The 115,343-nt window shown below is 73.5% G+C and carries 77 protein-coding genes and 1 pseudogene (1 of these 78 running past the window's edge); 29 read left to right on the top strand and 49 right to left on the bottom strand.

Features of this window, described 5'->3' with window-relative positions; genetic code table 11:
• Nucleotides 1-1,564 carry the 3' portion of a glycoside hydrolase family 35 protein gene (locus tag ACIQVZ_RS21660; protein WP_402452141.1) on the top strand. It extends 242 nt beyond the left edge of the window, so only the last 1,564 of its 1,806 coding nucleotides appear in the window; its start codon lies beyond the left edge, outside the window; its stop codon occupies nucleotides 1,562-1,564.
• 61 nt (nucleotides 1,565-1,625) lie between these two features.
• On the opposite strand, the gene ACIQVZ_RS21655 is transcribed toward ACIQVZ_RS21660, so the two are convergent.
• A complete protein-coding gene (locus tag ACIQVZ_RS21655) occupies nucleotides 1,626-2,417 on the bottom strand; it encodes a methyltransferase domain-containing protein (RefSeq protein ID WP_402452138.1) in 792 nt (263 codons plus the stop codon).
• A 263-nt stretch (nucleotides 2,418-2,680) separates the two neighbouring features.
• Between ACIQVZ_RS21655 and ACIQVZ_RS21650 the strand changes: the two genes are divergently transcribed.
• A complete protein-coding gene (locus ACIQVZ_RS21650; protein WP_402452136.1) occupies nucleotides 2,681-3,772 on the top strand; it encodes an N-acetylmuramoyl-L-alanine amidase in 1,092 nt (363 codons plus the stop codon).
• A 78-nt stretch (nucleotides 3,773-3,850) separates the two neighbouring features.
• Here ACIQVZ_RS21650 and ACIQVZ_RS21645 read toward each other — a convergent pair whose 3' ends face one another.
• Entirely contained in the window at nucleotides 3,851-4,324 is a 474-nt protein-coding gene (locus tag ACIQVZ_RS21645) for a helix-turn-helix domain-containing protein (protein ID WP_402452133.1), read from the bottom strand.
• Nucleotides 4,325-4,623: 299 nt separating this feature from the next.
• Between ACIQVZ_RS21645 and ACIQVZ_RS21640 the strand changes: the two genes are divergently transcribed.
• On the top strand, nucleotides 4,624-5,667 hold the full coding sequence (locus ACIQVZ_RS21640; RefSeq protein ID WP_402452130.1) for a DUF2690 domain-containing protein: 1,044 nt from the start codon (nucleotides 4,624-4,626) through the stop codon (nucleotides 5,665-5,667).
• 56 nt (nucleotides 5,668-5,723) lie between these two features.
• Nucleotides 5,724-6,293, top strand: coding sequence for a DinB family protein (locus ACIQVZ_RS21635; RefSeq protein WP_350879475.1), 570 nt, complete (start codon nucleotides 5,724-5,726; stop codon nucleotides 6,291-6,293).
• Between the two features lie 38 nt (nucleotides 6,294-6,331).
• Here the strand turns inward: ACIQVZ_RS21635 and ACIQVZ_RS21630 are convergent, their stop codons facing one another.
• Both ACIQVZ_RS21630 and ACIQVZ_RS21625 read right to left on the bottom strand, forming a co-directional pair.
• On the bottom strand, nucleotides 6,332-8,764 hold the full coding sequence (locus ACIQVZ_RS21630) for a polysaccharide lyase 8 family protein (protein WP_402452128.1): 2,433 nt from the start codon (nucleotides 8,762-8,764) through the stop codon (nucleotides 6,332-6,334).
• A gap of 101 nt (nucleotides 8,765-8,865) precedes the next feature.
• Nucleotides 8,866-9,882, bottom strand: coding sequence for a LacI family DNA-binding transcriptional regulator (locus ACIQVZ_RS21625; RefSeq protein ID WP_402452125.1), 1,017 nt, complete (start codon nucleotides 9,880-9,882; stop codon nucleotides 8,866-8,868).
• Nucleotides 9,883-10,123: 241 nt separating this feature from the next.
• Between ACIQVZ_RS21625 and ACIQVZ_RS21620 the strand changes: the two genes are divergently transcribed.
• Nucleotides 10,124-11,581, top strand: a complete 1,458-nt coding sequence (locus ACIQVZ_RS21620; protein WP_402452122.1) for a DUF2252 domain-containing protein — start codon at nucleotides 10,124-10,126, stop codon at nucleotides 11,579-11,581.
• Between the two features lie 84 nt (nucleotides 11,582-11,665).
• Here ACIQVZ_RS21620 and ACIQVZ_RS21615 read toward each other — a convergent pair whose 3' ends face one another.
• Genes ACIQVZ_RS21615 through ACIQVZ_RS21605 form a run of 3 tightly spaced genes read right to left on the bottom strand, consistent with a single transcriptional unit; the run spans nucleotide 11,666 to nucleotide 14,418 of the window.
• Nucleotides 11,666-12,352, bottom strand: a complete 687-nt coding sequence (locus ACIQVZ_RS21615; protein WP_402452121.1) for an alpha/beta fold hydrolase — start codon at nucleotides 12,350-12,352, stop codon at nucleotides 11,666-11,668.
• Nucleotides 12,353-12,379: 27 nt separating this feature from the next.
• Complete coding sequence (locus ACIQVZ_RS21610) at nucleotides 12,380-13,858, bottom strand: MFS transporter (protein ID WP_402452119.1); 1,479 nt, start codon at nucleotides 13,856-13,858, stop codon at nucleotides 12,380-12,382.
• A complete protein-coding gene (locus ACIQVZ_RS21605; RefSeq protein ID WP_350879486.1) occupies nucleotides 13,855-14,418 on the bottom strand; it encodes an XRE family transcriptional regulator in 564 nt (187 codons plus the stop codon). Before ACIQVZ_RS21605 ends, ACIQVZ_RS21610 begins: the two co-directional genes overlap by 4 nt.
• 290 nt (nucleotides 14,419-14,708) lie before the next feature.
• Between ACIQVZ_RS21605 and ACIQVZ_RS21600 the strand changes: the two genes are divergently transcribed.
• Nucleotides 14,709-16,016 carry a DUF5685 family protein gene (locus tag ACIQVZ_RS21600; protein ID WP_402452116.1) on the top strand — a complete coding sequence of 436 codons (1,308 nt, stop codon included), beginning with the start codon at nucleotides 14,709-14,711 and terminating at the stop codon, nucleotides 16,014-16,016.
• Nucleotides 16,017-16,206: 190 nt separating this feature from the next.
• Here the strand turns inward: ACIQVZ_RS21600 and ACIQVZ_RS21595 are convergent, their stop codons facing one another.
• Nucleotides 16,207-16,374: a hypothetical protein gene (locus ACIQVZ_RS21595; protein ID WP_350879489.1), complete on the bottom strand. Its 168-nt coding sequence runs from the start codon at nucleotides 16,372-16,374 to the stop codon at nucleotides 16,207-16,209.
• 186 nt (nucleotides 16,375-16,560) lie between these two features.
• On the opposite strand from ACIQVZ_RS21595, the gene ACIQVZ_RS21590 reads away from it, so the two are divergent.
• Nucleotides 16,561-17,757, top strand: a complete 1,197-nt coding sequence (locus ACIQVZ_RS21590) for an alginate lyase family protein (RefSeq protein WP_402452113.1) — start codon at nucleotides 16,561-16,563, stop codon at nucleotides 17,755-17,757.
• A gap of 81 nt (nucleotides 17,758-17,838) precedes the next feature.
• Here ACIQVZ_RS21590 and ACIQVZ_RS21585 read toward each other — a convergent pair whose 3' ends face one another.
• A complete protein-coding gene (locus tag ACIQVZ_RS21585) occupies nucleotides 17,839-18,678 on the bottom strand; it encodes an HAD family hydrolase (RefSeq protein WP_402452112.1) in 840 nt (279 codons plus the stop codon).
• A 315-nt stretch (nucleotides 18,679-18,993) separates the two neighbouring features.
• On the opposite strand from ACIQVZ_RS21585, the pseudogene ACIQVZ_RS21580 reads away from it, so the two are divergent.
• Nucleotides 18,994-19,602, top strand: a pseudogene (locus ACIQVZ_RS21580) (chitosanase); the annotation flags it as partial.
• 216 nt (nucleotides 19,603-19,818) lie between these two features.
• Nucleotides 19,819-21,090, top strand: coding sequence for an ROK family protein (locus tag ACIQVZ_RS21575; RefSeq protein ID WP_402452110.1), 1,272 nt, complete (start codon nucleotides 19,819-19,821; stop codon nucleotides 21,088-21,090).
• 33 nt (nucleotides 21,091-21,123) lie between these two features.
• On the opposite strand, the gene ACIQVZ_RS21570 is transcribed toward ACIQVZ_RS21575, so the two are convergent.
• Nucleotides 21,124-21,693, bottom strand: coding sequence for a helix-turn-helix domain-containing protein (locus ACIQVZ_RS21570; protein ID WP_350879494.1), 570 nt, complete (start codon nucleotides 21,691-21,693; stop codon nucleotides 21,124-21,126).
• A 101-nt stretch (nucleotides 21,694-21,794) separates the two neighbouring features.
• Between ACIQVZ_RS21570 and ACIQVZ_RS21565 the strand changes: the two genes are divergently transcribed.
• Both ACIQVZ_RS21565 and ACIQVZ_RS21560 read left to right on the top strand, forming a co-directional pair.
• On the top strand, nucleotides 21,795-22,265 hold the full coding sequence (locus tag ACIQVZ_RS21565) for a DUF1348 family protein (protein WP_402452108.1): 471 nt from the start codon (nucleotides 21,795-21,797) through the stop codon (nucleotides 22,263-22,265).
• 309 nt (nucleotides 22,266-22,574) lie between these two features.
• The gene (locus ACIQVZ_RS21560) at nucleotides 22,575-23,783 is read left to right on the top strand and encodes a hypothetical protein (RefSeq protein ID WP_402452105.1); all 1,209 of its coding nucleotides are present in this window, start codon (nucleotides 22,575-22,577) and stop codon (nucleotides 23,781-23,783) included.
• Nucleotides 23,784-23,872: 89 nt separating this feature from the next.
• On the opposite strand, the gene ACIQVZ_RS21555 is transcribed toward ACIQVZ_RS21560, so the two are convergent.
• The 4 genes from ACIQVZ_RS21555 to ACIQVZ_RS21540 form a co-directional block, all read right to left on the bottom strand.
• Nucleotides 23,873-24,862, bottom strand: coding sequence for a phospholipase (locus tag ACIQVZ_RS21555; protein WP_350879497.1), 990 nt, complete (start codon nucleotides 24,860-24,862; stop codon nucleotides 23,873-23,875).
• A gap of 89 nt (nucleotides 24,863-24,951) precedes the next feature.
• Nucleotides 24,952-25,146, bottom strand: coding sequence for a hypothetical protein (locus ACIQVZ_RS21550; RefSeq protein ID WP_402452103.1), 195 nt, complete (start codon nucleotides 25,144-25,146; stop codon nucleotides 24,952-24,954).
• Between the two features lie 109 nt (nucleotides 25,147-25,255).
• Complete coding sequence (locus tag ACIQVZ_RS21545) at nucleotides 25,256-26,140, bottom strand: alkaline phosphatase family protein (protein ID WP_350879500.1); 885 nt, start codon at nucleotides 26,138-26,140, stop codon at nucleotides 25,256-25,258.
• 78 nt (nucleotides 26,141-26,218) lie between these two features.
• On the bottom strand, nucleotides 26,219-27,217 hold the full coding sequence (locus ACIQVZ_RS21540) for a phospholipase D-like domain-containing protein (RefSeq protein ID WP_402452100.1): 999 nt from the start codon (nucleotides 27,215-27,217) through the stop codon (nucleotides 26,219-26,221).
• Between the two features lie 250 nt (nucleotides 27,218-27,467).
• On the opposite strand from ACIQVZ_RS21540, the gene ACIQVZ_RS21535 reads away from it, so the two are divergent.
• A complete protein-coding gene (locus ACIQVZ_RS21535) occupies nucleotides 27,468-28,733 on the top strand; it encodes a serine hydrolase domain-containing protein (protein ID WP_402452098.1) in 1,266 nt (421 codons plus the stop codon).
• A gap of 94 nt (nucleotides 28,734-28,827) precedes the next feature.
• On the opposite strand, the gene ACIQVZ_RS21530 is transcribed toward ACIQVZ_RS21535, so the two are convergent.
• Both ACIQVZ_RS21530 and ACIQVZ_RS21525 read right to left on the bottom strand, forming a co-directional pair.
• Nucleotides 28,828-31,230 (bottom strand): ATP-binding protein, encoded by a 2,403-nt coding sequence (locus tag ACIQVZ_RS21530; RefSeq protein ID WP_402452097.1) that lies wholly within the window; start codon nucleotides 31,228-31,230, stop codon nucleotides 28,828-28,830.
• A 311-nt stretch (nucleotides 31,231-31,541) separates the two neighbouring features.
• Entirely contained in the window at nucleotides 31,542-34,334 is a 2,793-nt protein-coding gene (locus ACIQVZ_RS21525; protein ID WP_402452094.1) for a BTAD domain-containing putative transcriptional regulator, read from the bottom strand.
• Nucleotides 34,335-34,684: 350 nt separating this feature from the next.
• On the opposite strand from ACIQVZ_RS21525, the gene ACIQVZ_RS21520 reads away from it, so the two are divergent.
• On the top strand, nucleotides 34,685-37,504 hold the full coding sequence (locus ACIQVZ_RS21520; protein WP_402452091.1) for a BTAD domain-containing putative transcriptional regulator: 2,820 nt from the start codon (nucleotides 34,685-34,687) through the stop codon (nucleotides 37,502-37,504).
• A 74-nt stretch (nucleotides 37,505-37,578) separates the two neighbouring features.
• Here the strand turns inward: ACIQVZ_RS21520 and ACIQVZ_RS21515 are convergent, their stop codons facing one another.
• Together ACIQVZ_RS21515 and ACIQVZ_RS21510 are read right to left on the bottom strand one after the other, a co-directional pair.
• Nucleotides 37,579-38,280 carry a sigma-70 family RNA polymerase sigma factor gene (locus ACIQVZ_RS21515; protein WP_402452089.1) on the bottom strand — a complete coding sequence of 234 codons (702 nt, stop codon included), beginning with the start codon at nucleotides 38,278-38,280 and terminating at the stop codon, nucleotides 37,579-37,581.
• Between the two features lie 217 nt (nucleotides 38,281-38,497).
• Entirely contained in the window at nucleotides 38,498-38,848 is a 351-nt protein-coding gene (locus tag ACIQVZ_RS21510; RefSeq protein WP_350879512.1) for a hypothetical protein, read from the bottom strand.
• A 562-nt stretch (nucleotides 38,849-39,410) separates the two neighbouring features.
• Between ACIQVZ_RS21510 and ACIQVZ_RS21505 the strand changes: the two genes are divergently transcribed.
• Nucleotides 39,411-40,418, top strand: a complete 1,008-nt coding sequence (locus ACIQVZ_RS21505) for a MinD/ParA family protein (RefSeq protein ID WP_402452088.1) — start codon at nucleotides 39,411-39,413, stop codon at nucleotides 40,416-40,418.
• Between the two features lie 222 nt (nucleotides 40,419-40,640).
• On the opposite strand, the gene ACIQVZ_RS21500 is transcribed toward ACIQVZ_RS21505, so the two are convergent.
• The 6 genes from ACIQVZ_RS21500 to eccCa all read right to left on the bottom strand — a co-directional run bounded on the left by ACIQVZ_RS21500 (nucleotide 40,641) and on the right by eccCa (nucleotide 54,472).
• On the bottom strand, nucleotides 40,641-41,870 hold the full coding sequence (locus ACIQVZ_RS21500; protein WP_402452087.1) for a S8 family serine peptidase: 1,230 nt from the start codon (nucleotides 41,868-41,870) through the stop codon (nucleotides 40,641-40,643).
• The gene (locus ACIQVZ_RS21495) at nucleotides 41,867-45,226 is read right to left on the bottom strand and encodes a right-handed parallel beta-helix repeat-containing protein (RefSeq protein WP_350879518.1); all 3,360 of its coding nucleotides are present in this window, start codon (nucleotides 45,224-45,226) and stop codon (nucleotides 41,867-41,869) included. Before ACIQVZ_RS21495 ends, ACIQVZ_RS21500 begins: the two co-directional genes overlap by 4 nt.
• Before the next feature lie 97 nt (nucleotides 45,227-45,323).
• The gene (locus ACIQVZ_RS21490) at nucleotides 45,324-46,850 is read right to left on the bottom strand and encodes a hypothetical protein (RefSeq protein WP_402452083.1); all 1,527 of its coding nucleotides are present in this window, start codon (nucleotides 46,848-46,850) and stop codon (nucleotides 45,324-45,326) included.
• A gap of 67 nt (nucleotides 46,851-46,917) precedes the next feature.
• On the bottom strand, nucleotides 46,918-47,355 hold the full coding sequence (locus ACIQVZ_RS21485; RefSeq protein ID WP_350879522.1) for a hypothetical protein: 438 nt from the start codon (nucleotides 47,353-47,355) through the stop codon (nucleotides 46,918-46,920).
• A gap of 389 nt (nucleotides 47,356-47,744) precedes the next feature.
• A complete protein-coding gene (locus tag ACIQVZ_RS21480) occupies nucleotides 47,745-50,549 on the bottom strand; it encodes a hypothetical protein (protein WP_402452080.1) in 2,805 nt (934 codons plus the stop codon).
• A complete protein-coding gene (gene eccCa, locus ACIQVZ_RS21475) occupies nucleotides 50,546-54,472 on the bottom strand; it encodes a type VII secretion protein EccCa (RefSeq protein ID WP_402452252.1) in 3,927 nt (1,308 codons plus the stop codon). Before eccCa ends, ACIQVZ_RS21480 begins: the two co-directional genes overlap by 4 nt.
• 201 nt (nucleotides 54,473-54,673) lie before the next feature.
• Here eccCa and eccD point away from each other — a divergent pair, with 201 nt between their 5' ends.
• Nucleotides 54,674-56,056 (top strand): type VII secretion integral membrane protein EccD, encoded by a 1,383-nt coding sequence (gene eccD / locus ACIQVZ_RS21470; protein ID WP_402452078.1) that lies wholly within the window; start codon nucleotides 54,674-54,676, stop codon nucleotides 56,054-56,056.
• Between the two features lie 34 nt (nucleotides 56,057-56,090).
• Here eccD and ACIQVZ_RS21465 read toward each other — a convergent pair whose 3' ends face one another.
• The 8 genes from ACIQVZ_RS21465 to eccB form a co-directional block, all read right to left on the bottom strand.
• The gene (locus tag ACIQVZ_RS21465; protein WP_402452076.1) at nucleotides 56,091-77,069 is read right to left on the bottom strand and encodes a hypothetical protein; all 20,979 of its coding nucleotides are present in this window, start codon (nucleotides 77,067-77,069) and stop codon (nucleotides 56,091-56,093) included.
• Between the two features lie 67 nt (nucleotides 77,070-77,136).
• The gene (locus tag ACIQVZ_RS21460) at nucleotides 77,137-77,439 is read right to left on the bottom strand and encodes a hypothetical protein (protein WP_350879528.1); all 303 of its coding nucleotides are present in this window, start codon (nucleotides 77,437-77,439) and stop codon (nucleotides 77,137-77,139) included.
• On the bottom strand, nucleotides 77,432-77,881 hold the full coding sequence (locus tag ACIQVZ_RS21455; RefSeq protein ID WP_350879529.1) for a YbaB/EbfC family nucleoid-associated protein: 450 nt from the start codon (nucleotides 77,879-77,881) through the stop codon (nucleotides 77,432-77,434). The genes ACIQVZ_RS21460 and ACIQVZ_RS21455 overlap by 8 nt, the downstream gene beginning before the upstream one ends.
• Before the next feature lie 149 nt (nucleotides 77,882-78,030).
• Nucleotides 78,031-80,439, bottom strand: coding sequence for a hypothetical protein (locus tag ACIQVZ_RS21450; RefSeq protein ID WP_402452074.1), 2,409 nt, complete (start codon nucleotides 80,437-80,439; stop codon nucleotides 78,031-78,033).
• Between the two features lie 90 nt (nucleotides 80,440-80,529).
• Nucleotides 80,530-80,895 carry a hypothetical protein gene (locus ACIQVZ_RS21445; protein WP_350879531.1) on the bottom strand — a complete coding sequence of 122 codons (366 nt, stop codon included), beginning with the start codon at nucleotides 80,893-80,895 and terminating at the stop codon, nucleotides 80,530-80,532.
• A 21-nt stretch (nucleotides 80,896-80,916) separates the two neighbouring features.
• Nucleotides 80,917-81,213 (bottom strand): hypothetical protein, encoded by a 297-nt coding sequence (locus tag ACIQVZ_RS21440; protein WP_350879532.1) that lies wholly within the window; start codon nucleotides 81,211-81,213, stop codon nucleotides 80,917-80,919.
• Nucleotides 81,214-81,254: 41 nt separating this feature from the next.
• Complete coding sequence (locus ACIQVZ_RS21435; protein ID WP_363617443.1) at nucleotides 81,255-81,581, bottom strand: hypothetical protein; 327 nt, start codon at nucleotides 81,579-81,581, stop codon at nucleotides 81,255-81,257.
• A gap of 90 nt (nucleotides 81,582-81,671) precedes the next feature.
• A complete protein-coding gene (eccB, locus tag ACIQVZ_RS21430) occupies nucleotides 81,672-83,138 on the bottom strand; it encodes a type VII secretion protein EccB (protein ID WP_350879534.1) in 1,467 nt (488 codons plus the stop codon).
• Nucleotides 83,139-83,406: 268 nt separating this feature from the next.
• Between eccB and ACIQVZ_RS21425 the strand changes: the two genes are divergently transcribed.
• Nucleotides 83,407-86,532 carry a phosphocholine-specific phospholipase C gene (locus tag ACIQVZ_RS21425; protein ID WP_350879535.1) on the top strand — a complete coding sequence of 1,042 codons (3,126 nt, stop codon included), beginning with the start codon at nucleotides 83,407-83,409 and terminating at the stop codon, nucleotides 86,530-86,532.
• Between the two features lie 137 nt (nucleotides 86,533-86,669).
• On the opposite strand, the gene ACIQVZ_RS21420 is transcribed toward ACIQVZ_RS21425, so the two are convergent.
• Nucleotides 86,670-87,869, bottom strand: coding sequence for an agmatine deiminase family protein (locus ACIQVZ_RS21420; protein WP_402452069.1), 1,200 nt, complete (start codon nucleotides 87,867-87,869; stop codon nucleotides 86,670-86,672).
• Nucleotides 87,870-88,053: 184 nt separating this feature from the next.
• On the opposite strand from ACIQVZ_RS21420, the gene ACIQVZ_RS21415 reads away from it, so the two are divergent.
• A complete protein-coding gene (locus tag ACIQVZ_RS21415) occupies nucleotides 88,054-88,632 on the top strand; it encodes a TetR/AcrR family transcriptional regulator (protein ID WP_402452067.1) in 579 nt (192 codons plus the stop codon).
• 24 nt (nucleotides 88,633-88,656) lie between these two features.
• Here the strand turns inward: ACIQVZ_RS21415 and ACIQVZ_RS21410 are convergent, their stop codons facing one another.
• The 3 genes from ACIQVZ_RS21410 to ACIQVZ_RS21400 all read right to left on the bottom strand — a co-directional run bounded on the left by ACIQVZ_RS21410 (nucleotide 88,657) and on the right by ACIQVZ_RS21400 (nucleotide 91,899).
• Nucleotides 88,657-89,853 carry an agmatine/peptidylarginine deiminase gene (locus ACIQVZ_RS21410; protein WP_402452251.1) on the bottom strand — a complete coding sequence of 399 codons (1,197 nt, stop codon included), beginning with the start codon at nucleotides 89,851-89,853 and terminating at the stop codon, nucleotides 88,657-88,659.
• A 144-nt stretch (nucleotides 89,854-89,997) separates the two neighbouring features.
• The gene (locus ACIQVZ_RS21405; protein WP_402452064.1) at nucleotides 89,998-91,122 is read right to left on the bottom strand and encodes an agmatine/peptidylarginine deiminase; all 1,125 of its coding nucleotides are present in this window, start codon (nucleotides 91,120-91,122) and stop codon (nucleotides 89,998-90,000) included.
• Nucleotides 91,123-91,344: 222 nt separating this feature from the next.
• Nucleotides 91,345-91,899 carry a TetR/AcrR family transcriptional regulator gene (locus ACIQVZ_RS21400; protein ID WP_402452249.1) on the bottom strand — a complete coding sequence of 185 codons (555 nt, stop codon included), beginning with the start codon at nucleotides 91,897-91,899 and terminating at the stop codon, nucleotides 91,345-91,347.
• 251 nt (nucleotides 91,900-92,150) lie between these two features.
• Between ACIQVZ_RS21400 and ACIQVZ_RS21395 the strand changes: the two genes are divergently transcribed.
• The 3 genes from ACIQVZ_RS21395 (at nucleotide 92,151) to ACIQVZ_RS21385 (ending at nucleotide 95,443) form a co-directional block, all read left to right on the top strand.
• A complete protein-coding gene (locus ACIQVZ_RS21395) occupies nucleotides 92,151-93,782 on the top strand; it encodes a serine/threonine-protein kinase (protein ID WP_402452062.1) in 1,632 nt (543 codons plus the stop codon).
• Nucleotides 93,783-93,890: 108 nt separating this feature from the next.
• The gene (locus ACIQVZ_RS21390) at nucleotides 93,891-94,394 is read left to right on the top strand and encodes a DinB family protein (RefSeq protein WP_402452061.1); all 504 of its coding nucleotides are present in this window, start codon (nucleotides 93,891-93,893) and stop codon (nucleotides 94,392-94,394) included.
• Between the two features lie 140 nt (nucleotides 94,395-94,534).
• Entirely contained in the window at nucleotides 94,535-95,443 is a 909-nt protein-coding gene (locus ACIQVZ_RS21385; protein WP_402452058.1) for a phosphotransferase family protein, read from the top strand.
• A 21-nt stretch (nucleotides 95,444-95,464) separates the two neighbouring features.
• On the opposite strand, the gene ACIQVZ_RS21380 is transcribed toward ACIQVZ_RS21385, so the two are convergent.
• From ACIQVZ_RS21380 to ACIQVZ_RS21370, 3 genes are all read right to left on the bottom strand, one after another.
• A complete protein-coding gene (locus ACIQVZ_RS21380) occupies nucleotides 95,465-95,866 on the bottom strand; it encodes a pyridoxamine 5'-phosphate oxidase family protein (protein ID WP_402452057.1) in 402 nt (133 codons plus the stop codon).
• A 55-nt stretch (nucleotides 95,867-95,921) separates the two neighbouring features.
• The gene (locus ACIQVZ_RS21375) at nucleotides 95,922-96,551 is read right to left on the bottom strand and encodes an MBL fold metallo-hydrolase (protein ID WP_402452055.1); all 630 of its coding nucleotides are present in this window, start codon (nucleotides 96,549-96,551) and stop codon (nucleotides 95,922-95,924) included.
• 73 nt (nucleotides 96,552-96,624) lie between these two features.
• Nucleotides 96,625-97,710, bottom strand: a complete 1,086-nt coding sequence (locus tag ACIQVZ_RS21370; RefSeq protein WP_350879545.1) for an S-(hydroxymethyl)mycothiol dehydrogenase — start codon at nucleotides 97,708-97,710, stop codon at nucleotides 96,625-96,627.
• Between the two features lie 657 nt (nucleotides 97,711-98,367).
• On the opposite strand from ACIQVZ_RS21370, the gene ACIQVZ_RS21365 reads away from it, so the two are divergent.
• From ACIQVZ_RS21365 to ACIQVZ_RS21355, 3 genes are all read left to right on the top strand, one after another.
• A complete protein-coding gene (locus tag ACIQVZ_RS21365) occupies nucleotides 98,368-99,585 on the top strand; it encodes a cytochrome P450 (RefSeq protein WP_402452051.1) in 1,218 nt (405 codons plus the stop codon).
• A complete protein-coding gene (locus tag ACIQVZ_RS21360; RefSeq protein ID WP_079136117.1) occupies nucleotides 99,582-99,845 on the top strand; it encodes a ferredoxin in 264 nt (87 codons plus the stop codon). Before ACIQVZ_RS21365 ends, ACIQVZ_RS21360 begins: the two co-directional genes overlap by 4 nt.
• Nucleotides 99,846-99,977: 132 nt before the next feature.
• Nucleotides 99,978-101,162, top strand: a complete 1,185-nt coding sequence (locus ACIQVZ_RS21355; RefSeq protein ID WP_402452049.1) for an MFS transporter — start codon at nucleotides 99,978-99,980, stop codon at nucleotides 101,160-101,162.
• On the opposite strand, the gene ACIQVZ_RS21350 is transcribed toward ACIQVZ_RS21355, so the two are convergent.
• The 4 genes from ACIQVZ_RS21350 to ACIQVZ_RS21335 form a co-directional block, all read right to left on the bottom strand.
• Nucleotides 101,143-102,048: a LysR family transcriptional regulator gene (locus ACIQVZ_RS21350; RefSeq protein ID WP_402452047.1), complete on the bottom strand. Its 906-nt coding sequence runs from the start codon at nucleotides 102,046-102,048 to the stop codon at nucleotides 101,143-101,145. The genes ACIQVZ_RS21355 and ACIQVZ_RS21350 overlap by 20 nt on opposite strands.
• 25 nt (nucleotides 102,049-102,073) lie before the next feature.
• Nucleotides 102,074-103,342, bottom strand: a complete 1,269-nt coding sequence (locus ACIQVZ_RS21345; protein ID WP_402452045.1) for a phosphotransferase family protein — start codon at nucleotides 103,340-103,342, stop codon at nucleotides 102,074-102,076.
• A gap of 94 nt (nucleotides 103,343-103,436) precedes the next feature.
• Nucleotides 103,437-104,294: a PhzF family phenazine biosynthesis protein gene (locus tag ACIQVZ_RS21340; protein WP_402452043.1), complete on the bottom strand. Its 858-nt coding sequence runs from the start codon at nucleotides 104,292-104,294 to the stop codon at nucleotides 103,437-103,439.
• Nucleotides 104,295-104,383: 89 nt separating this feature from the next.
• The gene (locus ACIQVZ_RS21335; protein ID WP_350879552.1) at nucleotides 104,384-105,481 is read right to left on the bottom strand and encodes a DUF5937 family protein; all 1,098 of its coding nucleotides are present in this window, start codon (nucleotides 105,479-105,481) and stop codon (nucleotides 104,384-104,386) included.
• A 9-nt stretch (nucleotides 105,482-105,490) separates the two neighbouring features.
• Here ACIQVZ_RS21335 and ACIQVZ_RS21330 point away from each other — a divergent pair, with 9 nt between their 5' ends.
• The 5 genes from ACIQVZ_RS21330 to ACIQVZ_RS21310 all read left to right on the top strand — a co-directional run bounded on the left by ACIQVZ_RS21330 (nucleotide 105,491) and on the right by ACIQVZ_RS21310 (nucleotide 109,800).
• Nucleotides 105,491-105,667 (top strand): hypothetical protein, encoded by a 177-nt coding sequence (locus ACIQVZ_RS21330; protein ID WP_402452040.1) that lies wholly within the window; start codon nucleotides 105,491-105,493, stop codon nucleotides 105,665-105,667.
• Between the two features lie 55 nt (nucleotides 105,668-105,722).
• Entirely contained in the window at nucleotides 105,723-107,003 is a 1,281-nt protein-coding gene (locus tag ACIQVZ_RS21325; protein ID WP_402452038.1) for an MFS transporter, read from the top strand.
• Nucleotides 107,004-107,117: 114 nt separating this feature from the next.
• Nucleotides 107,118-107,921: an MBL fold metallo-hydrolase gene (locus tag ACIQVZ_RS21320; RefSeq protein ID WP_350879554.1), complete on the top strand. Its 804-nt coding sequence runs from the start codon at nucleotides 107,118-107,120 to the stop codon at nucleotides 107,919-107,921.
• Between the two features lie 6 nt (nucleotides 107,922-107,927).
• Nucleotides 107,928-108,359, top strand: coding sequence for a nuclear transport factor 2 family protein (locus tag ACIQVZ_RS21315; protein ID WP_350879555.1), 432 nt, complete (start codon nucleotides 107,928-107,930; stop codon nucleotides 108,357-108,359).
• A 178-nt stretch (nucleotides 108,360-108,537) separates the two neighbouring features.
• Nucleotides 108,538-109,800: an NAD(P)/FAD-dependent oxidoreductase gene (locus tag ACIQVZ_RS21310; protein WP_402452036.1), complete on the top strand. Its 1,263-nt coding sequence runs from the start codon at nucleotides 108,538-108,540 to the stop codon at nucleotides 109,798-109,800.
• A gap of 136 nt (nucleotides 109,801-109,936) precedes the next feature.
• On the opposite strand, the gene ACIQVZ_RS21305 is transcribed toward ACIQVZ_RS21310, so the two are convergent.
• The 6 genes from ACIQVZ_RS21305 to ACIQVZ_RS21280 all read right to left on the bottom strand — a co-directional run bounded on the left by ACIQVZ_RS21305 (nucleotide 109,937) and on the right by ACIQVZ_RS21280 (nucleotide 113,761).
• Nucleotides 109,937-110,371: a hypothetical protein gene (locus ACIQVZ_RS21305; protein WP_402452034.1), complete on the bottom strand. Its 435-nt coding sequence runs from the start codon at nucleotides 110,369-110,371 to the stop codon at nucleotides 109,937-109,939.
• A 169-nt stretch (nucleotides 110,372-110,540) separates the two neighbouring features.
• Entirely contained in the window at nucleotides 110,541-110,939 is a 399-nt protein-coding gene (locus ACIQVZ_RS21300; protein WP_402452032.1) for a hypothetical protein, read from the bottom strand.
• A gap of 318 nt (nucleotides 110,940-111,257) precedes the next feature.
• Complete coding sequence (locus ACIQVZ_RS21295; protein ID WP_402452030.1) at nucleotides 111,258-112,445, bottom strand: methyltransferase; 1,188 nt, start codon at nucleotides 112,443-112,445, stop codon at nucleotides 111,258-111,260.
• Complete coding sequence (locus tag ACIQVZ_RS21290) at nucleotides 112,446-112,613, bottom strand: hypothetical protein (protein ID WP_402452029.1); 168 nt, start codon at nucleotides 112,611-112,613, stop codon at nucleotides 112,446-112,448.
• A 364-nt stretch (nucleotides 112,614-112,977) separates the two neighbouring features.
• A complete protein-coding gene (locus tag ACIQVZ_RS21285) occupies nucleotides 112,978-113,409 on the bottom strand; it encodes a hypothetical protein (RefSeq protein ID WP_402452026.1) in 432 nt (143 codons plus the stop codon).
• Nucleotides 113,381-113,761, bottom strand: a complete 381-nt coding sequence (locus tag ACIQVZ_RS21280; RefSeq protein ID WP_402452023.1) for a hypothetical protein — start codon at nucleotides 113,759-113,761, stop codon at nucleotides 113,381-113,383. Before ACIQVZ_RS21280 ends, ACIQVZ_RS21285 begins: the two co-directional genes overlap by 29 nt.
• Nucleotides 113,762-114,205: 444 nt before the next feature.
• Between ACIQVZ_RS21280 and ACIQVZ_RS21275 the strand changes: the two genes are divergently transcribed.
• Nucleotides 114,206-115,264, top strand: coding sequence for a helix-turn-helix domain-containing protein (locus ACIQVZ_RS21275; RefSeq protein ID WP_402452020.1), 1,059 nt, complete (start codon nucleotides 114,206-114,208; stop codon nucleotides 115,262-115,264).
• Nucleotides 115,265-115,343: the final 79 nt, after the last annotated feature.

Here is a 115,343-nt window from a genome sequence, read left to right as displayed (position 1 = left end):
CCGGCTGGCCCAGGAACACGGACTGGACGTCATCCTGCGGCCCGGCCCCTACATCTGCGCCGAATGGGAGTTCGGCGGCCTGCCCGCCCGGCTGCTCGCCGTCGACGGCCTGCGCCTGCGCTGCGCCGACCCCGCCTTCCTGGCCGCCGTCGACGGCTGGTTCGACGCTCTCGTGCCCGAGCTGGTGCCGCTGCTGGCCAGCCGCGGCGGCCCCGTCGTGGCCGTCCAGGTCGAGAACGAGTACGGCAGCTACGGCACCGACGCCGGCTACCTCGCCCACCTGCGCGACGGCCTCCTCGCCCGCGGCGTGGACTGCCTGCTGTTCACCGCCGACGGCGCCGAGGACTTCATGCAGCAGGGCGGCGCGATCCCCGGCCTGCTCGCCACCGCGACCTTCGGCTCCCGCGCCCCCGAGCGCTTCGAGGTGCTGCGCCGTCAGCAGCCCAAGGGGCCGCTCGCCGCCATGGAGTTCTGGATCGGCTGGTTCGACCGCGTCGGCGGGCCCCACCACGTCCGCGACCCGGAGGAGTCCGCCCGCTCCCTGGACGCGCTCCTCGCCACCGGCGCCTCCGTCAACCTCTACATGGCCCACGGCGGCACCAACTTCGGCCTCTGGTCCGGCGCCAACCACACCGGCACCAGCCCCGACACCCCGGGCTACGAGCCCACCACCACCAGCTACGACTACGACGCCCCCATCGGCGAGGCCGGCGAACTCACGGCCAAGTTCCACGCCCTGCGGGACGTCATCGGCCGGTACCTCCCCCTGCCCGACGGCGAGCTCCCCGCCGAGCCGCCCCGCCTGGCCCCGCGCCGCATCGACCGCGGGACCGGCCGGGCCCGCCTGTTCGACTCCCTGGACGCCCTGGCCACCCCGCACCACCGGCCCGTCCCGGAACCCATGGAGAACCTCGGCCAGTCCCTCGGCCTCATCCACTACCGCACCCGCGTCCCCGGCCCCCGCCCCACCCTGCCGCTGCGCATCGACGGCCTCGGCGACCGCGCCCAGGTCTTCGCCGACGGCAACCCCCTCGGCACCCTCGACCGCAACGACCCCGGCGCCACCCTCCCGCTGGCCACCGCGCCGGTCGGCACCACCCTGGACATCCTGGTCGAGGCGCTCGGCCGCACCAACTACGGCCCCCAGCTCGACGACCGCAAGGGCATCCGGCGCGGCGTCTCGCACGAACGCCAGCGCCTCCACGACTGGGAGATCCGCCCGCTCCCCCTCACCGACCTGAGCGGCCTGGACTTCGACCCGGCCACCGCCGCCACCGACGGGGACCCGGCCTTCCACCGCTTCGAGACCGACCTCGACACCCCCGCCGACGCCTTCCTCGCCCTCCCCGGCTGGGGCCGCGGCCTGCTCTGGCTCAACGGCTTCCTCCTCGGCCGCTACACCGACGAGGGCCCGCAGCGCACCCTCTACGTCCCCGCCCCGCTCTGGCGCCCGGGCACCAACACCCTCGTCCTCCTCGAACTCACCCGCCACGGCGAAGCCCTCGACCTCCGCGACCGACCCGACCTCGGCCCCGTCACGGACGCCCCCAGCTCCGAGTTCTGAGGCGCGTCGAAGCGCGTCGAGGACCGGTCGGCCGAGGACTGGGCGTTCCCGCGGTGGTCGCCTACCGGCGCCGGCCCCAGCAGGTGATCAGCGGGGCGGTCGTCACGTCCAGCTCGGTGTCGCGGAGGTTCGCCAGGTGCCGGTCCAGGTCGGCGGCGGGGAGGTCGGGGCCCACCAGCTGCTCGCGGAGCTGGCGGACCGTCGCCGCCTCCAGCTCCCGGCAGGCCGGGGAGGTGACGGGGAAATACGCCTCGGCGGCGACGTCCGTCAGGCCCGCCTCGCGGAGCAGCCGGGGCAGGGTCCGGCCGAAGGCGAGGTCGGCGCCGCGCTCGGCGAGCCGGGCCCGGAACGCCCGGCGCACCCGGTTCGCCAGCTCCTCGTCCGGTCCGTGCTCGTCCGGGCAGGCGAGCGGCTGCAGGGCCGGGTCCGCGTCCTCGACCACCAGCCAGCCCCCGGGCCGTACCGCCGACGCCAGCCGCCGCAGCACCTCGGCCCGGTCGGGCAGGTGCACCAGCACCAGGCGGACGTGCACCAGGTCGAACCACTCGTCGGGCAGCGGGTCGCAGGTGACGTCGTGCCGCAGGACCTCGACGCGGTCGGCGGGCAGTCCGGTCAGCCAGCTGGTGTCCAGGTCACTGGCCAGGACCCGGCCGGCCGGCCCGACCCGCTCGGCCAGCGCCAGCGGGATCCCCGGGCCGCCCGCACCCACCTCCCAGCAGTGGTGCCCGTCTGCCGGGCCCAGCCGGTCCAGGTGCTCCAGCGTCCACGCGTCGAACAGCTCGGCGATGCCCTCGAACCGTCGACCCGCCTCCCGCTGCCGATTGTCCAGCAGGTAGCCGCGCTCGTCGCCCATGCTCCGCGCCTCTCGGATCGCCCGTGCCCGTCGCCCCGCCCGTCGCTCGACGCGGCCGAACGCGGTCGACCGCGATGGTAGGCGATCGGCGCAGGGTGCGCGAAGGCGCCCCGGGAGACGTACTTCTGCGTCCACCGCCCCGGGCTGTGGCGTCCCGGGACGCGGGAGGGACGGCGAAGCCATGGTGGACCGGGCCTCCGCACTCCTAGCGTGGCGGCCGACCGGTCCGACGGGTCCGGACCCGCCAGCCAGCCGAGGAACAGGTGGCCCCGTTCATGTACCCCGACTTCACCCCGCCCCGCCCCGGTCGCCGCTCCTTCCTGACCGGCGCCCTCGCGGTCGGCGGCGGTGCCCTGCTCGCGTCCGCCCTGCCCGCCGGGGTGGCGCGAGCCGCCGACGGCCCGACGGTGGCCGACACGGCCGCGTGGGGCGCCCGGCCCTCCAGCATCCCCGTCAACGTCCTGACCGGGGTACCGGACAAGGTGATCGTGCACCACACCGCGACCCCCAACGTGACGGACTACTCGCAGGCGGCCGCGTTCTCGCTGGCCCGGTCCGTGCAGACGTACCAGATGGACTCCGAGGGCTGGATCGACACCGGGCAGCACTTCACCATCAGCCGCGGCGCGTACGTCCTGGAAGGCCGCCACGGCAGCCTGTCCACGCTGCGCGACGGCGCCCGGCACGTCGAGGCCGCCCACTGCACGGCGCAGAACACGGTGGCGATCGGCATCGAGAACGAAGGCACCTACACCACCGTCGACCCGCGCGGCGAGCAGTACGCGGCGCTGGTCGACCTGATCACCTACATCTGCCGCCAGTACGGGCTGCGGGCCTACCAGATCTACGGGCACCGGGACTTCAACAACACCGAGTGCCCCGGTGACCGCCTGTACGCGCTGCTCCCGCAGCTGCGCCGCGACGTCGCGGCCCGCATCGGCGGAGACCCGACCGGGCCCGTGTGGCCGCTGCTCACCGGCGGGGCCTCGGGCGAGACGGTGCGGACCCTCCAGTACCTGCTGGTGCAGCACGGCGCGAGCCTGACCGTCGACGGCGCGTACGGGCCCGCCACGCAGAGCGCCGTCACGGCCTTCCAGAACCTCACGCACGCCACCACGGACGGGATCGCGGGCAACCAGACGTGGAGCCAGGCGGTCGCGCCCCTCGCCGACGGCGCCTCGGGCAACGCGGTGCTGGCCGTGCAGGGCCAGTTGGTGGCGCACGGCATCCAGGTGGGCGTGGACGGCGCGTTCGGCCCCGGCACCCGGTCCGCGGTGACGGCCTTCCAGACCTCGGCCGGACTGCCCGCCGACGGGGTGGTGGACGCCCGCACCTGGAGCCGGCTGGTCGCCTGACCCCCGTACCCGCCGGGCCCGGCCCGGATCACCCGACGCCCCCGCGGATCCGTCGCGTCCGCGGGGGCGTCGTCGTGGTCAGCCCACGGTCCTGTCCGGCCGGGACGGCCACCGGCCGGTGACGGCCAGCACCAGGCCCGCCGCCAGCATCAGCACGAGGGCGACCAGCGGCCGCAGCAAGCCCGTCCGGTGGCCGTGATGCTGCCGGCACCCGGACCGTGCGGCCCCCGCCGGCCCGGGTGCCGGCGACACGGCGGTGTCCGGCAGTGCGCCGGCCGGTGTGCCCGCGGCGCGGCAGCCGTCCGCCCGGCGCCACAGGTCGAGCAGCCGGTCGGCGTCGCCGGCGCAGACGGAGGCGATGCTCTCCACGGCGTCGCGCGGCGGGAACTGCTTGCCGTTCACCCACCGCTCCCAGGAGGACTTCGCGTAGTGGGTGCGTTCGCTGATCCGGGCGTACGTCAGGCCCGACTCGGACTTCAGCGACCGGAGCTCCCTGGCGAGTTCTTCGGCAGGGGCCGGAGACGTGGTGTACGGCGCGTGGTGGCGGTCCATGTGGCTTCTCCCCCGTTGCTCTGTGCTGTGACCGTGCCCGGGCCGGGGGCCTGCCGGCGTGCCGGCCGGGGCGCGGCCCACTCTGCGGGATTCTCCACCGGTCTTCGAGCGTCCTCGGCGGTTCTGAGACGGTTCGAGGTCGTCCCAGGGCCCGGAGCTGCGGCTTGGGACGCCGGGGCGGAGGCATCGTGAGACGGTGTCCGGGACGCGGGCCCCGGGTGGGTGCACCGCAGGGCGCGGCGCTCGGGGAAGCGGGCGGTGACCGAGGGAAGTCGGTCGACTAAACTGATCATCCGAAAGTGGATCAGTTTGCATCCTCCGCCGACCCGCCCGAGGTACCCGCGATGAGCCAGTCCTGGAAGCCGCTCCCTGACGATCTTTCGGAACCCGCTCGGCGCCTGGCCGAGGAACTGCGTGCGGTCAAGGACGCGCACCGGATCTCACTGGCCGAACTCGGGAAGAGGACCTACCTCAGCAAGGCCTCCTGGGAACGCTGGTTGAACGGGAAGCGCCTGATCACCCCGCAGGCCCTGACCGGCCTGATCGCCACGGTCGAGTGCGACGCCGAACTGCTCACCTCCCTGCTGCGGAAGGCCGAGGCCGCGCGCGACGCGGACGAGGCGCCCTCCCGCGAGGCCGCGCCGGCGCCTGCGGCCGAGCCGGTCGAAGCTCCCGAGCCCCAGGCCGCACCCGCACCGCCGGCCGAGGTGCCCGAGCCGGCGGCCGAAGCGCCCGACGCCGCCCCCGCCTCGCCGCGGCCCGCCCCGTGGCGGCGGCCGGCGGCCGGCGTGGGAGCCGCCGTCGCCGCCGTGCTCATCCTGTTCGCGGCCCTGTACCTGCGCGGCCCGCACGGCGGCAACGGCACGGCATCGGCGGCGACGCTCCCGCCGAAGACGGCGACGACGACGACCGCCGGGTCAGCGCCGCTCTGCGAGGGCGTCGGCTGCGCCGGCAAGGACCCCCAGGACATGCACTGCGACGTCGACCAGCGAACCCTGCTGACCGGCAACGTGGGCAAGGTCGTCCTCTACGTCCACTACAGCCCGCGCTGCCGGGCCGCCTGGTCGGGGATCACCGACGGCTCCCCCGGGGACAGCGCCACCATCACCACCAACCACGGCTCGCAGGAGACCGCCCTGATCCACTGGGGCTACGACAACTACTCCGTGATGGTCGACGCGAGCCCCGGCGACACCACCTTGCAGGTGTGCGGTCACCAGAAGGAGGGCGACAGCTGCACCGGCGTCGTCACCGACCTCGCCGCCCGAGCGAGCGCCCTCCCCAGCCCCCCGCCTCCGGCCGCCGCTCCCACACCGACGACTGCGCCCACGCCCACGCCCTGAGGAGCCGCCGCCATCGCGGCGAAACCCACTGGCGGCTCGGGCCCTCACGAACGAGCATGGCCCGTATGAGCGACCAACCCGAGCGATGGACCCAGGCAACCGTCTACCCCGACATGTGGGCCGACCCGGACGACGACCCCCGCAACAGCGAGGGAGTCAGCCCGGACGGCGAACTCCCGACTCTGAACGACTTCCTGACGAACTACCGGCACACCCTGCGGATGAAGTGCGAGGGCCTGGACCCGGAGCAGCTGGCCCGCCGCTCCGTCCCGCCGTCGACGATGTCGCTGCTCGGCCTGGTCCGCCACCTCGCCGAGGTGGAACGGGACTGGCGCGGCTGGATCAGCGACGGCGATCCGCTGCCGAAGCTCTACGGCCGGCGGGACGCGGACTTCGACGGAGCCGTCGCCGAGCAGGCCGAGGTCGACGCGGCGTTCGCCGACCTGGCCCGCGAACAGGCCGCCACCGACGCCGCCCTGGCCGCACACCCCGATCTGGGCGTGCGGCTGGGGAAGAGCGGCATCGCGGTGCGAGAGCTGCTGGTGCACAGGATCGACGAGTACGCCCGCCACTGCGGGCACGCCGACCTGTTGCGCGAGTGCCTCGACGGGCGGGTCGGCCAGTGAGGCCCGTCCCGGTGCGCTGACCTCGGCGGCCGACCCCGTCAGGCGGCGCCCCGCCGGAACACCGCCGACAGGCTCGCTCCCCCGGTGCCCGCCACCGCACAACGCAGCACCAGCGGCCCGGAGTCCGAGAGCACCGTGATACCGGCGCCGCCGCTCGCGAGCCGGTAGCCGTCCCGCGCCAGCGTCAGCTGGACGGTGGCCGCCTTCCGGGTGGGGTCGGCGACGGTGACGGAGAGGTCGCCGCCGCTCTCCCGGAGCAGGACGGAGCAGGGGGCGGAGACGGTCAGCGGGCCGACGGTGCCGGGGGCGAAGAAGTTGGCGAGGGTGAGTCCGAGTCCGGGCACGCTGATCGCCTGGGCGTCGGCCGTGTTGGCGAGCACGGTGGCCGTCGGGGCGGCCGCGCGGGCCGCCGCCTGGTCCGGGCCGGCCCCGGGCATCAGCACGTAGTGGTACGTCCCGTCGACGGGGTCGGTGCCGTGGTCGAGGCCGATCGACAGGTAGGTCCGGGTGATCGGGTCGGGCGCCCCGCCCCGGTTGATGTCGGCCCACGCCCCGGTCCGCCGTTCGCGGGCGAGGTCGAGGGTGGCGCCGTCGGGGAACACCCAGGCGCCCGACCCGGCCAGCGCCGCCCAGCGGACGCCGTCGGCCCGCCGGCTCCAGCCGGGGTCGGCGGGCTGGCTGACGCCGTCCAGCACGAACTCCCGGTCCTCGCGGGCCCCGAGGTTGCGGTGGTCGACGGTCGTGCGGACGGCGACGCCGTCGGTGCAGCCGATGCCCGCGCCGAGGCAGACGATCGAATCGTCCAGGCAGAACCAGGACTTGCGCCCGACCAGGGTGGAGCCGAGGCCCCGGACGTCCTGGCCGACCACCGACCGGTCGCCGTCGCTCGCCCCGCCCGCCCAGGCGGTCGCCGGGCGGGCCTGGCCCCAGTCGCCGCCGGCGCCGTCGGCCAGCGGTCGCGTCGACACGGTGGTGCCGGGCAGCCGGTAGGGGTCGGCGGTGGGCCAGAAGGAGTCGCTGTACTGCTCGTCGCCCTGCTCGCCGCCGTACCAGTAGAGCATTCCGCTGCCGCTGTGCCAGGCCCGCAGGTTCTCGCCGTTCCCGCACTCGTAGAAGGCGGTCCGGGACGAGGACAGGCTGAGCTGCGCGCTCCAGCCGGGCCGGCGGTGGACGGCCCGGTCCATGGTGAACACCCTGCTGCCCGTGCCCTCGTCCGCCGCCCGGGTGCCGGAGTCCGCCAGGAGGGCCTGTGCGCGGGCGAGTTCGGGGATGTCGGCGAGGACGTTGGACAGGTAGGGGAGCACCTGGTCGCGCTGGAGGGAGCCCTTCACGGCGGCGCGCCAGGCCGCCGCCTGGGCGGCCGGCACCGACCCGGAGTCGGCCAGCCGCAGGACGTCCCCGAGCAGGGCGTGGCCGCGCACGTGGTCGTCCAGGCGGGCCCGCCGCGCGTCGCCGGCCTGCACGCCCCGGCTGACGGCGCGGCCCGAAACCCCGTCCATCACCAGGCCGTTGAACAGGAACGGCAGGAACCCCCGGTCGACGGCGGTGAAGACGTTCCGCAGCGCGGGGTCCGTGACGGCCCAGGGCGTACCGGCGAGCAGGCGCAGCAGCCGGCTCAGGCTGCCGAGCAGCACCTCGCCGTAGCTGCCGGTGTACGGCACCCAGGTGTGCTGGACGAAGCTGCCGTCGGCGTAGATCCCGTCGCCGGTGGTCACGTAGCGGAACACCGGCGACAGCCCCCGCTGAGCGGCGGCGACCGGGGCCGCCGAGCGGCCGATGACACCGCGCAGCGCGAGCACCCGGCACAGGTCCACCCGGTTGGCGCCGGTGCTGGTCCCGGTGTACTTGTCGACCACCGAGGACGGGACGAAGTGGTCCACGGCCGCACCGCACGCGGCCGCCCGTTCGGCCGTCAGGAGGTCGCCGAGCAGCACGCACACGTCCAGCAGGGCCTGGGGGGCGCCGATCTGCCAGTCCCACCAGTTCCCGTACGACGTGGTGGTGGCGGTGTAGGCGCGCTGGAACACCCAGTCCAGGCCCGTCGCGACGGCGGCGCCGAGGCCGGGATCGCCGGTCGAGCCGGTGGCCGGCCGGGTGAGGGCCAGGGCCATGAGCCGCAGCCGGCCGACCGTCGACGTGACGGCGGCGGAGGCCGAGCCGACGGGCAGGTCGGGCCAGAGCGACCCGGCCTGCGGGCTCAACGCGGCCTGGTGGCTCCGCGCCTGGTCGCCCAGCGCGGTCAGCGCGCGGGCGAACGGCGGTGCGGCCGGGTCGTACCCGGTGCCGGTCAGCTGCTCGGACCAGGCCGCGCGCATCGCGTCGTAGTTGTCGGCGGCCCGGGCCTCGGTGGGCCCTCCGAGCCACCACGCGGCCGCCGCGGCGGTGGCGGCCGCGCTGGTCCTGAGCAGTGCGCGCCTGCTCAGGAGCGGTATCGCCGCCGGGTCACCGGTCTTCGTCCACGAGCTGTCCATCGGGCCGTCCTTCCTCGCGAACTCCCTTGTCTGACGGGAGAGTAAGCGCTTTCTATCGCGAGGACAACGCTTCCGGCACGGGCCCGTGGCCAAAGGGCCCGCTATCCCACCGGCCCCGTCGACCCGCGCGGCACCAGCTCGGTGGCGAGGACGGCCCGCTGCGGCTCGGGGCCGGGGCGGTGCAGCGCGAGGCGCAGCGCCGTGCGGCCGAGGTCGAGGTGCGGGATGCGCACGGTGGTCAGGCCGGGCCTGAGGTCCTCGGCCCCGGGCAGGTCGTTGAAGCCGACCACCGAGACCTGTTCGGGCACGGCGATCCCGTGCTCCCGCAGGACCGTCAGCACGACGGCGGCCACGTCGTCGTCGTGCGCGAAGACCGCCGAGAAGTCCGGCGGCCCCTGGGCGAGGCGGCGGCGCAGCCAGGCCCGCGCCCCGTCCCGGGTGTGGCACCCCTCCACCGTCAGTTCGGCCGGGCGGCGCAGGCCGTGGGCCGCCAGCGCGGCCTCGTACCCGGCGAGGCGCTCCCGGGTGGTGGTGGTCGCGGCCGGTCCGCCGAGGAAGAGGATCCGCCGGTGGCCCAGCGCCAGCAGGTGGTCGACGGCCGCCCGCGCGCCGCCCGCGTTGTCGTAGTGCACGGCCGTCAGCGGCAGTTGCTCCCCCGGGGCCGGCCGGCCGCAGAGCACCAGCCGGGAGCCGGCCGCGTCCAGGATGCCCGCCAGCCGGGCGATCCGGGAGCGGTACCCCGGGCTGTCCTCCACCCCGCCCACCAGCACGACGGCCTCCACGTCGCGCGCCCGCATCTCCTCGACCAGCGTCAGTTCGCGGTCGGGGTCGTCGTCGGTCGCCGCCACCAGGCAGAGGCAGCCCTCGTCCACCGCCTGCCGCTCCACGCCGTGGGCGACCCGGTTGTGGAAGGGCGCCGCGAGGTTGCCCAGCAGGATCGCCACCGTCCGGGACCGCCGGCCGGCCAGCGCCCGCGCCTGCGCGTTGACGACGTAGTCGAGGTCGCGCACCGCGCGCAGCACCCGCTCCCGGGTGGCCCCGGCCACCGGGTAGTCGCCCGCCAGCACGCGCGACACCGTAGCCATCGACACGCCCGCCAGCGCCGCCACGTCGTTCACCGTGGGCCTGCCCCGCCGGGCTCTCCCCCCGTCGCTCACCGCTGTCCCCCCGGTCCCGGCCCGATCCGCGCCCGGCCTTCCACGGCGGGCCGTGCCCCGAGGATACGGGCGGCCGCCGCCTCGTGTCCGGCGGGCTCAGGAACCGTCGTCAGATGCCGGACGTCACTCCCCCTGCAGAACCGTTCGCGCAGGTCGCGGGCGGGTGGGAGCCGGAAGGGACGGGTGGGGAGCGGTGACGCAGGTGACTCAGGTGACCGAGGTGGCCGAGGTGGCGGACGGGGCCGTGGCCGGCGTGGACGGGGCCGCGCCGCAGGGGCGGCGGGCGTTCGCGGTGGCCGGGTTCGCGTCGGGGCGGGGCGGGCGGGCGCGGGAGCGGGGGAAGGCGCTGCGCGGGCGGATCCCCCGGGAGCGGCACGCGGAGTTCTCGCCCGGGCCCGGGCGGCCCACGGCCGTCGAGGCGATCGAGGCGTCCAACGCGGGGCGGATCGCCGCCCTGGTGCCGATCCGGGTGGGGCGGATGGCCGCCACGCCGTTCGCGTTCCTGCGCGGCTCGGCCGGACTGATGGCCGCCGACCTGGCGGGCACCCCGGACACCGGGGTGGGCGCCCAGCTGTGCGGCGACGCGCACGCCGCCAACTTCGGGCTGTACGGGGACGCCCGCGGGCAACTGGTGATGGACATCAACGACTTCGACGAGACCGTGCCCGGCCCGTGGGAGTGGGACCTCAAGCGGCTCGCCGCGAGCCTGGTGCTGGCCGGCCGCGAGACCGGGGCCGACGAGACCACCGCCCGGGAGGCCGCCCAGCACGCGGCCGGCTCCTACCGCCGGACGATGCGCACGCTCGCCAAGCTGCCCGCGCTGGACGCCTGGAACGCCGTCGCGGACGAGCAGTTGGTCTCCTTCACCGAGGCGCACGACCTGTCCGAGGTGCTGCGCAAGGTCGGCGCGAAGGCACTGGGCAACACCAGCGCCAGATTCGCCGCCCGCAGCACCGCCCCTACGGCGGACGGCGGTCGGCGGTTCACGGCCGCTCCGCCGGTGCTCACCGAGGTGACCGACGCGACCGCGCGGGCCGTCGCGCAGTCGCTCGGCCCGTACGTGGCGACGGTGCCCGCCGAGGTGCGCACCCTGCTGTCCCGCTACCGGGTGCAGGACGTGGCGTTCCGGGTGGTGGGCACCGGCAGCGTCGGCACCCGCTCGTACGTGGTGCTGCTCACCGACCACCGGGACCAGCCGCTGGTGCTCCAGGTGAAGGAGGCCCGCCCGTCCGTGCTGCTGCCGCACCTGGAGCGCGCGGGCCACCCGGTCGCCGGTCAGGACGGCCACGAGGGCCGCCGGGTGGTGCTCGGGCAGAGGCACATGCAGGTGGTCAGCGACACCCTGCTGGGCTGGACGACGGTGGACGGACTCCCCTACCAGGTCCGGCAGTTCCGCAACCGCAAGGGCAGCGTCGACCCGGCCGCGCTGCTGCCGGGCCAGCTGGACGACTACGCCCGGATCACCGGCGCCCTGCTGGCCCGGGCGCACGCGCACACCGCCGACCCCGGGCTGCTGGCCGGCTACTGCGGCAGGAGCGAGGCGCTGGACGAGGCGGTCGCCGCCTTCGCCGTCGCGTACGCGGACCGGACCGAGGCCGACCACGCCGACCTGGTCGCGGCGGTGCGCGCCGGCCGCCTGCCGGCCGAGTTCGGCGTCTGACCGGCGCGTCCGCGTCAGGACGCCTGGGTCAGGACGCCTGGGTCAGGGCGCCTGGGTCAGGGCGCCTGGGTCAGGGCGCCTGGGTCAGGCGGCCAGGAACGGCGCCACCGCGGCGACGAACTCGGCGGGCCGGGCACCGTGCACGAGGTGCCCGGCCTCGATGGTGACCATCCGGCAGTCCGGGATCAGCCGGGCGAGCTCGGCGAGCCGCTCCTGCGGGACGTGGCTCGCCGAGCCGCCCGCGACCAGCAGGGTGCGGGCGGTGATCCCGGCCATCCCCGCCAGCCAGGCCGGGTCGGGGGTGTCGACCTGGGCCTTGACGGCCTTCACCACGGCCCAGTCGAAGTGCACCGGCTCGTCCGGCGCGTCCGGCACCGCGCCGGCCGGGCGCGGGTGCGGTGCCGGGATGTCCTCCAGGACCAGCCGGCCGATCAGCTCCGGCCGGGCCTGGGCGACCAGGTAGCCGACCACGCCGCCCATCGAGTGGCCGACCAGGTCGACCCGTGCCAGGCCGAGCGCGTCGAGGAAGGCGAGCACGTCGTCGCGCATCTCCTCCAGGCCGTACCGGGCGGTGCGGCCGCTGTCGCCGTGGCCGCGCAGGTCGAGCGCGTACACGCGGTGCCCGGGCGCGAGGCCGGGCAGGACGACGTCCCAGTCCGCGGCGCGCTCCCCGAGGGCGTGCAGCAGCACCAGCGCCGGGCCGTCCGGCGGGCCGCTCTCGCGGTAGGCGAGCGCCACCTCGGGCAGGTCCACGATCCGGTTCTCCGTCATGCCCGCCACCGTACGTGCGGGACTGCGCTAGCGGACCGCTGTTCGCCCACGGCTCACCGCGACGGGCTCGCCGGGCGCCTCCCGGGCCGCCCGCCGGCCGGCGAACACCGAGGCCAGGACGGCGAGGGCGGCGACCGCCCCGCACACCACGCTGGTGGCCAGGTAGGCGGAGCGGTGGTCGCCGCCCCCGGCGGTCTGCCGCAGGTAGACGCCGGACAACGCCGAGACCGCGACCGCCGCCGCGATCCGCTGCGCCATCTGCAGGATGGCCCCGCTCACCCCGGCCGCCTCGGCGGGCGCGTGGCGCAGCACGTACGCCTGGTTGGTGGCGCCCATCACGCCGATCGAGGCGCCGCCGAACAGTTGCAGCAGCGCCAGCAGCCAGGGCAGGACGGCCGCGGGCGCCCAGTGCGCGACCAGTCCGCTCGCCAGCATGACCAGGGCGGAGCCGGTCATGCCCGCGGTGACGGTGCGCCGCCCGAACCGCTGCACCACCCGCCAGGCCAGCGCGGAGGCGACGCCCATGGCCACCGCCGAGGGCAGCGCGACGAGTGCGGCGCCCATCGGGGAGAGCCCGAGGCCGTCCTGGAGGAACATGGTGAGCACCAGTCCGGCGGCGAGCGAGGAGCCGAACTGGGCCATCGCGGTCACGGTGCCGAGCGCGTACGGCGCGGAGCGGGTGAGTGCCGGGTGGATCAGCGGGTGGCCGCCGGAGCGGGCGTAGCGGCGCTGCCACCAGGCGAGGGCGCCGAGCAGCGGTACGGCGACGGCCGCGAAGGCCAACCAGCCGGTCCAGCCGGGCGGTTGGACGAACGGCAGCATCAGGGCGAGGGTGAGCGCGGCGACCAGCAGCAGGCCGACCAGGTCGAGGTCGGCGTGCCGGGCGCTCGGGCGCGGCCTGGGCAGGTGACGCACCGCCAGCGCGACGGTGGCCAGGCCGAACGGCACGTTGAGCAGGAAGGTCAGCCGCCAGCCGTGCTCGGGGCCGGCCGCCGCCAGGACCGCGCCGCCGATCGGCGGGCCGAGCGCGAAGGCCAGCCCGCCCGTGACGGCGTACATGCCGAGGGCGCGGGCCCGCAGTTGGCCGTCGAACACGTCCTGGAGGGTGCCGATCATCTGCGAGTTGACGAGCCCGGCGCCCACGCCCTGGAGCAGCCGGGCGGCGATCAGCACCTCGGGCTCGGTGGCGGTCGCCGAGACCAGGCTGACCAGGGTGAACAGGGCGAGGCCGGTGACGAAGAACCACTTGCGGCCCCTGACGTCGCCCAGCCGCCCGCCGGGGATCAGCGCCAGGCCGAAGGCGAGCGAGTAGCCGGCGACGATCCACTGGAGGTGGGCGGGCTGGGCGTGCAGGCTCTCGCGCAGGGCCGGGATGGAGGTGTTGAGGACGGACTGGTCGAGCAGCGTGGTGAAGCCGCCGGCGACGCAGACCAGCAGGACGCGGCGCCCGGCGGCGTCGAAGCGCTCGCGGGGCCCGGCGGCTATCCGGGCCTTCGGGCGCCTCACGGTTCCACCACCACCAGGGCGTACCGGGCGTCGTCCGGGCCGGGGGCGCGGAAGCGGCTGGTCCCGGAGACGTAGCGCAGGCAGTCGCCGGGGCCGAGCAGGTGCCGCTCGCCGTCGACGGTGAGCTCCAACACCCCCTGGAACACCCACAGGTGGTGTTCCAGGTCCGCCACGCAGGGGCGGTCGTAGGCGATGTCGGCACCGGCGGGCAGCCGGCCCTCGACGATCTCGGCGCGCAGCGAGCCGTGCGGCGGGGAGACGGAACGGCGGACGAAGCCGGTGGTCTCGTCCCGCCAGATCCGCTGGTCTGCGGCCCGCACCAGCCGGGCCGGCGCCGACTCGACCTCGGCGAGCAGCCGGGACATGGTCCGCCCGTAGACGGCGCAGAGCCGCCCGAGCAGCGCGGCGGTCGGGCTGACCTCGGCCCGTTCGACGCGCGACAGCGTGGAGCGGCTGACGTCGGCCAGCCGGGCCAGTTCCTCCAGCGTCCAGCCCCGTTCCAGCCTCAATTCGGCGAGCCGGTTGGCGAGCCGCTCGTCGGCGGCCGTCTCGATTCCCATATTCGCGATGCTATCCCGGATATGAGATCACTCCCAGGGGCGCGGGGCGCTGCGGTCGGGGCGTGGAGAAGGACGGGAGGCGTGGACTCGGCCGGGACAGCGTGCCGCGTTCGGGGGCGCGCCCCTGCGCTCCTCGCGCCCTCTCCTTTTCCTCCGGCTCCTCCGGTTCCTCCGGCTCCTCCGGTTCCTCCGCCCCTCGGCTCCTCCGGCCCCTCGGCCCGACGGGGGCGGTGATCATATGATGTCCGGCGAATCGGGGCTGGTCAGCGGCCCACCGGCGAGGGGGAATCATGTTCGGCATCATCAGACCGTGCAAGCACCGGCTGTCCGAACGGCTTCAGGCATCGTGGCTGGCGCACCTGTGCGGGCTCTGCCTCGCGCTGCGCGACGACCACGGCCAACTCGCCCGCACCGCCACCAACTACGACGGCCTGATCATCTCGGTCCTGGTCGAAGCCCAGGCCGCCCGCGAGGACGCCTCCTGGCGGCGCACCGCCGGCCCCTGCCCGCTGCGCGGCATGCGCACCGCCTCCGTCGCCCGGGGCGAGGGCGCCCGGCTCGCCGCCGCCGTCTCGCTCGCCCTCGCCTCGGTCAAGATCCGCGACCACGTCGAGGACCGTGACGGCCTGTTCGGCCGCCGCCCGGTCGCCGTCGGGGCCCGCGCGGTCACCCGGCGGTGGGACCGGCAGAGTGCCGGCAGCGCCTCGGCGGTCGGCTTCGACACCGGCGTGCTGCTCGAAGCCGCCTCCCGGCAGGGCGAGTTGGAGCGGTCACTGCCGCCCGGCGGCTCCGTCCTGCTGGTCACCGAGCCCACCGAGACCGCCACCTCGGCCGCGTTCGCGCACACCGCCGTCCTCGCCGGGCGCCCCGGCAACTCCGCCCCGCTCGCCGAGGCCGGCCGACTCTTCGGCCGGCTCGCCCACCTCCTCGACGCCGCCGAGGACCAGGCCGCCGACGCCGCCGGCGGCGCCTGGAACCCGCTGACCGCCACCGGCACCGACCGTGCCGAAGCCGAACGCCTGTGCCGCGACGCCGTCCGCGGCATCCGGCTCGCGCTGCGCGAGGTCGAGCTGACCGACCGGGCCCTGGTGCACCTGCTGCTCGCGCACGAGACCGAGCGGGCCGTCGAGCGGGTCTTCGGCCCGGCCGCCCACGCAGCCACCTGCCGGACCCGGAACGCCGGTCCCGTCGCCGACGGGTCCGCGCACGCGGCGACCGGCGGGCACCCGCACGCCGCCGGGGAGCACCCGCACGACGCGCCGCCGCGCCAGGCGCCGCCCGGACAGACCCCCGGTCAGGATCCCGACCAGGCCCCGCTCCCGCCGTGGGTGCCCCAGGGCCCCGGCTTCACCCCGATCGGCCCCAAGCCGCCGCGCCCGCGCAACCTGCTGGCCGGCTGCGCGGTGTGGGCGCTGATGGCCTGCACCTGCCAGCTGCTCTGCTGCGAGCACGACGACCCGTTCAGCCGGGAGCGCCGGGAGGGCTGGTGCCAGCGACACGGCTGCGACTGCGGCGACTGCTGCGACCCCTGCAACTGCTGCGAGTGCGACGGTTGCGACTGCTGTGATGGCTGCGACTGCTGCGACTGCAGCTGCTGACACGCCCTGCCGTCAGCCGTCCGGATTCCACCGCGCCGCCGGTGGCAGCGGCGGCATCCGCGACACCGCCACCCGATCGACCGCCACCGGCCCGGAGTGCCCCCGCGGCACCCCGGGCCGGTCCGCCGGCCCGTACGCCTCACCGCGCCGCCAGAGCGGCAGCACCACCACCGGGTGCCGCTCCGGCCCGTCAGGCATCGGACCCGGCCGCCGCCCGGCGCCTCGCCCGGTCAGCCGTCCGATCCGCCGCCAGCGAGTTCTCCAACCGCGCCAGCAACTCCCTGAACCGCTCGGTGTCCTGCTCCGTCATCCGCCCCTCGGGCGCCGCCCCCGGCCACTCGGCCGTCATCTCGTTCATGGGTCCGACGTTACGCCCCGACGATCAACAGGCGATAAATGCGGAACGCACGCCCACGGGTGCGGCGGTGAACGGAGCCGGTCCTCTTGGCGCGCGCGGGGGTTGGTGGTTCACTTCCCGTGTTAGGCAACTTTCCTAACCTGAGATCGGCGCTCGACCACCTCCCCGCGAGATGACCAGCTCCCCATGGGCCGCAGCCGCACCAGGACACTGATCGCCGCGGCGGCACTCGCCGCCCTGCTCCCGCTCACCTCCGCACCGGCCGGGGCCGCCGCACCCGCCGCGCACGGCCCCCGGGCCGCCTTCCAGCACCCCGGCGTGCTGGTCGGCGACCAGCAACTCGCCTTTCTCAAAGGCAAACTGGCGGACGGGGCCGAACCCTGGACGTCCGCCTTCGCCGACCTGCGGTCGAGCAGGTACGCCTCACTGGACCGGCGACCCCGGCCGCGCGCCACCGTCGAGTGCGGGTCCCGCTCCCACCCCGACAACGGCTGTTCGGACGAGCGCGACGACGCGATGGCCGCCTACGCCCATGCCCTCCAGTGGGTGCTCACCCGCGACCAGCGGTACGCCGACAAGGCGATCGAGATCATGGACGCCTGGTCGGCCGTGATCCAGGAGCACACCAACAGCAACGCCCCGCTGCAGACCGGCTGGTCGGGCAACAACTGGTCCCGGGCCGCCGAGTTGATCCGGCACTCCGGGGCGGGCTGGCCGACCGCCTCGATCGACCGCTTCGCCACCATGCTGCGCACCGTCTACGTGCCGCTGCTGTCGCCCGGCAGCCCGCGCAAGAACGGCAACTGGGAGCTGATCGAGACCGACGCCCTGATGGGCATCGCGGTCTTCCTCGACGACCGCGGCCTGTTCGACCAGGCCGCCGGTATGTGGCGCAAGCGCCTGCCCGCGTACGTCTACCTGTCCTCCGACGGCGCCCTGCCCGTCCCGCCACCCAAGGCCGGGATCCAGGGCAAGGCCGCGCTGGTGAAGTACTGGTCCGGCCAGTCGACCTTCGTGGACGGGCTGTCGCAGGAGACCTGCCGCGACTTCGGGCACACCGGCTGGGGCCTGGAGGCCGCCGCCCAGACCGCCGAGACCGCCCGGCTCCAGGGCCTCGACCTGTGGGGCGAGGGGCGCGAACGGCTGGTCAAGGCCCTGGAGTTCCACACCGCGTACGACAACGGCGCGAAGGTGCCCGGCTGGCTCTGCGACGGCTCGGCGAAGACCGGCCTCGGCCCGGCCGTCCAGCTCGCGTACAACGAGTACCACCTGCGCGAGGGCGTGGCGATGCCGCAGACCGAGCAGTACGTGGCCGCGCACAGCCCGTTCGGGGCCGACCACTTCATCGGCTGGGAGACCCTGACCCACACCAGCGCGCCCTGACGGCACGGGCGGGCAGGCGACGGATCCGGGAGCGTCCGTTCCGGGAACGGGCCCGCCGGGAACGCCCGTTCCGCGCGCGGCTCACCCCTCGGGGAACAGGCCCTCCAGGACGGTGGCCACCCCGTCCTCGTCATTGCTGCCGATGACGTGGTCCACCGCGGCCAGCACCTCCGGGTGGGCGTTGGCGACGCCGTACGAGGTGCCCGCCCAGGCCATCATCGGCAGGTCGTTGGGCATGTCGCCGAACGCGACGGCCTGCTCGCGGGCGATCCCGCGCCGCCGCGCCAGGTCGCCGAGCGCGGCGGCCTTGCTGACGCCCTTCGCGACGGCCTCGACCAGCCGCTCGCCGTTCGCGTGGTAGACCGTCACCAGCTCGCCGAGCACCGGGCGGGCCAGCGCCAGCAGCTCGTCCGCGGACAGCTCCGGGTGACGCCCGATCAGTTTGGGTGCCGGGCGGCCGAACAACCGTGCGTCGTCGAGGCGTTGCACGGTGGTGTCGGCGTCCCAGGCACCCGCCTCGTAGTGCGCGTCGCCGGCCAGCTCCTGGGCGTACTCGACGGCCAGCCCGATGCCCGGCACGGCCTCGCGCAGCCGCCGGGCGCTCTCGCCGAGCACGTCGACCGGGATCGGGTTCTCGGCGATCACCGCACGGGTGCGCATGTCGTAGCCGAAGGCGCCGTTGGAGCAGATCGCCACGCCCCGGTGGCCGAAGGCGGCCGCGATCTCGCCCATCAGGCGCGGCGGGCGGCCGGTGACCAGGACGACGAGCCCGCCGGCCCGTTCGACCCGGGCGAGGGCGGCGACGGTGCGGGCCGAGACGGTGCGGTCGCCGCGCACGATCGTCCCGTCGAGGTCGGTGGCCACCAGGCGCGGCGGCCGTATCGGGGTGACGGTGGGTGGGGTGGTGCTCGGGAGGCTCATGGGTCGGTGCTCCGTGCTGGTCGGGGTTTCGGTGGGAGCAGCCGGGCGCGGGGGCGTGTGCGGTACGCGCGCGTACGGCGCGGGCGGTGCGCACGCGGCGGGCACGCGGTGTGCGCGTGCGCGCGGGGCGCCCGGTTCGGTGGTGCGGGGAGCTCGCGGGCCGGGCCCGGCGGTGGCCGGGCAGTCGGTCGCCAGACGCTCGGACGGTATCACCGGGGTGGCCCGTTCGGCGACGACCGAGCGCCGCCTCCGAGACCCGAGCAATTTTATTAGGAAACTTTCCTTACCTTATAGACCGCCGTCGGCCGCGGCGTCACCGCCGGCCGCGCCGGCTTCACCACCAACGACGGCGACGCGCTCAAGGTCGTCCGCGCCTACACCGCCGTCTCCCCCGACAACCCGCTCGCCCGCTTCATCCCCGAGCTGGAGCGCCTGGCCGCCGCCGGCAGCGGCGACACCAGCGGCCTGCCCGAGAGCGACTACGTCGCCGCCTGGAAGCAGGCCGCCCAGGACGCCGCCTTCCGGCAGGTCCAGGACGACCAGGTCGACCAGCGCTACTTCACCCCCGCCATGAACCAGGCCGACCAGCTCGGCCTCACCACCGCCCTCGCCCGCGCCGAGCTGTACGACGCCTCCATCCAGCACGGCAACGGCAGCGAGTACGACGCCCTGCCCGCCCTCATCAGCCGCACCAACGCCAAGGTCGGCCCGCCGTCCGGCGCCGGCGAGAGCACCTGGCTGAACACCTTCTTCGACGTCCGCGTCGACGACCTCACCAACCCGGCCAACTCCTCCACCACCGCGGAATGGAGGAAGTCCGTCGACCGGGTCGAATGCCTGCGCCGGATCGCCGCCACCGGCAACTACAACCTGGACGGCCCGCTCGGCGTCACCGCCTTCGGCTCCGGCTACACCATCGACTGACCCACCCGCACCCGTCGAGCCCGGGGTCCGGCGTGTGGGACCGGCCCCCGGCCCGGCGCGGCCGCGCCGGGCGATCCGACCGCCGGTGGCAGCAGGGAGCCGGGACTCCCCGCCGCCACCGGCGGTCCGCGCTTCCACCGCGCCCATCCGCCCACCGTCCGCCCTCTCACCGTCCGTCCTCGTTCGTCGGCTGACGGGTGCCCTACGATCGACCGAATGAGCACAGCAGGACGGACTACGGCCACGGACGGGGCGCCGCAGCCCGTCGCCCTCGCTCCACTGTCAGGGCCTGGACAACAGCCGTGGAACCGGCAGCGGCTCCGGAGCAACAACGAGTGGCTCCTGCTGGAGCGGCTGCGCTGCCACGGCCCGCTCTCCCGGGCCCAACTCGCCCGCGACACCGGGCTGTCCAAGCCGACCGTCTCCACCGCGCTGGCCACCCTCGAACTCGCCGGACTCGCCCGTGAGGCCGGCAGGTTCGCCCCCGAGCGCGGCCGCACCGCCGTCCTGTACGAGACCGACCCGGGGGCCGGGCACGTCCTCGGGCTCGACATCGGCCGGGCCCGGCTGCGGGTCGCCGTCGCCGACCTGTCCGGATGCGTCGTCGCCCGCCGCGACCTGCCCAACCGCGGCCGCTCGGCCAACGCCGTCGCCGACGCCGTCGTCGCGGCCGCCCGCGAGGCCCTCGCCGAGGCGGGCCTGCCCGGCACCGCCGTCGCCCACACCGTGGCCGGCACGCCCGGGGTCTGGGACGAGCGCAGACGCAGCGTCAGACTCGCCGCCAGCCTGCCCGGCTGGGGCCGCCCCGGCCTGTTCGACCGAATAGCCGACGGCCTGGGCACCACCGTCACCGTCGCCAACGACGCCAACCTCGCCGCCGTCGGCGAGTACACCTACGGCGCGGGCGCGGGCAGCCGGCTCTTCGTCTACCTGCTGGTCGGCACCGGGCTCGGCCTGGGTGTGGTCAAGGACGGCGAACTGCTGACGGGGGCGCACGGCGCGGTCGGCGAACTCGGACTGCTGCGCCTGCCGGACTGCGCCTCCGCCACCGGCCCCGGCACCACCAGCACCAGCACCGGCACCACCGTGGAGGAGACCGTCTCCGCCGACGCCGTGGTGCGCACCGCCCTCGGCCTCGGGATGCGACGGCCGCTCAGCGCCGAGAAGGTGTTCACCCGGGCCCGGCTCGGCGAGCCCGCCGCGGTCGAGGCCGTCCGGCAGGAGGTGGACCGCCTGGGCCACGTCCTCGCCGTCGTCGCCGCGCTGCTCGACCCGGACGTGGTCGTCCTCGGCGGTGGCATCGGGCGCGGCGCCGACCTGCTGTTGCGCCCGCTGGAGCAGGCCCTGTACGAGCGCTCCCCGCTGCGGCCCCGGCTGGAGCCGAGCCGGCTGGGCCAGGACGCCGTCCTGCTGGGCGCCGTCGCCACCGCCCTGGAGGCGGCCCGCCCCGAGGTCTTCGAGCGGCGCACGGCCCCCATCCCGGGCTGACGGCCCCACCGCACCTGACGGCCCCACGGTCCGTCAGGTGCGGCGGGACAGGGCGGCGTCCAGCAGCACGCGGGCGGCCGCCTTGGCGTCGGCGGCGGCGCTCGGGTCGCCGTGCACGGCAGCGGTGGTCATCGCGCCCTCGGCGAGCAGCGCCAGCTGGGCGGCGGTGGCGGGCGGGGCGCCGGCGGCCTCGGCCAGGCAGGCGAGGTAGGCGTTGAACTCCTCCTTGTGCTGCCGGGCGGTCGCCGCGACCGCCGGCGAGACGGCGCCCAGCTCGCCGAAGGAGTTGACGAACGCACAGCCCCGGAAGTCGGGTTCGGCGAACCAGCGGCCGAGCCAGTCGAAGACGGCGAGCAGTTGGTCGCGCGGCGGCGTGGCGGCGCCGGCCACGTAGGCGGCGAGGTTCGCCCGCCAGCGCCCGTCCCGGCGCCGCAGGTACGCCTCGACCAGGTCGTCCTTGGACGGGAACTGCTGGTAGAGCCGGCGCATCGTCAGGCCGGAGGCCGCCCGGACGGCGTCCATGCCGACCGCCTGGATGCCCTGCCCGTAGAACAGTTCCTCGGCCGCGTCGAGGATCAGGCCCCGCGGGTCGTGCTGGTCCATCTGACGTGCCCTTTGCGTGAGAACGATGGTTCTCCTAGGGTAGCCGTTACGATGAGAACGACCGTTCTCGCCGTCGGCTCCGCCGTACCCGAGGAGACCCCGTGACCGAACAGCGCCCTCCCCTGCCCCCGTTCACCCCGGAGACCGCCCGACGGAAGGTCCGCGCCGCCGAGGACGCCTGGAACACCCGCGACCCCCAGCGCGTCGCCCTCGCCTACACGCCCGACAGCCGGTGGCGCAACCGCACCGAGTTCCTCACCGGCCGCGAGCAGATCGCCGACTTCCTCACCCGCAAGTGGCACCGCGAACTCGACTACCGCCTCGTCAAGGAGCTGTGGGCGCACGACGGCGACCGCATCGCCGTCCGCTTCGCCTACGAATGGCACGACGACTCCGGCCAGTGGTACCGCTCCTACGGCAACGAGAACTGGGAGTTCGACCGCGACGGCCTGATGGCCCACCGCCACGCCGCCATCAACGACCTGCCGATCACCGCCGCCGAACGCCTCTTCCACTGGCCGCTCGGCCGCCGCCCCGACGACCACCCCGGCCTCACCGCCCTCGGACTCTGACCCGGCGTCAGGATCCCGGCCCCGCCGCCCCGGCCCCGGCCTCCACCGTCAAGGGCCTCCCCGCCTACGGGCCGTGAGCCCCCAGGGCCGGGCAGCGTGACCGACGGACGTGGACCATTGAACCCGGGCGGCCCGATCACCCGTCCTTCACAAGGGGCTTGAGGAATCGCCCGCACGGGTTCGGGCCGGCGCACCGCGGACGTCAGGCCTACGCAAGGGACGCGTATGGATCGAGACAAAGTGGCACTGACCGGCTGACCGGAATGCCATATTTTGTCCCGCCCATCACAGAACTCGCAAGGAGAGCACGTGCGTTCGACGAAGAAGCTGTCGGCCCTGGCCGCAGGGATGAGTGCCGTGGCCGTCCTGGCTCTGGCGGGGCCCGCGATGGCCGACGGCTCGTACGACCCGGCCCAGGAGAACTGCAACGCCGCCAACACGGTGACTCCCGGCTCGACCAGCCTGGTGTGGTGCATCGAGGCGGCGAAGCGCACCTCGGAGATCAAGAACCAGGCCCGCGGCGAGTACGTCCAGGGCACGCTCGACATGCTGATCAGGATGACCGGCGGCAGCTACAACGTCATGGTCTTCAACATCAAGGGCGACAACGCCTTCGGAGACCCCTGGTACGTCCACAACTACGAGCAGAACCTCCAGAACGTCGCCTTCACGTACGACGTCGACTACCACGACAAGACCTCGCGCGAGGACCAGACCTACCGGATCTGGGTCTTCGCCGGCGGCGGCAGCTTCGCCAACGGCTTCGACGGCGGCTGGGGCAACTGGGGGTTCTACGGCCTCTTCACCCGGACCACCCGCGAGCACACCTGGACGTACCCGAGGGGCACGGGCAGCGCCGGACAGCGCTACAACCACACCGACGGCGTCGTGAACTTCTCCCCGATGGCGTTCCCCGGCGTACCGAGGGACCCGGGCACTCCCGCGCCGGGCGGGCAGCCCGCCACCCTGATCATCCCCGGGATGCCGCGGGACCCCGGCACGCCGTACGACCCCGGGGTGCCCGCCACGCCGGCCAAGCCTCCCCACACCGGCAAGCCCGGCGATCCGGCCGAGCCCGGCACCAAGCCCGGCACCGGCACCGGCACCGGCACCGGATCCGGATCCGGCCGGCCCGCGCTCAACACACCCGTGCACCTGCGGACCGTCGACAACCTCGGCGCCGTCGCCACCGGCTCCGGCGAGGGCGCCTCGGTGATCGCCGGGAAGCCGGGCGACGCGGGCGGCACCTGGACGTTCCGCGACGCGGGCGGCGGCCGCTACCGGATCACCAACGCGCTCGGGCGGGACCTCACCGAGAACACCGGCACCTACTTCGCCGACACCAAGGGGTGGAAGGGCTCTTCGGAGCAGAAGTGGGAGGTGAAGAACGTCTCGGGCGACCGGTACGTGATCCGGATCAGCGACCAGGACTGCCTGACCTACCACGAGGACGACAAGGAGCTCGGGGTGTGGACCTGCGACGGCTCCGCCGAGCAGCAGTGGACCGTCACCCGCTAGCCGTCGCGCCGTCCCGCCCGCCGGCCGCACAGGCGGCCGGCGGGCGGGACGGCGGATGTCCTTCAGGCGGACAAGGCCAGCGGAGAGCCCTAGCGGAACAGGCGGTCGCCGCTGTTGGCCATGCGGTGGGTGCCGCTGTGGCGGTTCACCCAGTCGCGGACGAGGTTGACGGCGTTGGCGCACTGCCAGCTGTTGTCGTACTCGCGCACGCCGGTGAAGGCGCCGTAGCCCGCGATGATGCCGTCCACACCCGCATCGCCGAGCAGCTTGTCGACGTACCACGGGTCGTTGTAGGTGGTCGTCCAGGACAGCGTGGCCGCGAGCCGCCCGGCGGCGCGGTCCCCCGCCCCCTTCTTCAGCTCCGCGCACGTGTTGTAGGTGGCCTCCGTGCAGTTGCCGAAGCCCTTGGTGATGTCGGAGTCGCCGTAGTCCATCGCCCGGTGACCGGCCGGGAATCCGGAGCCGGACCGGTTGAAGGCGCCCTGGACCTGGTCACGGGTGCCGGTGGACGTGATGCCCTCCAGCGGGCCGAGCCTGCCTTCCAGGCTCTGCCAGCCCCTGCCGCCGACGTCCGGGGTGTTGCCGCCGTGGTACTCGAAGAAGCCGTAGAGCACCTGGATCCCGGCGGCCGTCAGCCGCTGCGCCTTGTCGCGCAGTCCGGCGACGCTGCACGTGCGGTTGGGCTGCTCCCCGCAGTAGTTCGGGTCCTTGATGTCCAGCCAGACCAGCGACAGCCGGCGTCCGGCGTTGGCGTTGGAGAGGATGCGGTCGATCATGCTGTCGAAGCTGGGGCCCAGGCGGTTCTCACCGGCCGAGGAGCAGTCGTGGTAGGCACGCCATTCGTTCGGGTTCCACCAGGCGCAGACGTCGATCTCGATGGCGTTGGCGCCGTGGCCGAGGGCGGCGTCCACCCCGTCCAGGGTGTCGACCCGGTGCGCGATGGCGTAGATCGCGTGACGCGAATCGGCCGCCGCCGCAGGGGTCGCACCGAGCGCGGTGAGGCCGACGATCCCGCACAGTGCCGCCAGCAGCGCCAGTACCTTCCGCGCGCCGGTGCCGTGCCTGAGGTGAGTGGTCAAGAAACGTACTCCTCGATGTCGGTGCCCTGCAGCCGCCGCTGACGGACGGCCACCCCCGATCCAGGACTGGTCATGTCCGCCTCAGTCTGTCACTGGTTCGTGTCCGGTACGGGGCGAACCGCGCAAATCCTCCGCCAAGGTCCACCGTGCGCGGCCAACTCGGCCCGGAGCACGGGCAGCTGCTCGTCGGCGGACTCGTGCGGCAGGAACTCGACCAGGTCCAGGAAGCGGAACAGCACCCGGCTCCCGGCGACGGCGAACTCGTGGTCGCCGAACCCGACCACCGCCCCCGTGCCGCCGTCGACCTTCGACGCGACGGCCGCCCCGCGCGGCGGGCGCGGGGCGGCCGGTGGTCCGGGGAAGGCTCCCGGTGGATCGTCCGAGCGACTGGCCTCAGTTCCAGATGCCGGTGATGTCAGCGGCGTTGGCCGCGTTGCCCGCGTGGGTGGTGGCGCCGGCGAGGTCCTCCAGGGTGCGCAGCACGTTGTAGTGGTTGTAGGTCGCGGCGGAGGTGCTGCCGGGGGTGACGTGGGCGCCGTAGAAGACGGTCGGGATGCGGTTGCCCGCGAGCCGGTTGTCCTCGTCGAAGGTGACCACGAGCAGGCTGTTGTGGCTCTTGGCCCAGGTGGCGTAGGCGCCGAGGTTGTTCTTGATCCAGGTGTCGCCGGTGCCGACCGAGCAGTCGTGCATGTCGCTGCAGAGGTTCGGCACGACGAAGGAGACGTTCGGCAGGGTGGTGTAGTCGGTCGGGAACTGGGCGAAGGTCCTGGCCGAGTTCAGCGGGACGTTGCCGAAGCCGAACCAGGGGTTGTGCTTCTGCGCGTACTTGCCGCTGCTGCACGTGGTGCTGCCCTGGGCGGGCAGGGTCTCGTTGTAACTGGCCCAGGTCTTTCCGGCGGCGGTGACCTCGGAGGCCAGGTTGGGGCCCTGGAGGGCGCCGACGGAGACGCAGCTGTCGTCGGTGACGCCCTGGGTGGAGCCGGAGAACAGGGCGTAGTAGTTCGGCTGGCTGGGGTGGGTGATGCCGAACGACTGGGTGAGGTTGGCGCCGCCGGTGGCCAGGGAGTTGAGGTAGGGGGCGCTGCTGCTGCCGACGACCTGGTTGTAGGCGTGGTTCTCCATCACCACCACGACGATGTGGTCGGGCGCGGGCAGCGCGGCGGCCTGCGCGGTGGAGGCGGTGGCGGCCCAGAGGCCGGCGGAGGCCGCGACCAGCGCGGCCACCGAGCCGAGGGCGGTGGCGGTGCGGCGGGGGCCGCGCTTGGTGGACGAAGTCATGACAATTCCTCAGATAGGGAGCGGCCCGGGCGCGGACGCTCGATCAGGGCTGCGCGACGAACCGGTCCGGTACGGCGTCTAGTACGGCGTGCCGTTGGCGAAGTCGCGGGCGGCGGTGGTCTCGACGGTGGTCAGCACGCCGGGGTCGGTGGTGATCAGGCCCAGCTCGCGGTTGTTGTTCAGCGAGTTGTCGGAGAAGTTCTCCGAACCGGCGAACACCTTGGCCGAGGGCGTGCCGTAGTCGGCGACGATCGCCTTGGCGTGGATGTACAGGCCCGTGGTCGAGGAGTAGGTGACCACCTGGGCGCCGGCCGCGACCACCTGGTCGAAGTAGCTGCTGTAGGACGAGGGGTTCATGCCCACCACCCGCACGGTGACGCCCCGGGCGGCGGCCGCGGCGACCGCGTCGACCAGGGCCTGGTCGCCGAACTCCAGCTGCTCCAGGTCCAGCGTGTGCTGCGCGCCGTTGATCAGGCCCAGCAGGCGGGCCTGCGAGTCGGTGGGCGACCAGACCAGGTTGTCGCCGTCGGAGGGGGTGATCGAGGTCTGCGCGTAGTCGGCGGCGAAGACCTGCTCGATCGCGGCGACGTCGTTGGCGTCGGTGTCGACGACGCCGTAGTCGCGGCTGCTGGAGTAGTAGGTGGAGTCCAGGTTCCCGGTCAGGATCAGGGACTTGGCGCCGTCCACGGTGACGGTCTTCTGGTGGGTGTAGACGAACGCGGAGGAGGAGTACGTCACCCCGACGCCGGCGGCCCGCAGGGCCGAGTAGGCGGCGCCGTTGACCGAGGTGTGCCGGCCGTCGAGGATCACCCGGACGGTGAGGCCGGCCCGCTGGCGGCCGATCAGGGCGTTGACTGCGGTGGTGTCGCGCAGCTCGTACATGGTCACGTCGACCGAGCGGGTGGCCGAGTTGATGAGGTCGTAGACGACGCCGTGGTCCTGGTCCGGGAACACGATCGGCGTGTACGTGGCGGCGGTGGCGGCGGTGGCGGCCTGGGCGGTGCCGGACAGCGGTATCAGACCGGCGGCGGCGAGCAGCAGCGCGCCGGCCCGGCGCGCGGAGGTGGCCAGGGGCATGCGGGACTCCACGATCGATGAGGGGGAAGGCCTGGGCGAAGGTGCGGGAGCACGCGCGAGGCGCCCGAACAGCATCGGGTGGATCGGTCGACGCGGGTAGACGACAGCAGGTAAAACCTTGACCCCGGGTCGGGAAACGGATGGTGCACCCGATCGGGTTCACTTTGCCAGCCGCGGGCCCCTCCGGTGATAGTGGATCTTCGAGGACGTGGCCGGACGCCGCGTCAGCCGAGTGAGAGAACAGAGGATCATGGCGAAGATCAGCCTTCTGCGTCCGCTCGCGGTGGCGGCCGCGGGTGTCGTCCTGCTGGCGACCGGAGCCGCGCAGGCCGTGGCCGCCGACCAGGGCACCACCAGCGCACCCACCCCGGACACGGCCGCGGTGCGCGCCGCCCTCCAGGCCACCACCGACGCGGGCGCCCCGGGCGCCTTCGCGGTGATCCGCGACCACGGCGACGCCGAGTCCACCCGGTCGCTGGCCGTCGGCAAGGCCGATCTGGACGGCACCCCGATGAACTCCTCGTGGAGGTTCCGGGTCGGCAGCAACAGCAAGATGTTCAACGCCGTTCTCGTGATGCAGCTGGCGGAGCAGGGCCTGATCGACCTCGACAAGCCGCTGCGCGACTACCTGCCGGCCGGCACCCTGCCGGACACCTGGACCATGACGGGCCGCCAGGTCATGGAGCACCGCGCCGGGATCTACGACCACACCAACGACCTGCTGGAGCAGGCCGGCGAGGAGACCACCAGCGCCTTCGAGGCGCGCATCCGCACCAACGTGTACGCGCCGCGCGACCTGGTCGCGATGTCCGTCAAGCACGGCCAGCAGTACACGCCCGGGAGCCGGTACTCCTACTCCAACACCGACTTCGTCCTGATGGGCCTCGCGGTCGAGCACCTCACCGGCCGCCCCTACGAGGACGTCCTGCGCGAGCGGATCATCGAGCCGCTGGGCCTGAGCAAGACCTCCTTCGTGGTGCCCGACCAGACGATCCAGGGCCCCCACATCACCGGCTACCTCACCAACGACGACCGCACCAAGCCGCTGCTGGACTCCACCGAGCAGACCGGCTCCTGGGTGTGGACGGCCGGCGCGGTCATCTCCGACGCCGCCGACCTCGACCACTTCCTCACCGCGCTGATGGCGGGCAGCTCCGGCGGGCTGGTCTCGGACGACTCGCTGAAGCAGATGACGGCCGCCCTGGCCACCCCCACCGCCAAGATCAGCTACGGCCTCGGGCTGCGCCGCATCTCGCTGACCTGCGGTGACGTGTACGGCCACGGCGGCATCGTCCAGGGCTTCCAGACCCAGTCGTTCGCCACCCCGGACGGCAAGCGCTCCGTCGTCGTGTTCGCCAACGCCTCCAACAACGGCTCCGTGACGCAGGGCCTGATGAACGCGCTGGAGCCGGCCTTCTGCGGCAAGAAGCCGGCCGTCGCGCCGCGGAACTCGTTCGCCCCGAGCGCCTTCGCCGAGAACCACACGCTGCCGGTGGTCGAGGACACCCGGATCTGACCGACCCGCACAGTCCGCCGCTCACGCGCCCGCACGGCCCATCCGCCGTGCGGGTGTGCGCGTTTCGGGCCCCGGGCTTTCCCGGCTTCCCGCCTCACCCCGTCCGGCGCCGCCCCTGCCGGGGGCCGTCCGCGCTGAGGTCGGTGAGCGCCTCGGTGAGGAGTTCGCGGGCCTCCTCGGCGCGGCCCTGCTCGATCAGGGCGGTGCCGAGCTCGGTGAGGGTCTTGGTCATGCTGTCCGGCCGGCCGATCTCCCCGTAGTGGGTCAGGGCCTGCCGGTAGGCCTTCTCGGCGGCCGGCCAGCGCCCCAGCGCGGCGCGGTCCAGGCCGAGTTCGTGTGCCGTCATCGCCGCCGCCAGGTGCATCAGCGGCGAGGACCAGCGCTCCACCAGCTCCAACGCGCCGGCCAGCGCGCGCCGGCGGGACTCCACCGCCTCCTCGGCCCGGCCCGAGTCGCGCAGGCAGTTGGCCGCGCCGCGCAGCGTGACCAGCCGGCCGATCCAGCCGGAGCGGCTGTTGACCTCGGCGAAGGTGTCCGCGGCCCGGTGGTAGGCGTCGATGGCCTCCCGGTGCCGGTGCAGGTGCCGAAGGCCCGCCGCGAGGTAGGTCAGCGCCCAGCCCTCCTGCTCGCGGGCGCCGATCCGGCGGGCCAGTTCCAGCCCCTCGTTGGCCAGGTCGATGCCGCGCTGGTAGCGGTGCAGGCAGGTGACGTACGTCCACGCCAGGTAGTTGACGTGGACGGCCTCGGCCAGCTGGTCACCGCAGGCGCGGGCCGCGTCGACCGACAGCTGGAAGACCTCGGCCCAGATGTCCCAGCTCAGCAGCCGGTCGGAGAACCAGTGCATGGCCTCCGCGGTGTCGATCACCTCCCGGTGCCGGCCGGCGGCGAAGGCCTGGTGGAGGGCGGCCAGCCACTCCGGGTGCTCCTCCTCCAGCCAGCGCGCCGCCTCGGTGAGCGGCACCGGGGGGCCGGTGCGGTCCGCGTCGGCGTCGGGATCGGTGTCGGGGTCCGCCGTCGCGTGGTCCGGGTCGAACCGCAGGCCGTACTCGGCGGCCCGGTTCAGCAGCCAGTCACCGGCCCTGGCCCGGGCCTGCGCCACCGCCTCGGGGCCCTCGTCGGCGCCGAGCCGCTCGCCCGCGTAGAGCCGGACCAGGTCGTGCAGCCGGTAGCGCTCCGGGGTGGCGAGTTGCACCAGCCCGGTGTCGATCAGCTGCTCCAGGACGAGTTCGGTCCGGCCGACCGGCAGGCCCGCGTAGGCGGCGGCGACGGCGGCGGTGAAGTCGTGCCCGGCGGTCAGTGCGGAACGGCGCAGCACCAGCTGGGATTCGGCCGGCAGCCGCCGGTAGGACAGCGCGAAGGCCGGGCGGACGGCCAGGTCCCCGGTCTCCAGCAGATCCAACCGGTTTTCCTCGGCGGCCAGTTGGCGCACCAGATGACTGACCGGCTGCTGCGGGCGGGCCACCAGCCGCTGCCCGGCGATGCGCAGCGCGAGCGGCAGGTAGCCGCAGAGCCGGGCCAGTTCGGCGGTGGCGTCGGGCGCCGCGTCGATCCGCTCGCGGCCGGCGATCCGGGCCAGCAGGTCGGCGGCCTCGCCCGGGGCCAGGGCGTCCAGCCGCAGGCGGAGCACCGACTCCAGGCCCGGCAGGGCGTTGCGGCTGGTCACCAGGGTCACGGCGGGCCCGGAGCCGGGCAGCAGCGGGCGCACCTGGCTCTCGTCGGCGGCGTTGTCCAGGACCAGGACGAGCCGGCGCTCGCGCACCAGGGCCCGGTAGAGGCCGGCCCGCTCCTCCGTCCCGGCGGGCACCGCGTTGTCGGCGACGCCCAGGGCGCGCAGCACCTGGCCGAGCGCGTCGCGGGCGGAGAGCGGGGTGGCGGCCATGCCGCCGAGGTCGAGCGAGAGCTGCCCGTCGGGGAAGAAGGGGGCCAGGGTGTGGGCGGCGTGCAGGGCGAAGGCGGTCTTGCCCAGGCCGGGCTGGCCGCTGATCAGCACCACCCGGGGGTGGGCGGGTCGGTCGTCCTCGGCCAGCTCGGCCAGCAGGGCGAGGGCGTCCTCGCGGGCGGTGAAGTCGGCGATGTCGCGGGGCAGCGCGAGCGCGCCCGGCACGAGCGGGGCGGCGGGCGCGGCGTCCCCGGTCTCGACCGGTCCGGCGGGGACGGGGGCGGGGACGGGGACGGGGGCGGCCGGCCCGCGGGTGGGGGCGGCGGCCGGAACCGGCCTGGTCCCCCGGGGGCGGCCGCCCTGGGCGGCCCGGTCCAGCGCGGCGGTTTGCGGGGCGTCCAGGCCCAGCGTCTCGGCCAGGGCGCGGACGGTGCGCCGCTGCGGCCCGCGGGTGCGGCCGCGCTCCATGTCACCGACGGCGCGCAGGCTGACGCCGGCCGTCGCGGCGAGCTCCTCCTGGGTCAGGCCCGCCGCCACCCGGTGCCCGGCCAGCAGGCGGCCGAAGTCGCCGGCCCCCTCGGACCCCGTGCCCGCTCCCGTGTCGCTCACAGCCGTCATGTCCCGCCCCTGCTAGCGCCGTTACTTCTGCCAGGCGTTGTGCCTGGTCGACCGTCCCAGGCAGAAGTATGCCCGGGCAGAAGTATGCCTCGTACCCAGTTCTTTCCCAGCATCGAGCGCCCAGCTCAGGTGCCGGGCACCCCGGTGCGGGCCGCGGCGTCCCACGCGCTGGCGGGACGGCCGTGCGTGCTGGTTCTGCCCATAGTTCCGCCTGCGGTTGTGCCGATCGGACGGGCCGGGCGGAGCCGGCGGGACGGGTGGGACAAGCGGGATGAGCAGGGCTGCTGCCGCGACGGCGGGGCGGCGCACCGTCAGCGCTCCCCCGCCGCCAGGGCCCGGGCCGCCTGCCGTCTGGCGACGGCGCCCTCGGTGGTGCGGCCCAGTTCGCACAGCAGGTCGGCCAGCAGGCCGTGGGTGCGGGACTCCAGCCCGGAGTCGCCGACCGTGCGGCCCAGGGCGACGGCGAGTCGGGCCGTGGACAGGGCGGCGTCGCGGCGGCCGAGCGCGTGCAGGGCGCGGGCCCGGCTCTGGGTGGCGAGGACGGCCTCGGCGCCGGAGCGGGTGGTGGCGACCCGGACGGCCTCGTCGGCGTGGGCCAGGGCCGGGCCGGGGGAGCCCGCCAGGACCAGCGCGTCGGCGAGGTCGGTGAGCGCGCGGACGAGCAGGCCGCCGACGGCCGGGGTCCGGGCGGCGCTCACCAGGTCGGTCATCAGCGGCAGGGCCTGGTCGTAGCGCCCGGCCCGCAGCAGCGCACCGGCCACCCGGGCACGGCACTGGTGGCGCAGCAGTGGGTCACCGGCCCGGTCGGCGGCGGCCACGGCCCGTTCCAGCTGCTGGACGGCGGTGCGATGGGCGCCGCGGTCGACGTGCAGGACGGCGAGGTCGGTGGCCAGCCGGGCGACGGCCGCCTGGTCCGCGCAGCCGTGGGCGGCGCGCAGGCCGGCCTCGGTGACGGCGCGCCAGTGCGTCCGGTCGTGGCCGGTGGTCTCGTACAGCAGGCCTATCCGGTGGGCGAGTTGCCAGGATTCGGCGGTCCGGCCGAACTGCTCGGCGCAGACCACCACCGCGCGCAGGGCGCTCTCCTCGCGGCGGAACCAGGCGGCCGCCTCCGCCGGGGCCGCACCGCCGCCCTCGGGCGTCCAGGCGGCGGTGGTGCGGCCGCCGGTGGTCCAGGCCGCGGTGACCGCGAGGTAGTGGGCGATCAGCCGGTCGAGGGCGACGAACCGGTCGTCGCAGGTGAGTTCGGCGGCCTGCCCGGCCGCGTAGCGCCGGACCAGCTCGCGCCGGGCGTAGCGGCCGGGCGTGGCCTCCTCCAGCAGGTGGACGGCGTCCAGCCGGGCCAGCAGGGTGCGGGTGGTGGCGGGCGGCAGGTCGGCGAGCGCGGCGGCGGTGGCGGTGTCGATCACCGCGCCGGGGTGCAGGCCGAGCAAGGTGAACAGCCGGGCGGGGGCGGGCGGCAGGGTCCGGTAGGTGTGGTCCAGGGCGGTGGTGACGCCGATCGGGCCGCGATCGGTGCCGGCCAGGGTGGCGAGGCCGGTCTGCTCGTCGGCGAGTTCCGCGGCCAGGTCGCCCAGGGTCCAGCCGGGGCGGGCGGCCAGCCGGGCGGCGGCCAGCCGCAGGGCGAGCGGCAGGTGGTCGCAGGCCGCGGCGAGGTCTCGGGCCGCCTGCGGTTCGGCGGCGACCCGGGCGGGGCCGAGGGTGCGGGCGAGCAGTTCGGCCGCGTCCTCGGCGCCGAGGGCGCCCAGCGGAAGCGGGATGCCGCCGTCGCGGACCAGCAGGTCGCGCAGTCGGCAGCGGCTGGTGACGATGACGACGGGAGTACCGCGGGCGCCGGCGTCCCCGCCCCCGTCCGCGCCCCCGCCCCCGTCCCCGTCCCCGTCCCGGGTCGGGCCGTTCCCCGGCGGGGGCGGGTCGGGCAGCAGCGGGGCGAGCTGCTCGTACGAGCGCGCGTCGTCCAGCACGATCAGCAGCCGGCGGCCGGCCAGCAGTTCCCGGTAGCGCTGCTCCCGCTCCTCGGGCGAGGCGGGCAGGGCGCCCGCCGGCTCGCCGAGGGCGAGCAGGAACCCGGCCAGCACGTCGGCGGGTTCGCGGGGACCGGCCGGGTCGAAGCCGCCCAGCTCGGCGTGCAGGACTCCGTCGGGGAAGTGCGCGGTGGACCGCTGCACCCAGTGCTGGACCAGACTGGTCTTGCCGACCCCGGCCGGTCCGGTGACCAGGATCGGGTGGCCGGACCGGACGGCGGCGGCCAGGGCCTCGTCGAGCCGGGCGAATTCGGCCGACCGGCCGGTGAACCTGCGGTCCGGCGCACCGCGCCGCGGAAGCCGGGCGGGTCTGGGCGGCGCGTCCCGCTCGGGGCCGTCCGCCGACCGTTCACCGGCGTGGCGCAGCTCCGGGCCGGGCGGGCCGGAGAGCCGGGCCACCGCCCGGTCGTACCAGGCCGCCGCCTCGTCCCGGCGGCCGGCCTGGTCGAGGCAGCGGACCAGCCGGGCGACCAGCGTCTGCCGGGTCGGGTGGGCGGCCGCCGCCTCGGCCAGCTCGGCGGCCAGCTCGCCGCCTCGGCCGGCCCCGAGCAGGCCCTCGGCGAGCCGGTCCAGAGCGCGCAGCCGCAGGTCGGTGACGTGCGGCAGGGTGCGCTCGCGCAGCAGGACGGACCCGCAGTCGACGAGGGCCGGGCCGCGGAATAGGTCCAGGGCGGCGCGCAGCAGGGGCACGGCCGGATCGTGCGGCTCGGGCTCGGTGCTCGCGGCGGGCGCGGCCGGGGCGGGGCGCAGCACGCCCGCCCGGTCGCAGAGCCCGCGGAAGTGCAGCAGGTCCACCCGGTCGGGGTCGCCGGCCAGCAGGTAGCCGGCGCCGCGGGTGCCCAGGGTCAGGCCGGGGCAGTCGAGCAGTTGGCGCAGGGCCGCGACGTGTCCCTGGAGCGCGGCGCGGGCGGTGGGGGGCGCGTCGCCGTCCCAGACCAGCTCGATCAGCTCGTCGGTGCCGACGGTCTGGTTGAGCCGGATGGCGAGGGTGCTCAGCAGCGCGCGGCGTTTGGGGGCCGAGGGTGTGACCGTCGTCCCGTCGTCCCGTCGTACCGCGACCGGCCCGAGCAGATCGATGTGCATGCGGCCCTCTCCTCCCCTGTCGCCGATCGGATCCGCCGCCGACGACAACCTCCGGCGTCTTCCCGGCGTTGTCAGAGGATAGGCCTGGTCCGGTCGCGTGCACGCGGCCGGATGGGGTCTGCTCGGATCTGGTGGATCTTGTCGGGTCGGACCCGGACACGGCAGGATCCGCAGGGCCCGGGCTCGACGTCCGTTCCGCCGGTCGCCGCCACCCGGCAGCGCCCGGCGAGTGGGCGATCTGGCGCGAACAGGACACTTCAGGGCACTACACTGCTCCACCCCGGGGCACGCCCCGGACGTCAATGGGGCGGGGGGACGCCCTGCTCATCGTGGGTGAAGTGGGGGTACTGGTGCGGATTCGGCTCCTCGGCCCGGTGGAGCTGCGGGCCGGGGCGGACGGCTTCGCCTCGCTGCCGGGGGCGCAGCGCAGGGCGATCCTGGCGCTGCTCGCGTTGCGGCTGGGCCGGGTGGTCGGGGTGGACGGCTTCTGCGAGCTGCTGTGGGGCGAGCGGCCGCCCGCCAGCGCCCGGGCCGCCTTGCAGGGGCACGTGGCGGCGCTGCGCAAGGCGATCGCCGACACCCCGTTCGTGCTGCACACCCGTTCGTCCGGCTACCTGCTGGCCGGTCCGGCCGAGGAGGTGGACGCGCTGCGCTTCGAGGCGCTCACCGACCGGGCCGCCGAGCAGGCCGGACTCGGCTGCGCCACGGCGGACGCACAGGCGATCGCGCTGCTGGAGCAGGCGTTGCGGCTGTGGCGCGGCGAGGCCCTGGCCGACCTGCCCGACACCACCGTGCGCGCGGCCGTGGTCGACCAGCTGGAGCAGGCCCGCACCGCCGCCGTGCTCAGCTGGGCCGGGCTGCGGCTGCGCCAGGGCAGCGGGGTGGCGGCGGTGCCGGCTCTGGAGCAGCACGTGCGGACCGACGGGCTGCGCGAGGAGCTGGTGGCGCTGCTGATGCGCTGCCTGCACCAGGCCGGCCGGCCGGCGGACGCGCTGTCCGCCTACCACCAGGCCCGGGTGCGGCTGGACCGCGAGCTGGGGATCCGGCCCGGCCCGGCGCTCCAGGCGGCGCTGGCCGAGGTGCTGTCCGGGGGCCGTGCCGAGCAGCCGGCCCCGGCCCGCTCGGCGGCCCCTCCGGCCGCGCCCCGGGTGCCCCGTCAACTCCCGCGCCGCCCGGTCGACTTCGTCGGCCGGGACAGCGAGGGCCACTGGCTGGACGGCGAGTGCGGCCCGGACCGCGCCGGTGACGGCCTGGCCCTGGTGGTCGGACCGGCCGGGGCCGGCAAGAGCGCGCTGGTCACCGCCTGGGCGCACCGCCGCGCCCCGCACTTCCCGGACGGGCAGCTGTTCGCCGACCTGCGGGGCCTCGACCCGGCCGGGCCGGCCGACCCGGAGGCCGCCCTCGGCGGCTTCCTGCGGGCCCTCGGGGTCTCCGAGGGCGCCGTCCCCGAGGACCGGGACGACCGGGCCGCGCTCTACCGCGACCGGACCAGGGGGCGGCGCCTGCTGGTGGTCCTGGACGACGCCGCCGATGCCGACCAGGTCGCCGACCTGCTGCCGCAGGGGCCCGGCTGTGCCGCCGTGGTGACCAGCCGCGGCTCGCTGGAGGGGCTGGTGGCCGCCGACGGCGCGGCCCTGCTGCGCCTGCCCCCGCTGCCCCAGGACGACTCCCTGCGGCTGCTGGAACGCGCGATCAGCCCCGACCGGCTGCGGGCCGAACCGGCCGCCGCCGCCGAACTGGCCGGGCTCTGCGACCACCTGCCGCTGGCCCTGCGGATCGCCGCGGCCCGGCTGGCCACCCGCCCGGACTGGACGATCGCCGAACTCGTCGCCGAACTCGCCGACGAGCAGACCAGGCTGCCCGTCCTGGACGCCGACGGCGCGACCGGCGTCACCACCGAACTCCTCCTGACGTACCGCCGCCTCTCCCCCGGCGCCGCCGAGCTGCTCACCCTGCTGGCCGCCCACCCGGGCCGGGAGGTGGACACCCTGACCAGTGCCGCCGTGCTCGGCACCGACCCGGCCACCGCCCGCCGGTCGCTCGGCGAACTCGCCGCCCACCACCTGCTCACCGGTGCGGCGCCCGGGCGCTACGGCCGCGCCGAGCTGGTCCGGCTGTTCAGCGCCGGACTGCTCGCCGAGCAGCCCGAGCCGCGCCGGCGCCTCGCCCGGGAACGGCTGCTGGACTACTACCAGGCGGCGCTGCGGCAGGGCGGCGAGTTCATCGAGCCGGGCCAGGACGGTTTCGACACGCTCGTCCACCCGCCGCGGGCCCTGCCGCCGGCCGACGGCATCCGCGCCGCGCTGGACTGGTTCCAGGCCGAGGAGCCCGCGATCCGCGCGCTGATCACCGGCACCGCCGACGACCCGGGCCGGGTCTGGCGGCTGGCCCAGGCCGCCGGCCCGCTGTACTACGGCTCCAGCCGGTTCACCGACTGGCTGGGCTGCCTGCGCGCGGGCGTCCGGGCGGCCGAGCGGTGCGACGACGAGCTGGCCGCCGCCCAGTTGCACGGCGCCCGGGCGAACGCGCTGCTCGGGCTGGAACGCCGTCAGGAGGCGGCCGAGGCCGCGCGCCGGGCGGTGGCCGCCGGCGAGGCCGCGACCGGGCCTGCGGGCCGCGCCGCGTACGCCCGCGCGCTCGCCACCCAGGCGCTGATCACCGCGATCCTGGGCGGCGCGACCGAGGCCGCCCGGCTGGCGTCCGGCTCGGCCGCACTGGCCGTGGAGTCCGGCGACCCCCGGCCGCTGGCCGTCGCCCTGGTCCACCACAGCTGGGTGAGCCTGCTGGCCGGGGACCGGCAGGGCGCGCTGCGGCAGGCCCGGGAGGCCAGGGAGCTGCTGCCCGCCCGCCCGGTCACCTCGATCCACCTGTGGTCGATGCTGACCGAGGCGCACACCCTGCCCCCGCACGGGCGCGGCGAGACCGTCGACCTGGCCTGGCACCGGCTGCTGGCCGGCTGCGAGGAGGCGGGCCTGCTCTACCTCCAGGCCATCGCCGAACAGTCGCACGCCTCCTACCTGCTGAGCCGGGGCCGTGAACTGGAGGCCCTGGACCGGCTGCGCTCGGCGCTCGACCGCTTCCGCTGCCACGATCGACTGGCCGGGGTGCGGAGCGAGTTCACCACCAGCCTGGAGGAGTCGCTGAACTCGCGCGCGCCGTACCGGCACTGACCGGCTCCCCGTGGCGGCCACCCGGGCGCCGGGTGGCCGCCACGGGGAGCCGGTCGACGGTCAGCAGTCAATGGTCAGCGGGAGACGGCGGCACCCGGGCGGTCGAGCGCGGCCGCCTGGCCGCGGCCGTCGGCCGGGCCGTAGCCGTGCTCCGCCGCGAGGACCGGGCGCAGCGCCCGGATCGCGTAGAAGTTGCGGGACTTGACCGTCCCCGGCGGCACCCCGAGCCGGGCCGCCGCCTCCACCACCGAGCGGTCCCGCAGGTGCAGTTCGACCAGCACCTCGCGGTGGTGCTTCTGCACCCGGCGCAGGGCCAGCGCGATGTCCCGGGCGACGACCACCTGCTCGTACGGGTCCTCGGCGAGCGGGCGGTCCTCCAGCGGCTCGCCGATCACCTCCTTGGCGCGGGCGGCGGCCATCCGGTAGTGGTCGATCGCGATCCGACGGGCCACCGTGAACAGCCAGGGGCGGCTCTGCTCGGCACCGGCCGCCAGCGCCTCGGGGTGCTGCCAGGCCCGCAGCAGGGTCTCCTGGAGGATGTCCTCGGCCTTGCCCCGGTCGCCGCCGGTGGCACGCAGCAGCGCCCGCAGCAGGTAACCGCCGTGCAGCCGGTGGATCTCGGCGAGCGTGTCCGGGTCGAGGGTCGGGCGGGCCGCCTTCGGCGTGCCGGGCGCGGGGGCGGATCCCGTGGTGGCCGACGGGTCCGTGCCGGCCGGCGGGCCGACGGGCGGCTGCTGGGCGACGGACGTGGGCTGGGCGACGGGCTGCTTCGACACGCGCGGCCTCTCAGATCGGGCAAGGGCAGGGCGACACACCGACCGGACTTCCCCGGCGGCTACAAGCAGCAGACTGCCCGCAGCCGCCAAGGCCGCACCAACGATCCGCCAACGCCCCGGCCCCGCACGGCCGGGCCGCAGGCCAGGACTCCGCACGGCCACCTCCCGGCCACCTGGCGGCCATCTCCCGGCCGCCTCATGGCCACCAGGCCACCCCTCAGGCCTCGTTGAGCACGCGCACCAGCTCCTGGACCCCGTCCTCCCCCCGGTGCTCGATCAGCACCGCGACCCAGGTCGCCAGCTGCTCCCGCTCCGCCGCCGACCAGGCCGGTGCCGAGGGGTGCTCGTCGACCACCAGCGCCGCCGCCAGCTCCCGCAGCCCCGGTGCGGGCTCCGGCCTCCACCGCTCGGTCGGCAGCGCCCGCAGGGCGAGCCGCCGGGCTGCGGCGGTCACCTCCTCCGCCGTGCCCTCGGGCACCACCAGCGCGGGCGGCCCGGGCCTGCTCGGTTCCTCCTGCCGTACCAGCGCCGCGACGACCTCGCGCACGTCCGGCCCGTCCGGATCCATCGTTGTCCCTCCCCCATCCCGTCCCACGGGAGTCACGCCGGCTGCTCCTGCATGGCACTCGTTCCGCATCGAGTGCCATCCGAAGACGGTATCTACTGACAGCCGGTCCAGCAGAGGGTTTTCCGGTACGGCCGGGCAGCTGCCGCTCAGCTGCCGCCCGCACACCGGTTCGGCCGGCGACGAGGCGCCCGGCCGGGCCGCCGCGCTTCGGCAACACCGCGGCCACCGGGCGGGTGCCCACCCCGCGCCACGACACCGGCCCCGCACCGGAGGGCCGTCGAGGCCGGGCTGCCGGTGGCGCCGGCCGCACCGGCCGGAGGACCGGCCGACGACGGCGGACCGGCCGTCGTGACGGCACGGTTCCTGGTGGCGCGCATGAGCTCCTCCGAGCATGACGAGGAACGCGAGGTGCGCCCTGTCCCGCTCAACGGACCTTCCATCGGGGGCGGTTCACCGATCCGCAGGGTGACGCGCGTTGAACCGGAACGGGCCCTTCGCCCGTAGTCCCGACTGAACGCACCGACGGTCCGGCCCGGCGCACCGTGAACCAGGAGGTCACCCGATGGCTTTCTCCGACGGCACCCCCGACGACGGAGACGCCGCCACCCCGGAACGGCCCGACTACACACCCGCCGCCTGGCCCGAGCCCGTCCCGCTGCTCCCCCGGCAGCCCCTCGACCCGCTCGGCACCGTCCTGATCCCGCCCGCCGAACGGCGGCTGTTCACCCGCACACCGGCGCCGCGGGCGCAACCGCCCGCACCGCCCGGTGACCCCACCCCCACCGCCCTGCTCGCGGTACCCACGCCGTCCCCGGCCACGGCCCCCGCCGCGGGCCCGGACCGGGCGGCCCACCCGCGCGCCCTGCGACTGCCCTTCGGCGGCGGCACGGAGACCCGGCGCCGCCGCCTCGTGGAGCGGATCCGGACCCCGCTGCGCAGCTGCCACCGCATCGCCCTCCTCGGCAGGCCCGCCGAGGGCGTCCCGGTCACGCTCGGCGCCCTCCTGGCGCAGCACCGGCCCGACCCGGTGATCGTCCTCGACCTCGCCGACGCCTCCCGTGTCTCGCACGCCGACCGGCGGATCCTCGACCGGAGCGCGGCCGGCCGGCTCGACATCCTCGCCGTCCGCCCGGACACCCCGGGCCCCGCGTTCCGGGACACCCTGACCGACCTCAGCGGCCGCTACCCGATGATCCTCAGCGACACCACGGCCGCCGCGGGCGACGTCCAGCTCACGGCCGTCGAACTCGCCGACCAACTGGTCATCTGCGAACACGCCTCCGCCGACGGCGCCCGCAACGCCTCAGCACTGATCGACCACCTGGCCTCCCGCGGCCACGGCGACCTCGTCCGCGGCGGCACCGTCGTCTTCGTCCCCAGCCCGCCGACCGAGCGCCCCGTCGCCGACCGCCAGCTCCTCTCCCACTTCCGCACCCTCTGCCGCGACGTCGTCCTCCTCCCCGCGCACACCCCGGGCACCCCCGGCCGGCTCCGCTCCCACACCCACCTCGCCTACCTCGAACTCGCCGCCCTCGTCGGCGACGCCCTGGCCATCCGCCACACCGTCTGAGACCGCGCCCCCGCCCGGAGGACGGGCGGGCGGCCTCGGAGCAGGTGCGTCACCGGACGGACGAGGGGGCACCCCCGCCCGTCGGGGCCACCAGGACGCCGACGGTCGAGGGCACGATGCCGGTGCTCGGGGCCGTGGCCGGGAGCCCGGCGGTCGGGGACGCGGCACCCACGCCCGAGGAGCGGCGCGACGGTGCGACAGGAGGACGGCCGGGCCCGCCTCTCAGGCCTGGCCGTCCTCCGCCCTCCCCGGGCGCCAACCGCGGGCACGGGCGCGCGGCGTGACGGCGCCGGCGGCGGCGACGAGGGCGATGACGGCCAGTGCGGCCAGGGAGATCACCACGGCCTGGGTGGGTGCGGTGGAGGCGGGTGGAGCGGGGGGCATGGCGAGGGCGGCCGGTGTCGCGGCGGGGGGCGCCTGGTCGGGGACCGCGAGCTGGGTGACGGCGGCGACGGGGTCGATGGTGCCGTAGCCGACCTGCGGGTCGGGGGTGGTGACGGCGTGGTAGGCGGTGGTCTCCAGGCGCCGGATCAACTGGTCGGCGGTGAGGTCCGGGTGGCTGCCGAGGGTGAGGGCGGCGGTGGCGGCGACGAAGGCGGCGGCGAAGCTCGGCCCGGCGCCGGTGTAGTTGCCGCCGGAGGCCGGGCCGGTGCCGGTGACGGCGTCGCCCGGGGCGGCGAGGTCGACCCGGCCACCGATCGGGACGGCTCCGGCGCCCGAGGGAAGGGCGCCGCCGGGGGCGAGGTCGCGGACGGCGAGGACCTCGCCGTAGGCGGCCGGATAGGCCGGTCCGGGTTTCCCCGAACCGGGCTGGACGTCGGGGGCCGCGGGCGCGACGATGACCGCCCCCTTGCTCCGGGCCGCCCGCACCGCCCCGGCGAGCGCGTCGTTGCCGGCCGGCAACGCCACCCCGACCGCGATGATCCGCGCTCCCCGTTCGCTCGCCGCCGTGATCCCCTGGGCGAGCAGGTCCGCCGTCGCGGCACCGCCGTCGTCGGTGACGGAGACGGCGAGGATCCGGGCCCGTGGGGCGAGTCCGGCGAAGCCCGTCCCGTCGCGGCGGTCGGCGGCGATCAGGCCGGCCAGGAAGGTGCCGTGGCCGACGCAGTCGCGGGCGGGGTCACCGCCTCCGGTGAGTTTGGGGGCGTAGTCGAGGCGGCCGGCGAGCAGGCCGGTGCCGTCGGTCACGCCGGAGCCGAGGACGGCGACGGTGACGCCGTCACCCTGGCTGAGCGGCCAGACCCGGTCGGGGCGCAGGAAGGTCTGGGGCCAGGGCGTGAGCGGCGTGCGTTTGGTGGACGGCGGCAGGCAGCCGGCCGGCTTCCCGGACGCGTCGCGCCGCAGCTGGGTGACGCCCGGGAGGCTGTCGTCGCCGGCGGGGGTGTCGGCCAGGGCCGTGCCCGCCGTCGGGAGCAGCAGTCCGACGGCGAGAAGGGCGGCCGCCGTCCTCATGCGAGGCTGCCGATCCGCCCGGCCGGGATGTCCTGGGGCAGCAGCAGGCTGAGTTCGTCCAGGTCCGCCACCTCCAGCCGGGAGAGCCGGCCGGCCTGCCGGGTGATCATCGACTCCAGCACCTGCCGGGCGAAGCGCCCGTTCCCGAAGGACCGGTCGCGCGGGACGGCGGCGAAGAGTTCGCCGAGCGCCGCCAGCGTCTCCGGGGTGCAGTTGTACCCGGCGGTCTCCGCCTGGAGGCGGACGATGGTGACGAGTTCGTCGTCCGCGTAGTGGTCGAAGGTGATCTCGCGGGAGAAGCGGGAGGCCAGGCCGGGGTTGGAGGAGAGGAAGCCGCGCATCTCCTCCTGGTAGCCGGCCACGATCACCACGACCTCGTCGCGGTGGTCCTCCATCAGCTTCATCAGGGTGTCGACGGCCTCCTGGCCGAAGTCGCCGCCGGTGCCGTTGCGGGGCGTCAGGGTGTAGGCCTCGTCGATGAAGAGCACGCCGCCGCGGGCACGTTCGAAGGCGTCGCGGGTGAGCTGCGCGGTGTGGCCGATGTAGCGGCCGACGAGGTCGGCGCGGGCCGTCTCGATGAGCTGACCAGCAGGCAGGACGTCGAGTTCGGCGAGGAGTTCGCCGTAGAGCCGGGCGATGGTGGTCTTGCCGGTGCCTGGCGGGCCGGAGAAGACCAGGTGGTGGCTGATGGTGGCGGCGGGCAGTCCGGCCTCGACGCGGCGGCGGGTCTGCCGGGTCAGGTTGACCAGGTCCTCGACCTGCTCCTTGGCGGCGGCGAGGCCGACCATGCCGCGCAGCCGGTCGAGCAGGCCGGGCTCCTCGGGCTCGTCGGATCCGGCGGCGGCACGGGCGACGGCGGCGGCCGCCTGCTCGCCGACGTCGGCGGGGAGCAGCCGACTGAGGTCGGCGTTGTCGAAGTCCTCCAGTTCGGCGAGTCGGGAGGCCTGACGGTCGACCATCTCCTCGAAGACCTTGCGGGCGGCGCGGCCGTTGCCGAAGTCGGCGCCCTTGGGCATCCGGTCGAAGTGGACGGCGAGGGCCTCGCGGGTGCCGTCGGCGAGCTCGTAGCCGTGGCCCCCGGCGGCGTGTTCGACGATGGTGGTGAGTTCGTCGACGCTGTAGTTCTGGAACTCGACGGTGCGGCTGAACCGCGACGCGAGGCCCGGGTTGGAGGCCAGGAAGTCACGGATCTCGTTCTCGTACCCGGCGACGATCACCACCAGGTCCTCGCGGTGGTCCTCCATCAGCTTGACGATGGTGTCGATGGCCTCGCGGCCGAAGTCCGGTCCGGTCCCGCCGGAGCCGGCCGACAGGGTGTACGCCTCGTCGATGAAGAGCACGCCGCCGAGCGCCTCCATGACGACCTCGGTGGTCTTGAGTGCGGTGCCGCCGATGATCGAGGCGACGAGGTCGGCGCGGGCGACCTCGACCAGGTGGCCGCTGCGCAGCACGCCGAGTTCGGCGAGGATGGCGCCGTAGAGCCGGGCGACGGTGGTCTTGCCGGTTCCGGGCGGGCCGGCGAACACCAGGTGGCGGCTCATCGGGAGGGAGGGCAGCCCGGCCTGTTCGCGGCGCCGGGCCAGCTTGTTGAGGTTGACCAGGGTGGCGACCTGCTCCTTGACGCCCTCCAGGCCGACGAGCGTCTGCAGGACGGCCTGCGGGCCCTGCGGTCCGGGAGCGGCGGGGGCCTCCTGCGGAGTGCCGTCGGCGGACTCGCCCCCGTCCCCGGCGGCGGTCGCCGCGGCGGTGACCGTGCCGTGCGCGTCGGGCGAGCGGTTGTCCCGGCTGTCGAGGTTCTCGACGGCGAGCCGGTCGGTGGGCTCGCTCTGCCGCAGCCCGGCACCCTGGTTCTCGGCGGTGACGCAGTCGGTGAGCCGGACGGGTTCGGCGGACTCCGAGCGCAGGCCGTCCACGGTGTTGTCGGTCAGCTGGCAGCCGGTGAGGGTGGCGCGGGCGCCGGGCAGCAGGTGGAGCCCATGGCGGCGGTTGGCCCGCAGCCTGGTCCTGGTCGCGGTGAGTTCACCGCCGTGTTCGACGCTCGCGCCGTCGAACGCGTTGTCGGCGGACTCGACGTCGCGCAGGGTCGCGATGCCCTCGGCGCCGATCGAGATGCCGCACGCCTTGCTGCCGCGCACGAGGCTGCCGCCGAGGTAGGTGTTGGCTCCGTCGGCGATCCGGATGCCGTTCTTGCCCGCGTCGAGCACGGTGGCGTCCTCGATCCGGCCGCGCCCGTCCCGCACCACCTCGACGCCGTGACCACCGGCGTCCGTGACGGTGGTGCGGCGCAGCAGCGGGTTGGCGCCGTCACGGATGACGACGCCGGCACCGGCCGCGTCGCGCACCTCCAGGCGGTCGAACTCGGCGGCGCTCTCGCCGGTGAGGTCGACGCCGTCGGTCTCGCTGTCGCGCACCACGGCCCGCACCAGACTGGGGCTGGCCGATTCGTCGACGTGGATGCCGGCCTGCGCGGCGGCGGTGACCTCGCAGTCCTCGAAGGTGCCGCGGGCACGGCCGGCGATGTGCAGGCCGTGGCCCTGGCTGCGGACGGCGCGGCAGCGGCGCAGCAGGGGATCCGTGCCGTTGGTGAGGACGTAGCCGTGGCCGCGCACGGCGGTGACGGTGCAGTCCTCCAGCACCACCCGGGCGGTGGAGCCGAGAAAGACGCCGACCGCGCTGTCGCGGACCTCGGTCCGCAGCAGGCGGGTGGTGCTCTGCTCCTCCAGGGCCACGGCGGGTTTGTCGGTGGCGGAGATCTCGCAGTCCTCGATGACTCCGCGCGCCTCCCCGTTGGCGCAGATGCCGTTGCCGCGCGCGTCGCGCAGGACGCAGCGCCGCACGGTGGGGTTGGCCCGTTCGCCGATCACCAGGGCGGAGGTGCCGAGGTGTTCGATGACGCTGTCCTCGATGACGCTGGCGCCGGTGGAGGTCTCGACCAGTCCGGCGCCGGCGGTGTTGACCACCCGGCAGCCGCGCATGGCGAGTTCGCCCTGCTGGCGGGTGAGGACGGCCGTCCAGGCGTTGCCGATCACTTCGCAGTCCTGCAGGGCGAGCTGGCCGCGCGGGACGTCGACGGCGGGCAGGTCGTCGTCCTGCCCCTGGATCACCAGGCCGGTCAACTGGACGGCCTCGGCCAGGACCTGGACCACCGAGCCGCGGCGCGAACTGATCCGCACACTGCCCCGGACGTCCTCGGCGGTGATGGTCACCACCTTGGTGAGCACCAGGTTCTCCTCGTACCGGCCGGGGCGTACGGAGATCACCGCGCCGCTGCGGGCCGCCTGGAGGGCTTCGCCGATCGTGCGGTAGGAGCCGCGTTCCCGCTGCTCCGCGCAGACCGTCAGCACCGGGCGCGACATGCCTGGGGGTTCCCTTCGTCGTGGGGCGTTCGTTCGTGACCTGCTCGGAGGACCAGGTCGGGGTCGGAGGTTCGGGTCGGGGTCGAGGAGGACCGGGTCAGGGCGTGCAGGTGACGCGCATGGCGCTGGCGGCGTGGTGGGCGAGGTTCGCGGCGCCCCAGTCCTGGCCTCGGGTGTGCAGGGTGACGGACAGCGAGCCGCGGTACTGGAAGGTGCCCTCGCCGACCCAACGGCCCTGGCTGGCCGTCTGGTTGATCTTGAAGTCGCTCGACCCGCTGCCGCTCTGCACGGTGTAGTAGGTCGGGTTCCCGCCGACCTTCTTCACGTCCCCGCTGGCCGGGATGTAGACGTCCAGGGTGCAGCTGGTGACCTTGTCCAGGGTGAAGGTCCACACCACCGAGTTCTTGTCGTCCTTGCCGTCCCCGGACATCGGCACCGACGTGTACGTCCCGTTGCAGCCGTCGCCGCTGTAGCCGCCGGAGTTGCTCCGCCAGCCGGAGTCGCCTTGGTCGAACCAGCCCTTCTGGCTGTACGCGCCGCTCTTGTTGCCGCAGTACGGGCCGGTGACCACGACGGTGGGCGCGGCCTTCTGCGGGGGCGGCGGCGGCGCGGGCTGCTGGGAAGCCGGCGGCGGCGCGGGGTTCTGCGGGGCCGGCTGCTGCGGCGCGGGGTTCTGCGGGGCGGGGTTGGCGGCGCCACCGGCCGCGCTCCCCGCCGCGCCACCTGCGGCGGCAGCGGCGGCGGCGCCACCGGAAGCGGAACCCGAACCGGAGCCGGAACCCGAACCGGAGCCACCCTGGGCCCGACCTGGAGCGGTGGTCGAACTCGCGTTGCCACCACCGGAGTTAACGGATCCGCCGGATCGAGCGGCAGTGCCCCCCGCGCCTCCGCCGCTTCCGGTGCCGTTCGGGGCCGAGGCCGGCTGGTCACTCGGGGCGGGCGTGCCCGTGCCGGCGTCCGCGGCCGGGACCGCCGCGTCGGGCTGACCGGGGGCAGGGGTGCCGCCGGAGCCGCTGGTACCGCCGTGCTCGTCGAAGTTCGGGACGAAGCCGTTGCCGCCGTCCCCACCACTCTGCCCGTAGCCGGGCGGGGCGTCCGCCTGGGCCGGGCCGCCCTTCTGCTGGTTGCCGCCGAGCTGGGTCACCACCACGGAAGTGCCCACCAGCACCAGGCCGACGGCGACGGCCGCCGCGATCATCGGGCGGGAGACCCGGCCCGGCCGGGGGCCCTGGTCGGTGCCGGTGTCGGTGGAGGGCTCGGCGACGCTCGCGGCGGCCACCGCCTCGGGCGTCCCGGCGGCGGTGGGTGTCGCGGTGGCGGGTGCTGCGGTGGCGGGTGCTGCGGTCGTCGTGGCAGATGCGGGCACGGGCGGGACCGAGGGAGGTGCGGCCGGCTGCTCGCGCTCCGGCTGCGCGGGCAGCACCGCGGTCGCGGCGCTGGAACCCGCCTCCGCCGCTTCACCCTTCGCCGAGGCGGTTTCCTCCGAGGCCGCTTCCTTCGAGGCGGCCGCCACCGGCGTACCCTCCGCCGGCTCGGCCTCGGCCGCCAGGGCCCAGTTCACCTCCGGAAGCTGGAACCCGGCGCTCGTCCGCCCCGCCTCGCCGCGCTTCTCCTCGGCCACCATGCATCCCCTGCACTCGACGACACTCCTGTGGGGAGGTACGGACGGAGTGGCCGAACCGGTTCAGCCGCTACGAGCCGACCGTCCAGACCGGCTCCTCCTCGGCGTCCGGCGGGGTCAGGACGAAGGACACCGCCCGCTCCAGCACCGCCGCGTCGGGCGCCGCCCACGGGCCGTCGCCCTGCGCGCGGACGTGAGCGAGCAGTTCCGGGTCGGGCGCCAGCCCGTACTCCTCCAGGTAGTACGTCACGGTGTCGGTCCAGATCCAGGACCCGTCGGTACGGAAGCCCATCGGGACGACGGAGCGCCGCCGCCGGTCCACCACGTCGTCCATCAGCATCGGCGTCAGCAGCACGGGCGCGCCCGCGCGCAGGTAGCCGACGAGTGCCTCGCGCTCCGCGCGCTCCTCGATCCTCGGCCGGTCCGGCCCGAAGCCCGGCCCCGTCACCGGGTCCACGGCGTCGAACACCGACGCCAACCGGAAGTCGTCCCGCATCGTCCCGCTCATCCCGCACTCCTCCCGCCGGTTCGCCCCTACGCTTCGTCCGACGGACGGAAGGCCGCCCCGGGTTCATCGCGGGTGCCGGTCCGTCGGCCGACGGCCCGACCGGCCGGGTCGGGGCCAGGGCGTGTTTCATCATTCGCGTCGGATCAGCGCGCGGCTCCCCCAGCCTTCGGCCGGGAGGTACCCCCATTACGCGCCCGGCTGGGCGTGCCGGCGGAGCGCCCTCGTACTGGGCCGTACTTGGGTGCTTCGCCGGTGCGTCCAGCCGGGATGCCCGGCGTCGCGCGCCCGGCGGGAATGACGAAACACGCCCCAGGGCCCACCACCGGCCGGGCCGTGCCTCGGACCAGGTGATCCGCGCCACGACGGGGCCGCCCGGTCCCCACAGGACGTCACCGGCCGGCCGCGCCACCGAGGTCCAGGAGGTAGCGGGCCGGGTCGGCGGGGCGGATCCGGTCGGCGGGCGCGACGGCGTCGCGCCGGGCCAGCCAGCTGCGCAGGCGGTCGGGGCGCGGGCGGACGCCGCCGATCTCGTGGAGCAGCACGCGGGCCGGACGCCCGGTCGTCTCGTCCGGCAGGTCGACGTCCACCACCTCGAACTCCGTCCCCGGGGCGAAGATCACGGTCGGCTGGTCGCCCGGCTCTCCGAAGACCGAGCTGCGGCGGCCGCCGACGGACCAGATGGCGAACTCCACCCCGACGTCCTCGCCGAAGTCCGCGCCCGGCGCCGCCAGACCGCTGACCGGGGCCCGCTCGGTGAGCACGGTTCCCGGGGTGTAGGCGGCCAGGTCGGCCGACTCGACCGGGCCCGCCATCAGCACGCCTCCGTAGTGGCTGGGCAGCCGCCGGAGCCCGGCCGCGAGGCAGCGCAGGTACGGGCCGAACGGGCCCGGGGCGCCCGACCGCGCCGCGGCGCGGAGCTCTGCCCGCCCGGCGAGGACGGTCGAGTCGGTGTGGTGGAGCAGCACGGCGACCAGTTCGGGCCGCGGATCGCCCTCGTCGGCCCGGGCGCGCAGGCCGGGCAGTCGGGTCGCGACGTCCTCGGCCCGCCGGACGAAGCGCTGGTAGGCGGGCCCGAGGAGGGTGATCAGGGCCGCGCGGTCCTCGGCGGGGGTGGAGAGCTCGACCAGGTCCGACGACGGGGCGGTCGGCTGCGCCGGAGCTTGCTCGGGGACCTGCTCGGGGGCCGGTACCGGGGCCTGCCCCGGCGTGGAGCCGGCCGTGGGTTCAGGCGTCGGGTGTGCCCCGGCCCGGCCCGCCGTGGTTCCCGGCGGCTCGGCGGTCTCGGCGGTCTCGGCGGTCTCGGCGGTCTCGGCGGCCTCCGTGTCCTCCATGGACACCGCCACGGAGGACGCGGCCACGGGCACGGCCTCAGGGTCGAGTGCCGGGGCAGGGGCCGGCACCTCCTCCGCTGCGGGGGTGGTCTCCTCCGAAGCGGCTGCCGACGCGGGCCCGGAGCCGGCCTCCCCGTCGGGCGGCGCCTGGTCTCCCCCGGGTGCGACGCTCGCCCCAGGCTCCACGGCCGGACCGGGGCCGGCGTCCGGGGCCGACGTCGTGCCGGTGTCGCCCACCACGGCCGCAGTCGGCCCGGGGGCGGGCTCGGGGGCGGGAGGGGAAGCGGGGCGTTCCCCGGGCTCTCCTCCGAGAACCCCCATCGTCGCCATGGGGACCGGTACGGCCACCGGATCCGTCGCGATCCCGGCCTCAGCCTCGGCCGCTGTCCCGGCCTCGGTCTCCGTCCCGGTCCCAGCCTCCGTCCTGGTCCCAGCCTCCGTCCCGATCTCGAACACCGGACCGGTCGCGGCCACCGGCTCCGGCGTCGCGGACTCGGTCGGCACCTGCAGCGGCGCCGGGTCCGCCTCCCCCGACGCTCCGAGCTCCACCGACGCGGGCTCAGGTACGGCTACGGGCGCCGCCGCAAGCGCGGGCGCCTTCTCCGGGCCGGGCGCCGCCTCCGGGCCCGGTGCCGCCACGGCGACCGACGCGGCGGGTCCGACCCAGTCGAGCCCGTACAGCCGCGCGCAAAAGCGCCCGACCGCCCCGGATTCGACGTCCAGCGTCCCGGCGACGGTGAGGGTGAGGCGCGCGGGCGCCGGCGGGAGCGAGCCGAGAACGGCCCCGAGGTGATCCCAGACGGTCTCGGGGACAGGGCGTCCCGGAGACCCGACGACCAGGGCGGGGCCGGCCGGGTCGGGCCGGCGGAGGCGGGGGCCGCGGTCCGCGGTGGCGGCCGGGCGGAGCCAGAGTCCGGCCGCGACGGCTTCCAGTTCCCAGCCGGGGAAGGCCGGGTAGCGCGCGGGCCCGGGGGCGGCGGGCAGGTCGGGCCGACTGCGCCAGCCTACGGCCGTGACGGTGCGGTCGGTCGGGCAGGCGACCAGTTCGGTGAGGTAGGGCTCCCACCCTTCGGTGCCGTCCGCGGCGAGGTGGACGTGGCGCAGCCCGGCCGCGCCCCGCACCGGCAGGCCGACGGCCGCCCGGACCTCCCGCCGCAGCGAGGCCGCCGCGACCGCCGCGAGTTCGATCAGCTCGACCGGCGCGGCCCAGGGCGCGCTCAGGGTGAGGCGCGCGTCCTCCGCCACCGTCCCGAGCAGCAGCGCGGCGGCGTTGGCGAGTTGGGCCCCGGCGGGCAGCCGCCCGGCCGGTTCGCCGAGGACGAGCAGCAGTCCGCCGTCGGTCGCGGCCGCGTGGTCCAGCGCGGCGGGCCGCGCCCGGCCCGCGATTTCGGTGACCCAGTACGCATCGCGCGTCAGCGGGGTGATGGCGGCCGCGGCGGGCCACCGCGCGCCGAGCGGTTCGGCCCGGAGCTGGGCGCCGCCCGGCGGGCAGCGCCACCAGGAGCCGTCCGGGGCGGACAGCGTTCCGTCCGGCTCGATGCTGACCATCGCGTCGGGCGCGACGATCGTCAGCCCGGAGCGGGCGGCGAGCAGTTCGGCGGGCCGCCGTCCGTCCGGCCCGATCGCGGCGAGTCCCGAGGCGGCGAGCACCAGCACGTCGGCGCCGCGCTCACCCGCCGCCCGTACGAGGTCGTCGAGCGAGGAGAGCAGGACGGGCGCGGCGTCCGCGGCGGCGGCCAGCAGCAGCAGCGCGCGGGGTTCGGCCCGGACGGGCCCGAGGGCTTCGGCCAGTCCGGCGGCCTCCGCGCCGGGCGGCGCGATGACGTAGTGCGGGCCGAGCGCCCGCAGCGTGGAGGCGGTCACCGGCCGGCCTCCGGTTCGTCCGCCACGTGCCCGGTCTGCACCTGGACGGTGCGTCGCCGGGTGATGTAGAGGCCGCGCCCGGCGGGGAACTGCCGGGGCTTGACGTTGCCGAACAGGTACCCCTCCGAGGGCGGGCAGGAGAGCAGCAGGGAGGGCGAGTTGACCTCCTGGAGCTTGCGCATCAGCGGGTCGCCGAGGGCTCGCCCGACGCCGTTGGCGCCGCGCGCGACGACCAGGTGCAGGCCGATCTCGGCGCCCTGGGCGAGGTCTTCGAGCAGGGCCGCGAAGGGGTGGGCGCCGCTGGTGGAGCCGACCAGGTCGTAGTCGTCGACGAGGATGAACAGTTCGGGCCCGGTCCACCAGTCGCGCAGCCTGAGCCGGGCGGGGGTGATGTCCGCGGGCGGGATGCGGTTCTTCATGGCGCGCGAGGCGCCGTCGACGATCTGGCGGAGCTTGTCGACCGCCACCGCGTAGCCGAGCTGGTACTCCTGGGGCACCGCGTCGAACAGGCCGCGCCGGTAGTCGACCAGCATGATCCGCGCCTCGGCCGGGGTGTAGGCGGAGGTGATGGCGCTGATCATGAGCCGCAGCAGGTTGGTCTTGCCGGATTCGCTGTCGCCGACGACCAGCAGGTGCGGGTTCTCCTCGAAGTCGTGCCACAGCGGCGAGACCTCGGTGTCCTCCAGGCCGATCGGGACGCGCAGCCGGCCCTCGGGGGCGGGGAGCGCGGCGGCGTCGAGGGTGAGCGGGAGCATCCGGACCTCGGGGGCCCGTGGACCGGTCCAGTGGGCGGCGACCGCGTCGACCAGGTCGGCGACACCGTCGCCGAGGTCGTCGGTGTTGCCGGAGCCGTCGATCCGGGGCAGGGCGGTGAGGAAGTGCAGTTGCTCGTCGGTGAGGCCGCGGCCGGGCAGCTTGGGGACCTTCGCGGCCGCGCGCATGTTGATGACGGAGTCGACGGAGTCGCCGAGCCGCAGTTCGAAGCGGGTCTGGAGCTGGTCGCGCAGGCCGCCGCTGATCTCGCCCCAGCGGGTGGTGGCGATGACCAGGTGGACGCCGTAGTTGAGGCCGCGCTGGGAGATCAGGGTGAGCGGCTGGAGGAGGTCGCTGAACTCCTGGCGCAGGGTGTTCCAGCCGTCGATGACGAGGAAGACGTCGCCGTGCGGGTCGTCGGGCAGTTCCCCGGCGGCCTTGCGGCGGCGGAAGGCCGCGATGGAGTCGATGCCGAGTTCGGCGAAGTACTGCTCGCGGCGGGTGATGATGCCGTTGACCTCGGCGACGGTGCGCAGCACCCGTTCGCCGTCGTGCCGGCCGGTGACGCCGCCGAGGTGCGGCAGCCCGCGCAGGGCGGAGAGCGTGCCGCCACCGAAGTCCAGGCAGTAGAACTGGACTTCGCGCGGGGTGTGGGTGAGGGCGAGGCCGGTGATCAGGGTGCGCAGCATGGTGCTCTTGCCGCTCTGCGGGGCGCCGGCGATGCCGACGTGCCCGCCGGCGCCGGCCAGGTCGGCGGTGAGCAGGTCGCGCAGTTGCTGGAAGGGGCGGTCGACGATGCCGACCGGTAGGCCGAGCGCGCCGTGGGAGCGCTCGTCCTCGGTGGTGAGGCCGCGGTCGGGGTGCGGGACGAGCGGCGGCAGCAACTCGTCGAGGGTGGGCGGGACGTCCAGGGGCGGCAGCCAGACCCGGTGTGCGGGCGGTCCGGCGTCACGCAGCCGGCCGGCGGCGACCTCCAGCAGCGAGCCGTCGGACGCCTGCTCCTCCTCGGGCTCGACCGCGGCCGCCGGGAGGTGACGCGGCAGCACGTAGTCGGTGCCGTAGGAGACGACCTGCCCGGCGAGGGCGGCCTGCTGGGAGGACCGGCGCTTGGGCCGGTACGGCCCGGAGACGTAGGCGGCCTTGAACCGGGTGAGGGTGGAGATGTCGCTGCGCAGGAAGCCGTTGCCCGGCTGGGAGGGCAGCTGGTAGGCGTCGGGGACACCGAGGACGCCGCGGCTCTCCATCGCGGAGAAGGTGCGCAGGCCGATCCGGTAGGACAGGTGGGACTCCAGCGCGCTCATCCGGCCCTCGTCGAGGCGCTGGGAGGCGAGCAGCAGGTGGACGCCGAGCGAGCGGCCGAGCCGGCCGATCATCACGAAGAGTTCCATGAAGTCCCGGTGCGCGGACAGCAGTTCGCTGAACTCGTCGACGACGACGAAGAGCGTGGGCATCGGGCGTAGCGCGGCACCGCCGGCGCGCGCCGTCTCGTAGTCCAGCAGTGAGGCGTAGCCGGCCTCGCGCAGCAGCTCCTGGCGGCGGATGAGTTCGCCGTGCAGGGCGTCGCGCATGCGGTCGACCAGCGCGGCCTCGTCCGCCAGGTTGGTGATCACGGCGGAGGTGTGCGGCAGGCCGTCCAGACCGAGGAAGGTCGCGCCGCCCTTGAAGTCGACCAGGACGAAGTTGAGCACCTCGGAGGAGTGGGTGACGGCGAGCGCCATCACCAGGGTGCGCAGCAGTTCGGACTTGCCGGAGCCGGTGGCGCCGATCAGCATGCCGTGCGGGCCCATGCCGCCCTGCGCGGACTCCTTCAGGTCGAGGTCGACCGGGCGGCCGTCCGGGCCGAGCCCGAGCGGGACGCGCAGCCGCTGCGCGATGCCGCGCTGGCCCCAGAGCGTCTCGACGTCCAGGGTGTTCAGGTCGGGGATGCCGAGCAGGGCGGTCAGGTCGAAGTCCGTGGCGAGCGGCTCGGCGACGTCCACGCCGTCGGCGATGCGGTAGCGGGCGAGCAGCGCGGCGAGGCGGGTCGCGGCGGGCACGGCGAGCGCGTCGGGGCGGCCGAGGTCGGTGGCGACGTCCTTGCGGTTGCGGTCGGCGCCGATCATGGCGAGCCGTCCGTCGTCGATGCGCAGCCGCAGGGTGGTGCGGGCGGCGCGCCACTCCAGGCTGTCGGACAGGTCGATCAGGACGGCGTTGCGGTAGCCGGTGAGCGCGGCACGGCTGCCGGTGTGGGCGCCGGGGCCGTCGAGCACCAGGACGGTGAAAGGCTCGTCCCGGTTGGGCACGGCGTCCGGTTCGAAGCCCGGGCGGCTGGTGAACTCCTCGCCCAGCAGTTGCTCGACCTCGCCGAGGCTGCCGGCGACCAGCCGGACCGGGCCGGCGCCGTCGGTGTCGGTCGGGTGCAGGGCGTGCGGCAGCCACTTGGCCCAGTCCCAGGAGGTGCGCCGCTCGGCGTCGGTGACGACGGCGATGCGCAGTTCGTCCGGGCCGTGCACGACGGCGAGTTGGGCGAGCACGGCCCGCACCAGGGCGCGGGCGGCCTCCGGGTCCTCGGCCCGCAGCAGCAGTTGGGCGAAGCCGCGCAGGTGGATCGCCATCGGCTGGTCGGCGACGGTGCCGTAGGCGTGGATGAAGCGGCGCAGCGCGTGCGCGCACAGCGGCTCCAGGTCCTCGACCGGCTTGGTGGCGAGCGGGGCGAGCGGGGTGGCCAGGCGCTGGGCGCCGACCGCGATCCGGACGTCGCTGAAGTCCGGGTGGGCGGCCCGGCGCTCCCACAGCCGGGTGGTGCCCACCAGTGACCACAGCTCGTCCGGGGCCGGGTGCCGCCAGGCGAGCGCCTGCCGCTGGGCGTCCACCGAACGCCGCACCTGGCGGCGCACCTGGGAGAGGTAGCGCAGGTAGTCGCGGCGCTCGCCGCGCAGCTGCTGCTTGCGGTCGCTGGAGCCGCGGATCAGCTGGGTGACCAGCATGCCGACGGCGGACAGCGCCATCATTCCCATCGCGAGGTAGCTGAGCGCGCCACCGCCGCCCTCGCCGCCGCCCGGGTGCAGGAACATGAAGACCATCGACAGCGAGCCGAGCGCCATCGGGGCCATGCTGATCACACTCGCCATGCCGCTCTGCTTCTCCGGCAGACCCGGCGGCTCCTGCAACTGGATCTCGCCGTCCGGCATCTCGGGCCCCGGGCGCCGGGGCGTCCGGGTGACCAGCACAACGCTCACTCAGGGCTCCTCACTGTGACGGGCTCCTCACTGCGACAGCCGTCCCTCTGGCTCACGGACGGCGTGGCACCCGGGGTTCAACCGCGGTTGAACGCGGCGCGCCGAGCCGCCCGTTCAACCGAGCGGAGAACACCACCGAGCCGGAGGACTGGCGTGAGCAGCAGTGTCGTCGCAGGACTGTGCCGATTGAGGTTCCACGCGCCGGAGGTGGTCTTCGAGCTGGCCGTCCCGGCCGACGTACCGCTCGGCGACCTGCTTCCCGCCATCCTCGGCCACGCCGGCCCGGACCTCGCCGAGACCGGGCTGGAGCACGGCGGCTGGGTGCTGCAACGGCTCGGCGAGGACCCGCTCGACGAGGAGCAGAGCACCGAGGCGCTGAAGCTGCACGACGGCGACGCGGTCCACCTGCGCCCGCGCCACCAGGCCCTGCCGCCGGTCCACTTCGACGACCTGGTCGACGGCGTGGCCTCCGGCATGAACGAGCGCGGCGACACCTGGCGCCCCGCCCTCACCCGCCGCCTCGCCCTCGCCGTGACCCTCACGGCCCTCGCCGCCGCCTGGGTGCTGCTCGCCCTGCCCGGCCCGGCCGGCCCGCGCCAGGCCGCCGCGGCGGCCGTCGCGGTCCTGCTGCTGCTCGGCGCCGCCAGCGCCTCCCGCGCCATGGCCGACGCCGGCGCGGGCGCCGCGCTCGGCGCCGCCGCCGTCCCGTACCTGGGCCTCGCCGCCCTGCTGCTGCCCAGCGGCCCGGGCGGGGACGACCTGCTCGGCGCCCGGGTGCTGGCGGCCGCCTCCGCCGGGGCCGGCGCGGCGGTGCTCGCCCTGGCGGCGGTGGGCGGGGCCGCCCCGCTCTTCCTCGGGCTGGTGCTGGTCGCCGTGCTCGGGGTGCTGGCCGGGGTGCTGGTGCTGGCGGGGCTGACGCTCGGCAAGCTGGTCGCCGTGGTCGCGGTGGTGGCCGTCCTGATCGGCGCCTTCGTGCCGTCGTTCGCCTTCCGGCTCTCCGGACTGCGGCTGCCGATGCTCCCGCGCAACGCCGAGGAACTGCAGGAGAACATCGAGCCCGTCCCGGCCGCCGCCGTGCTGCCGCGCGCCCTGATCGCCGACGACTACCTGATGGCCCTCTACACGGCGATCGGCGCCGTCTGCGCGGCCTGCCTGACCGTCCTCGCCTTCACCGACGGCTGGGCGGGCCCGGCCGAGGCCGCGGCGCTCAGCCTGCTGCTCCTGCTGCACGGCCGGGCCGTCGGCAGCATCCGCCAGCGGCTGAGCATCCTGCTGCCCGGGGTCTACGGCGGCCTGGTGCTGGTCTCCCGGGCCGCGGAATCGGCCTCGCCCACCGAGCGACTCGGCCTGCTGGGCGGCCTGCTGGCGGTGGCCGTCGCCCTGCTGGTCGTCGCCTGGACGGTCCCCGGCCGGCGCCTGCTCCCTTACTGGGGCCGGATCGCCGACATCCTGCACACCCTCAGCGCCCTCTCCCTGCTCCCGCTCGCCCTCCAGGCCTGCGGCGTCTACCACACCCTGCGGGGCCTCGGCGGCTGAGCCGCCAAGACCCCGGGGGCGGGCCCCGACCGGATCATTCGGTCGGGGCCTCGTCGTCTTCGGCCGGCGTGGGAACGTACCGCTCACGGCAGATCTGGTAGATCCGTCGCAGCTCGAGATCGTTCAACCCATCGACCACGGCCCTGGCTTCGGCGATGAGCCTCCCTCGCATCTGCTTGATGGTCTTCCGGCTCGTGATGTCGGGATTCCGGTCTTTCACCATCTGCTCGGCAAGGGCCTCCGCGAGCCCGGTCCTGACCGCCGTGAGGGAGTTCCTGAGGGCGCTCTCCTGGTTGGGGGTCATGACGGCGAGAGGCTCGCCCTCAAGAATCGCCCGCTCGTTGTCGGCCGCCCAGGTGATCCCGAGCGCCCTCAGCTCGAGTTCAAGGAATCGGGGCACCTCCTCCGCGCAGGCGTCGGCAGCCTCCGACTCGACCTGGTCCACGCGCTCTTCCGCCGCGGTCAGCCTCTCCTCCACCAACTCCCACACGGCAGGATCGAGCTTCTCCTGGAACTCGCCGAGTTCGCGCAGGTACGGCATGGTCCGCCGGGCCATCTCGAAGCCGGTCATCTGCTCGAGGGATTTCATCCCCGCCAACGCCGCTTGCACGGACTCCAGCTGGTGCGGATGGGACGCGTGCCTGATTCCCCGGGGCCCATCGTGTTCGCCGAAATAGAATTCGATCGCACTGCGGATCACCGCCTCGTCCCGCGCGTGGAATTCTCCCTGGAAGTCTCCGCTCATCTCCGTGTCCCGGCCTCTCGGCCAGGTGACGAACGCCCGCCCGTAGTTCCGCCCGGAAGCGTTCTCCAGCAGCAGTCCGCGCGTCCACCCCTTCGACTGCTTGATGTTCGGCAGTTGCCCGGGACCGTTGCGGTGCAGGCTGATGTCAATCGAGAGGATCTTGATTCCGGCGAAGGAGAGCTCGTCCATCACGCCACTGCGCATGCCGACCGCACCGGCGACGTTGTACGTGTCCGCGAGGTGCTTGAGGAGCGCGAGCTCCTTGCGGCGGTTCCCGACCGACGGCCAGTTCCAGTACTCCCGCAGAGCCGGACCGTCCACGTGCGCCGGCTCCTCGCCCATCGGAACGATGACGACATCGGGCCCGAGCGCGGCCCGGGCCTGCTCGATGATCTGCACCACACCACGGGTACCGGTGTCCAGCGCCGGCGCGTTGGCGCCGGCCCGACCGCTGTGTCCGCTGGCGCGGTACACCACGAACAAGTGCTTCGGCCCTTCCCCCCGGTCCGCCGGGGCCGGCCCGAAGCCCCCGTACTCCGGGCTCTCCAGGTCCCGCCTGAAGGCCTCGCCCTCTTCCTGGGTGTAGTGCCCGTAGCCGGCGGCGAAGTCCGACACCCGGGCGGCCGCCAAAGTGTGCTCGTCCGCCGGATCCTGGTAGTCCCTGACCGTGCTCTGGACGACCTCGAGTTTCTCCGTCAGTTCATTGATCTGCCGGTTTGCCTCCCTGCTCCTCTCGGCCCTCGGCGCGACGCGCTCCGCGAGTGCCACGTGCCCGGGAACGAAGTCCCGCATGAGGTACTTGGCGAGATCCATCGTCGCGCTGGTCTCGTTCCGACCGGCCCAGCCCGACAAGCGCGAAGCGGTCGTGTACATGACCCTGCGCCCCGACGCGATCAGGTCGTCGTGCAGATTGATGATCTGTTCGACCTGCGTCTTGGTCGCCTCGGTGACGTTCCAGATCAGCAGGTCGCGATCCGGATAGGCCACCATGGCGGCGCGCATGTGGTACATGTCGCCGGAATTTTCGGCCCTGATGTAGTAGGTGGTGTCCGGAAGTCGCTTCACCTCGTCCAGCGTCAGATGGTCACCGGACGCCGTCACCCACAGGTGGGTGTCGGGCGTGATCGTGGGAACGGGCGTGCTGGCCGACTGTTCCGCGTTCTGCTGTGCTTCCCGGGGCTCCCAGCGCAGGCCGCCTCCCTCCTCCGCGGTGTTCCTGCGGACGGTCCACGCCTCCGCGGAGCCGCCCGGCCGGGTGACCGCCACCGTGGCCACGGTGGCGGTGTCACGCAGCCGCCGTTCCAGCGCGGTGCGGGCCGCTTCTCCGGTGCCGTAGTCGTACGCCAGTCGTTCCAGCCTCCTCGACCCGGGTGCGCCGCCGCCGTCCGTCGGGCCGTACACCTCCCCCTCGATCCGGTCCCGCTTCGGCGGTTGGATCAGCTCCAAGGCGCGGGTGCGCTGAACCGACCACTCGGCCGGGGGCCTCGGCGCGGCCGGGGTCTCCGCCACCGGCAGGGGCACCGTCACGTCGAAGGTCATCAGGACGGAGTAGACGGAATCGCTGTCGTCGCTCGAATATCCGGCGGCAGCCTGTTCCGAATCGCCCAGGACGACCGGCACGGGCTGGTCCGGGTCGATGGGCTCCTGCTCGGTGGCCTGGGGGACGGGCTCCTCGTCCGGGCGCAGGAGTTCCTGGCCTCGTGCGGTGGACTGGACGGTACCGTGCTCGGTCACCGCCAGGTGGTACCAGTTGCCGGAGCCCTCGACCCTCGGCAGGCCGCCCGCGGTGTAGCCGACGCGCTGGGCGACGACCATGCGGGGCTGGTCCCCGCCCGTGAGGTGGAGCAGTCCCCCCGCGGCGAAGGCCTCGGGGCGGCCGAGGAGTTCCAGCGCCGGGCTGAGCGGCAGGTTGTTGGCCGCGGCGAAGGCCCGGCGGGCCGCGAGCGCCTCGTGGAGGGCGAGCAGGGTCCGGTCGGCGAAGGAGAGCTGGTGCTCGGCGCCGGTGCCGGGGACGTGCGGGCGGTAACCGGAGTTGCAGGAGAGGAAGCGCAGCGGCTCGCCCTGCCACTGGCCGCCCTCGGCGAGCCGCAGCAGCGCGCCCGCCATCTCCTCCGGGCTCAGCTCCCGACCGAGCCAGGTCGGCGCCCCGTCGGGCCGCCTGGAGTGGTAGGCCACGGTGAAGTAGTTCGGGTCGCGCGGAAGGCGGGCGAGTGCCCTCATGACCTCCCGCGAGCCGGCCTGGTCGCGCTCGTTGAGGTCGGCGAGCAGGTGCACCTGGTTGTCGGTGCCGGGCAGCGGCGTGGCGAGCGCCTCGGCGACGGCGTCGGAGGTGGAGCCGCGGCTGATCGTCTGCCCCTCGGGGTGCAGGACCGAGTACAGCACCCGGTGGTTGCTCACCGACTGGGCGACGGTGGTCTCGCTGATCGGGATCTCCATCTCGATCGGGACGAGGCCCTTCACGGTCTCGGTCCGGTCGCCGTCCCGGAAGGTCAGCTGGACCTCGGCCTGGCCGACGTAGCGGGCGGCCGGGGTGGGGATCTTGGCGTTGGCCACGGTCTTGCCGGAGGAGCCCGCGGAGGGCCCCTCACGCCACCGGTGGCCGCCCCCGCCGACGACGCCGACGGTGAACTCGGCGGCGCCCTTGGTGCCGAACTTGGCGCCGAGCTGACCCTGGGCGTTCCACCGCCGCCAGTCGAGGCGGGTGTGCCGCCCGCCGCTGGTGACGTCGTTGGCCGGGCTGAAGGCGGCCGCCTGGTTGTCGCTGTGGTACTCCAGCTGGACGATCGAGATGGTGGCGCTGATGCCGGCGTCGTCGACGAACAGGCGCTTGCCGGCCGACGGGGTGTCGATGGTCCGGCCGTCCTGTACCACCGCATCGCGGCGCGGGGCGTTCGGGTGTTCCTCCGACGGCGCCAGGATCTCCCGGCCCCGGGCGACCGACCCGAACAGGGCGGACAACTGCGCGTGGCTATGGGTGTTCCGGGCGACGGACTCCAGCCAGGACCACGTCCCCTCGCGGAAGAAGCGCTCACCGAACACGGTCAGCAGGTCCCGCACGCCGGAGGTGTCGTCGAGCCAGCGCACGATGCCGGTGTCGTGCAACCCGTTGGTGAACACCGATTCCGGCGGCCGCCGGACGACCTGCGTCGCGGACGGCACGGCCGGGGGGATCGGGGGCAACTGCCGGTTCGGATCGTCCGGGCGCGGCGGCCGGACGGGCTCGCCCCGGCCGGACTCCAGCAGCACGTCGGCATAGATCCGCGTCTCCACGACCGTCCGCCGGTACAGGCCGACGCGGGCGAGCCGGTCCCCCGTCCTGACCAGCTCCCGGTTGAGGGTCTGGAACTTGGACGGGGCGGCGCTGCCGCCGGCTTCCTGGCGCTCCCTGTCCTGCCGCCGGAACATCTGCTCCCGTGCCTCGCGGCTGGGGCGGATCTTGTGCGGGGAGGCCAGGCTCACCGCCGGCTTGCGCTCGAACTCGACCTTCAGCACCACCTCCGCGCGGTAGGACCGGCCGTCCGTCACCTTGCTCTTGACGGCCGTCCCGCTGGCGGCGCCGGCGCTGCCGTGCTCCAGCCGGTCGGCGCCCCACGCACCGGTGAGGCTGCCGCCGCCGACGAGCGCCGCCCCCGTGGCCAGCACGTCGGTGGTGGCGAGCAGGCTGCCGGTGATCGCGTTGCCCTGACCGCCGCCGGTGTTGGTCCCGCCGTCGGAACTGGTCAGCGAGGTCTGGGCGCCGTGGCCGATGTTGAACTCGACCGTCACCGGCGCCGAGTTGGTCGGGGTCAGCTCGCGCACCTCGGCGGTGATCCACGCCCGGCTGCGGCCGTGCTTCACCTCGATGGGGTGGCCGGCCATCACCGACTTGAGGTCGGTGTGCAGCCGGCCGAAGTCCAGCTTGGCGACCAGCTTGCGCTCCATGCCCGGCCAGTCCTTGCCCAGGAAGCCCGCGGCCGTGCGGCCCAACGCCTGGACGACCTCGTGGGCCGTCCCCTCCCGGACCGTCCCGTCCGGGCCCAGCTCCCGGTAGACGGCGGTGACGACGTCGGAGGAGCCGAGCCGGTGGCTCGGCAGCTGACGCGCGGGCGCGGCCGGATCGAGGGTGCGGTGCGGCGCGGCCACCACGGCCGGCACCGGAACGGTCAGGTCGTCAAGCCTCGCCGACCGCTTCGACGGCTCGAAGGAGACGGTGAACTCGGCCGTGGAGTCGGACAGTCGAGCCGGCTCCGTGGCCTTGGCCCGGCTGTTGGTGCCGCCGGTGCGGTCGATCGAGAGCCCCTTGACGAAGTCACGGGTGTGCGAGGCCTCCCCGGCGAGGTCGACGTGCGGGACGGAGCCCCCGAGCTTGAGCCGGAACCGGAACCGGGTGCGCAGGTCGGAGGTGGTGCCGGTGGTGGTGCGCTGCTGGCTGCCGACCTCGAACTCGAAGCCGGTGACCAGCGCCTCCCTCGGCCGGGGGTTGATCAGCTCGGCCGCGACCACGACCGTGCCCTTCCACCCGTCGAGGTCGACCGGGATCCTGATCCGCTCGCCCCGGCTCAGCCGGGACAGCGCGGCCTTGAGGCCGTACGGGTCGACCTCCCTGGCGAGCCGCGCCAGGACGCGCTCGGGCACCGGGTGGCCGGACTGCCGTTCGAGCGTCTCCCTGATCTGCCTCAGCACGGCGGTGTCGCCCCTGCCGAGGCTCAGCACCACGTCGGACTGGCCGAGCCGGGTGACCGTCCGCTGCGTGGTCGCCTGCTCCGCGACCTCCTGGTGCGGGGCCGAGGGGCCGGTGAAGCCGTTCCGCTCCTGCTCTCCGACCTGGCGCAGTGCGGTGTGCAACTGCTCCAGGCTCAGTTCGGCGGAGAGCGGGACCGACCCGCGGTGCTCCCCGTTGACCGTCAGGTCCAGGGTGATCTCCGTCCGGAACAGCTCCTGCGCACTGCCGTACTTGCCGTTCGCGTAGCTCTTGCTGGACTCCCCGCCGCGCCACCCGTCCCGGACCCGCGACTCCACGGAGGCCGTGACGTTGCCCTGCATGCTGTCCTTGAAGGGTTTGCCCGCGGAGTCCAGCACGTCCCGGGTGTGCACCGGACCCTTGCCGCCGCCCTGGCCCTGCACGGTCATGGTGTCGGAGCGCAGGTGACGCGACGAGTCGAAGGTGGTGCTCTCGCGGATCGGGTTGAGCTCGGCGTTCCGCTGGGCCCGCACGTGGTCGATCCGGGTGACCCGGGCCGTGACGGCGACGTGCATCTTCGTCAGCGGGCCGAGGGTGACCTCGGGGCCGCGCAGTTCGGATCCGCGCGACATCCCGACCAGGTGGGCGCTGACGGCGGCGTGCGAGTAGGCCTGCAGGACGTCCTCGCGCACCGCCGACCAGCCCTGGTCGCCGCCGAACACCTCCCGGCCGATCCGGTCGAGTGCGGCGTGCAACGGGGCGACGCTGCGCAGGTCCCGGACGGTGGTGGTGTCGGGCAGCCCCCGCCAGAACTCGTCCCGGGGGGCCAGGACCATATCTCCCACCGCGCGGGCGTGCTCGGGGGGCGCGAGCTGCTGGGCGGCGGTGAACACGGGCGGCTGCGTGCCGAGCACGACCTCCTCGACCGGGGTGACGAGGACCGCCTCGGCCTGGTCGATCACCGTCCGGAAACCCAGGGCGACGTGGGCGTCCTGGTCGGCGGGCTGGGACAGCCTGCTGCGCCAACCGAAGGTGACGACCAGGTCGGCCGTCCCCTCGAAGAGCACCGCCGGGTTCTTGACCTTGGTACCGAGCCCCAGGTCGTCGCCGGAGCCGTGGAGTTCGACGTCGTCCCGGCCGGCCCGGCCGCCCACCCCGACCCCGGCACCGCCGTTCTTGGCGGCCCAGTTGCCGACCGAGGACGGCAGCGTCTGCCAGTCCTTGCTGCCGGTCTTCTGCTCGACGTGCGAACGGGTCGTCGCGGTCGCGATGTTGAGCTCGGTGGTCGGCAGGGTGTGGACCTGCTGCATCCGGGAGACGGTCCCGCCGCCGATGGTGAGCACCGCGGCGGGCCCGGTCAGGCTGTCGTCCACGATGGTCAGCTTCTGACCGGACATCACTCCCTTCAGCTCCTGGTGCAGGGTGCCGAGGTCCAGTTCTTCCAGCAGCCTGCGCTTGAGCGCGGGCCAGCGGCCCTCGAAGTACCGCTCGGCCTGGCCCTCGAAGCCCGACACGAACCTGGCCAGGGCCGCCGCTCCGTCGGCCACGGGCGTGACGGGCTGGTTCACCGCGGCGAGTTCGATGTTGCCCTCGGCGTCCGGCACGGGCGCCGGCGGGCGGTCGACCGGCCAGACGTCGGTCACGATGTGCGAGCCGGCCAGCCGCAGGTTCTCGGCGGTCTCCCGCGGCACCGTGTAGTGGGCCTGGGGCACCTGCGGCGCGTTCGCGGTCTCCCGCGCCGGCACTGCGACCCGCCCGGTGAAGCCGAGGTCGATCGGCTGCGGCACCTTCCACGGCCCCGATACGCCCTGGAGGCGGGCGTCCAGGAACTCCACCCGCACGTTGAACGGGGTGTCGAACAGCGCCGCCGGCTCGACGGTCTTGCCCCGGGCCAGCGTCCTGCTGGCCTCGGCGGTGGCACTGCCGTGCAGCCAGCCGTGCTGGTAGCCGAGCGTCTCGGTGAGATCCCCCGAACTACCGAACTTGGCCTTGAACTGCACACCGAGGTTGGCCTGCGTCAGCCCGTCGGAGGTGACGCCGATCGTGCTCTGCTGCTCCGAGCCGTACTCGAACTCGAAGCCGGACACCGTCCTGACGTACGTACCCTCCCTCGCACTGCCGGTGATCCGGACCTGACCGGACCACGGGCCGGCCTGGAAGGACACCTCCCGGACGTCGCCCCGGGACAGCTCGGACACCATCGGCCGCAGCACCTCGCCGCCGAAGAGGCTGTTCGCCAACGTCCGCGCGGCATCCCGGTCCCCGTGCAGCGCCTCGGCGAACCGGTCGGTGAGCTGGTTCAGGATCCGCACGTCGTCGTGGTTCAGCGCGACCAGGACGTCGTACGCGGCCAGCCCGCGCTCGCCGACGCGCGACGGCGGTCGCGGGTCGGCCGGCGGCTCGACCGTCCCGTCCATGAACTCCTGGAAGCCCTGGTACATCTCCTCGACACGCTGCTCCTCGGACCTCCCCGCCATGAACTCCTGGAAGCCCTCGTACATCTCCTCGACGCGCTGCTCCTCGGACCTCCCGTCCATGAACTCCCGGAAGCCCTGGAACAACTCCTCGACGTGCTGCTCTTCGGTCCTCGCCTCCATGAACTCCTGGAAGCCCTGGTACATCTCCTCGACGCGCTGCTCCTCGGACCTCCCGTCCATGAATTCGCGGAGGCCCTGGTACATCTCCTCTTCACGATGTTCCTCGGCCCTCGCCTCCATGAACTCCTGAAAGCCCTGGTACATCGTCTCCTCGGCCCGGGCCCGGCCGACCTGGTTCGAAGGCCGCGCTTGGACGGCCTGCGGGTCGGGCCCGTAGAGCTGTTCCAGCAACGGCAGCAGCTCGGGCTCGTTCCTCCGCACCCAGTCGGAACCGTTGTTGCGGGGCTTCCCGGTCTGCGGGTCACTCCCGTGATTCGTCCCGAGATACGTGTTGCTCAGCTGAGCGAAGAACTCGTGCACATCCGCCGACGAATAGTTGCCGACCAACTCACCCGCAGCATTGCGCCGTGATCCATCGGGCCAAGCCGTGACCGACTCCTCGCCGAACACATCAGCCAGACCGTCCGCGAGACGCTTGCCCTGGTAGGCCTCCTCGACGAGCGCCCTCTGCTCACGACTCAACCCGAACTCCAGGACCGCGTGAGCGAGTTCATGCGTGGCCGAGGAATACCCCTCGGGCTGCGTGGGGTGCGGCCCGACCGTCGTCCGCTCACCGAGCAGGTTCTCCTCGGGAATCGCCACCACAAGCTCGTCGTTCGCCCCCCGCAACCACTCGACACTACGACCGCCACCCGCCTCACCGTCGGCCACCAGCCCACGCAGCCGCTCGAAGCCCGCAACACCGGTCAACGGCACGTCACGCGGCACCACCACCACGCGCACACCAGCCGCCACCAGCCTGGCCGCGACCTCCTTGTCCTGCAACATCCGCGCGAGCTGCAACTCGGCCTCACGCCGCGAAGCAACCGGCTGATGCACACGCGGATCGACATCGATCACCAACCGCGCCGCCGCCTGCGCGAAGTCCTCCGCCGACAACTCCGACCGCAGACCCTCCACGAACACCATGTCCGCCGCGAGCTCCCGCCGCACCTCCGGACCAAGATGCTCCAACGCCTGCACCCGCTCATGCAACGGACCCGGCACCGGCATCCCGCCACCATGCTCCACCGCCAGCGGATTCACCACCACCGACTCCTCCGACACCCCCGAAGGCGCCGGCCGAAGCTTCTTCCCCGCCGAATCCTCCGGCTCCGAGTCACTGTTGTGCTCAAGCTGCCGCTTCTGCCCCCCATCGCCTTCCTGGGTACTACCGGCAGCCTGCGCCCCTTCCGGAACGTTGACCGGAGCCAGCGGGGAGTAGTGACTCTCGGAGAGGAACACGGAGACGTCCCTGGTGCCCTCGGGGACTCCGGGTACCGGCGCCAAGGAGTGCCAGTTGACCCCGTCGAAGATGTGCAGCCGCACGCCCAGGGCCGAGGCGACGATCGACGGGATCAGGTCCCCGTTGGACCCGGCCCACCATCCCCTGGTCTTGGCCATCCAGGCGAGGTCTCCGAAGGTCGACCCGCGCTCGGTCGCGAATGCGGTGACCAGCTCCCGGTTCTGGCTGATCCACCTCGTGACGCGGTTGCGCAGCGTCGTCACTGCCTGCGGGCTGACGGCCGTCCCCAGCTGGTGGTTGACGGAGTGGTAGAGACAGTCGCCGTCGCGGGGCACCTCGTGGATCTGGTAGCCCAGCTGGTACAGGTCCGAGCGGTCGCGGAGGCTGCGGTGGTACGTCCAGAGTTCGGGCAGCAAGGGCAGCCCTTCCTCGGCCATCCTCCGGTACACCTGCCAAGGGGCGCTTCCGGCGTACCGCGGCCTGTCGGCGTGGAAGACCTCGTCGAACGTGTCCAGGTACTTCTCCACCTCCGGTCCGCCGCCCGAGTACGTCACGATGTCGCCGCGCAACTTGTCGTAGCGGTTCTGCAGGTGCTGGGCGCGGTCGGCGGCGAACTGCCCGGCGTCGAGCGGCCGGTCACCTGACAATCCCAACTGCTCCCGGATCTTGGCCAGTGCCTCGAAGCCGAAGCCGCGTTCCTTGCCGTAGACCGCCGCGGGCTTGCGCCACAGAACGGTCCCACCCGGCGACTGGAACCCGTGGTCGACCATGCCCGGCGGCTGGTGGCCATTGCCCTTGCCCACCGGCGCGAGACCGTTGTCTCGTTCACCCGCCGCCAGGCGGCCGCCGTGCTTCTGATCGAACGGGACGGTGAACCGGCCGGACGCGGTGGGCGGGGTGGGGATCACCACACGCTCGTAGCCCGGCGCCATGCCTCCGGCCTTGGTCTTGCCTGCGTCCTGCTCGTGCCACTTCTCCATCCGCTCGCGCCCGCTGGAGCCCTTCTCCTCCAGGTACGTGACCTTGTGGCCGAGCAGCGCGGCGGCTTCCAGGTTCCCGGAGCGGGTCCCCAGGTGGTTCATGTCGTAGTGGCGGTCGAGGAAGTCGTACAGCCTCAACTGCCCGGTCCTGAGGTTCTCCGTCCAGACCGAGGGATCCGGTCCGCCGTCCTTCCAGAAGCCGGTGATGTGGTGGATCGTGTCGATCTTGAGCTCCGCGCGCATCTCCGCGACCAGCTCGTTCCACTTGTTCTGCCGAGAAGGGTGCGGGTCACCGGTGATGAGCACCATGCCCTGCTCACGGGCGACCTCCCGCAGGATCTGCCGCACGCCCTGGAAACTCGTGTCGTGCTCCATCCGGCCACCCAGGTCGGCCCACTGGGTCACCTTGCCGGTGAAACGGGACCACAGCACCAGGACCTTCGCACCCTCGGCAGGAAGCGTGATCCCACGATCCCCCAGCCAGCCCGCGACCTGCTGGTCGCGCGCGGGGTCCATCTTCCAGGCGTCACGGACGGTCTCACGCAGGGTGTCCGAGAACACCTTGGCGACCTTGTCCGTACCGAACGTGACGCTCTTGACCACCGCCTCCTGGTCCTGCTCGGAGAGGACCTCCCAGTCCTCGGCCACGATGCGACGGGCCTCCGCGTCCATCACCGCGTAGAGATGACTCGTTTCCATGCTCGGCACGTCCACCGTGTGAATGCGGTCGTCGGGGATCCCGATGGAACGGTAGAAGGCCTCGATCTCCTGGGACTTGTCCTTGGGATTGACGGCATGACCCTCCGCCGTCCGCGGCCCCCGCGCGATCAGAACATGCAGATTCGGGTCGTTCAGCAACGCGACCGAGATACCGAACTGGTCACCGGACGAATAACCCGGCTGCTTGATGAGCCGCTTGTGCTCCACCGGCAGGTTGTCCTCATGAATGTTCGCCCTCGGCGCGACATCGAGCGAGCCACCCTCGTGCGAACCGATCCCGAGCGGAGCCGACACCGGGTCCACCCAGACATGCTCACGGTCATGCACCGTCGCCAACGACCAGGCCTCATCCCAGGTCCGGCCATGCGACCCGCCACCCGTCAACGCATCAAGGTGCCCCACGACGGATGAGATCAGCTGCAAGTGCCGCTCACGCAGACCACCCTGCCGCAGCCCCTCCGGCGCCGGAGCCCGGTGGTCACCCAGCAAACTCCCCTCGACCGCAGGACGATGCGCCAGACCCGAAGCCCGGTACTCGTCCCGCAGACCGATCTGGTGGCCCAACTCGTGCGCGTAATCGATCGGATCAGCGTCCAACCACCAGGACCTCTGATCCATCTCCCGGCCCCGCGAAACCAGGTCCACCGTCAGATGCGCCCGCTCACCCGGCCTGGCCGGCAACACCGTGACATGCATCCGGTCCCCATTGGCCAACCGGTAACCAGGCGCATTGAGGTACTCCTCCACACCCTGAACGACCTTGTCCCACACCAGAGCCGTGTTGTGACCCCGGCCGCCCTCGACGAAATCGATCCGCACCGTCAGATCCGTCACCGGACCCTCATGATCGAACCGACGCGCCTCGAACGACGACTGCACCACGAAACGCGGCGTCCGATCCACCACCATCCGCGGCGCCGACACCGGCGACTCCACGGACTCATGCACGACCACCGATTCCTGCGGCATGGACTCCACGTGGGAAACGGTGTGCTGCCCCTCAGCCCTCCCGTCCATGAACTCCCGGAAGCCCTGGTACATCGTTTCCTCGGCCCGGGCCCGGCCGACCTGGTTCGAGGGCCGCGCCTGGACGGCCTGCGGGTCGGGCCCGTAGAGCTGTTCCAGCAGCGGCAGCAGCTCCGGCTCGTTCCTCCGCACCCAGTCGGAACCGTTGTTGCGGGGCTTCCCGGTCTGCGGGTCGTTCCCGTGGTTCGTCCCGAGATACGTGTTGCTCAGCTGAGCGAAGAACTCGTGCACATCCGCCGACGAATAGTTGCCGACCAGCTCGCCGGAACCGTTGCGCCGTGATCCATCGGGCCAGGCCGTGACCGACTCCTCGCCGAACACATCAGCCAGACCGTCCGCGAGACGCTTGCCCCGGTAGGCCTCCTCGACGAGCGCCCTCTGCTCACGGCTCATCCCGAACTCCAGGACCGCGTGAGCGAGTTCATGCGTGGCCGAGGAATACCCCTCGGGCTGCGTGGGGTGCGGCCCGACCGTCGTCCGCTCACCGAGCAGGTTCTCCTCGGGAATCGCCACCACAAGCCCGTCGTTCGCCCCCCGCAACTGGTCAACGCTGCGCCCGCCACCCGCCTCGCCACCGGCCACCAGCCCACGCAGCCGCTCGAAGCCCGCAACACCGGTCAACGGCACGTCACGCGGCACCACCACCACACGCACACCAGCCGCCACCAGCCTGGCCGCAACCTCCTTGTCCTGCAACATCCGCGCAAGCTGCAACTCAGCCTCACGCCGCGAAGCAACCGGCTGATGCACACGCGGATCGACATCGATCACCAACCGTGCCGCCGCCTGCGCAAAGTCCTCCGCCGACAACTCCGACCGCAGACCCTCCACGAACACCGTGTCCGCCGCAAGCTCCCGCCGCACCTCCGGACCAAGATGCTCCAACGCCTGCACCCGCTCATGCAACGGACCCGGCACCGGCATCCCGCCGCCATGCTCCACCGCCAGCGGATTCACCACCACCGACTCCTCCGACACCCCCGAAGGCGCCGGCCGAAGCCTCTTCTCCGCCGAATCCTCCGGCTCCGAGTCACTGTTGTGCTCAAGCGGCCGCTTCGGGACCCCATCGCCCTCCTGGGTACTGCTGGCAACCGGTGCCTCTTCCGGAGCGGGGACAGGGCTCAGCGGGGAGTAGTGACTCTCGGAGAGGAACACGGAGACGTCCCTGGTGCCCTCGGGGGCACCGGGTACCGGCGCCAAGGAGTGCCAGCTGACCCCGTCGAAGATGTGCAGCCGCACGCCCAGGGCCGAGGCGACGATCGACGGGATCAGGTCCCCGTTGGACCCGGCCCACCACCCCCTGGTCTTGACCATCCAGCCGAGATCATCGGGCCTCGCCCCGTACATCGCCGCGAATGCTTCGACCAGCTCCCGGTTCTGGCCGATCCACCTCGTGACGCGGTTACGCAGCGTCGTCACTGCCTGCGGGCTGACGGCCGTCCCCAGCTGGTGGTTGACGGAGTGGTAGAGACAGTCGCCGTCGCGGGGCACCTCGTGGATCTGGTAGCCCAGCTGGCTCAGGTCCGCACCGTCGCGGAGCTCGCGGTAGCGCGACCAGAGTTCGGGCAGCAGGGGCAACCCGGCCTTGACCATCCTCCGGTACACCTGCCAAGGGGCGTTGTCGGCGTCCTTTCCGCCGTCGACGAACTCTTCGTCGAACCTGTGCAGGTACTTCTCTGGGGTCCCTTCGCCACTCCAGTGCTTCACGACTTCGCGGCGCAGCTTCTCGTAGCGGCGCTGCAGGTGCTGGACGCGGTCGGCGGCGAACTGCCCGGCGTCGAGCGCCCGGTCGCTCGAAAGCCCCAGCTGGTTCCGGATGTTGCCCAGCACGTCGTACCCGAAGCCGCGTTCCTTGCCGTAGACCGCCGCGGGCTTGCGCCACAGAACGGTCCCGCCCGGCGACTGGAAACCGAGGTCAACCATGCCCGGCGGCTGGAAGCCCTTGCCCTTACCCTTGCCCACCGGCGCGAGACCGTTGTCTCGTTCACCCGCCGCCAGGCGGCCGCCGTGCTTCTGATCGAACGGGACGGTGAACCGGCCGGACGCCGTGGGCGGGGTCGGGATCACCACACGCTCGTAGCCCGGGGCCTTGCCTCCGAGTCTGGTCTCACCCGCGTCGTTTGCGTGCCACTTCTCCATCCGCTCCCGTCCGCTGGAGCCCTTCTCCTCCAGGTACGTGACGTTGTGGCCGAGCAGCGCGGCGGCTTCCAGGTTTCCGGAGCGGGTCCCCAGGTGGTTCATGTCGTAGTGGCGGTCGAGAAAGTCGTACAGCCTCAACTGCCCGGTCCTGAGGTTCTCCGTCCAGACCGAGGGGTCCGGTCCGCCGTCCTTCCAGAAGCCGGTGACGTGGTGGATGGTCTTGATCCCGAGCTCCGCGCGCATCTCCGCGACCAGCTCGTTCCACTTGTTCTGCCGAGAAGGATGGGGATCGCCGGTGATGAGCACCATGCCCTGCTCACGGGCGACCTCCCGCAGGATCTGCCGCACGCCCTGGAAGCTCGTGTCGTGCTCCATCCGGCCACCCAGCTCGGCCCACTGCGTGGCCTTGCCGGTGAAACGGGACCAGAGCACCAGGACCTTCGAACCCGGGGCAGGCAGCGTGATCCCACGGCCCGTCAGCCAGTCGGCGATCCCCTGATCGTGCGCAGGAGTCATCTTCCAGGCGTCGCGGACGGTCTGACGCAGGTCGTCCGAGAACACCTTGGCGACCTTGTCGGTGCCGAACGTGACGCTCTTGACCGCCGCTTCCTGGTCCTGCTCGGAGAGCACCTCCCAGTCCTCGGCCACAATGCGACGGGCCTCCGCGTCCATCACCTCGTAGAGGCGGCCCGTCTCCATGGTCGGCACCTCCACGGTGTGGATGCGATCCCCGTCGATCCCGATGGAACGATAGAACGCCTCGATCTCCAGGGACTTGTCCTTGGGATTGACGGCATGACCCTCCGCCGTCCGCGGCCCCCGCGCGATCAGAACATGCAGATTCGGGTCGTTCAGCAGCGCGGCCGAGATACCGAACTGGTCACCGGAGGAATAACCCGGCTGCTTGACCAACCTCCGGTGCTCCGGCGGCAGGTTGTCCTCGTGGGTGTTCGCCCTCGGAGAGACGTCCAGCGGTCCGCCCTCGTGCGAGCCGGTCCCATGCGGGGCCGAGACCGGGTCCACCCAGACGTGCTCGCGGTCATGCGGCGACGCCAACTCCCGGGCCTCATCCCAGGTCCGACCATGCGTGGGAGCCGGGTCGAGGTGCCCCACCACGGACGAGATCAGCTGCAAGTGCCGCTCACGCAGACCACCCTGCCGCATACCATCCGGCGCCGGGGCCCGGTGGTCGCCGAACAGGCTGCCCTCAACGGCCGGACGGTGCGGCAGACCCGCAGTCCGGTACTCGTCCCGCAGTCCCAGCTGGTGGCCCAACTCGTGCGCGTAGTCGATCGGATCGGCGTCCAGCCACCAGGACTTCTGGTCCATCTCCCGGCTCCGCGGAACCAGGTCCACCGTCAGATGCGCCTGCTCACCCGACCTGGCGGGCAGCACCGTCACGTGCATCCGGTCGCCATTGGCCAACCGGTAACCGGGCGCATTGAGGTACTCCTCCACACCCTGCACGACCTTGTCCCACACCAGAGCCGTGTTATGACCCCGACCACCCTCGACGAAATCGATCCGCACCGTCAGATCCGTCACCGGACCCTCGTGATCGAACCGACGCGCCTCGAACGAGGAATGCACGACGAAACGCGGCGTCCGATCGACCACCATCCGCGGCGCCGGCACGAGCGACTCCACGGACTCGTGGACGACCACCGTCTGGTCGGGCTCGTGGACGACCGCCTCGTCGTCGGGCCGGGGCCGCAGCGTGAGGTCGGACGGGGTCTCGGTGCGCGGCGGCGGTGCGGGCTGCTCCTCGGTCCGGTCGGTCCGGTCGGTCCGGGTGGTGGCGCCGGTCAGCGCCGTCTCGATGGACTCGGGGAGGTCGTCCTGCCGGGGGCGCTCGTGCGAATCCGTGCGGTCACCCGCGCCCTCCGGGGTGTCGGGACGAGCGGTCGTCCGGACCAGCGCGAGCTGCTCCTCGGCCGCCGCGGCCTCCTCCTCCCGGCGTCGGGCGAAGGCGTCCTCGTGGCCGCGCTGGTGGGCGCGCCAGCCGGCCGCGTCCAGATGGGCGAGCTTCCACAGTTCGCGGTACCGCGCGAAGAACTCGTCGCCGTACTCGCGCTTGAGGAAGGCGATCACGTCGTCGGTGAGGACGTGCGGCGCCGCCCGGTCCTCGAAGCCCGCCGCGGCGTCGCGCAGGGCGGGCGCGGCCTCGGCCTCGAAGGCGGCGTGCTCGACCAGCTCCTCGGTGAGCTCCCGGTGCCTTGCGTCCCAGTCCTCCTGGCGGACCTTCAGGTCCTCGGGCTTGCCGAACACCTGGTCGAAGGCGGAGGTGATCCGGTCCCGGTGGCCCTCCTTCAGGCGGCCGATGCCGTGCCCGGTGAGGCCACCGTGCTCCTGGGCGGCCTTCTCGGCGGCCTCCTCGGCGGCGCGGCGGGCCGCGAGGCGGGCGGCCTGGTGGGTGAGCCGGTCGTGCACGGCACCGGTGCCGGTGAGCTCGTCGAGTTCCCGGCCGAGCGCCTCGGTGTCCTTGGTGCCTCGGTTGAGGTGGTCGGCGACCAGCCGGTCGGCGGCCTTGGCCAGTTCGCGGGTGACGGTGCCACGGGCCTGCTGGACGTCGTGCTCGGTGACACCGAAGGCGGCGGCCCGGTCCTTGCGTTCGGCGCCGGCGTCCGTGTTCCAGGATTCGGTCGCCTTCTCCGCCTCCGTGGCGGCGCGCCGGATCACCGCCTCGCGGGCCGCCTGGACGGCGAACTCGTGCGGCAGGCCCTGGGCGCGGCCGGCCAGCGCCAGACCGAAGAGGTCCACGGCCTGGGTGCGCTCGCGGCGCGGTCCGGCGGCCGTGTCGACGGGGCCGGCGACCTCCTCGAAGTCGGTGCCGAGGCGGTCCCGCAGCTGTTCCCTGATCAGGGTCACGCTGTCGGGTGACAGCTCGGGGCGCTCCGTCACCCCGGCGGCGGCGAGCAGCTCCCGGTCCGCCGGGGAGAGGCGGCCGTACCAGTCTGCGGTGGCCCGCTTGACCAGGTGCTCCGCCTGGGCGAGCGCGGTCTCGTGGTCGGCGCGGAAGTCGAGCTCGCCGCGCAGGTGCTCGGTGAGCCGGTTCAGGGCGTGCTGGGCCTGCGCGTTGCCCGCGCCGGTGAGGTCCTCCGGGCGGGCGTAGATCCGGACCACCTCGGCCTCGGCCCGTGCGCTGAAGCCGCCCCGCGCCTCGCTGCGGATCAGGTCCCGGGTCACCCCCGGGAGGTCGGCGTGCGAAACGGTGGCGGTGCCGTCGCCGAGGGCGCTCGGCGGGGCGCTCCACTCGGTCACCGTCCGGTCGAAGCGCTCCATCGCCACCCGGACGGCCGCCTCGCGGACCGCGGCGAGGTGGGTGATGCCGTCGAGGCCCGCGAGGATCTGCTCGCGATCCTGCGGCCGGGCCGTCAGCTCCTGGTACATCAGGTCCTTGGCGCGCTTCCACACCGCCGTGGGCAGGCCCGGCGGCGCGTCGTCGGGGAAGCGGACGGGCCCCTCGGTGAAGGCCTCGCGGAGCAGTTCCTCGGCCTGCGCGTCATGGACGTGGCCGCTGCCGTCCGGGTCCTGGCGGAGCTTGTCGGCCGCCTCGGCGAGCTTGGCGTCGTAGGCGTCCTGGAGGTCCCGCTGGGCCTGGCGCCACTGTTCCCCGCGCCGACCGCCCTCCTCGGCGCGGACGTGTTCGGGCGCGTCGGTGTAGTGGTAGGCCGGTGGCGGTTCCTGGCCTGGAGCCGATCGTTCGTGCTCCTGCGCGGATTTCGCCGCGTCGCCGAAGACCGAGGCCTCCGCCATGTCCGTACGCTTGGGGCCCGACGTGTAGTGCTCCGGCAGCGGCGAGGGGTACGAGCGCACCAACGGCTCGCCGGCCTCGATGCGCGCCTTCCCCTCCTCGGAGGCGGGGTTGACGTATTCGTACCAGTTACCGCCGCTCTCGACGACCGGCCGGCCGTCCGCGCCGAAGCCGACCTTCGCGGCGACCACGACGTGGCCCGTACCGGGGCCCTCCTTCATCGCGGTCGGGGAGTCGAACCCCGGCACCACCCAGACCGGGCCGTCGGCCGCCACCGCCTTGACGTCGGCGAGCTTCGGGTCCGCCCAGATGTGCTCCATCACCTCCTGGACGTAACGGGCGTTGAGCGGCCCGTTCAGGTCGCAGGCGACGAACTCGATGGTTCGCCGGTCCCCGCCGAGGTGCCCGGTCTGGGCGAGCCCGCGCACGACGGCGGCCAGCTTCTCGGCGGACAGCTCGTGGCCCTCGTGCATCGGCAGCCCGTGCTCGTTGGTGTGGATCACCACGGCGAAGCGGGACGGGTCGAGGGGCAGGCGTTCCAGGGCCTTCAACGTCTCCTGGGACGGCCTGTCACCGAGCACCCAGCCGGGCTGCCGCTCCGGGCCCGCGGACGGCAGGTGGTGGCCGTGCTCCTTCGGGATGTTGGAGTCGTCGATGTCCAGGTACTGAAGTTCCTCGTTGCGGGCGTGGGTGTGCTCGTGCTCCCGGCTGTTCTGCTGCTCCCGGGAGTTCTGGTTCTCGCGCGTCTCCTGCTGCTCGTGGGAGTTCCGCTGCTCCCGGGTGTTCCCGTTCTCCCGGGTGTTCTGGTTCTCGCGAGTGCTCTGCTGCTCGGAGGTCTTCTGCTGTTCCCGGGTGTTCTCGTTCTCCCGGGTGCTCTGCTGCTCGGAGGTCTTCTGCTGTTCCCGGGTGTTCTCGTTCTCCCGGGTGCTCTGCTGCTCGTGGGGGTTCTGCTGCTCCCGGCTGCCCTGCTGCTCGTGCCCGCCGGTCACCGGGACGTGGGCAGGCGGGGTGGGTTCGGACGTCGTGGCGTGCGCAGGCACCGGCTGGTGCGCCGGGGGTTCCCCCGTCGGCTTCGGCCCCTGCTCGTGGGAACCGCCGCCGGACGTGGGCACCTTGGCCGGCGGCTCGGGCTTGTTCGACGTCTCCCCGGGGGCCTTGGCCTCCGTCTTGACCGGAGCGTCCTTGGTCGGCCGCTCCCCCGTCGTGGACGACTGCGACCTGGAGCCCTCGGAGCTGGTGTGGAAGTCCTTCGGCCGGGTGGCGTGCTCGAAGTTCCCCTCCGCCGCCAGCCGGGCCTCGCGGGCCTTCGGCCCCTCCGGCCGGGGGATCAGCAGCGAGGTCGGGTGCCCCATCAGGGTGGACGCGATGGCCAGCAGGGTGCGCGGGTGACCCAGGCCGTAGTACTTGCCGTCGCTGGTCATCGAGGACTCCGCGTCCCACGCGCGGATCTTGTCCTGGAACCGCAGTCGCGCCGGGCCGGTGAGGGTGTGCCCGGCGTGGCCGATCGCACCCATGGCGACGCCCGCGAAGAAGGTCTCGGCGGTGACCGAGAACGAGCCGTCGCCGAAGATCGAGTTGTAGGTGCCCTCGGTCAGGATGTTCTGGACGCCGCCCTTGAGGTAGCCGCCGATGCCCTCGCCGAACTTGTAGAGCATCTGCAGTGCGGTCTGCGGCCGCAGACCGTCCATCAGGTGGAGCGTCCGGTCCGCGAGGTCCTTGACGGCCTGGTGCTCGCCGCCCTTGCCTGCGTCCTTGACCGCCGCGTCCAGGAGCTTGCGGACGGTCCCGAGGTCCACGGCGTAGCGGGCGCCGCTGCCGGCGATCGTCTCGGCGACCTTCCGCCCGGCCTCGTTCGCCAGGTCCTTGGAGATGCCCAGGCTCCCGAGCTGCTCCTCGAAGGACTTGCCCATCTCCTGGGTGAACTTCTCGACGTTGGACAGCTTCTTCTCGGCGGCCTTGACCGCGTCCTCCGCCGCGTCCTTGGCTCCGGCCTTGGCCGCACCCTCCGCCGCATCCTTGGCCCCAGCCTTCGCTCCGGCCTTGGCCGCACCCTCCGCCGCATCCTTGGCCCCAGCCTTCGCTCCGGCCTTCGCCGCACCCTCCGCCGCATCCTTGGCCCCAGCCTTCGCCCCGGCCTTCGCCGCACCCTCCGCCGCGCCCTTGGCCGTGGTCTTCGTCGCCCCCTCGACCGCGTCCTTGGCCGTGGTCTTGGCCGCGCCCTTGAGGCCGTCCTTCACCCCGGTCTTGCCGAGGCCCGCCAGCCCGCCTTCCCCGGTCTTCTTGAGGGTGTTGAGTCCCGCGCTCTCCAGCGAGTGGCCCGCGCCCTTCGCGAGTTCGGCTGCGGTCTTCAGCTCGGCGCCGGCCAGGTTCTTGAGGTTGTTCTGCAACTCCTTGCCGATGCCGCCGCCGAACACCTTCCCGAAGAGCTTGCCGAAGCCGAAGGTGAGCAGTTCCAGCGGGCCGGTGAGCAGGCCGTTGATCGCGCCGAACTCGATCGCCTGGAGGAAGGAGTCCTTCTCCCAGTGGTCCTTGTGGCCCTGGCCGATCTGGATGCCCTGGATGATCCCGTCCATGATCATCGAGGTGGTGATGTTCAGGAACTCGTGCAGGGCGATCTGCTTGAACAGCCAGATGAAGACCTGCTTGACCAGTTCCCTGGTGGCCACCTCGGCGGCGAAGATGGTGGCGAGCGAAGCCCCGAAGGTGAGCGGGATGTTGGCGATGGCCCAGGCGATCTGCGCGGCCAGCTGGACCAGCTGGGCGATGATCATCCACTTGGCGTACTCGACCTGGTTGGCGGTCTTGTGGGCGTAGTCGCCGAGTTCCTTCGCCGAGTCCCCGGAGGCCGTCACGTAGTCGGTGCCGCCGTCGGCGCCGATCAGCTGCCCCATCTCCTGGACGAACCGGTCGGCCGCCTCGCCCTCGAACTCGTCCTTGACGTAGTTCACCAACTCCAGCAGGTAGGACCGGAGTTCGGGGACCTTCTTGTAGATCTCCAGGTAGTCGTCACCGGCCGTGCGCAGCCGGTCCTCGTTGGCCTCGGGCCATTTCATGCCGGTCACGAACCCGAACAGCTTGGCCAGGGCCGGGGGAAGCATGATCGACACGGGGGCGTACTCCTGGCGTTCGTCGAGGGTCGGGCGAAGCGGGCCGGGACAAGAACCTGACGAACCGTCAGTTCTGGTTCCGGGCCTCCTCGTCGGCGTTCTTCAGCATCTCGGAGGTCCTCTGACCCTTGGTTCCGGCGCCCTCGACCTTGTCCCGCACCTTCTTGAACAGGTCGTCGAGATCGGCAGTCGGCCCGTCCACGTTCTTGTGGTACTCCTGGCCGATGTCGTCGTTGCCCGCCGAGGTCTTGTTGAACTCGTTGATCTCGTCGGTCCACCGGCGGACTTCCTCGATGGTGTCCGAGAGCGGGCCGAACTTGGCGAACTTGTCCTTCAGGTCCGCCATGGCGGTCAGCTGGGGCTTAGCCACGGAACTCCTCCTGCCGGTCGCGCTTGCGACGGTCCGCGGCGGCGGCCTCGTCGGCGTAGCCGGGCCGCATCTCCCGCAACGGCGCGAAGAGGTCGTCGAGTTCGGTCCCGCCGGTCATCGAGGCCCGCAGCGCCTCCCCCAGGCCGCTGAACGCGCCCATGGTCTCCGCCACCCGCTCGCCGATGTCGGCCCGCGCGGTGTTCAGCACGTCGGCCAGGACCTGCCCCAGCTGGGCCGGTGCCATCGACCGGTACGCGGTGGTGTGGAAGACCAGGGACACCACCTGCCCCTGCGCCCCGACCGTCGCGGTGACCATCCGGTCCTTGGACGTCACCGAGGCGGTGGCCGCCTGCAACTCCTTGGCGGCCACCGCCATCTTGGCCTGCTGCTCCTCCAGAGCGGCCATGGCCTGTTCGATCTGTTCGGCGTACGACAACGCCATCACCCGCACTTCCGTCTCGTCCCGAATCCCGATGACGCGTCCCGGGCCTACGGGGGTGAGGCCCGGGACGCGTCGGCTCGTGGGGTCGTACGGTTCTCTCTACGGACGGGCGGGGTCCTGCGGTTCGACCGCCGACGCGAATCGCCCGGTCAGCGGCCGATGACGCCCGTCACGGCGCCCGAGTCGGTGCCCCAGACCTCCTCGTCCTCGGCCAGCCAGGTGGTGCGCTGCCGTTCCTTCTCCCCCTGACCGCCCGCGCCCGCGCCGGCACCGGCGCCCATCGGCGGCATCATGGGGCCGCCGCCACCGGTGGTGGAGACCCCCCGGCCCATCAGCTGGGCCTCCTCGCCGGCCAGCCCGGCCGCTGACGCCCGCTCGGCGGCCATGGTGCGGGAGGCCATGGCCTCCTCGGCGGCCGTCGCCCCCTTGTCGATGCCCAGGGCGGAGGCCAGGCGGTCGCTGACGCCGATGCGCGGCGGCCCCTGAGCGGCGATGCCGCCCATGGTCTTGGGGCCGGAACCCTGGCCGCTGAAGGGCTCGCCGAACAGGTCGGTGCCGCTCTTGAGGGAGCTCGAACCGCCGGAACCGCCGAAGGAGATTCCGCCGCCGCCGAGCGAGCTCGGCAGGCCGGTCCAGCTGCTGCCGCTACCGCCGCTGCCGCCTCCCCCGCCGACGACGAGCCCGCCGCCCCGCCCGGAGAGCGCGTGCTCCTCGTCGGACAGCAGCTGCTCGAACTGCGAGACGGGCCGACCGCTCGCGGTGCGGACGGTGCCGTCCGCGTCGATCTTGTCGTCCTTGCGGAGCACCACCGGGTTGCCGTTGGAGTCCTTCAGCAGGTTGCCCTCGGGGGTGGTGACGGTGCCGTCGTCGTTGATCTTCGACCCCGGCGGCACCTTGAACGCCGTGTTGGAGGTCGATCCGCCCCCCGAACTGCCCGATCCGCCCGATCCGCCCGATCCCGTGGTCGGCTGGCCCACCACGGTGCCCACCGGCACGTGGCGGGGCTTGCCGTCCTTGTCGAGGAGCGGCTTGCCGTCGGGGCCGATGAGTTCGCCCTTGTCGTTGACCTTCGTCCCCGGCGGGACGTACATCGGCTTGCCGTCCTTGTCGAGGAGCGGCTTGCCGTCCTTGTCGAGCAGCGGTGCCTGGCCGTTGCCGCCACCGATCCCCCCGATGCCACCGATTCCGCCGATGCCTCCGGTCCCGGTGCCGCCGCCCTTGCCGCCGGTGCCGCCGCCTCCGTCGCCGATCCCGCCGGGCTTCGGCGGCGGGGGGCCGGTGTCGATCTTCGGCGGCGGCGGACCGCCGATGCCGCCGTCCTTCGGACCGTTCTTGTCGTCCTTCGGGCCGTCAGTGCCGCCGGGCCCCTTGTCGGGGCTGTCCTTCGGGGGGTCCACCTTGTCCGGGGCCAGGTCCATGTTCGGGGCCGCGAACGACATCAGGACCTTGGACGCGGCCTCGTAGGCGGTGGCGAGGGCGGTCCCGGCGTCGGAGGCCGCCTTGTCGAGCGTCTTGACCACCTCGTCCGTCCACTGCTTGGTCGCCGCGTTGTTCAGGACCGTGGCGAAGGCGGCGACCGACGCGGTCCCGGCGGAACCGCTCGTCATGCTCGTGGTGCCGCCGCTGACCGTGGCCTCGTACGAGGACTCGTTGTTGTACGTCGTCGGGTAGCGGACCGCCGTCAGCTTCTGGACTTCCTGCGTGAACGCGTAGTGGATGCACAGGTCCGGCCAGGCGTACGTGGCGTGCTTGTCCGGGTCGTCGTTGCTCTTGTACGCCCACGAGCCCGTGGGGTCCGTCAAGGCGCTGTACCCGCGCCAGGGGTTGTACCCGTTGTTGTACATGTCCTGCTGGACCTTGACCAACGCCTCGCCGGCCGCCTTCAGCTTGTCGGCGATGCTGCTGCCCGCGGCCGGCGCGGGGGCGTCGTCCTTGAACGCGTCGAGGTCGCCGCTGAGTCGGTAGTGCAGCGTCTTGAACTCGTTCTGCAGCCCGACCAGGACCTCCTTGAACCGGCCTGCCGCACTGCCCTGGAAGTCGCTGCCCGCGCCGTCCACGGACTCGGCCCACTGGTGGATCTTCGCCCGGTTGTCCGCGAAGAACGTGTCCACCAGGGCGAGGATCCGCGCCGCCTCGATCAGCGTCTTGTAGTTCGTGTTGTCGTTCCCCGGGCCCCCCTGGAAGATGGCCCCGCCCAGGATCTCTCCGGGGTCGGTGTGGAACCGGTGCAGCACGCTCCCCGACGTGCCGGAGGGCGTGTCGTCGAAGAAGTGCCAGTTGTAGGTCACACCCAGGATCGTGGTGAACGGGGTGGTGGCGTTGCCGTCGCCGTAGTCCCACTCCGCCCACATGTCGTAGCCGGCGTTGTGGCTGGCCAGGCCGTCCTTCTTCTTGCGCAGGTTGTTGTTGTACCGGGAGTCCGTCACCAGCTCCTGCCCGGTGATCCACGGCTGCCCCGTGACGTCCGTCCGTTTCACGATGGCGCTGTGGTCCGACCCCGCGAACGCCTCCAGCATCTGTTCCCAGGTGTACGTGACCTTGGGCGGCTCGTCCGCCATGGTTTCCTCCGAACGCGGTGACACGGGTCAGGACAGCGGTGTGCCGTCGGATCGGGCGGCCCCACAACCGCCCGATCCGACGACGGGCCCTCACTTGGGCGGGGTGGGAGGTCCGGTGACTCCGCCGAGCACGTCCTTGAGGACGTCCATCATCTGGGCCTCCGACAGGGCTTCGCCGTCACCGAGGTGCAGCTTCTCCCGCGCCTTGATCAGGTCGAGCACGATCTTGTCGACGTCGCCCCGGATGGCCTCGATCGATTCGCCCACACTCTTGGAGAAGGCCTCGAAGTTGGTCTTCAGGGCCTTCGTCGCGGGGAACGATTCCCGGCCGGGCTTCAGCGCCGGCACCTCGGTCCAGGACGTCTTCTGGCCGTTGACGTCCTGTTCGAAGGTGTTCAGATCCTTCACGAAGGTCTCCAGACCTTCGACCGTCACCTTGATCGTCGTTTCACCCATGGTCGCGCGCCCCCGCCCGGACTAGAACTGCTTGCCGGCGTTGTAGTCCGATTCCGTCATGATGTCGTGCATCTTGGTGAGCGTGTTCGCCGCGGCCTCGATGTCCTTGTCCATCTGCGACTCGTTGGCCGCGACGACCCGGGAGAGCTCCTCGAAGGCGGTGGCTGCGACACCCTGGAAGTGCCCGCCGTCGATCACGCCCCTCAGCTTGCCCATGAGTTCTTCCAGGTTGCTGTGCATCAGGTTGCCGGCCTGCCGGAGCTCGGCCGCCGACTGCTCGACCGTCTCGTGGTGGAGCTGGATGTTTCCGAAGTCCATCGGTTCGCTTTCCCTAGTCTTCCTGCTCTTCCGACGCGTCCTCAGGCGCCCTGGAGCCCGTTGTAGATGCCGTCCGCGGCGTGCGCCCGGGCATCGTTCTCGGCCTGGGTGAGGATCTGGTTGGCGCCCTGGGTGGACTGGACGAAGTTCTCGAAGGCACCGATGACCTTCTGGTAGCGCTGCATCCAGTCATCGACCTTCGACTGGAACATGCTGCTCGCGCCGGAGATGTAGCCGGCGGCGAGCTCCTCCTTGATCCGCTCGACCGTGCGGCCGGCGGTCACCATGTTCTCGATCTGCTGCTCCAGGCTCGAAAGAACCTGGCGGATCGCCTCGTCTTCCTTCGTCAACATGGACGGTGTGCCCACGGCATGCTCCCTTCCCTGCACGAGCGGGGGCGCGACTGCGACCCCGCACACGTTCCTGACCGACTCAACGGGCTCGCGAGACCGGGTGGTTCAGCTGCACGGGGCCGAACCGGGCGCGGCGGCCGCGGCGGCGGCCGTCGGCGTGGCGGCGGCCCCGTCGGCCACCGCCGCCGGGTCCAGGAGCGGCCCGGTGGGGAGCAGCCCGACCACCGGGGCGGGCACCGAAACCGGCGTGGCACCCCCGTAGCCGAGCTGTTTGGCGACGGCCGCCGAGGGCAGCGGATACCGCACCCCCGCCTCGGTGACCAGGTACTCGGTGCTGCCCGTGCCCGCGCCGGAGACCACCTTGACCAGGGCGCCGCGCCCGGGCCGGACGGAGATCCGGTCGGCCACCGCGCAGCCGCTGCCCACCGCACCCGCCGGAGCGGTCGGCGGGCGCCCGGTGTCCGCCCCGGCCGCGTCCAGGAGGGTGATCGCGGTGACCGGGGAGCCGGCACCGGTGTGCAGGTCGGCGCAGACCCCCTCGCCGTGCAACGGGGTGACCAGGGTCGGCGGCGTCTCGGGCAGTCCCGTGGCCGGGGCCCCGCCCGGCGCGGTGTGGGCGGCCAGGTCGACCGGGCCGATCAGCGCGGGCGCCGGGGCGTTGTTCGCGTACGCCTCCTTCTGGGTGCGCGGATCGCCGCGCAGCAGCTCGTACAGGGTCGTGGTGAGCGGGACCAGGCCGTCCTTGGTGAGCAGGTAGTGCGCACCGCCGGCGACGTCGAAGAGCTGGCCGATCCGGGTCGGCTTCCCGGAGAGCACCGGACCGTCGCCGCCGCGCCCGGGGACGGCGGGGGAGGCGAGGTCCGGGCCGGCGGGCAGCGCGTTCAGCACCCCGGCCGGGACGGGGAAGGGCGTCGCCCCGCCGTATCCGAGCGCCTGCAGGGCCTGGTTGGCGGTGTCGACGCGCAGTCGCTGGCCCTGCCAGAGCAGGTGCACCGTCCCGTCCGGGAGGGAGACCAGCACGGCCTGACCCGGGGTCAGCGCCTTGCCCTCCTTGACCGGGTCCATCAGCAGGCCCAGCCGGGGTGCGGGGGCGCCGGTCGGGCCTGGCTGGACGGTCCCGCACACCAGCCAGGTGCCGCCCGCGAGTTCGGCGGCCGGCGGCAGTCCGTCCGGGGCGCCGACGATCCCGACCGGGGCGCCGCGCGGCACGTCCGCGAGCGACGCCCGGCCGACCTGGGCGACCGCCATCTGGTCGCCGGCCACCAACCGGGCGCTGGTGTCGTTCAGCACCGGGTGCAGCTGCCCGCCCACGAACAGGTAGCGGGCGCCCGTCTCCTCCACCACCACGAGCGTGCCGGGCTTGGTCCAGCCGGCGTCGCCGCCGGGCTTGATGACCCCGTACACCACGACCCCGAGCCCGATCAGGACGGCCACGGCCAGTCCGGTCGTGGTGCCCCGGGTGGTCCGCCCGGTGGGGGTGTCCGGCGCGTCGGGCTCGGCCCGCAGCATGCCGGAGGCCAGCCTGCTCATCACGAACAGGTGCGCCTGCACCTGGTCGCGTCGGGACTGCATCCAGTTCCTCCCCGGTGTCCGGGCGCGCCGCTTCCGCGCCCCCACCCCGGTGCTACGGCTCGGAGGGGCGCGGGAGTTCACCGGGCCTCGTCGGCCGCGGTTCTCCGTGGCCCGGCGTCAAGTCAAGTTGTCTGTACAGCTCCGGGCCCCTTGACGGCCATCGGATCGTCATCGAACTCCCCGGCCCCGGTCACCTCGGTCGCTTAGAAACATGGCTGGTCCGGGTCGAACCGATGGTCCGGCGCCCGTCAGCAAGGAGCCCCACCCGATGAGTCCGATGCCGATGCCCGAACTGTCGCGCCGCAGCCTGCTCGGCGGCGCGGCGGCGGCCGCCGTGCTGTCCGCCCTCCCGATCAGCGTCCAGGAGGCGCTCGCCGCGCCGGCCAAGCCCGGGCGGCTGGCGGACATCCAGCACGTCGTGGTGCTGATGCAGGAGAACCGCGCGTTCGACCACTACTTCGGCACCCTGGCGGGTGTCCGCGGCTTCGGCGACCGGACGGCGGTGCGCGGGATCAACGGGCGCTCGGTGTTCCACCAGCCCGACCCGGGCCGCAAGGAGGGCCACCTGCTGCCCTTCCCGATGAACGCCGCACACACCAGCGCCTACCAGCAGGGCGCGCCCGCCTTCGGCTTCGTGGACTCCATGAAGGCCTGGAACGACGGCCTCGCCGACGGCTCGGTCACCCGCCGCTCCGGCGGCTGGCTCGGCCAGGGCTACTACGAGAGCGCCGACATGCCCTTCTACCACGCGCTCGCCTCGGTGTTCACCACCTGCGACGCCTACTACGCGTCCGTCCAGTGCAACACCAACACCAACCGCGACCACCTGATGACCGGGACCAGCGGCGGCACCGTACGGGACACCCCGGTGACCGACAACACCGAGATCCCCGGCGGCTACGAGTGGACCACCTACGCCGAGCGCCTGGAGCGGGCCGGCGTCAGCTGGAAGACGTACCAGGCGCTGGACAACTTCGACGACAACGCGCTCGCCTGGTTCGCCCCCTTCGTCAAGGCCAAGCCCGGCGAGCCGCTGTACGAGCGCGGCATGCGGGCCGTCGGCGACCCGGCGAAGAAGAACGACCCGTTCGCGATGGGCGACGCCCTGGTCGACGCCTTCGCCGCCGACGTCCAGGCCGACCAGCTGCCGCAGGTGTCCTGGATCGTCGCCCCGGCCGCGCTCTCCGAGCACGCCAACTACGCGCCGCCGAACGGCGAGCACCTCACCGCCCGGCTGCTCGCCGCCCTGGCGGCGAAGCCCGAGGTGTGGCAGAAGACCGTCTTCATCCTGAACTACGACGAGCACGGCGGCTTCTTCGACCACCAGCTGCCGCCCGTCCCGCCGCTGGCCACCGGGCGCGGCAAGTCGACCGTGCCGGTGGACGGCGAGGTCGTCGTCCGCGTCAGCAAGGGCTCCGCCACCTACCACCGGGTCGTCGGCCAGGACGGCCGGTACCGGGTCAAGGCCGCGGACGGCTCGCTCACCTGGTCCGACACCCTGCCGGCCGGCGAGACCCTGGTCTCCGGCCCGTACCCGATGGGCCTGGGCGTGCGGGTGCCGATGGTCGTGGTCTCGCCGTGGACCCGCGGCGGGGTCGTCGACTCCACCGTCTACGACCACACCTCGGTGCTGCGCTTCCTGGAGCAGCGCTTCGGCGTCCAGGAGCCCAACATCAGCCCGTGGCGGCGCACCGTCTGCGGCGACCTCACCAACGTCTTCGACTTCTCCGGCCGCAACCCGGCCTGGCCGCAGCTGCCCGACACCAGCGGCAACCGGCAGAAGGTGGTCGACACCGGCAAGCTCCCCGCCCCCACCGTGCCCAGCCCGCAGGCCTTCCCGCAGCAGCAGCGCGGCACCCGCTCGGCCCGCCCGGCGCCCTACGACCTGCTGGTCAAGCCCCGGCTGAAGGGCGGTGAGCTCACCCTCGACCTGGTCAACCAGGGCCGCCAGGGCGCGGTGTTCGCCGTCTACCCGGCACCGGGCGGCGCGCCCCGGCACTACACCGTCGGCGCGAAGAGCCGGCTCTCCGACGTCTGGACGGTCGGCCCGGAGGGCTACGACCTGCGCGTCCACGGCCCCAACGGCGCGCTGTGGCACCTGCGCGGCGACGCCGCCGCCACGTACGAGGTGTCGCTGTCGGAGGAGCGCAACGGCAAGGTCCTCGAAGTCGACGTGATCAACCGCTCGCGCACCGCCCAGACCTTCCTGGTCGGCGACCTCGCCTACGGCGACGGGCTGCGCGAGGTGCGGGTCGCGGCCGGCGACGACCGGACCGTCAACGTCGCGGTCCGGCCCGAGGGCTGGTACGACGTCGCGGTGGCCGTCCGCGGGGACCTCACCTTCCGCCGCCGGATCGCCGGCCGCTTCCCCTGGGACGACCGGACGGTCACCGACCCGGCCCTGGGCCTCGCCGACCCGCTCGCCGTGGACGTCGCCCTCGGGGCCGCCTCCAGCACCATCGACGAGCCCGTCCTGCTGCCCGGCCGCCCGGCCCGGGTCTCGGCCGTGCTCACCGCCACCGCCGCGCTCACCGCCGTCGAGGCGCAGCCGGTCGTCCCGCCGGGCTGGACGGTCACCGCCGTCACCGCGCCGCCCGCCGCGCTCGCCGCCGGCGCCACCGCCACCGCCGTCTGGGAGGTCACCCCGCCCGCCCAGCTGCCGGACGGCGCCACCCACCGGATCCTGGTCACCGCCCGGGCGCTGGCCGGCGACCGCTTCGCGATCGCCGACGGCGAGCTCGCCGCCCGCCCCGCCCCCGTGATGGCCGGCCACCTGCTGGGCGAGGACTTCGAGTCGCTGGCCGGCGCGCTCCAGCCGCAGGACGGCGTGCTCGGCTGGACGGCCCAAGCGCCGCAGGGCTGGTCGGTGGTCAACGCCCCCGGCATGCCGCAGGGCACCGTCCGTCTCCAGGGCTGGACCTTCCACACCAAGCGGGAGTGGTCCACCCCGGCCGGGCAGGACCGCGGCAACTTCACCCGCGGCCTGGGCGTCCTCGCCGTCGCCGACCCGGACGACTGGGACGACACCGGCTCGCCCTCCCGCAAGGGCGTCTTCGACTCCACGCTCGTCTCCCCCGCCGTCCGCCTCCCGGCCGGCGTCGACACCCTGTACCTGGCCTTCGACTCGCACTACCGGCAGGAGGCCCCGCAGAAGGCGTCCGTCACCGCCGTGTTCGACAACGGCACGGAGACCCGCCTGGTGTTCTACAGCGCCGACGCCACCGGCAACGACAACGCCGGCAAGGACGTCCAGAACACCCTGGTCACCCGCCGCCTCGCCGTCCCGGCGGGGGCGCAGGCGGTGACGCTGAAGTTCCGGATGTACGACGCGGGCAACAACTGGTACTGGGCGGTCGACCACATCCGCCTGGACAGCCGGCCGATCACGGGCTGACCGTCCGGGAACGGCCCGATCGGCCGGGCCGTGCCGCCCCTGCTCTCGGGGCTCGGCGCGGCCCGGCCCGGCCGATCGGTCCGGCAGATCTGTCAGGCCTGGCCAGCCGGTCAGACCCGGCCGCTCGGACCGATCGGTCAGGCCGGGCCCGAGGAGCCGCCGGAGGCCCCGGCGGCCTCGGGCTGCTGCTGGGTCGAGCAGTGGATGCCGCCACCGCCGGCCGCGATGGCGTTGATGCTCACCGGGACGATCTCGCGGCCGGGATGGAGGTCGGCCAGCACGCCGGCCGCCCGGTCGTCGGAGGCCTTGTCCCCGAACTGGGGCATGATCACGGCCCCGTTGACGACGTAGTAGTTGAGGTACGTGGCCAGGAAGTCCTTGCCCCGGTCCGGCTGCCCGGTGAGGTCGGGTTCGGCGAGTTCCACGATCCGCGGCTTGCGGCCCTTGGCGTCGGTGGTGGAGCCGAGCACCTGCAAGGCCTGGTCGGAGGCGCGGGACCAGATGTCCGGCGGCGTGTCCGGGCCGGGGCGGTGGATGACGACCACGCCCGGCTCCGCGAACCGGGCCAGGGCGTCGATGTGGCAGTCGGTGATGTCCTGCCCGGCCACGCCGGCGAACCAGATGACCTTCTGGACGCCGAACAGGTCCTTCAGGGCCCCCTCGATCTGGTCGCGGCTCGTGCCCGGGTTGCGGTTCGAGTTGACCCACGAGCTCTCGGTGGCCATCAGGGTGCCCTCGCCGTCGACCTCGATCGCGCCGCCCTCGCCGGTGATCGGCGCCTGGACGCGCCGGATCCCGTAGTGGTCGAGGAGGTTCCGGGCGACCTTGGCGTCGTTGTCGTAGGTCTGCTTGCCGCCCCAGCCGTTGAAGTTGAGGTCGACGCCGGCCAGCCCGGCCGGGCCGGTGACGAAGGTCGGGCCGGTGTCGCGGGCCCACAGGTCGTCCACCGCCAGGTCGAGGACCTCGACGCTGGAGCCGCACAGCTGCCGGGCCGCGGCGCTCTGGTCCGGGCGGGCCATCAGCACCACCGGTTCGAACCGGGCGACGGCCTGCGCGATGTGCGCGATGTCCTGGCGGACGGCGGGCAGTTGGTCGCCCCACACCGAATCGAGGGCCGGCCAGGCCATGAACGTCCTGGTGTGGGGGCGCCACTCGGCCGGCATGGCGTACGACGCGGCGGCGCTCGCGGCTCCGCCCGTGCCCGTGCCGGCGGCCGTGGTCGGCTCGTCCTTCGGGGACGAGGCCCCCGACGAACCGCAGCCTTCCACCATCGCGACCACGGCCGCGGCCGCCCCGGAGCGCAGCACGGCCCGGCGGGACAGGGCGGGTTCTCTCATGGCAGGTCCCCTCGTCGACACGGATTCCACCCCGAAGCGGGCGATATCCGACAGTAGGGGTGGCCGGCGGGTCCGTCGGCGAGCCCGCGCGGCGCCGATCGGGCGAATCAGGCGATCCGCCGGGGTGGACGACTCCCCGGCTAGACTGAAAGTTCAGTCAATATTTCGGGTACAGTGGACCACCATGCCAGACCGTCGGACAGAGATACTGAGAGCGGCCACGAGGCTCATCGCGCGACGCGGCGTACGCGGGCTGCGGGTGGGGGAACTGGCCGCCGAGGCCGGGGTGTCGACCTCGCTGATCTACTACCACTTCACCGACCGCGCCGGGATCCTGCGCGAGACCCTGGAGTTCATCGGCGAACGGGCCGACCGCTACACCGACGAACCGGAGCCCGGGGCGCCCGCGGACGACCCCTGCAGCGAACTGGCCCAGGCCCTGCTGCTGGAACTCCAGGACTCCGCCGAGGTCCGCGAGAACAGCACCGCCTGGGGCGAGTTGCGGGCGAGCGCGGTCTTCGAGTCCCGCCTCCGCGAGGACCTGGCCAGGGCCACCCACACCTGGGTGCACGAGATCGCCGGCCTGCTCGGCCGCGCCCATCCGTTCGGCACCGCGCCCGCACACGCCGCCTCCGCCGAACGCCTCACCGCGCTCCTGGAGGGCCTCAGCATCCGCTGGCTGAGCGGCTCCCTGCCGCTCGACCGCGCGCGCAGCCTGCTCGGCGAGGCGATCGGCACGGAGATCGCGGGCTGGCGCGCCTAGGGTGTGTCGCCCAAGGAGCAGCGGTCAGGACTCCGGCGTGCCGGGCTGGTCGTGGGTCGAGCAGTGGATCCCGCCGCCGCCGGAGGCGATGTCGTCGATCTTCACCGGGACGATGTCGCGGCCGGGGAAGTGGTCGCGCAGGATCTGCTGGGCCCGGTCGTCGGCCTTGGCGTCCCCGAAGCGCGGCAGGAACAGCGACTTGTTGGCGACGTAGAAGTTGATGTACGAGGACACGAACGCGTCGCCGCGGCCGGTGATCCGGTCCGGATCGGGCTGCGGAAGGTCGATCACCTGCAACGGCCTGCCGTGGGCGTCGGTGGCGGTCTTGAGAACCTCGCGCGCCTGGGCCGCGGAGCGGGACCAGACGTCGGCGGGCGCGCCGGGGAACGGCTGGTCCAGCAGGACGACCCCGGGGGCGGCGAAGCGCACCAGGCAGTCCACGTGCGCGTCCGTGATGTCCTGGTCGCGCACACCGGCGAACCAGATCACCTTGGCCACGCCGAGGGCCGTCTTGAGCTCGGCCTCGATCTCGTCCCGGCTCCTGCCCGGGTTGCGGCGCTGGTTGACCACCGAGCTCTCGGTGACCATCAGCGTCCCCTCCCCGTCCGTCTCGAACGAGCCGCCCTCCGCGACGACCGACGTACGGACCCGCTCGATCCCGTACCGGCCGAGGACGGCGGCGGCCAGCGCCGTGTCGTTGCCGTGCTCCTTCTGCTTGTTGCCCCAGCCGCTGAAGTTGAAGTCGACGCCCTTCGGCTTTCCGGCCTCCTCGACGAACACCGGTACGGTGTCCCGGGCCCACAGGTCGTCGACGGGCAGCGCGACGACCTCGACGTCCTTGCCGCACGCGCTCTGCGCCGCGTCCACCTGGGACTGGCGGGCGAACATCACCACCGGTTCGTAGCCCCCGACGGCGCGGGCCAGCCGCGCGATGTCCTGGCGGACGTCCGGGAGCTGGTCACCCCAGATGCCGGTGGACGCCGGCCAGGCCATGAAGGTGCGGGCGTGGCTCTCCCACTCCGCGCCGAACCTGCGCCCCGGCGTCGCACCCGCCCCGCCGGAGGCGGGCGGCTGGGACGCCACGGGCGCCGACGGCTGGGACGTGCCCGGCGCGGGCGGCTCCGAGGAGCCCGAGGGAGCCGCCGCCCCGGGCCCGTCCGACGGGGCACAGGCCGCGGCGCCGAGCGTCAGCAGGCCGGCTCCGGCCACGGCGCGCAGCATCGTGCGGCGGGACGGGACGGACGGGGTGGACGGGGTCGACCGGGAGGAGGAAGCGGGCGGGGTCGGGTGGAACACGGAACGCTCCGGCGGTACGAGGGCGCGGGACAGCGCGGGCGGGCGGCGGGCAACGGGGGGCGGCTACGGCTACGGCAGGGGTTCCTGCATCGTGGAGCAGTGGATGCCGCCGCCCCCGGCCATCAGGCGGTCGACGTCGAGCTGGACGACCTCGCGCCCGGGGAACGCCTCGGCGAGGGTGCGCCGGGCGGCCTCGTCCTTGTACGCGTCGCCGAACTGGGCGGCGATCACGCCCCCGTTGACGACGTGGAAGTTCAGGTACGAGTCGACGAACTTCGAGTCGCGCGAGCGGACGGTGTCGGGGCCGTCCACCCGGATCACCTGGAGCCGGCGGCCCCTGGCGTCGGTGGCCCGGGAGAGGATGTCGAACTGCTCCCGGGCGTCCCGGGCCCAGACGTCGTGGCGGTCCGCCGGGGGCAGTTGCACCAGGACGACGCCCGGCCGGACGAACCGGGAGGTGACGTCGATGTGGTCGTCGGTGATGTCCTGGCCCTTGATCCCGGGGACCCAGATCATCTTGTCCGCGCCGTACACCTCCAGGACGGCCTCCTCGATCTCGTCCCGGCTCATGCCCCGGTTGCGGTTCTTGTTGACCAGGCTGCTCTCGGTGGCCATCAGGGTGCCGTCGCCGTCGGTCTCGACCGAGCCGCCCTCACCGACGAACTCCGCGTAGGAGAAGGGGAGTCGGAGCATCTCGGCGATGCCGCGCGCGACCTCGGCGTCGTCCCGGTGGGTCTGCTTGCCGCCCCAGCCGTTGAAGTTGAGGCCGACGGCGTCGAGCCGCCCGTAGCCGTCGCGCCGGAACACCGGGGCGGTGTCCCGCATCCAGAGGTCATCGGTGGGGACGGCGTCCGTCACGGTGACGGCGGATCCGCACAGGGACCGGGCCTCCCGGACGCTGTAGTCGTCCGGGGCGCACATGACCACCGGCTCGAAGCGGGCGATGGTCCGGGCGATGAGCGCGATGTCCTGCTGGACACCCGCCAGCTGCCTGCCCCAGACGGACTTGCGGGACGGCCAGGACATCCAGGTGCGGGCGTGCGGGACGTCGTCGCGGTCCACCCACCACTGCGGGAGCCCTGCCTCACCGGCGTACGGCAGCCCGCGCTCCGCCTGGTGCGGGGGCGAGGGCGAGGGCGGGGCCCCGAAGAGGCGGTCGAACAGGGAGCGGTTGTCACCGTGGATGTTGCTCATGACGGATCTCCAAATCAAGTATTGCCCACCGAGTGACCGGTGGCCCCGCAGTCGCAACTCTGACATTGACTGAATTTTCAGTCAAGCTCCAGATCATGAAACTGCCCGACCGGCCCCGACGCGGGAAAAGGACCGGCACGGAAAAGGCCCGGCACGGAAAGTCCCCGAAACGCGACAAGGCCCCGGGCCACCTCTTCGCCCGGGGCCGGAACGCGACGCGCGCTACCCGCGCAGTCGCTCCACCTCGGCGTCGATCGCGCCGGCCATCAGCTCACGCGCGTGCGCCACCGGCAGGCTGCCGCTGAGCCAACGGACACTCAGCCCCTCCAGCAGCGCGGTCAGCCGCTCGGCCGAGGCCGCCAGGGCGGCGGCCCCGTTCATCGGCCGCACCTGCCCGAGCAGCTCCGCGACCTCCTGGACCCAGACGAGGGTGGCCCGGGCCAGGTCCTCCCGCAGCTCGGGGTCGAACACCGCACTCGCCCGCAGCTCGCCCCAGGCCGTGCTGTTCTCCCGCACCTCGGGGGTGTCCTGGAGCTCCAGCAGCAGCGTCTGCTCCAGCTCGCCCCGGGCGTCCAGCGGCGGCGCGTCCGCCGCGCGCTCCGTCGTGTAGCGCTCGGCGCGGTCGTTGATGAACTCCAGCGTCGCGCGGAGGATCCCCGCGCGGTCCTTGAAGTGGTAGTAGATCAGCGCGGTGGACACCCCCGCCTCCGCCGCCAGTTCCTCCACGCGCAGCCCGCGGACGCCGCGCCGGGCGATGACCCGCGCAGCCGCTTCCATGATCAAGGTTCGACGGTCAGCCACAAGGAGTCACCTTACCCGGAGGGGGCACCGGCCGACCGGAGGGCCCCATTCCTGACTGAAATCCCAGTCGGGGTATGATCCGGTGCGCTTCGCGACGCCGGCGTCCGCCCGGGCCCCGGCCCGACCACTCGCCGCGCCCTCGCCTTGCGCCGTCCCACCCCGCCTCACCTTGCCCCGCCCGCTCCGCCACTCCCCCGTCCCACCCGCACGACCCGCTGGGAGCCAGCATGACCGCAGAGCCCTTCGGCGCCCCGTCGCCCACGGCGTTCCAGGCGCTGTCCCCGGACGACCCCCGCGAGGTCGGCGGCTACCGCCTCTGCGCGCGGCTCGGCGCGGGCGGCATGGGCCTCGTCTACCTGGCCTACACCCCCGGCGGGCGGCCGGTCGCGCTCAAGGTCGTCCGGCCCGAACTCGCCGAGGACCCCGAGTTCCGGCACCGCTTCGCCCAGGAGGTCGCCAGCGCCCGGCGCATCCACGGCCTCTACACCGCCCAGGTGGTCGACGCGGGCACCGACGCCGCCACCCCCTGGCTGGCCACCACCTTCGTGCCCGGCCCCTCCCTCCAGCAGGTCGTCCAGCACTACGGACCGCTGCCCGAACGGACCGTCCTGCTGCTCCTCGCCGGCATCGCCGAGGCCCTCCAGGCGATCCACGCGGCGGGCGTCGTCCACCGCGACCTCAAGCCCGGCAACGTCCTCGTCGCCGCCGACGGCCCCCGCGTCATCGACTTCGGCATCGCCCGGGCCGCCGACGCCAGCCCGCTCACCGGCACCGGTCTGCGGATCGGCTCGCCCGGCTTCATGGCCCCCGAACAGGCCCTCGGCCTGTCCGCCGCCCCGGCCACCGACGTCTTCGCGCTGGGCGCCCTGATCGCCTACGTCGGCTCCGGCGCTCCCCCCTTCGACGACGGGCCCGAGCCCGCCTCGCTGTACCGGGCGGTGCACGAGGAGCCCGACCTCTCCCAGCTGCCGCCCGGGCTGCACGAACTGGTCCGGCTCTGCCTGGCCAAGCGCCCCGAGGACCGGCCGGGCACCGCCCAGCTGATCGAGGCCGCCCGCCGGCACCCCGCCACCGGCGGCGAACTCCGCTTCTCCGACGACTGGCTGCCCCAGCAGGTCGTCGGCGCGATCCGCCGCCACAGCGACCTGCCGACCACGCCCGGCACACCCGCCCCGCCCGCCACCGTCCTCTCCCCGGCCCGGGCCGCGGCCGACGCCCCGACCACGCTCGGCCTCCCCGCCCCGTCGCCCACCCGGCTGCAACCGGCCCCCGACAGACCCGAGCCCGCCGCCCCCGCCCGCCGGCACACCCGCACCCGCACCGTGCTCCTGACCACCGCCGCCCTCCTCGTCGGCGCCGCGGCCGCGTTCATGCTGCTCGATCCCGAGTACCTCGACGACCCCGACGACCAGAACGTCGCCGCCGGCCTCCCCCCGTCCGGCGCCGCCACGAGTGCCCCGGCCACCGCCCCGGCCACGACGGCCGCCGGGTACACCGCCGTCCACACCAACCTCGAACTCACCTCCCCCGACCCCAGCTACGAGTTCGACCTCAAGGCCGGGAAGGTCACCGCCCAGGACGCCTCCACCTGGTACCTGGGCCGCCACGCCGGCGAGTTCTCCATTCCCGAGGACAGCGACGCCTACGTCGCGCCGACCGGCCGGCTCACCCTCCCCGACTGCGTCAAGGGCGTCGAGACCCAGCCGGTCTCCACCCTGCCCTTCAACGCCCTGCGCACCGACCGCAGCTTCTGCGTCCGCGCCCAGGGCGGCCAGGACATCGCCATCGTCCGCATCCTCGCCTCGGCCGACGACGGCCCGGTCCGGATCTCGCTCACCTCCTACCACCGCTCCGCCTGACGCGGCGCCACCCCGGGCGGACGGCGCCGTCCGGTGCCGCCCGCGAGCGGAACGGGGCCGTCCGCCGGCCCGGCGGCACTTGTCGGTGACGGCTGGTACGGTCCGCCCATGATGAAGCGCGTACCGTTCACCGGTGCTGAGAAGGAGAGTCTGCACGTCGCCCTCGACCGGCACCGTGACGCGGTGCTGTGGAAGCTCGACGGCCTGGACGACGAGCAGCTGCGGCGGCCGATGACCCCGTCGGGGACGAACCTGCTGGGCCTGGTCAAGCACCTGGGAGGTGCCGAGCTGGGCTGGTTCTGCGAGGCGTTCGGCCGCGAGACCGGGCCCCTGCCCTTCGACCTGGAGGCCGACGAGACCTCCGACATGAGGGTGGAGCCGCACGAGTCCACCGAGGACGTCCTGGCGTTCTACGCCCGCGCCCGCGCCGCCGCCGACGAGGTGATCGGCGAGCTCGACCTCGACGACCTGGGCAAGGCCTGGTTCGGCGACGCCGTGTCGCTGCGCTGGGTGCTCATCCACATGGTGACGGAGACGACGCGGCACGCGGGCCACATGGACATCCTGCGCGAACTCCTCGACGGCGCGGCCGGCGACCACAACCGGGGCTGAGCCGGGCCGGAGCCGCACCCGCGCCATCCCGCGTCATCGCGTGCCACCTCCGTCGAACGCCTGACGTGCCCGCCCGGCGCCTTCACACTGGTGGTGAACGACGCAGGCCGACCTGCGACCGCGAAACCCCGAAGGTGTACATGAGTGAGCGATTCGCCGCGTTGGACGACCTGGCCGAGCGGTGGGGCCTGAGCGGTCTGGAACTCGTCGGCGAGGGCCTGGAGTTCTCCGTGTTCCGGGCGCAGGGGCGGGACGGCCGGCCCGTCGCGATGCGGCTCGCGCGCCGGCGGTACGAGTCGAACGCCAACGACCCCCACGTGGACACCCGGACCCTGCTCCGGCAGGAGTACGCCATCGCGAAGCACCTGGCCGCCCACGGCCTGCCGGTCGCGCAGCCGAGGGAGCTCGTCCTGGCGGACGACCCGGCCGCCCCCGACGTGCTGCTGTCCGCCTACGTCCCCGACGACGGCTCGGACCTCGACTCCTTCGAGCTGGGTCACCTCCTCGCGAGGCTCCACCGGGTGCCGCCGCCGCAGCTGAGGCCCGTCGCGGCGGAGGGAGCCGGCACGGCGGCGGCGATCGCCGCGCGCATCGGGCGCCGCTGGGCCGAGATCCGCCGCCGCGTCGACGACTGGCCCGAGCCGCCGTCCGCCTCCCTGCTCGCCGGCCACCTCGCCGGCTGCGCCGAGGACAGCCTGCTGCACCTCGACGTGCGCAGCGCCAACATCCGCCGCCACCAGGGCCGGGCGGTCGCCCTGCTGGACTGGTCGAACGCCCTGCTCGGGCCCCCGGCCGTGGAGTTCGGCCGACTCGTCGAGTACGCCCGGTACCCGGAGAACGACCTCGACCCGGCGGCGGTCCGCCGCGGGTACGCGAGGACGGCGACCGCCCCGGCCGACGACGATCCGCGCCTGCTCGTGGGCCGACTGGACGCCGCGCTGATGCTGGCGCTCGTCTTCCTCTCCGAGGCGCCCGACGCCGGCCGGGGCCCCGCGGCGGTCGACCACGCCCGCGAGCTCGCGCTCAGGATGGGCGCGAGCCACGTGTGAGGCAGCCCGGGAGCAGAGCTCTCAGGGCCGGCCGAGGACGCGGTAGACGGCGATCTCGATGACCACCCGGTCCGGGTTCACCCGGGGTTCGCGGTAGCGCTCGGTGTAGCGCCGCTCGGCGTCGGCGACCTGCTCGGGCTCGTCCCGGACGACGGCCACGCCCTCCAGGGTCGACCAGCGGGCCCGGTCCACCTGGCAGACCGCGACCCGCAGGCCCTGCGGGCCGGCCGCCGCCACGTTGCGCGCCTTGCGGCTGGTGCGGCTGGTGATCACCCGGGCCGTCCCGGTCTCCGGCTGGTACGTCACGCCGACCGGCACCACGTGCGGGGAGCCGTCCGGGCGGGCGGTGGTCAGGGTGGCGATGTGACGCTCGCGCCAGAAGGCGAGGAAGGCGTCGTCGAGGTCGCGTGGATCATGGGCCATGATCGCGATGCTACGGCCCCCGGAGCACGCGGCGTGCTCCGGGGGCCGTTCGTCGTCAGTGCCCGCGGGCGATCCAGTCCGGCAGGGCCGGGGCCTCGGCGCCGATGGTGGTCGGGTCGCCGTGGCCGGTGCGGACCACCGTCTCGGCCGGGAGCGACAGCAGCCGCTCGCGGATCGAGTCGATGATCGTCGGGAAGTGCGAGAACGACCGGCCGGTCGCGCCCGGGCCCCCGTGGAACAGGGTGTCGCCGGTGAAGACGGTGCCGAGCTCCGGCGCGTACAGGCAGACCGCGCCCGGGGCGTGGCCCGGGGTGTGCAGGACGGTCAGCTCGGTGCCGGCCACCTCGATCCGCTGCCCGTCGGCGAGTTCGCCGTCCGGCAGGCGCTCGGGGTGGGTGAGCTTCCACAGCGGCAGGTCGTCCGGGTGCAGCAGGATCGGCGCGCCGGTGCGGGCCGCGAGGGCCGGGGCGGCGTCGATGTGGTCGTTGTGCGCGTGGGTGGAGACGATCGCCACCAGCCGGCGCCCGCCGAGCGCGGCCTCGATCGCGTCGGCGTCGTGCGCGGCGTCGATCACCACCGCCTGCTCGTCGTCGCCGACGATCCAGACGTTGTTCTCCACCTCCCAGCTGCCGCCGTCGAGTTCGAAGGTCCCGGCGGTGACCAGTCGGTCGATCCTCGGACTCATGCGTCCACCTCGCTTCGCTCGGCAGGTGCTTCGCCCGATGCGCACCTCTCGATGGTTCGCTCGCTGCGCTCGCTCACAGGACCACGACCGAACGGAGCACGTCGCCCTGGTGCATGCGCTCGAACGCCTGCTCCACCGCGTCGAGTTCGATGGTCTCGGTGACGAACGCACCGAGGTCCAGGCGGCCCTGGAGGTGGAGGTCGATCAGCATCGGGAAGTCCCGCGAGGGCAGGCAGTCGCCGTACCAGGAGGACTTCAGCGCGCCGCCGCGGCCGAACACGTCGAGCAGCGGCAGCTCCAGCGTCATCTCCGGCGTGGGCACGCCGACCAGGACGACGGTGCCGGCGAGGTCGCGGGCGTAGAAGGCCTGCTTGTACGTCTCCGGGCGGCCGACCGCCTCGACCACCACGTCCGCGCCGTTTCCGCCGGTCAGCTCCCGGATCGCCTCGACCGGGTCGGTGCTACGGGAGTTGACGGTGTGGGTGGCGCCGAGCTTGCGGGCCGTCTCCAGCTTGCGGTCGTCGATGTCGACGGCGATGATCTTCGACGCGCCCGCCAGCCGCGAGCCCATCACGGCCGCGCCGCCGACGCCGCCGCAGCCGATCACCGCGACCGAGTCGCCGCGGCCGACGCCCCCGGTGTTGATGGCGGCGCCGATGCCCGCCATCACACCGCAGCCCAGCAGGCCGGCGACGGCCGGCGAGGCCGCCGGGTCGACCTTGGTGCACTGGCCGGCCGCGACCAGGGTCTTCTCGGCGAACGCGCCGATCCCCAGCGCCGGGGACAGTTCGGTGCCGTCCAGCAGCGTCATCTTCTGCTTGGCGTTGTGGGTGTTGAAGCAGTACTGCGCGCGGCCGCGCCGGCAGGCGCGGCACTGGCCGCACACCGCGCGCCAGTTGAGGACGACGAAGTCGCCCGGCTCGACCTCGGTGACGCCCTCGCCGACCGACTCGACGATGCCCGCCGCCTCGTGCCCGAGGAGGAACGGGAACTCGTCGTTGATGCCGCCCTCGCGGTAGTGGAGGTCGGTGTGGCAGACCCCGCAGGCCTGGATTTTGACCACCGCCTCGCCCGGCCCCGGGTCCGGCACCACGATCGTGGTCACCTCCACGGGCGCGCCCTTGGCGCGCGCGATGACTGCCTTGACCTGCTGGGCCATCCGATTCCACCTCCGTCGGCCGATGCGGCTCTGCACCGGCGTGACCTGCGACAAACGACTGCCCACGAAGCGTAGCGCCCGTAGCGACGGGCGCCGACGGGGCGGGTCCGGTGATCCGGCTCACCGCACCGCCCGCGAGGGCGTCATATGCCGTCGAGATATCCGCCGGACCCCCCGGCGCGGCCCGCAGGGCAGGGCGCGCGGGCGGCGCCGAGCGCCCGTCAGCGTGCCTCGAAGTGCCCGGAAAGGAGCGCCGTTGGCTGGAAGTGCCGCTGACGCGCGCGCCGCCGCCCACGTACGGTCGTAGCAGAAGCGGTCCACGCGACCACGCTCAGCACATCCGCCCCACCCGACGGTGCGCCACCGCGCGCCGTCCGCGCCGAGGCGTACCGACCGTACGCCGTCGCACGATTCGCGCCATCCCCCGTCCAGGTCCGCGTTCGCCTTCGCTTCCGCCTTCGATCCGCTGTTCGTCCCACCCGATCCACCGTTCGTCCCGATCCGCCGCCCCACCCGATCCACCGTTCGTCCCGGTCCGCCGAACCCGGCCCGGGCCGAGCCGCCCGCCGGCCCGCCCCACCCGTCCCCGCACCATCCCGGTTCCACCCCCCGTCGGGCCGTCACGCGCGGCCCCCCGCCCTGGAGTCTGGAGTACGGATGTCCGCCGAGAACAGTGCGACCGGTGCCGGAACCGGCACCGTCCCGCTCATCCCGATGCACTGCCTGCGCCACCTGGAGCCCGGTCCGCCGCGGCTCGCCGCGCTGCCCACCGGAACGCCCGTCTGGCTGGTCAGCCGCCACGCGGACGTGCGGCAGGTGCTGACCGACCCGCGCCTGGGCCGCGCCCCGCTGTACGCGCCGGACGCGCCGCCGATCACCCTCGTCCCGAACATCCTCGACAGCCCGCAGGGGCTGCTGAACATCGACGGCACCGAGCACCAGCGGCTGCGCCGCACCGTGCAGCGGGCCTTCACGCCGCGCGCCATCGCCCGCTGGCGGCCCTGGGTCGCCTCGGTGGTCGAGGCCCTGATCGACGAGATGATCGACCACGGCTCCCCCACCGACATCGTGGCCGGCTACAGCCGCAAGCTGCCCGTCCAGGTGATCACCCGGCTGATGGGGCTCGACAACCTGGACGGCAAGAAGCTCTCGCACTGGAGCGACCACGCGCTCTCCGCCACCGCCTACACGGCCGAGGAGATCGCCACCGCCATGGCCGAGTTCGCCGGCTTCGGCGCCGCGGTGATCGCCGAACGCCGCGCCGACCCCGGCGAGGACCTGGTCAGCAGCCTGCTCGCGGCCGCGGCCGAGGACGGTTCGATCACCGAGGAGCAGTTGGTCACGCTGGTCATCGGCCTCGTCGTGGCCGGCCACGAGACCACCATGACGAGCCTCGGCAACGCGCTGGTCTACCTGCTCACCGAGGACCGCGAGGCCTGGCAGCGGCTCTCCTCCGACGAGGCCAGCGCGACCGCCGCGACCGAGCAGATCCTGCGCGCCGTCCCGCTCGGCGACTCCCAGCACCTGCCCGGCCTGCTGCGCCGCACCATCGAGGACGTCGAGATCGGCGGGGTGGTCATCCCGGCGGGCAGCGTCGTCGCCGCCGACACCGTCGCCGCCAACCAGGACCCGACGGTCTTCACCGGGGACCTGCTCACCGAGCTGTTCTCCCCGCTGGCCGCGCCGATGCTGACCTTCGGCGCCGGGCCGCACCACTGCCTGGGCGCCTGGCTCGCCCGGATGGAGCTCGAACTCGCCCTGCACCGCCTGGCCCGCCGGCTGCCCTCGCTGCGCCTGACCGGGCCGGTCGAGGACATCGACTGGCGGCGGGGCCTGCTCACCCGCAGCCCCGAGTCCCTCCAGGTCGCCTGGTGACGGCCACCCCGGGGACGGGCGCCGACGCGGTGGTCGTCCGGGTCGACCGGGACCGCTGCATCGGCTCCGGGATGTGCGCCCTGAGCGCCCCCGGCTCGCTGGCGCTCGGCGCCGACGGGCTGGCCGAGCCGGTGGCCGACTACGCGGCCGACGGCGCCGAGCTGACGGAGGCACTGGCCGACGCGGTCGACTTCTGCCCGGTCGAGGCGCTGACCCTCTACTCGGCCGCGGGCGGCTACCGGATCGCCCCGGCGGAGTGACCACGCCCCGGCGCCGTCCGCCCCGACGCGGCGGACGGCGCCGGGGGCCTTCCCGGATCGATGAGCCCGGCTAATCGACGGATGAGCTCATCGATCTTGTTCCGCCCTCGGCACGGCTGATGGGCTGGCCCCATGACCGACGCCGACACCCTCGCGCCCCCGGCCGCCCCCGGCAGCCCGCCCCGCTGGGCACCGATCACCGCCGTGGCCCTCGCCACCTTCACCGTGGTCTCCGCCGAGATGATGCCCGTGGGGCTGCTGACCCCCGTCTCGAAGACCCTCGGCGTCTCCGACGGCGTCACCGGGCTCTCCCTGACGATCACCGGGCTCCTCGCCGCCGCCCTGTCCCCGTTCGTTCCCGCGCTCATCGGGCTCCGGGACCGCAAGCACGTGCTGGTCGCCTTCATGCTGCTGCTGTCGCTGGCCAACGCGCTCACCGCGCTCGCCCCCGGCTACCCCGTGCTGGCCGCCGCCCGCGTCCTGCTCGGCCTCGCGATGGGCATGGTGTGGGGCATCACCGCGGGGCTCGGACCGCGCCTCGCCGACGGACCGCGGATCGCGCTCGCCACCACGCTGATCTTCTCCGGCGTCTCCATCGCCTCGGTGCTCGGCGTCCCCCTCGGCACCTACCTCGCGGCGCTGCTCGGCTGGCGCTCCGCGTTCTGGGCCCTCGCCCTGCTCGGCGCGGTGTCCGCCGCCGTCCTCGCCCGCACGCTCCCCGCTCTCCCCGTCCACGAGCGCGGCCGGCTCGACGGGATCGGGGACACGCTGCGCAGCCGGGGCGTCGCCGCCGGACTCGCCGTCACGGCGCTGGTCGTGCTCGGCCACTTCACCGGCTACACGTACGTACGGCCGGTGCTCGAAGTCGACGCCGGCCTGAGCAGCGGCGTCATCGCCGCCTGCCTGCTGGTCTACGGACTGGCCGGCGTCGCCGGGAACTTCACCCTCGGCCCGGCGGCCGGCCGGCGCCCCAAGGCGGCCGTGACCACCGCCCTCGCGGGCGTCGCACTGGCCACCGCCCTCCTGCCGCTCCTCACCGGGAGCGTGGTGGCGGTGCTGCTCGCGCTCGTCGTCTGGGGCGCCTCGTACGGCGGGGTCTCGATCTCCACCCAGACCTGGGTCCGGATCGCCGACCCCGCCCGGATCGAGGCCTCGGCGGCGCTGTGGGCGGGCGTGTTCAACGCGAGCATCGCGCTGGGCTCGCTCGCCGGCGGGCTGGTCATCGACCGGGCCGGGACCCACGCCGTGCTCCTCACGGCGGCGCTGATCACGGCGGCCGGACTGCTGCTCGCCGCCGTCACGCGCCCACGGCGGTGAGCGCCCGCACGAAGGCCCCGGCCAGCGGGTGCGGCGGCCGCCCGCCCTGCACCACCAGCAGCGTGGACGGCTCCAGACCCGGCACCGGCAGGTAGCGGATGTCCGGCCGCTGAACGTACGCCGTGCTCGCCTCGCACAGCAGCAGCCCCAGGCGGGTGCTGGCCACCGTCGACAGCCCCTCCTGGAGCGTGGCCGCGCCCGCCGGGTAGGCCAGCTCCCGCCCGTCCGGCGTCCGCCGCGGGGCGTTCGCCCGGCGCCAGTAGTCCGGGGCGGGCCCCCGCGGTTCGATCAGCGCCAGCCCGGCCAGTTCGTCCGCGGAGACGCTCGCCGCCCCGGCCAGGCGGTGCCCGGCGGAGACGGCGACGTACATCGGCTGCCGCGAGAACTCCAGCAGCACCCGCAGGCCGTCCTCCCGGCACGGGGACAGCACGATGGCCAGGTCGATCTCGCCCCGGCCCAGGTGGGAGAACGGATCGCCCCAGGACAGTTCGACGAGCTGGGCCGCCCCCTCCGCAAGGCCCGCGATCGCCCTGGCCACCGGCTCGTACACGGCGCACTGGAACCCCAGGCGCAGCGGCCGTTCCGTCGAGGCGGCCCGGGCGCGGGCCGCCTCGAAGCCCACCCGGAGCCGGTCGACGGCGGGCACCACCTGCTCGGCCAGCTCGCGCCCCAGCTCGGTCAACTCGACCCGTCGGCTGGTCCGTTCGAACACCGGGGCGCCGACCCGGCCCTCCAGCCGCTTGATCAACTGGGAGACCCGGCCCTGCGAGACGCCCAGCAGCTGCGCCGTCCGCCCGAAGTGCAACTGGCGCACCAGGACGGAGAAGCACTCCAGCTCCTGGAGCGGCAGCTCCGGGAGCACGGGGCCTGGCGTCGTCCGATCCACCCCGGCAGTCTAGGTCCTGTCCGGCCTAGGTGTTCTGACCCGTGAGGTCGGTGAGGTCGGGAACGCCGCAGGCCAGTGCCGCGCGCAGCTCGGCGGCCGGGTCGCCCGCGTGGTAGGGGCGTTCGCTCTCCTCGACGTGGTCCAGGAACTCCTGGTAGCGCAGCGCGTAGGACAGGTGGTACAGCGGCTCGACCAACTTCAGCGCGCGCCACGGCCGGGATCCGGGCGCGTGCTCGCTCCAGGCCTTCAGCCAGACCTCGACGAGGTGCTGCCAGCGCTCCGGCGTGAGGTAGGCGCGCGGGCGCAGCCCGTCCAGGGCGGGGTGGCCGAGGCAGGAGTCGGCGTAGTCGACGACCACCGGACGCTCGCCGTCGGAGCGCCAGTTGCCGGGGTGGAAGTCGCCGTGCACCAGGGTCTCGGGGAGGCCGCAGGCCGCCAACTCCTCCAGCAGCGCGGGGAGTTCGGTGACCAGTCGGCGGACTCCGGCCAGTTCCCCGGGCGTCAGGTCGGTCTCGCCGGGGAGCCGGTCGAGCAGCGCCTGCGCCTGGGCGAGCAGCGTCCGGGGCGTCCGGTCGCGCAGCCCGGCCTTCGCCGCGCGCCCGTCGGCGGCCAGCGCCGCCTGGGCGGCGACCAGCCGGGGCACCACCTCCTCGACGGTGTCGAGGGACGGCGACCAGCAGTCCTCGCCGGGCACGTGGTCCAGCAGCAGCCGCCCGCCCACCGGGTCGGCGGCCAGCACCGGCGGCACGAGGCCAGGGTCGACGCCGCCGAGCAGCGCGATCACCTCACCCTCCCGGGCGTTGAAGGCGGGCGTCGTGGTCTTCAGCCAGGCGTCGCGGCCGGTGGCCGTCGGAAGGCGGAGGAGGCCCGACAGGTTCCAGGTCCGGATCTGCCGCGCCGGGCCGGCGACCGGACGGCCGGCCCCGGCCAGCTCCGCCTCCGCCCAGGCCAGCGCCTCCCCCAGCCCGGCCGGAGTGGCCCAGGCCGCGCGGCGCTCGGCGGGGCCGAGCAGCGCGGCCGTCCCGGCGTCCAGCGGCCGGGCCTCGACGGCCGTCGGCCGCTCCAGCGCCTCGGCGTGGTACCAGACCTGCCCGCCGTGCCCGCCCTGCTCGCTCCGCCCCTCCACCAGCCGCAGCACCAGCACCGGCACCCCGGCGAGTTCGGCCGCCCGCGCGCCCACCCCGTCCACCGACGACCACCACCCGCCCGCCGCCTGGAACGGGCCCACGGGGCCGAAGTACTCGGCCCCGTGGGTGAGATGGACGGTGACGGCGCGTTCGCTCGCTCGCTGCATCCGGGCAGCTTCGCCCACCCGGGCCCCGTGTGCGAGCGAATTTCCGGGTGCCCACGGCCGGGACCGGGCCGGGACCGGGCCGGTCGCGCTCGCGCTACGGGATCGCCACCGCCGCGCCGGACACCCGGATCCGGTTGTCCGCCGTCCGCAGTTCGACGTGGAGGACGCCCGGGCGGCCCAGGTCCTCGCCCTGGTGGAGGGTCAGCACCGCCGGGGCCGCCACCGCGCCCTGCTCCCGCAGGTAGGCGCCGAAGGCGGCCGCGGCGGCGCCGGTGGCCGGGTCCTCGACGACGCCGCCGACCGGGAAGGGGTCGCGGACGTGGAAGACGTCCGAGGCCTCGCGCCAGACGAGCTGGAGGGTCACCAGGTCGCGGGCCCGGGTGTAGGCGGCGAGGCCGTCGAAGTCGTAGTCGAGGCGGGCCAGGCGGTCGCGGGTGGCGGCGGCGAGGACGAGGTGGCGGGCGCCGGCGTAGGCGATCCGGGGCGGCAGGGTCGGATCGAGGTCGGTGCGGGCCCAGCCGAGCAGGGCGAGGACCTCGTCGACGTCGGCCTCGGTCACGTCCTCCACCTGCGGCTCGACGCTGGTCAGGGTGGCGCGCAGCACGCCCTCCGCGTCCTGGTCGACCTGGACGGGGACGTCGCCCGCGGCCGTCGTGAAGACGTACTGCCCGGGGCCGGTGCGGGCGGCGAGCGCGACGGCGGAGGCGACCGTGGCGTGGCCGCAGAACGGCACCTCGGTGAGCGGGCTGAAGTACCGGACCCCGTAGGCGCCTTCGGTCGCTCCCGCGGTCAGGAAGGCCGTCTCGGAGTAGCCGAGCTCGGCGGCGATGGCGAGCATCCGCTCGTCGGTCAGGCCTGCGGCGTCGAGTACGACGCCCGCCGGATTGCCGCCCTCGGGGCGGGTGGTGAAGGCGGCGTAGCGCAGGATGCGGGGTGAGGCGTCGTCGGTCATGCCCGGACGAACGCGTTCCGCTCCCCCGCTGTTCCCGCTCACCCGTTCCCGCTCACCCGTTGCCGGTCCGCCGCTCACCACGACACCGGTCACCGCAGCAACGCCTCCAGGAAGTCCGAGCCGAGCCGGGCGCTGCCGGACAGGTCGAGTTGGTAGAGCATGTACCGCCCGCGCCGCTGGGTGATGAGCAGCCCCGCCTTGCGCAGGACGGCCAGGTGCCGGGACACCTCCGGCGCGCTGAGCTGCCAGGCGGAGGCGAGTTCGCCGGTGGTGTGCGCGCCGCGGGCCATGGTGCGGGCCAGGCGCAGCCGGACGGGGTGGGCGAGGGCTTCCAGCCGCTGCTGGACGAGGGCCAGCGAGACGGGTTCGGGGATGCCCTCCTCGGCGACGGGGTACTGGAGGACGGGACGCCAGCCGGGGGTGTACACCACCACGAGGTGGGGCCGCCCGAAGGCGGTGGGGATGAGGGTGACGCCGCCGCCGTCGGTGCCGCTGGTGGCGTTGTCCTGGAGCTTGTCGATGACGATCCGCCGCCGCCCGTCGGCGCTCTGGTCGAGGGTGACGGAGGGTGAGACCGCGGCCAGCGCCTCGGCGGGGCCGCGCCGGGCCAGCAGGTCGGCCTTGCGCCGGGCGTCGGCGGCCAGGGCCGGCAGGACGCGCTGCCAGGCGTCGGCGAAGAACGCGGACTCGCAGTCCTCCAGCATCCGCCGGACGAGGGCCCGGACGGCGGGCGGGTCGGCGAGCAGCCGGTCCGCGAAGGCGGCCTGCCGGGGGCCCCGGGCGAGCGCGAGTTCGCGGGCCCGCTCGTTGGCCACCGGGTCGGTGAGCGGGGAGGGCGCCCGGCGGGCCGGCCGGGAGGCGCCGCAGGTGGTGACGAGGGCCGCGGCGACGTACAGCTCGTCGTCCATCCGGTCGACGGCGTCGAGCTCGGCGGCCAGGGTGGCGCCGGGCAGCCCGGGGACGAGGAAGTCGGCGCGGGAGGAGCGCCAGAGGAAGTCGGCCTCCAGCAGCCGCTCGGCCAGCTCCGGCGGGATCGTCGCGGCGGTGCTGGACGCCCAGCCGTGCAGCGCGGGGTGGTGCGCGGGCTCGGCGAGGACGTCCAGCATCGCGGTCAGCTCGCTCAGCGGGGACGGCGTGAAGAGCAGGCGCTCGTCGGGCAGGCCGGTGATGTCGATGGTCACGCTCATGCGCCCGCCGTGCTCCTCCCGGCAGGGGCGCTCGCCCACCCGCGCCTCTTGGTGATCGGTTCGCTCACGACGTTGCCGATCGGTTCACTCACGACGTTGCTGATCGGTTCACTCACGACGTTGCTGATCGGTTCACTCACGACGGCGATCCTGCCACCCGCCCGGATCCGCTCCCGCGTCGATTGACGGTTAGCGTCAATCGACGTGCCCGGCGGGCCGGGCAGGGCGGACGGTACCGGCCATGAGCCTGATCCAGGAGAAGTCCGTCCATGACCACGCCGCCGTCCGCGACGGCCTGCCGCCGGCCCCGCCGATCGGTGCGGGCCCCGGGGGCCCGTCCACGCTGCTGCGGCTGCTGACCGCGGCGGGCGGGCCCCGGTACGCGGCCGCGCTGGTGGTGGACGCGGTGGGCTCCGGCCTGCTGCGGCCGTTCCTGCTGCTGTACGGGATCGGGGTGCTGCACCTGGGCGCGGCGGCGGCGGGGCTGGCGATGTCGGCGGGGATGGTGGCGGGCCTGCTGGTGGTGCCGCTGACCGGCCGGTGGATCGACCGCGGCGCCCGGACCCTGCCGGCCGCGGCCACGTTGGTGGTGCGGGCGGCGGGCGCGCTGGCGCTGCTGGTCGCGGACGGCCTGTCGGGGTTCGTGGCGGCGTCGGTGCTGATCGGGGTGGGCAGCCAGTCCTGGCCGACCACGCACGCGGCGGTGGTCAGCACGCTGACCGAGGGCCGGCTGCGGGACGCCGCGCTGGCGGCCGGGCGGTCGCTGCGCAACGCGGGGCTGGGCTCGGGGGCGCTGCTGGCCACGCTGGTGGTGACCGGCGGGGCGGGCGCGATCCGGGTGCTGGCAGGGGTGACGGGCGCGGCCTGCCTGGCCGCCGCCGCGCTGGTGCTGTCGCTGCGGGTGCGCGCACCGCACCGGGCCGCCGACCGGGCGGTGGACGTGCGGGAGCAGGGCGAGTCGCTGCGGCGGATCAGCCTGCTGAGCCTCGCCAACCTGCCGTACGCGTTCTGCTTCGACGTGCTGGAGGTGGCGCTGCCGGCGCTGCTGGTGCTGCACCTGCACGCCTCCCCGGCGTGGTCGTCGGGCGTGTTCGTGGGCAACACGGTGCTGGTGATCGCGCTGCAGCTGGTGCTGGTGCTGCGGCTCGCCGACCGTTCGCGGCGGGCCGTGCTGGCCGCCTCGGGGGTGACACTGGCCCTGGCCTACCTGGGGTACTGGGCGGTCGGGTCGCTGGGCGGCACCGCGGGTGCGGCGGGCGTAGCGGCGGTCTCGGTGGTGTTCACGCTGGGCGAGATCCTCTACACCGGTGCGGGGACGGCCCTGGTGACGGCCACCGCCCCGCCGCACCTGTTGGGGCGGGCGCTGGCGCGCTGGGAGCTGTCCTCGGGCGTGGGCCGGGCGGCGGCGCCGGCGGCGCTGATGGCGCTATTGGCGGCCGGTCCGGGGGTGCTGTGGCCGGTGCTGGCCGGGGCGACCCTGCTGGGGGCGCTGGCGGTGCTGCGACTGGCCCCGGCGACGTGAGCGGTCTCAGCGACGTGAGCGGTCCTGCCCCGCCCCTCCTCCGGATGCGGAGCGCACCCGCAAGGCCGATGCTGGCGGCGAGGCGTGCCCGGCAGCAGGAAGGACAACAGACCCATGAGTGCTCTCGACTTCGAGATCATCGACAGCCCCGACAGCTCGCTCAACAAGACCTCCGTCCTGGTCACCGGCCCGCGGGACGCCCTGCTGGTGGACGCCGGGTTCACCCGCTCCGACGGCCGCCGGCTGGTGGAACGGATCCGCGCCGGCGGCAAGCGGCTGGCCGCGGTCTTCGTCAGCCACGGGGACCCGGACTTCTACTTCGGCGCCCAGGAGGTCCAGGACGCCTTCCCCGAGGCACGGTTCCTGGCCACCGCCTCCACCGTCGAGCACATCCAGGAGACGTTCGAGGGCAAGCTCAGGGCCTGGGCCCACCTCGGCCCCGAGCTGCCCACCCGGCTGGTCCGGCCCGAGGTGCTGCACGGGGACGAACTCGTCTTCGAGGGGCACCGGTTCGAGCTGCGCGGCGCCGACTTCCACCTGCCCGACCGGCACTACCTCTGGCAGCACCACCACCGCGCCGTGCTCGGCGGCGTACTGCTCTTCGAGGGTCTGCACGTGTGGACGGCCGACACCCCCGAACAGGCCCAACGCGCGGCCTGGATCGACCTGTTGGACGGGATCGAGGCGCTCGAACCGCAGTTCGTCGCGGCCGGCCACCGCACCGCCGGCGCCGCCACCGACCTCACCTCCGTCCGTCACACCGGGGACTACCTGCGCGCCTTCGAGACCGAGATCGGCCGGGCCCCGGACGCGACCGCCGCGAAGGAGGCGCTCGAACGGCGCTTCCCCGACCTGGGGTTGAAGATCGCCGTCGACCTCGGCACCAAGGTCGCCATGGGCGAGATGGCCTGGAGCTGAGCGACGATGATCGAGATCCCGAGGGACACCGCCTCGTTCGCCGAGTCCTCCGCCCCGGCCGACGTGGTCCGCCGCCAGTACCTGGCCTCCGCCCACGGCGACCTGGCCGCGCTGCGCGCCACTCTCGCCGACGACGTCGAGTGGACCGAGATGGCCGGCTTCCCGCTGGCCGGCACCTACCGCACCCCGAAGGGCGTCACCGCCAACGTCATGGAGCGCCTGTCCGCCGCCTGGGAGAACTGGACGGCGCACGACGACACCTACGTGGTCGACGGCGAGAACGTGGTGGTGCTGGCCCGCTACACGGCCGTCCACAAGATCACCGGAAAGCCGCTCGCGGTGCGGGTCGCCCACCACTTCACGGTGCGCGGCGGCCGGATCGTCCGCTTCGAGCAGTTCGCCGACACCGCGCTGGTCCGGGAGGCGATGACCCCGTAGCCGGCCCCGTAGCGGATTCCTCGACCGCCCCCGTAGCGGTTCGCGCACCGGTTCGTACACCGGCTCGCGTTCACCCGTACGGGGGAGCGCGGCGCGGCGCGCCCGGCGCGGTCTCGACACGCCACCCGGACGGCGGCAGGCTGGCCCCTGATTCCGGCTGGAGAGCGAGGAGTTCAGCATGGGCACGGGCACGGCGGGAACGGCGGAGGACGGCGGGCGCGAGCGGCCGATCGTGATCGTCGGGGCGTCCCTGGGCGGCGCGAAGGCCGCCCAGGCGCTGCGCGAGGCCGGGTACCGGGGCGGCATCGTCCTGATCGGCGACGAACACGACCGCCCGTACGAGCGGCCGCCGCTGTCGAAGGGGTACCTGCTCGGCAAGACGCCCCGGGAGAAGATCTACGTCCACCCGCCGCAGTGGTACGGGGAGCAGGACGTCACGCTGCGGCTGGGCACGGCGGTGGCCGCGATCGACCCGGCCGGACACACCGTGACGCTCACCGACGACGGCCAGGTCGAGTACGCCAAACTGCTGCTCACCACCGGCTCGACCCCGCGCCGCCTGCCGGTGCCGGGCGCCGACCAGGACGGCGTGCTCTACCTGCGCCGGGTCGAGGACAGCGACCGGATCAAGGCCGCGCTGCGCCCGGGCGCCCGGGTCGCCGTGATCGGCGCGGGCTGGATCGGCCTGGAGGTGGCGGCCGCGGCCCGGGAGGCCGGGGCCGAGGTGACGCTGCTGGAGGCCGCCGAACTGCCGCTGCTGCGGGTGCTGGGCCGGGAGGTGGCACAGGTCTTCGCCGATCTGCACCGCGACCACGGCGTCCAGCTGCGGTTCGGCGTCGAGGTCACCGAACTCACCGGCTCCGGCGGCACGGTGAGCGGCGTGCGGCTGGGCGACGGCACGACCGTGCCGGCCGACGCGGTGGTGGTCGGCATCGGCATCACCCCGGCGACCGGCCTGGCCGAGGCCGCCGGACTGGAGGTCGACAACGGCGTCAAGACCGACCAGCACCTACGCACCTCGGACCCGGACGTCTACGCGGCCGGCGACGTCGCCAACGCCTACCACCCGCTGTTCGACACGCACCTGCGGGTCGAGCACTGGGCCAACGCCGTCAACCAGCCGCAGACCGCCGCCCGCGCGATGCTCGGGCACCCGGACGCGGTGTACGACCGGATCCCGTACTTCTTCAGCGACCAGTACGACGTCGGTCTGGAGTACGTCGGCTACGTCGAACCGGACGGCTACGACCAGGTGGTGTTCCGGGGCGACCCGGCCACCCGCGAGTTCATCGCCTTCTGGCTGGCCGGCGGCCGGGTCCTGGCGGGCATGAACGTCAACGTCTGGGACGTCACCGACCCGATCCGCGACCTCATCGTCTCGAAGAGGTCGGTGAACACCGAGCGTTTGGCCAACCTGAGCGTCCCACTTGGGGACGTCTGAGCAAGGATCGCTCTTCCCGTCTGCGCGGCCAGACAGCAGCACAAAGCCCCCGGAATGACACCACCGAGCGCCTCCGGGGGCTCTGTGCTGCCCGCTGCTCTCCCGCGCCTCCATGGCGACGCGGGAGAGGGGAACATCAGGGCTGGTCGATTGTGGCCGACCACCGACCGCGGGACAGGTGGATCACGCCGTCCGGGTCGATCCTGGCGTTGCAGCCGTACAGCGGGAGTCCGCCCTCGACCTCACGCCAGTTCCGAATCCGCTCCACGTCGTCCCAGAGTCGGCGGGGTCCGCTCTGGTGGACCGTCGGCGGCTCGTAGCGTTCCGCCTCCGCCCGTGCCCACGAGCCGTCAGGGTGCACGAGGTAGGCCACGCGCTTACCAGGTCGCTCCTCGAAGTCGATCTCGACGCCCGGCGTGGTGATCGTGAGCATCGACCAGACTTCCCAGTTGTTGCGGATGTCCGCGACCGGGTACCGGTACGCCTTGACCTCGTCGCCGTCGGCTTCGCGGGCGGTCTTGAAGAGGTCGTGCAGGCCCCGCAGGTAGGTCGGCCCATTGCGGGTCGTCATGAACCCGGCCCAGTCCCGTTCGGCCCTGCACGAGACCCCCCGTACGACCGCACGGCCGGCCTCCAGGCCGAGCTGACCAAGATGGAGGCCCGACAGACCTCCTAAACGCGAAAAAGCCCCTCCCCCTTTCGGGAGAGGGGCTTTTCCGCGTTTCCAGGTCATTCCCTCGTCAGGAACATTGGGGAAGGCCGTTGGTACCTCGCGCATGCCACAAATCATAGTTATCGACATATGCGCCATACACATAGTCGTTGAAATATTGCCGACCAATGCCGGACCAGTAGTACTCGGTGGTGATGTAGTACCAAACGTCGCCCTGGTTGGCGATGTCCTCTCCGACCGTCCAGCAGCGAACGTTCACCTGGTCCCCGGGAGCAAGGTCCTGGTGGATGTCCTTGTTGGCCGTCCAGGGGGACCAATAGAGTCCCACGTGGTGGTTGGTCTTCAGGGTAACCCAGTGGTCCCCGGTATCTGCGTGGGCGGGTCCGGTCGTCAGTGCAAGCCCGCTGACTGCCAGAGCACCAGCCACCACAACCTGTACCGCACCCTGCCTCAGGTTCCGTTTCATTCTCGTCCCCCCGTGAAAGATCAGCCGATACCGGCATCGATAGCGCCAGTCACCACTTCGAGGTTGACAGATCCTCTGATGCACAACAATGGCCAGTTTCCGCCAACAACGAGTCCCCTCCCCCGTTCGGGGGGAGGGGAGCTTTCGTGTTTCCGGGCCTACAGCCCCTCCGGGCAGGTGATCCCGTCCGCAGTACGCGGGCACGCGATCAGCGCCCTTGACACCACCAGCGGGGCGGGACCACGAGGCGCGGGTAGGCATTGGGTCGATAGAAGGACAACTGAGCCCTATACGAACGCCCGCGCCCCAGTTCTCGGCCTAGCTGCTCTGATCCGGCGCCCGAACTACGTTCTCCGGGCTGTCGAGCCAGTACCGATGGTCCCCGGTGGCGGACACGGTCAGTCCGAAACGATCCGGGCCGGGTTCCTTGCTGTCGAGCCACCACCCGTGAGCCTTGGCTACTTCGTCCCACAGGCGCCGCTCTCCGTGCTGCCACACGGTGAACCCGTCCGACCCCTCACCCGCCCAGTCGACGGCCGCCCACGACTTGGTGTCCGTAGTCGCGAGCCAGAGCCGGCGGGCAACACCGTCAACGTTGGGGTCGTCGTCCCACGCTTTCCAAACGTTGCCGAGCTGCACGCCGAGCGTGAACGCGAGATCCCACCTGTCCTCGGCAATGTCGTGCGCAGGCAACTCGGTGCGCGACTCCTGCGGCACGTGCTCATCACGGACCACGTCCCGATAAAGCCTGACCCCGGATCGCTGCCGCCGGTTGAGCATGAACGCGCTGTGCGGGTGGAACCGCCCTTCTGCGCTGCCGTCCTCGGCGACGGTCAGCAGCAGCAGCCCCCAGCCCAGCCACGGACTGTCCCACGGCAGAAGGACCAGGCCGCCGGGCTCGGTCTGTGCGATCAGGTCCGGCGGTACGGACCGGAAGGCGCATGTGCCGATCACCCGGGCGTACTTCGCACCGGACGGCCATCCGCGAGTGCCATCTCCGCACACCACCACGGGCGACAGCCCGAGTTCGTGCAAGGTGGTGCGTGCCCGCGTGGTCACGGTGGGGTCTACTTCGATGCTGGTCACCAGGTCGGACCCCAGACGGTGTGACAGGAGACCGCAGTTCCACCCCGGCCCGGTGCCGATCTCCAACACCTTCATACCGTCCCGCAGTTCGAGCATTTCGAGCATGCGGATGACGATGCTGGGATCGGACAGGGATGACGTGGGAACCGGGTCGTCGTCCGTTTCCTGACCATCGTTCACCTGCGTCACGACCGGGCTTTCCGCGTAGGCGGCAGCCCACCAGCCGGCGGGGTCGTCCGTGCGACGGCAGGGCGTGAGGTCGTCGGCGTTCCAGATCAGATCCGGCAGGAAGCGATGCCGCGGGACCGCGTAGAGGGCGGACTCCCACTCGGGGGCCACGTCGTGGCCGAGATACTTCGTGATGGCCCGGAGCAGGCCGCGCACGGCGGCCCGCTCCGACTCGTTCCACTTGTCCGTCAACTACTTGTCCTTGTCCTTACCGTGCTTGTTGTCGATCTTGCCGGACTGGTGGTCGTTGGTGGTCTTGCTGTCACCGGGGTCCTTCTTCCCCCCGTGCTTGCCCTGTCCGCCGTCGTTCTTGCCCGATCCGCCGCCGCTGCTTCCGCCCTTACCGGTTCCCCAAGCCATGGTCGGACTCCTTCGTGTTGTCGGTGGTGGTGGTTAGTTGGTGCGCTTCGGGAGCCGCACGCAGCTTCGCGCGGGGGCCTGCGTTCCGTCCCCCGGCACGGACCCGGGCGAGCGGTTCCTCGGAGTGCTCATGCTGGTGTGTCTCCTCACCCTGTGGTGCGAGGGCAGCCTGTCGGCTGTGGGTCCTGCGGTGGTGCTGAGCCCGTCCCGGCTCGGCGACTTGGACGGTACGGACGACCGGGACGGGGGTCTGTGGGGTGTCTACGCGGCATTGTCCTGCGGGCCGTGTTCGCGCGTGACGGGTTCGAACGCTTCCGTCACCATGTGGATAAACCGGCGGTAGGTTGGGTCGCCCGCGTTGGCCTCAGCGGCCCGGTACTCGTCCGAGCGTCGCCGGTTGGAACGGGAGTCTCGCGGACACGGGCGGACGGGACGTGCGCTGCCGTTCGTACTCGGTTTCGACGTGGACGGCACTCCCACACTTGAGCGCCCAGAAGAAGGGCTGGCCGTTGTCGTCATGGCTACGGAACGCCACTTCGGTGCTGAGCGTGGCCCCCGAATCGACGTCCTTCACCCGTCGGTGACGAACGAACACGCCCTCGCGCCCGTCGGTGTGCTGATACCAACTCTGGAACGTCAGTCCCAGGTCGGTAACGCAGCCGCCCGCCGCCCGCTGGGGACACTGGCAGCCGGTGTCCGGGGCGAACTCCAGGTCGTCGTCGTAGATGGTGGTCGCGATGCTGCTGTACAGACTGGGGACGATCGGCTCAGCCGGCAGCCGCCGAGGGATCGGCATGGTCGTTCCTTCCCTTGATAGCGCCGTCCTCCTGGTACAGCTCAACCCCGGCGTCGAGCATCTGCGCCAGGGCGACCTGTTCGCGGGTCGGGCGGTCGATGTGCGAGTAGGGGCACGACCACACGGACCCGCTAGACCCGGGCTCTCGCAAGTACGCAATCCCGCGTAGGTAGTTGTGGACGGTCCCGATCAGCGCGCCGCCCCGGGTGTCAACGGCGACGGAGCCGATCGACGGGCCATTCAGGCGACCGGCCACAGAACGGGAGACTTCCCCGCGCGCCTCCACGTCGAGACGGACGACACGTTCGGCAGCCTCGATGCCCTTTTTCCAGTCTCTCCACCGGTTGGCCACGTGCGTTCCTTGTGCTGGCAGGTACAGGGGGTTGTGGTGCTCCGCCCCCGGTCGTCCGCGTCCGTCCAAGTCGCGTCACCGGGGGCGGGGTTGTTCATCCTCCGACGTCATAGGACGACGGGCGCTCTCGGGTGTCCGGGAGCGCTACCCGGCGGGTGCAGTCGGTTGACCAGCCCCCACCCGCCGGGGTCTAAGTGGTGGCCCCGCCCGTCCGAAGGTTCGGCTTCGGCGGGAGGTACGGGAGTTGGAACCCGTCCCGGACGGGCCGCTTCCATGACTGCACGTCCGGGACGGGGGCCTGTAGGTGTTGTTGGCCTTTCGGCTGACTGACATTCAACGACGCCGGACCACCGGAAGAGGACTCCAAGGCAGTGACTCCAAGTTGGAGTCTGTGCACTGCCTGTGGGTTTACGATCCGAGAACGTTGTCACGGGGAGCGATGCAGTGGACCACCAGCCGCCTGGCCCGCGCGAGATTGTCGCTGGTCTCCTTGGAGACGAGCGCTTGTTGGCCGTTCTTCGCGCCAGGGACATGGGCGCGCTGTTCAAGTTGCTGAACACGCGTGGAGTCAGCACCCGGCGTATCGCAACGGCAGCGGGTATCGGCCAAGGGCGGCTGTACGACTACATGAACGGCCGGACGAAGGTTGAGAAGCTGGCCATGTTCGAGCAGATCGCCGACGCCTTCCACATCCCCGGCAATCTGCTTGGCCTAGCCCGGCGTCCCTGGGAGCCGACTGCACCGGCGGGGCCGTACCGTGCACCGCTCGGCGAAGCGCTCGCCCACTCCGATGATCTCTCCGCGATGGACGCGTTCCGGAGTGCGGACAGGCAAGCTGGGGGCGGTCGCCTCTACAGCGCCGTAGTCCGACACCTGACAGACCAGGTAGCCCCCCGCCTGGTCGACGGCGGGTCCGGCCCGGCGGTGTTCGGGGCTGCTGCTGCGCTAACCGAAATGGCTGGCTGGATGGCGCACGACTCAGGGCACGACGCCGTAGCCGCGGCGCACTTCTCAAAGGCGCTGCCGCTTGCCCGAACCTCTGGAGACCTGCCCCTGGCCGCGCACATCGCTGCTAGCAGCAGTCACCTTGCACTACAGACCGGCGACCCCCGCGAGGCAGCACACTGGGCGCTGGTAGGGATCGAACTCGCCCGCTCGGGGCCACATCTGCCAAGTCTTATGGCCCGACTGCACACCATGCACGCGCGAGCGCTGGCGACAACAGGGCAGTACGCGCCCGCAGCCGCTGCGCTGGATCAGGCCGAGGTGTCGCTTGAACTCGGCGCCGATGACGAACACCCTTGGCTCTCGCCGTTCGACCGCGCGACACTGGCGAGCGAATCCGCCTTAGTCTTCGGAGACTTGGGGAAGCTCGATTCCGCACTCATCTACGCACAGCAGGCCGTCGACCTACGCGGTGAAGGTCGAGCCCGATCCCTCGCTCTGAGCCGGATCACCCTCGCCTCGATCCACGTTGAGCGAGGGGATCTAGGAGATCGCTGAAGATCTTTCAGGTTCTGGCCCCACGTGCTTTCGCGTGGGGCCAGACTGTTGCGGGTGCAGGGAGACTGGGCTGGCGAGC

Origin of the sequence: Kitasatospora sp. NPDC098663, assembly GCF_044760075.1 — a bacterium.
In the GTDB taxonomy this organism is placed as follows: Bacteria; Actinomycetota; Actinomycetes; order Streptomycetales; family Streptomycetaceae; genus Kitasatospora.
Note: the sequence above shows the minus strand (reverse complement) of the source record. Positions and strands in the feature narration are given on the sequence as shown.

Coding starts and splice junctions, on each gene's coding strand:
- ACIQVZ_RS21310 (WP_402452036.1), top strand. CDS start 108,538: ATGGGCACGGGCACGGCGGGAACGGCGGAGGACGGCGGGCGCGAGCGG.
- ACIQVZ_RS21365 (WP_402452051.1), top strand. CDS start 98,368: ATGTCCGCCGAGAACAGTGCGACCGGTGCCGGAACCGGCACCGTCCCG.
- ACIQVZ_RS21590 (WP_402452113.1), top strand. CDS start 16,561: ATGGGCCGCAGCCGCACCAGGACACTGATCGCCGCGGCGGCACTCGCC.
- ACIQVZ_RS21495 (WP_350879518.1), bottom strand. CDS start 45,226: ATGTCGCGCCCGGTGCTGACGGTCTGCGCGGAGCAGCGGGAACGCGGC.
- ACIQVZ_RS21505 (WP_402452088.1), top strand. CDS start 39,411: ATGGCTTTCTCCGACGGCACCCCCGACGACGGAGACGCCGCCACCCCG.
- ACIQVZ_RS21355 (WP_402452049.1), top strand. CDS start 99,978: ATGACCGACGCCGACACCCTCGCGCCCCCGGCCGCCCCCGGCAGCCCG.
- eccCa (WP_402452252.1), bottom strand. CDS start 54,472: ATGCCGGACGGCGAGATCCAGTTGCAGGAGCCGCCGGGTCTGCCGGAG.
- ACIQVZ_RS21370 (WP_350879545.1), bottom strand. CDS start 97,710: ATGGCCCAGCAGGTCAAGGCAGTCATCGCGCGCGCCAAGGGCGCGCCC.
- ACIQVZ_RS21415 (WP_402452067.1), top strand. CDS start 88,054: ATGCCAGACCGTCGGACAGAGATACTGAGAGCGGCCACGAGGCTCATC.
- ACIQVZ_RS21405 (WP_402452064.1), bottom strand. CDS start 91,122: ATGAGCAACATCCACGGTGACAACCGCTCCCTGTTCGACCGCCTCTTC.
- ACIQVZ_RS21600 (WP_402452116.1), top strand. CDS start 14,709: ATGTTCGGCATCATCAGACCGTGCAAGCACCGGCTGTCCGAACGGCTT.
- ACIQVZ_RS21375 (WP_402452055.1), bottom strand. CDS start 96,551: ATGAGTCCGAGGATCGACCGACTGGTCACCGCCGGGACCTTCGAACTC.
- ACIQVZ_RS21440 (WP_350879532.1), bottom strand. CDS start 81,213: ATGGACTTCGGAAACATCCAGCTCCACCACGAGACGGTCGAGCAGTCG.
- ACIQVZ_RS21320 (WP_350879554.1), top strand. CDS start 107,118: ATGAGTGCTCTCGACTTCGAGATCATCGACAGCCCCGACAGCTCGCTC.
- ACIQVZ_RS21340 (WP_402452043.1), bottom strand. CDS start 104,294: ATGACCGACGACGCCTCACCCCGCATCCTGCGCTACGCCGCCTTCACC.
- ACIQVZ_RS21390 (WP_402452061.1), top strand. CDS start 93,891: ATGATGAAGCGCGTACCGTTCACCGGTGCTGAGAAGGAGAGTCTGCAC.
- ACIQVZ_RS21285 (WP_402452026.1), bottom strand. CDS start 113,409: ATGCCGATCCCTCGGCGGCTGCCGGCTGAGCCGATCGTCCCCAGTCTG.
- ACIQVZ_RS21485 (WP_350879522.1), bottom strand. CDS start 47,355: ATGAGCGGGACGATGCGGGACGACTTCCGGTTGGCGTCGGTGTTCGAC.
- ACIQVZ_RS21395 (WP_402452062.1), top strand. CDS start 92,151: ATGACCGCAGAGCCCTTCGGCGCCCCGTCGCCCACGGCGTTCCAGGCG.
- ACIQVZ_RS21315 (WP_350879555.1), top strand. CDS start 107,928: ATGATCGAGATCCCGAGGGACACCGCCTCGTTCGCCGAGTCCTCCGCC.
- ACIQVZ_RS21510 (WP_350879512.1), bottom strand. CDS start 38,848: ATGGATCCGGACGGGCCGGACGTGCGCGAGGTCGTCGCGGCGCTGGTA.
- ACIQVZ_RS21425 (WP_350879535.1), top strand. CDS start 83,407: ATGAGTCCGATGCCGATGCCCGAACTGTCGCGCCGCAGCCTGCTCGGC.
- ACIQVZ_RS21655 (WP_402452138.1), bottom strand. CDS start 2,417: ATGGGCGACGAGCGCGGCTACCTGCTGGACAATCGGCAGCGGGAGGCG.
- ACIQVZ_RS21570 (WP_350879494.1), bottom strand. CDS start 21,693: ATGGACCAGCACGACCCGCGGGGCCTGATCCTCGACGCGGCCGAGGAA.
- ACIQVZ_RS21545 (WP_350879500.1), bottom strand. CDS start 26,140: ATGACTTCGTCCACCAAGCGCGGCCCCCGCCGCACCGCCACCGCCCTC.
- ACIQVZ_RS21615 (WP_402452121.1), bottom strand. CDS start 12,352: ATGACGGAGAACCGGATCGTGGACCTGCCCGAGGTGGCGCTCGCCTAC.
- ACIQVZ_RS21380 (WP_402452057.1), bottom strand. CDS start 95,866: ATGGCCCATGATCCACGCGACCTCGACGACGCCTTCCTCGCCTTCTGG.
- ACIQVZ_RS21490 (WP_402452083.1), bottom strand. CDS start 46,850: ATGGTGGCCGAGGAGAAGCGCGGCGAGGCGGGGCGGACGAGCGCCGGG.
- ACIQVZ_RS21335 (WP_350879552.1), bottom strand. CDS start 105,481: ATGAGCGTGACCATCGACATCACCGGCCTGCCCGACGAGCGCCTGCTC.
- ACIQVZ_RS21605 (WP_350879486.1), bottom strand. CDS start 14,418: ATGGGAATCGAGACGGCCGCCGACGAGCGGCTCGCCAACCGGCTCGCC.
- ACIQVZ_RS21445 (WP_350879531.1), bottom strand. CDS start 80,895: ATGGGTGAAACGACGATCAAGGTGACGGTCGAAGGTCTGGAGACCTTC.
- ACIQVZ_RS21455 (WP_350879529.1), bottom strand. CDS start 77,881: ATGGCGTTGTCGTACGCCGAACAGATCGAACAGGCCATGGCCGCTCTG.
- ACIQVZ_RS21345 (WP_402452045.1), bottom strand. CDS start 103,342: ATGCAGCGAGCGAGCGAACGCGCCGTCACCGTCCATCTCACCCACGGG.
- ACIQVZ_RS21575 (WP_402452110.1), top strand. CDS start 19,819: ATGAGCACAGCAGGACGGACTACGGCCACGGACGGGGCGCCGCAGCCC.
- ACIQVZ_RS21450 (WP_402452074.1), bottom strand. CDS start 80,439: ATGGCGGACGAGCCGCCCAAGGTCACGTACACCTGGGAACAGATGCTG.
- ACIQVZ_RS21385 (WP_402452058.1), top strand. CDS start 94,535: ATGAGTGAGCGATTCGCCGCGTTGGACGACCTGGCCGAGCGGTGGGGC.
- ACIQVZ_RS21595 (WP_350879489.1), bottom strand. CDS start 16,374: ATGAACGAGATGACGGCCGAGTGGCCGGGGGCGGCGCCCGAGGGGCGG.
- ACIQVZ_RS21630 (WP_402452128.1), bottom strand. CDS start 8,764: ATGGACAGCTCGTGGACGAAGACCGGTGACCCGGCGGCGATACCGCTC.
- ACIQVZ_RS21500 (WP_402452087.1), bottom strand. CDS start 41,870: ATGAGGACGGCGGCCGCCCTTCTCGCCGTCGGACTGCTGCTCCCGACG.
- ACIQVZ_RS21290 (WP_402452029.1), bottom strand. CDS start 112,613: ATGGCTTGGGGAACCGGTAAGGGCGGAAGCAGCGGCGGCGGATCGGGC.
- ACIQVZ_RS21305 (WP_402452034.1), bottom strand. CDS start 110,371: ATGACGACCCGCAATGGGCCGACCTACCTGCGGGGCCTGCACGACCTC.
- ACIQVZ_RS21400 (WP_402452249.1), bottom strand. CDS start 91,899: ATGGAAGCGGCTGCGCGGGTCATCGCCCGGCGCGGCGTCCGCGGGCTG.
- ACIQVZ_RS21635 (WP_350879475.1), top strand. CDS start 5,724: ATGGCCCGTATGAGCGACCAACCCGAGCGATGGACCCAGGCAACCGTC.
- ACIQVZ_RS21530 (WP_402452097.1), bottom strand. CDS start 31,230: ATGACGGCTGTGAGCGACACGGGAGCGGGCACGGGGTCCGAGGGGGCC.
- ACIQVZ_RS21525 (WP_402452094.1), bottom strand. CDS start 34,334: ATGCACATCGATCTGCTCGGGCCGGTCGCGGTACGACGGGACGACGGG.
- ACIQVZ_RS21645 (WP_402452133.1), bottom strand. CDS start 4,324: ATGGACCGCCACCACGCGCCGTACACCACGTCTCCGGCCCCTGCCGAA.
- ACIQVZ_RS21585 (WP_402452112.1), bottom strand. CDS start 18,678: ATGAGCCTCCCGAGCACCACCCCACCCACCGTCACCCCGATACGGCCG.
- ACIQVZ_RS21325 (WP_402452038.1), top strand. CDS start 105,723: ATGAGCCTGATCCAGGAGAAGTCCGTCCATGACCACGCCGCCGTCCGC.
- ACIQVZ_RS21300 (WP_402452032.1), bottom strand. CDS start 110,939: ATGAAACGGAACCTGAGGCAGGGTGCGGTACAGGTTGTGGTGGCTGGT.
- eccB (WP_350879534.1), bottom strand. CDS start 83,138: ATGCAGTCCCGACGCGACCAGGTGCAGGCGCACCTGTTCGTGATGAGC.
- ACIQVZ_RS21410 (WP_402452251.1), bottom strand. CDS start 89,853: ATGCTGCGCGCCGTGGCCGGAGCCGGCCTGCTGACGCTCGGCGCCGCG.
- ACIQVZ_RS21540 (WP_402452100.1), bottom strand. CDS start 27,217: ATGCCCCTGGCCACCTCCGCGCGCCGGGCCGGCGCGCTGCTGCTCGCC.
- ACIQVZ_RS21535 (WP_402452098.1), top strand. CDS start 27,468: ATGGCGAAGATCAGCCTTCTGCGTCCGCTCGCGGTGGCGGCCGCGGGT.
- ACIQVZ_RS21420 (WP_402452069.1), bottom strand. CDS start 87,869: ATGAGAGAACCCGCCCTGTCCCGCCGGGCCGTGCTGCGCTCCGGGGCG.